Genomic DNA, 114,253 nt, shown 5'->3' on the forward strand with positions numbered 1-114,253 from the left:
ATGTTTACCCATCAAGACCTGGCGAATATGCAGGCACAATCCCTGAAAATGCAGAGTTGGATCCGGCAGCAGACCTTCTCTCCCAAGATGGAAAAGACGCTGAGGCGCTTCTCCAGCTGGGAGGTGGCCGAGCTGATCTTCAAGGTGAACCAGTCCACGCTGCGTGGACGGCTGGCGGCCGATCCCAGCCTGCCCCAGGGCCATGTCGAGGAAGACGGGCGTCAGCGTTGGTATTCGCTTGAGGAAATCAATGAGCTGCGCCGCCGGCTGAAGGTGAACCGCAAATCGCTGATGCCGGAGCGACCGGCGGGCAAGCGGGCCTTGCGGGTGGCCATTTCCAACTTCAAGGGGGGGGCGGGCAAATCGACCGTAGCGCTGCATTTTGCCCATGCCGCCGCCTTGGACGGTTATCGTGTGCTCTGTGTTGACTTTGATCCGCAGGCCACCCTGTCCCATTCGATGGGGCTGAGCGATGTGACCGAAGATTATACGGTCTGGGGCATCATGGCGCGGGACCTCGTGCGTGAGACCGAACGGATGAACGCCAGTGCGCGCGGCGCCGAGTCCGGGGCCGCCCTGCCCGAGCGGCGCCTGCCAGAAGCAATCACCGCCATGGGCCTGCAGGATCTTCGGATCAGCGATTTTGTAAAGCCGACGAGCTGGCCCACGATTGATGTGATCCCCAGCTGCGCCAATGCCGCCTTTGTCGAATTTGCATCGGCGCAGTACCGCCATCTCAATCCGGAATGGTCCTTCTTTGCAGCGGTGTCGCGCTATCTCGATCAGCTGCCGTCGGACGATTACGACATGATGATCTTCGACTGCCCGCCGGCCATTGGCTATCAGTCTATGAATGCGGTCTTCGCCGCCGATATGCTCTATATCCCGTCAGGTCCCGGATATTGGGAGTATGACTCCACCACCTCGTTCATCGGCCAGCTCTCCGAGGCGCTTGAGGATCTCTCGGCGTTCAACGGGGTTGTCCCTGCGGGGACGTTCAGCCTGCCGAAGGTGTTTCAGGAGGTCCGGTTTCTGCTCACCCGCTATGAATCCGGCAATGACCTGCACCGCGCCATGCGCGATGCCTTCGTCAAGGTCTTTGGCGACCGGATGACGGAACACCCGATTGAGATGACCCGAGCGGTGGAACAATCCGGGCGCTTCCTCAGCTCGATTTACGAAATCGACTACCGGGATATGACGCGCGAGACCTGGCGACGGGCGCGCGCGTCTTTTGACCAGGCCTATATGGAGTTCAAGGGCAACGCCCTGACCGCATGGGCCCAGCTGGAGGATGAGGCATGAGCAAGCGCAGAATGTTCGACATCGATTTTCCGTCGGATCCCACCCCCGCCACGCCCGAGGCAGCCTCCCCTGCCCCGGTGGACCCGCACCCCGGCGCCCCCGCGCTTGAGACGAAGTCGGCGTTCCGTTCAGGCGAGGCGCGCCGTGGCCCGATGGCCACCGCCATCAGCGAAAACGCCGAAGCGCTGCGGACACGGGCGGAGGTCGAGCAGAATATCCGGGCAGAGAACGATCGCCTGGCGCATGAATTTGTCCGGCTGAAGACCCTTGGTCTGGTGGTCGATCGGATCCCGCTGGATTTGATTTCGACCAGCAAGCTGATCCGCGATCGCGCCGTCAACCGGGATCCTGAGCTGGAGGAGTTGAAGGAGTCGATCCGCGATCTTGGTCTGTCCAACCCGATCCGGGTGGAAGAGGACGGCGAGGGGTATCAGCTGGTACAGGGCTTCCGGCGACTGTCGGCCTATCGCGCGCTTTACGAGGAAACGGGAGAGGAACAGTTCCGCCTGATCCCGGCCGGACTGGTGGCGCGGGGCGAGACGCTACAGGGTCTGTACCGGCGAATGGTGGATGAAAACCTGGTGCGCCGGGATATTTCCTTTGCCGAAATGGCGCAGCTCGCGCTCTCCTATTCGCAGGATCCAGAGACGGATTCAGACTCTGTAGAAGACTCTGTTGCGCTGCTTTATGCTTCAGCCGGGCGTCAGAAGCGCAGCTACATTCGCCACTTTGCAGAGCTGCTGGAACTGATTGGAGAAGAGCTGTCCTATGCCGAGGCGATCCCCCGTGCATTAGGGCTGGATCTGAAGAAGCACCTGCTGGAGAACCCGGCCACGCTTGAGTCGCTGCGGCAACGCCTAAGGGAGCGGAGTTTTTCCAGCGCTGAGGAAGAGCTGGCCGTTTTGCGGCAGGCGCTCAAGGCCCCTGCATCGGATGTTAGGGAGGCCAGCACCAGCCAGCGCGCCGGCATGGCCAAGACCACGCTGCGCTGTTCTGTCCCTGCGGGGACGGTGCGGTGTCTGGCGCGGGACGGGCGGATTGAAATGGCGATGGAGCGTGATTTCTCGGCCGTTGACCAGCGCCGGCTTGAGGCCGCGATCACGGCTTTCTTTGATGCTCTGGACGGGGATCAGACCTAGCGCTAAGCTGGCCGACACGACGGTATCAACGAGGCTGTCCCTGCGGGGACGGCCTTTTTTCTTTGAGCCAGGCTTCAGATGGGTGGATTGGCATTGATCATGCTCGCCGCGCTGCTGAAGGGAGCAGAGCATTATCGTTGTCCCTGCGGGGACACCCGCCACGCCGCAAGTGCTGGTGAAATGACGCTCGTTAGCGCATTGGGGATGTGCCGTGCGGTGACTTCTTGGCTGTCGCTCCGCAAGCTCTTGCATGCTGCGCAATTCGACTAAAAAGCAACCCTCTAAAACTGGTCTTGAGTTTGCGTTAAACTGTCTGAATGGGGCATTAATGGGCGATAATTAAGGCACAATCCTGCCATCGTTCGCCCCGACAACCAAACCAAAGGCATGGCCGTTTTCCGCGGCACCAAGGTTTGGAGTGATCGACATGGCATCAACAGACAGCGCGCAGGCAGAAAAGACACCGGCGCTGGACCTGCGGGTCCCCGGCGAGATGCGTGACAGCGACGACTGGCTGGTGTCGACATGGAATGCCGGTCAATCGCGCGACACCACGTGGTCACAGGATAATGTCCAGATCAACAGTGACGGCGCGGTTGAGCTGCATCTGACGTCGGATAATGGCGTTGGAGAGCGGCTTTTCACCGGTGGTGAAATCCAGTCCGAAGCGGCCCATGAGACCGGCATCTGGAGCTGGACTGCACAGGCGCCGCAGATGCAGGATGGCACGGTCTTTGGGATGTTCCTCTATCAGGAGGACTATCGGAACGATCGCTGGCTGGAGTTCGATTTTGAATTCGTTGGCGCCAATACCCGTCAGGTTCAATTGAGCATCCATATGGAGGCGGAGGATGGCAGCCGCGTGCGGCTGGCCGATGGCCCCGCGGGGCCGCTGGTCGTTGATCTTGGGTTCGATGCCGCCGAGGGGCTGCATACCTATGAAATCGAATTGACCGGCACCAGCGCGATTTTCCGCGTAGATGGAGAGGTGCGCGCCGATCTCAGCGGGGCTGATATGCCGGGTGGGCTTTGGTACTCCGGGGCGGTCAAGAGCTTTGCTGACCTTTGGGCGGTGTCCGACAATCAAACGGCTTGGGCCGGAACACCTGACCCGGATGCGCCGCCGCTGGTCGCGGTGATTGCGGATGTGTCCCTGCCGGGACAGGAAGATCCCGCCGAGCCGGAGTTCGACAGCGAACAGCGTGGCACGGAGCAGGCAGAGGATCTGTTCGGCGGCGCTGGTGCAGATCTGATCCACGGTGGCGATGGTGCGGATCAGCTGGTGGGCAATCGTGGTTCGGATCACCTCTATGGTGACAAGGGGCAGGACATCCTGCGCGGCAAGGACGGAGATGATTTCCTGTTTGGTGGTCGCGGCCGGGATCGTCTGGCGGGAGGCGGGGGTGACGATCAGCTTGACGGTGGGATCGGTCGTGATCAGCTGCGCGGCGGGGGCGGCGCGGATGTTTTTATCTTCCGCCAGGGCGGGACGCCGGACCGGGTCAATGATTTCTCCCTGTCCCAAGGGGACGTTCTGGATCTGACGCGGTTCAATCTGGATGGTGCGGATCAGCTGCGCTGGCTTGATGGTGAGCGTGGGCGTGGTACGCGCGATCTGTTGCAGGCCGACGGCGAAGATGGCTGGGTGAATGTTGCGGTGATCGATGACCGGGCGGATGCGCTGACACTGGATCTGCTGATAGCTCAGGATGCGATCCTGTTCTAGACATATGTGTACAGTAGTGGCCTACCGTGTGACTGCAGCCCAGCTCTCCCAGGGCAGGCTGTCACGGCCCAGCAGGGCGGGAAGTTGGCGCAGATCCTCCGCGAAACAGCTGCGCAGGTCTGCGATATCGCTGTCGCGCAGGGGCGGCACCACATCACGCATGTTCTGGCTGTTGGCACGCAGCACTGCGGAAACCGGCTTGGTGGATTTTAGCCGGGCCAGGCTATCCTCCAGCCCGGCTTTGCGCAGTTGATCACCACCTGCACGAAGCAGGCTGCGAAGTGCAGGGAGCCGGGCGCGGTCGCTTTCGTTTCGTCGCTCATGCAGCACCGGAGAGCTGTGGCTATCGTCGAGCCCGGCAAAACGATAGACCGTCTGGGCAGCCGCGACCGGATCGGCGCTGATTTCCTCTGCCAGCAGTACCAACACGCGATCATGGCCGAGGGTGTCGAGCCAGCGCCCCAGATGGCGGCTGTAGAACCCCTGCTCCAGATAGGCCGGATTGTTCGCCAGCCCGTCGTGGAAGGGCAGGGGAGGAATATGGCCCTTGATCACCTCATGCAGGTGGTTGGAATAGGCGCGGGTGACCGGATCGCGCAGCAGGCAGATCACCTTGATGTTCGGATCAAAGGCATTCAGCCGGTCGGGGCAGCGCGGGTCATAGAAATATGAGGGCGATGCCTCAAATCTCACCGTCTTGTCCGTGCCATGGCTGAAATGGCTGCGATACCATTGATAGCCGCGATCGAAATAGGCGCTGAAGAAATCCAGTTCCTTGGGATCCGATACGGCGGCATCAGGATGGGCACCGAGGGCCGCGTGAATGAAGGTGGAGGCGCATTTCTGTGCGCCAATACCCACCAGCGTTGGACCAGCCTGTGCCGCGCTGTTACCGGATGGCGCAAGGGGGGGCGTGGTCATGGCGGGTCTTTCCTGTCGGCGTGGCGATTGCGGCGGTACTGAGCGCCAGTCTTAGCACCTCGGATCGGCTGTGCCACGGGAAATGACCCCGTGCATTCCGTCAAACGCCGCTGCCCGGCATCTGGCCTCACCCTGCGGGGACATGCTAGATATGCCGGGAGAAGAGTGGGCAGCATCATGCAGGAACCGGCAGGGCAGGGGCGGATGATTTCGATCATCATGGCCAATCATCAGGGCGCGCCATATTTGCGGGACGCGCTGCGGTCGGTGGCGTCGCAGACCCATGCCGATTGGGAGTTGATCGTGGCTGACGACGGGTCCAGTGACGGATCGGTGGATATCCTGCGAGAGGTTGCACGCCAGGACCCCCGCGTGCAGGTGCTGCTGCATGAAACACCCAGCGGTCCTGCTGCCGCCCGCAATCGGGCGCTGGCGGCGGCCCGTGGCGATTGGCTGGCAATCTGCGATTCCGATGACATAATGCACCCGGACCGGTTGCGGCGCCTGCTGGCCGCGGCAGAGGCGCTGGATGCGGATGCGGTTGCGGATGACATGGTGCATTTCGCGACGGAGCCGCTGGCTGGTCCGCGCAGCGTTCTTGGCAGTGATGCGCCGGAGGTGCCGCGACAGATCGGGCCTGCGGATATGCTGCGGGTGCCGGAACCGGGCACGTCTGGTGCGCAGCTGGGCTATCTGAAGCCCCTGATCCGCCGTCAGGCGCTGGCGGCCTTGCGTTATGATGAGGCGCTGACGATCGGCGAGGATCAGGATTTCTATCTGCGATTGCTGTTGCAAGGCGCGCGTATGTGGCTGCTGCCGGAGGCGCTTTACCTTTACCGGCGACATCCGCATTCCCTGTCACATCGATCGACCCGACGGCAGATTCTTGCGGCGCTTGCTGCGATGGAGGCGTTGCCGGGTCAATTGAGTGCATCACAACATATTGAATTAAAACATATTATTGAAGAGAGACGGCAAGTGCTTCAAGACCGTCTGGCCTTTGAGGCGCTGGCAGAGACGCTGAAACAGCGGCGGTTTGGGGCGGCGCTGCGCCAGATCCTGCGGCATCCTGCGCTGGGGTTTCGACTGGTGCAGATCGCCTGGGCGAAGATGCGCAGTATTGGCAGGGGGCAGGGCGGCGGCCAAGCTGGGCAGGCCGGTGAGGCTGCGGCGGAGCGGGTCCATCTGATCGGCCCTGCCGATGGGCTGCCGCCGCAGGGAGAGGGTCAACATGTCGTTGTCCCGGACCCCGGCGCCGATGGTGGCCATAGCAGTCTATGGGTGGATCTGTGTTATCGGGCCTCGCGCCGTGCGCTGACTGTGACCTATGGCGACGAGGCCGGGCTATCGGCGGCCTGGCGGATCCCGGCCGCCGCGCATATCAAAGCGCGCGGGGCTGTGGTCTCTGATCTGATGCCGCCGCAGGGCCGCCGGGATGGCTGAGCCGCGCCCGCAGATCTCGGTGATTATGGCCACCCGCAATGCCGCCGCTCATCTGCCGCTGGCGATCCGGGCGGTACTGGCACAGACCATGGCGGATCTGGAGCTGATCATCATTGATGACGCCTCCGACGATGACAGCTGGGCGGTGATCCGTGCGGCTGCGGCCAAGGATCCGCGCATACGGGCGCAACGGCGGCCGCGCTGCGGCGGCCCGGCTCGGGCACGTAATGATGCGCTCGGCCTTGCACGCGGGGACTGGGTGGCGATCTGCGACAGTGACGACAGCCAGCATCCCCGGCGATTGGAGTTGATGCTGGCAGCGGCGCGGGATCTTGGGGCCGATGTGGTCGCTGATGACCTGATCCTGTTTTCAGAGCGCCCGATGGTGCGGGGAGAAACCATTCTGGGTGGTCATGCGCCGCAACACGCCCGCGCGCTGACGTTGAAGGATCTGGTTCTGAGCGGGGTTGACCCGCAGGGCATCAGTCACATCGGATACCTTAAGCCATTGATCAGAAATCAGCTTCTTCGCGATCTGCGTTACGACCCCGCGCTGCGGATCGGCGAGGATCATGACCTTTATCTGCGTCTTCTGCTGGCGGGTGCGACGATGTGGGTGCTGCCGATGGCGGCCTATCTCTATCGTCGGCACCCGGCGTCGGTTTCGTATCGCAACCTGCCCGAGGATCTGGCCGCACAGATCCATGCGCTGGATGGTCTGGTTGCGCAGTATAGGCGCGAGGAGCTGACGCTCCACGCGGGCATTCGTCGGCAGGCACTTCTGCGGCGTCAGGCACAGCTGGAACTGGCGCGGGAGGTTCGCAGCGGTCGGCTGGGCCGCGCCGCCTGGCGCGCCGCAATGTGCCGCGATCATTGGCCATGGGTGTTATCCGTCCTGCGCAACCGGCTGGAGCTGAAGCTGGTGGCCGGGATCTCGCGCCTGTGGTGTCGTCCGCAGCGTTGGCGACTGGGCCGAGACGGCAGGGCAGGGGGGATGAGCCTGCCGAGAGACAGCGCAGGCGAACTGGACCTCAGCGCCGCGGCGGCGCCGATCTGGGCGCGCCTGTGCTGCGCCGCCTCGCGCAGGCGCATCGATGCGGAGGTGAGTGATGCCCTGGGCATGTCTGCCCTGTGGATGGTGCCGATGGTTCGACCCCCAGGGGAGCAGAGCTGCGGTGTTGCCGCAGAGACGCGGGCGGGCGTCGCGGCTGGGCGCGCGGCTGGATTGGCGGAGGGGGAGCAGGTAGCGAGGGATAATGGCGGGCGTTTGAGGCGGCATATGGGACGACATGACACTCACGGTTGAACCACCGCAAGACATCGGGCAGCCGAAGGTGTCTGTGCTGCGGCGCAGAGCTGGTCGCTGGTGGTTGACCCGTGGCCATCTGCGCATGGGTTATCTGATCCTTGCGGCCATGTCGGGTACCGGGGTGGTCTATCGGCTTGGGTTCCAGTCGCCCGGCTGGATGGCGCTCTATGTGCTGACGATCCTGTGGTATCTGCGGGACTGGCGGCAGAGCGCTGCCATTCTCTGGCAGGCATGGCCGGTGCTGATGCCCTGCGTGATTGCAATGGCCTCCACCCTGTGGAGCATCAACCCGCCGGTCACCGCCTATCGTAGTTTCCAGCTGACGATGACAACGCTGATTGCAGTGCGTATCGCCTCTGCTATTCCGGCGCATCATACGATGATTGTTGTCAGCCTGACCTCGGCGGTCGGCGTGGCGCTGTCTTATCTGAATTCCGTCGTGACCTTCCTTGCTCCGGCCTTTCATCCAAACGGGGCGCTGAAGGGCATCTATATGCACAAGAACTCCCTCGCCAAGGCGACGGTGAATGCAGCGCATGGGCTGGTGACGCTTGGGTTCTACTGGCGGCTTTCGATCCTGGGTATTCTGGCGGCGGCGCTGATGATCCCGGTGCTGGGCATGGCCCAATCGGCGGGGGCCTATGTGACCTTTGCCATTCTGGCGATCTATGTGCCGGTACTGTGGATCCGTCGCTGGGGCGGGACAGCGCGGCGGGTGGCGCTGCTGTTTTCGCTGATGGTGCTGTTCCTGGTGCCGCTCGCGATCTATATCTCAGGCATTGACGCTTTTGGGTTGCTGCTGGAGCGGCTGGGCAAGGACAGTACCTTGACCGGGCGCACGGTGATCTGGGCCTTTGGTCTGGAAGAAATCGCCAAAGCGCCGATTGGCGGCGTTGGGTTTGGGGCGTATTGGTCGGTGCCATCTTACGCACGGCTTTATATTGAGGCCTATGTCGATGAGGGACTCTATTGGTTTCATAACAGCTATATCGAACTGATGGTGGGCAATGGGCTCCTTGGGGCGGTGACGTTCTTTGGCCTGCTGATCGCCGTCGTGCTGCGCTGTTTTCGCTGGTATTTGCAGGATGGTAGCGTGACCTCGGGGTATTATCTCTTCTATGTGCTGATCAATCTGGTCGCGGCGCTGTCGGATAACGTGATCTACAACGAGCATTCGATCCGGCACATGCTGATCGCGATGGCCTGGATCTATGCCGGCCGAGCGCTGGGGTGCTGGCGGGATGTGCCACCCCGGATCTGAGTGTACTTTTGGGGTCTAGCCTGCGTTCTGGTTCTCATCCGGCGCCGGATCGAGCGGTAGCCCCATTGCGGCCTCCAGTGCGGGGTCAAGCTGGCTGAGGATCCAGGTGCGGTCTTCCGGCGTGATCAGGTGGCCGGGGGTCTTGGGTTTTACATCACGGTCGGACCATGACCAGCCATAGTGTCCCTGCGGGACCTGCAAGCGCCTGTTCGGGGGCACCGGGCTTTCGCCTGCGATGCGCGCAATGATGTCTTCGGGGCGCCGACTGATGGCAGCATGGGTGGTGTAGATCACCCGTGCACCGCGCCGGGGCAGGGACAGCAGCGCCTCTGCCTTGGCGCGACGCAACGCCAGCAGGTTGGCAAAGGGCGCGCCGGTGATCGGATGCAGATCCTGGTTCAGCGGCTGACCTTTGCAGGGGCTGGTCTTTGGCAGGTCAAACCACGCCGGCACGTCGATCTCGCTGCGCCATTCGGCGCGGATAAACTGCGAAAACGGCAGATCACGCAGCGCTGGCAGGCTGTGCCACGGCTTGCCATACATGCTTTCGAGCCATTGGAACGGATCGCGAAAGATCACGATATAGAGCACATCCGCCGGCAGCGCGATGAGGTTCGGGAAGGCATGTTTCCACATGTCATAGCGCGGGCGTGCAGCGGCGAAGTTCTGCTGGATCAGCTGGTCGAGAAAATTGGTCCCGGAACAGCGCTCACCCAGCACCTGATAATTCAGCACAGGTCGGCCGAGGCAGCGGCGACCGGCTATCCTGGCCTTGCGCAAAAGGGGGGACAGCTGCATCGGCTCTCTCAGCTGTGGTAATAGCGGTCGCGCGACCGTCTGGTTGCCCCGTAGAGCGGCTGGGCGGTGCCTTTGACCTTGGTCAGCACAATGCCGTCGGGACTGCGCCCGCCCTGTTCCAGCTGTCGTAGGGCATTGGTAAAGACCGATTGCCGGGTGGTGTTCCATTGCGCCAGCAGAATCAGAAGGTCCGCATGCAGGCCGATGATCCGCGCATCGGGCACAACGGAGATGGGCGGGGTGTCAAAAATGATGATGTCCCAGTGATTGCGCGCCACCGACACAAGCTCGGTCAGCCCGCCCTGGCTGAGCAGATCCGCAGCACTGCCGGTTACGGTGCCGGCAGGCAGGATATCGGCCTGCCCCAGCGCACCGGGAAGCACCGCCGCTGCCAGATCACATTGCCCGGTGAGGACATCAAAGAGTCCCGGCTTGCTGTTGCCACTGGCCAGCGGGTCAGACAGGGAATGGCGGCGCAGGTCGCCGTCGATCAGCAGGACCGATTTACCGATCTGCGCCATATTATGTGCCATGGCCGCCGACAGCGTCGACTTGCCATCGCCGCTTTCGGCGGAGGTAAAGACAACCACCTGCGGCGGGACATCTCCCCGCGCCATCAGCAGCGTGGTGCGCAGATTGCGAACAGCCTCGCCATCGCGGGTCTGCGGGCCAAGCGCGCCGGCCTGTTCGGGCCGGATTTTCTGCGAAAACTGGTCCAGCACCGCAATCACAGGCACGGACGTCAGGCCTGCGATCTGCGCTGGGGAATGCAGGCGCGCCCGGGAGAGCTGCAACACGACAACGAGAACAGTGCCGAGAAACCCGCCAAGGAAGACCGACAGGATAAGGATCCGGCCCTTGTTGGGCAGGGCAGGCTGGTCCGGGGGGAAGGCGCGCGAGATCACCCGGCTGTCGGCGCGTTGCAGGCCGATCTGCATGGAGGTTTCACGCAGCCGGTTCTGGAAGTTTTCAAACAGCAGACGGCTGGCTTCGGCGTCGCGTTCGGCCTGCACAACTTCGGTCAGTGCATCGCTCTGGGTGGCGATGGTGATCTCCAGATCGGCCATCGAGCGGCGGATTGCGTGTTCCTTGGCTTCGGCTTCGCGCAGATCACGAGAGACTTGCGCCAGAACCGCGCGCCAGCCAGCCAGCGGATCATCAGCGCGCGCCAGAAGCGCGCTATAGCCGTAGCGGCGGGCGGCGGCGCGCTGCTCCTCGGCTGTTTGCAGGCTGCTCAGTTCGGATTGTTTGGCCCGTTGCGCGGCGACATCCTCGGCCCGCTCGGTCAGCGCACTGCGCAGGGAAATCAGGCGGTTCTCCAGCCCGATCAACTGTGCGGGGCTGGTCACATCGGCCTGCGCCCGGATGTCGGCAACCCGCCGTTCGTTTGCTTCCAGCTGGCCGCGCAGCTCGGTCACCCGGTCCGCCAGCCAGCCGGTGGCCTGTTCGGTGACGTTCAGCTTCACCGCCACCTGATTTTCGATATAGGTGTCGGCGAAGGCATTGGCGATATCAGCCGCCTTGAAGGGGTTCTCGCTTAGCACCCAGATCGAGAAAATATAGGTGTCCGGTATGTTCACCACCCGCATGTTGGCAAGCAGCGTCTGGATCACCTTTTCGCGGACAAAGGCGGGATCTGGCGGAATGGTCGTGTTATAGACGGGCATCCCGAGGAGTCCCTTGATCAGATCTTTCAGCGTCTGGACAGGATTGAGGCCGGGATCGCGCAGCATCATGTTGAATTCCGGGTCGGAAACAAGATTCAGCCGGTCGACGACCTGACCCGCCAGTTCCCGACCGCCAAGGATGTGAACCTCGGTTCGGATCACCTCATCCGTGGCGGAAAGGCTGCTGACCACGCTTTCGATATCGACCACTTTTTCGTCGCGGGTGTCCAGCACCAGCTGTACCTCGGCACCGTAGAGCGGAGTGGCGGCGAGATAGGCTCGCCAGATGCCCAGAAACAGACCGAGCAGGACACAGGCAGCGATGACCCAGCGGCCGCGCCAGATGATTGCAAAAATGGCGCCGAGATCGAGCACCTCCTGGCCGTCATCCGCGGCAAAGGACGTCTTAGGCGTGGACACGTTGGTTGACCCCATCGTTATTGGTTTGCCCACGGCCCGCCCTGCGCTGCGCGACGCCGCAGGGGTGGCAAGTAGGTGGCAGTGCCAAGTTCATCAGACTGCGCGCAAAAATCAATCTGTCGCAACATAATCGGATCCTTTAGACAGGTCCATAACACGGAATGGAACAAAGACCATGGGCATGAGCGGTCAGAGAGGCAGGGAGGGCGTCAGCGCTGCACCCGGGGGCATTGATGTGCGGGTGCTGGTGGTGATCCCGACCCTGAATGAAGCGGCTGCGATCCGTCCCTGTCTCGAAAGCCTGCTGCGCGACCCGCTGCTGCGCGATCCAGATCGGTCTGCGCTGGTGGTGGCGGATGGGGGCAGCGATGATGACACGGTGGCCATCGTCGAGAGCTTGGCCGAGACAGCGCCGATCAAGATACATGTGCTGCATAATCCGGACCGGATTCAGTCCGCAGGCATCAATCGGGCGGTTGCTGAATTTGGCGGCGGCTTTGATGTGCTGCTGCGCTGTGATGCCCATGCGATCTATCCGGCGGATTATGCAACCGCCCTGTGCGCGGCGCTGCGGGAGAACGATGATCGTGCGGCGGTCGTGGTGGCGATGCAGTCCGAAGGTCGCAGTGAATTCGGCAAGGCGGCGGCCTGGGTCGTGGATACGCCCTTCGGGTCGGGTGGTGCGGCACATCGGGGAGGTCGGACCTCGGGCTATGTGGATCACGGGCATCACGCGCTGATGGATCTGCACTGGTTCCGCCGGGTTGGCGGTTATGATGCGAGTTTCAGCCACAATGAGGATGCTGAGCTGGATTGGCGGTTGCTGGCGGCCGGAGGGCGTATCTGGCTGGCCGGTGATGTGCGGCTTGGCTATGTGATGCGCAGCACGCCTGTCGCGCTATGGCGGCAATATCAGAACTATGGCGCAGGCCGTGCGGCAACATTGATCAAACACCGAATGCGGCCACGGCTGCGGCAGATTGTGCCGGTCGCCAATCTCCTCCTATGTGGACTGGCACTGGTCGCGGCACCCTTCTGGCCCTTGGCTCTGATCTGGCCGCTGGTTTACCTGACTGTGGTGATTGTGGTGACGGGCATCGCCTGTTTGCGACTGGGGGGTGCCGGGATCTGGTCCGGGGTGGCTCTGGTGCTGATGCACATGGGCTGGGCGCTTGGTCTGGTGCGGGCGATGGCGCGGCATTCTGTTCAATCGGTCCTGGCGGGTGCCGCGGGGCGCAGGGTGAAGCGATGAGCGAACGGATTTCGATATTACTCTGCACCTATCGGCGCCGCAGCGTGGTCGACACATTGGAGAGCCTGGCAGCTTTGCGCGCACCTCAGGGCTATACGATAGATATCATCGTGGCGGACAATGATACCTCGCCGTCGGCGGACCACTGGGTGCGCGGCTGCGCGACCTCGTGGCCGGTCAGCTATGTCCACGCGCCGGCACGCAATATCTCTCTGGCCCGCAACGCCTGTCTGGCCATGGCGCGCAAGCGGCGGTCGGATTGGGTTGCCTTTGTCGATGATGATGAGGTGGTTCCGCCCGACTGGATCGAACAGCTGGTGCGCCGCGCCATGGAGACCGGCGCGGATGTGATTTCAGGGCCGGCCATCGCACGTTACCCGCAGCAGGCGCCGCAATGGATGGTTGATCAGGACTGGCACAGCAACTGGCCGGAACTTCGCGCCGGCAATGGCGGTGGGGTGCAGTTACAGACCGCCCATAGCTGCAATGCGCTGATGCGGTTTTCCGGTCGCCCCTGGGAGGGGCTGGAGTTTGATCTCTCCCGCGGCACGAGCGGCGGCGAGGATACCGCCTATTTCTTTGTGCTCTCACATCTGGGCGCGCAGTTTGCGATCTCGGCCGATGCGGTCGTCTTTGAGGTGGTTGCGTCGGATCGGTTGCATCTGGGCTGGTTGGCAAAACGGCGGTTCCGCATGGGGCAGAGCTATGCGGCCAGCGCATCGGGGCTGCTGGCACGGACAAAACTGGCTGGGGCGGCGTTGGCCAAGGTTGCCTATTGTGTCGTTGCGACCCTGCCTGTCCTGCCTGTCGAGCCGCGCCGGAATTTCTGGCTGTTGCGGGGGCTGCTGCACCTAGGCGTGCTGGCGGGATGTTTTGCCCTGCCACAGCCGCAGATCTACGGCGGAGCAAAGGATCAAGAGCCGCCGCCGCAGCGGATCCGTGGCTGACATATGGCGCAGTTGCTCTGTTTTGCCTCCGATCTGACTGACGTGGCCCAGCTGAGACGGCTGGAGTCTTTTCAGGCGCTTGGGCATGAGGTGATCTCGGTGTCCTCGCGCAAGGGGCCGTTGCCGCAGGTGAGCTGGCAAAACATTGATCTGGGCGAGATTGGTCAACACGGGCTGTTACGCCGGGGGCGTCTGGCGCTCTTCACTGCGTTGCGTGACCCACGGCTGCGGCCATTGGTGCAGCAGGCTGATCTACTGGTGGCGCGCAATCTCGATATGCTGGCGCTGGCCGCCGCGCTGCGGCGGCGGAGCGGCAGCGCGGCGCCGCTTGCCTATGAGGTGCTGGATATCCATTCGCTGTTCGAGGGCAGCGGCCCGAAACCCCGGATCGCCCGCTGGGTCGAGCGGCGGCTGATCGCGGCGGCGGAGGTGCTGTGGCTGTCCTCGCCCGGTTTCCACGAAGGGTATTTCGTGCCGGTACAGGGTTTTGTTGGGCCCTGGCAACTGGTGGAGAACAAGATGGTCGTGCCGGACCGCATGTCACGACCCGTCGCGGGAGGTTTTCATGGCGCGGCATCCGGGCCGTTGCGGCTGGGTTGGATCGGCGCCATACGCTGCCGACCGAGCTTTGAGCTGCTGCTGAGGGTGGCGCAGCAAATGGGGGCGGCGATCGAGGTGCATGTTCACGGCAAGATCCACGACCATGTCTTGCCTGATTTCCATGACCGGATCGCCGGGCTCGGCAATGTCATCTTTCACGGGGCCTACGCCTACCCGGAGGGTCTTGCTGCCTGCTACCGCGGCTGCGATGTGGTCTGGGCGCAGGATTTGTGGCAGGCGGGTGATGCCCGCGCCGGTGGCAATTCGGATCTGCTGCTGCCGAACCGCATTTATGAGGCCGGCTGGCACGGCTGTCCGGTGATCGCCGTGGCGACGACGCAGACCGGCCGCAAGATTGAGGAGACAGGGCAGGGCTGGACCCTGCGCCGTGCTGATGCCGCCGAGCTGGTCGGGCTGTTGCAGCAGCTGACGCCGGACCGGATCGCCGCCTGTCGCAATCGGATCGCGGCGCTGCCCGAGACGATGTTCCGTCAGACCGCCGATGATGTGACGGCGTTGCTGGCTTCAGCCGGGATCGGCGTTCCGGGCCAAAGGCGTGAGACCGGGCCGAAGAGATGAGGCCGCGTCAAAGAGCGGCTCGTAGAGTGACATAAAACGCTCACCGCCGCGCTGGAGAGACAGGTTCTCCAATACGTAATCGCGGGGGCGATAGTTTGGCAGCGCCGTCCAGAAGCGATCAAACTGTTCTTCCATATTGTCGATCTGGAACCGCATCCCGCAGCGGTCATCGAAATAGGGCACCGAACTGGGGGTGACGTCACCCTGTGCCAGGATCCGCTGTGAGGGGTCGACCAGCACCCCCTCATCCCAAGCAAAGACTGGCAGGTTCGCCGACATGGCTTCCTGATAGGCCAGCCCTTGGGTTTCGTGTTCGGTGCAGAAAAGCACCGCACGGCTGCGGCTCACCAGATCGCGGTACTGCGCGGGCGTATGATGCCCGTAGTCCAGTTCGCGCCAGCTGAGCCCGCGCGCGGTCAGCATGTCACGCAGGGGCTGGAGCAGATCGCATTCGCGGGCGGTTTCTCGATGCCAGCGGACCTTGTTGTAGAAGAGCAGATCAATGCTTTTGCTGTGACCCGACATATCGGGCCAGGCATCGGTGTCGATGCCCACGAACATCGGTGCGAATTGTGCGCGTGTCTCTGCTGGATTGAGCTGGATCGGCCAGGCTGACGGGTAGGTCACGACTTTCAGGTTCACCTGTTCGCGAAGCGCTGCAAGGTCGCTGCTGTCCGGCACGCGTCCGGGACCGTAAATGGCAGGGTTGCGCAGTCCAAAACGGGCCAGCGGCGGCAGATATCCACTCAGGCCGATCGGGTGATCCGGATGTCCGCGGGCAAAGTCGAAGTCATTTATCACCACATCGTGACCGAGACGCCGAAGGCTTTTGGCAAGATTCGTGAAGGCGACGTAGAAGCCGGTACGCGGTTGTGCGCCTTTCATCAGGCGATATCCATAGCGCAGGCGCTCACGTAGCTGCGACAGGGTTTGGCCATGTGGGGCATCGTAGGCTTTCAGATCATAGCCATCAAAGAACAAAGGGATTTTCACGACGGCAGGTCCTGGGCGCTGACCGGAAATAAGGTGCTGTCACCCTAACAGTCGCGCGGGAAGAGGTCGATGGTCTGGGCGCTTTGGTCTGTGGTTTCGACCGATTGATAAAATGCTTTGCATATTTTGCGCAGGGTTATTTTCGCCCGGAGGGCCTTTGTTAACGGGTTCAGGGCAAGCTGCGCCGGTGTTTTGAAAGGTGGAGTATACGATGTCGCTAAGAAAACTAACAACCGCAGCGGTACTGGCCATGGCCCTGCCGACGCTTGGACTTGCTCAGCAGGGCGTGTCAGAGACTGAAGTTCGATTTGCACAGGTCGCCGCACTTGAGGGTCCGGCTTCGGCGCTGGGGCAGGGGATGCAGCTTGGCCTGCAAGCCGCGTTTGCCGAGGCGAATGCTGCGGGTGGTGTTCACGGACGCAGCATCGTTCTGGACAGCATGGATGACAGCTATGAACCTGACCGATCGGCCACGCTGGTCAAACAGGTGATTGCTGATGATCAGCATATTGGCCTGATCGGCGCTGTTGGCACCCCGACCGCATCGGCAACGCAGCCGATCGCGACCGAGGCTGGCATGCCGTTTATCGGCCCCTTCACCGGTGCTGGTTTCCTGCGCGATGCAAGCCACGGGAACATCTTCAACGTCCGTGCCACATATGCGGCGGAAACCGAAGCCTGGATTGCCCATCTGGTGGATGAGCTGAACATGAGTTCCATCGCGCTGCTCTATCAGGATGATGGTTTTGGTCGCGTAGGCCTGGCTGGTGTTACCGCGGCACTGGAAAAACGCGGCATGACCCTCGCCGCCGAGGGCACATATACCCGCAATACCACCGCTGTGAAGAAGGCGCTTCTGACCATCCGCAAGGCCGAACCGGATGCGGTTGTGATGGTTGGCGCTTATAAGCCGGTTGCCGAATTCATCAAGCTGGCGCGCAAGCTGAAGTTCAATCCGACCTTCGTGAATATTTCCTTTGTGGGGTCCGACGCGCTGGCGAAGGAACTGGGCGAGGCCGGTGAAGGTGTGATTATCAGCCAGGTTGTGCCGTTCCCATGGGACACTTCGCTGCCAGTCGTGGCGCAGTACCAATCCGCACTGAAGGCGGTGGATGCCGCAGCCGAGCCGGGTTTCGTGACACTTGAAGGGTATCTGACAGGTCGTCTGGCCATCCGCGCTCTGGAAGAGGCAGGTGCCGAGCTGACCCGTGAAAGCTATCTCGCGGCCTTCGCCGGGCTGAGTGAGGTGGATTTGGGCGGAGTCACCATGCGTTTTGGTCCGGATGACAACCAGGGCATGGATGACGTCTTCCTGACCCATATCGCCAAGGATGGCAGCTTCCAGCCTGTCGTGGCAGGCGGCGAATCCTGAAAAAGCGCCAGATTGAGGCATGTCTGATGCCTCAATCACCCGGCCTCTGCCGGATTTCTGTGCAAAACCGAGTGGTTTTAATGGACTCATGGGGCGAATAATGACGAAGCAGACACGTAAACGCGCGACACGGCGGTGGAATCCGTTGTCCAGTATTCGCGCCAAGATGTTTCTTATCCTACTGGCGATGGCGGGTACTTCGGGGGCCATCGGCTATGCGGTGACGCGGGCGTTTGAACAGGTGGCCGGAGATGTGCATGTCCTGTCCGGGGAAAAGCTTCCTGAACTGGAACTGAGCGGTCAGATGACCGCTGCTGCGGCCCGAACCAAGGACGCGATGGTTGCGGTGATGCTGGCTGATACGCTGAATGCGCTCGACTTTGCCAAGAGCGATGTGACAACGGCGGTTCGCGCTCTTGATAGCGCGGTGGAACAGCTGCCCGAAGTGCTCCGTGATGAATTCAAACCAGATCTGGTTATGGTAGAGGAGGCGCTGGATGCCTCCATTGACGCCCGTACCATTGCTTTCAAGAATGCTGCGGCAGTGATCGCGATGACGGCCGAGCTGCAGGAAATGAGCAGCGCCATGCAGGTCACGCTCGCCGAGATGGCAAAGGAGGCCTATTCGAACCTCACCAAAGGCGGTGAGCAGACGATGTCTGCAGTCGATGCGACTTTGACCGATCTGGTCGAGGTGAAATTTGCCACCCTGCAGTCGCTGTTGCAGGCGCGTGCGGAAATCAACCTGATTTCCGGTATAGCCCTTGCCATCGGCGATACCAAGGACCGTGCCATGCAGTCGATCCTGACCGATCTGGCCAAGGCATCGGATGGCCGTCTGAACGAGGTGATCAACACGCTGGAGGTCGAGGCGCCAGGTGTCGTACCGATCTTTGCCATCCGTGATGCTGCTGCGGTGCTGCAGAAGGCGGTTTCGCGCGCGGGTGCTCAGTCCAGCGCCCTGCGTCAGGAGGTGCTGAGTGCGCGCCTGTCCAGCGATACCGAACTGGCCACTGCCGTCGATGACATGGTGTTTGAGGTGACATTGGCGGCTGACGATGCCAGCACCGACAGCAAGAAGGCAATTCAGGGTCTGCTTGCGAATGAGGTCGGTTTTCTCAACACATTGCTTGAGATCAATACCTGGATCAGCAATTTCCAGGTCGCAGCATTGGATGTCGTGACCGCGCAGGGTCTGGTGCAGACCCGCGCTGCTGCCGAACCGATGGAGCGAGCCGCTGCCGCTCTTGCAGACTACAAGACGTTTGACGAAGGACGGCTGGCCGCGCAGCTCGACGAGATCATCACGCTGGCGGCACCCGATCAGGGGCTGGCGGTTTTCCGAATTGCCTCGCTCACGGCGGACGCGGATGCGACCAAAGCGGCCAATGCAACCGCCAATGCGGTGCTTCAGATCGCGAGCCGTGCCTCGCTTCTTGGCTCCGGCAGCCGGGGTGAAATTGCCTATATGGCCACCGACATTGCAGCGACCGTAGACGAGGCTCGCGCCAATATCGAACGGATGCTGATGGTGGCGGGCGGGCTCCTGATGGTGGCGCTGCTGCTGACCCATTTCCTGGTCCAACGACCGCTCAACGCGATCAGCCGGACCACCGAGCGGCTCGCCGATGGTGATCTGAGCCCGATCAAGGGATTTGAGCGCACCAGCGACGAGATCTACCGCATTGCACAGGCATTGACCGTGTTCCGTGACGGGTTGGTGGAGAAAGAGGAACTGTCCAAGGCCACCGAGGAGGAGCGCGCGATCCATCAGGCGCAGCAGACCGCTGCCGTCACGGCGATCGGTCAGGGTTTGGCCCGGCTTGCACAGGGCGACCTTTCGGCGCGGATCAACGAAGAACTGACCGAGGGCTACGCCCAGTTGCAGGCGGATTTCAATCAGACGGTTGAGACCTTGAGCAGAACCGTGATGGATATGGTGCATGTTGCCTCTTCCATTCGCAATGGCGCCGATGAGATCAGCCAGGCTTCCGATGATCTGTCGCGGCGGACCGAAAGCCAGGCGGCGACGCTGGAGGAGACCGCCGCTGCCCTGGATGAGCTGACAGCCAGTGTGAAATCCGCAGCTGAGGGCGCGCGTTCGGTTGAGACCACCACCCAGGCCGCAAAGAGCGAAGCGATCGAGAATGGCAGCGTTGTCAGCAGCGCGGTCTCTGCGATGACGGAAATCGAGGAGAGCTCCAAACATATCGCGCAGATCATCAGCGTGATTGATGACATTGCGTTCCAGACCAATCTTCTGGCTCTGAACGCCGGTGTCGAAGCGGCGCGCGCTGGCGAAGCGGGTCGTGGGTTTGCGGTTGTTGCCTCCGAAGTGCGTGGCCTGTCGCAGCGCACATCCGAGGCGGCGCGGGAAATCAAGACATTGATCAGCGAGAGCTCGAAGAAGGTCGACTACGGCGTCGAACTCGTCGGCAAGGCTGGCACTGCGCTGAGCGGCATCGTGGCACAGGTCGGGCAGATCTCGCAGCAGGTCTCCGATATCGCCGATGGCGCGACGGCCCAGTCCACCGGGCTGCATGAGATCAATATCGGCATGTCGCAGCTGGATCAGGTGACCCAGCAGAATGCGGCAATGGTGGAGCAATCCACCGCCGCCAGCCATATGCTGCGCGGTGATGCGACCAAGCTGGCGGAGCTGGTGGCGATTTTCACCGTAGCAGGAGACGGGTCCGAGACCCCGGAGGCGGTGGTCGATGCCGCTGAGCAACACACGTCCGGTGACGGCTGGGAGGAGCAGGACATGTGGGCTGATGAGCCGGAAGATTGGCAGAACACCGGCTAAGCCTATCCTGATTTAGGTGTCGATTCATCTGTGACCGCAGCCGCCTTAGCGCCGCTGCGGTCGCGGTTTTTGGGGGGACGTTTCTCGGAGCCGCTAAAGACCCGTGTCAGGATCGCGAAGAGCGCGCCGTCGCATCCGGCCTGTATTCGGGCAGCACGCGCTACAGGGCGTAGAGATCGGATCCGCAAAGCCGTTAAGACTCATCGCCTAGCGGCGCGGATGGAGATCATCACCAATCGCGGCATGTCGGTGCTGTCGCCCATGGCCATGCTTGGCCAGATGCGGGTGATCGTCGGGCAGTTCAGGGTGATCATGTGCCACCATATCGGCATTTCCGCGCCATAGCTTCGCGGCGAGCAAGAGACCGACGGCGGCAATCAGCCCGAGCACCAGAAAGGTCGTATTGAAACCGGCGCGGGCGCCGATCTGCCCTGCCAGCGGATAGGTCACCAGCCAGCAAGCATGGCTGAGGGCAAACTGTGCGGCGAAGAGCGCCGGGCGATCTTCTGCATTAGCCGAGCGTCGCAGCAACCGCCCCGTTGGCGTCAGGGCCAGGCTGAAGCCAAAGCCAAGTATCATCCAAAGAACAACCAGAAGCAGGAAGCTGTTGGCCAATGGGCCGAGAAAGAGCCCGAAGGTGAGGATGGCGCCGCCTGCCAGCATCGGCGGACGGTCCGGCATATGGTCCAGCATCCGTGGCAGCAGCAGCGCGGCCAGCATCGACCCGCCGCCAAAGGCCGCAAGGGCGATGGCCACCTCGGGTTCCTGCAGGCCGAAGCTGCCTTTCACCAACACAACCGTATTGACGATGACCATCGAGGAGGCCGCCGCAACGACAAGGTTCAGTGCCAGCAGGCCCCGCAGTCGCGGCGTCGCAAGATAGAGCCGTATGCCACGCGTCGTGCGAGCCCAGATCGTGCGCGGTTTGCCAGGCTGGGGTGATGGGATCGGCACGGATAGCACCAATAGGGCAGAGGTCAGAAAACCGATGACCGTGCCTGCAAACAACATCGGGAAACTGACCACGGTCAGCAGTGCTGCCGCAAGTGCTGGCGACAGCAGGCTTTCCAAATCATAGGCAAGTCGCGACAGCGAGAGCGCGCGCGTATATTCTGCCTCATCCGGCAGCACATCGGGAATGGTCGCCTGAAACGTCGGCGTAAAGCCCGCAGAGGCGGCCTGCATCAGGAAAATGAGGCAATAGATCTGCCAGATATCGGTGACAAAGGGCAGCGCGAGCGCCACACCAGCGCGGATCAGGTCGAGCGAGACCAGCATGGTGCGCCGGGGCAGCCTATCGGCCAGGGCGGCGGCGATTGGAGCGAGGCCGACATAGGCCACCATCTTGATCGCGAGGGCCGTGCCGAGAACAACGCCGGCGTCCTCCCCTGCGATCTGCCATGCCAGCAGGCCAAGCGCAACCGTCGCCAGCCCGGTGCCGAGCAGCGCAATGACCTGTGCGGCCAGCAGGTGACGATAGGTCCGATTTGCAAGAACAGTGAGCATTCCGACCTATTCATATATGTTGACTGGAGTTACCGCGCGGCGCAGCCGCCAGGTCTCTCGTGATCAGGGCGCGGGATTGCCGGGTTTGGCTGGCCTGTCGGCGTGGTCTGTTTCCCGCTGACCCTAGCCCGCCGCAGGCGGTGTGGCAATCGCGGCGGCGACACGTTCGGCAGTTAGATGCGCCTGGGTTTGCAGCCAGTCGACAAGCGTGCTCACCTCAGGCCGATGGCTGTTTCGATCCGAGGGCAGCACCAGATAATGGCCATGCTGGGTCGACAGGGCAATATCGCTGGCGCGGCGCAATGTGCCGCGCTCAAGATACGGCTGGGCAAAGACATCAGCAACCAGAGCAACGCCCAGACCACGGTTGGCCAGTTCAAGTGCAATCAGCGATTGGTCGACCTTGTAGGCTGGTTCGGGGACTGTAACGCCGGGGGCGTGCAGCGCAAAGAAATGGCGCCAGGTGTCGACAACGCCGGTCATTTCGATCAGTGGCAATCTGTCCAATTCGGAGCAGGGGGAAGTGCCTAGCAGGCTGGGTGTCGCCACTGCAATGACGGTGTTCTGGAGCAGCGGCAAGACGGGGCCATCGCGCCAGCTGCCATCGCCATAGCGAATGTCGACATCTATCGATTCGCCCTGCGACAGCTCACTCCATGATGACGACAGCACCCGAAGCCGACTGGCGGGATATTGTTTTCTGTAGTCGCCCAGCAATGGCATCAGCCACAGGAGGTTCAGAGACGTGAGACAGCGCAGGGTCACCTCCTGCTCTGTCCCTTTGCCAAAGAGATTGCAGGTGGTCGCGTCAATATCGGCAAAAGCCTTGGCCACCACGGGCAGATAGGCATGTCCCAGCCGTGTGAGGCTGAGCAGCTTGTGGTCGCGGCGGAACAGCTTGTGGCCCAGCTGCGCCTCAAGCCCGCGAACCTGATAGCTGACCGCAGAAGGTGTGAGGCCCAGCTCCTTCGCCGCCAGTGTGAAGCTGCCGTGCCGCGCACTGGCATCAAAGGCACGGAGCCAATTCATCGGAGGAAGATCGCTGTACATAGGCGCAGAATACCCATGCTGCGAATTTTTTTAAGGTAGCGACGAACTATTTTTCGTTTCCGCTTTGCGATCAGCTTTGTCACGATCTGACGATAAAGACTTTGCGGACGGTCAGGCAGTGACGCGATTTGACTACATTATTATTGGCGCAGGGTCTGCGGGATGTGTGCTGGCGGAGCGGCTGAGCCGCTGCGGCCGCCATAAGGTGCTTGTCCTTGAGGCTGGCGGGCGTGGGCGCTCCCCCTGGATTGCGCTGCCTCTGGGCTACGGCAAGACGTTTTTTGATCCTGCGGTGAACTGGAAATATGAAAGCGAACCCGAGGCGACGCTCGCGGGGCGGCGCGGCTACTGGCCGCGTGGCAAGGGGGTTGGTGGTTCGGGCGCAATCAATGCTCTGGTCTATGCCCGCGGGGTGCCGCAGGATTTTGACGATTGGGAGGCCGCGGGCGCGACGGGCTGGAACTGGGAGACCGTGCATCAGTCCTACAAGGCGATGGAAACCCAAGTGGCGCCCGATGGGCGGCGGCAGGGAAGCGGTGCGCTGCATGTGCAGGATGTATCGGACCAGATACACCCGGCGAACCGGCATTTCTTTGCCGCGGCGGCTGAACTGGACCTGCCGAGTACCGGCAATATCAACGATCCCGGTGGCGAAGGCGCGGCGGTCTATCGGATCAACACAAGCGGTGGTCGCCGGATGCATTCGGCGCGGGCATTTCTGGCACCCGCGCTAAAGCGGATGAATGTGACCTTGATGACCGGTGCGCTTGTGGAACGGATCATTTTTGACGGTCGGCGTGCCGTTTCGGTACAGCTACGGCGGCGCGGCAGATTGATGACGATATCGGCCGGACGTGAGATCATCCTGTCCGCCGGGGCTGTTGCCTCGCCCTGTCTTCTGCAGCAATCGGGGATCGGTCCTGCGGATCTGCTGAGCAGGCACGGGATCGAGGTGGTTCAGGAGCAGGCCCATGTTGGTGGAAATTTGCAGGACCATCTGGGGATCAACTATTATTTTCGCGCCACAGAGCCGACCCTTAACAATGTGTTGTCGCCCTTGACCGGAAAGCTCCACGCCGCCCTGCAGTATGCGATACGCCGCAGGGGCCCGCTGGCGCTGTCGGTGAACCAATGCGGCGGGTTTTTCCGCAGCGCGCCGCATCTGGGCCGCCCTGACCAGCAGCTCTATTTCAATCCGGTGACCTATACCACTACGCCTGACGGCAAGCGTGAGGTGATCCAGCCAGATCCGTTTGCCGGGTTCATTATCGGCTTTCAACCCGCCCGTCCGACCAGCAGGGGCCGGATCGACATTCGCAGCGCCGACCCAACTGCCCCTCCGCTGATTCAGCCCGGCTCTCTCGCGACTGAGGAAGACCGCGCGCAGGTTATCGCAGGGGGGCTGCTCTGCCAGAGGTTGGCAGGCACATCGGCATTGACCCGGCTGATCGAGGCTCCAATGGGGCCTGATCTGCGGCAGATGGCAGATGCCGACATCCTGTCGGATTTCCGCGAACGCTGTGGCACGGTGTTTCATCCGGTCGGGACCTGCCGTATGGGGGCGGATGCAAGCACCGCCGTTGTCTGCCCCAAGCTGAAGCTGCACGGGTTTGACGGGCTGCGGGTCGTGGATGCCTCGGTCTTTCCCAATATCACCTCGGGCAATACCAATGCTCCGACTATGATGCTGGCCCATCGGGCGGCTGATCTTATTTTGGAGGCCGGATGAATACGCCCTATTCAGCCTCGGGTGCGGTGCCGCTGCAGGATGATCGCGGACAACAGGACATCGGGCCGCGCATTTGCCGGATCGAGACATTCTGCACGCCCTTGGTGGGGTTTGTCCGGGTTACCTCGGAGGATGGCCAGCAGGGTTGGGGGCAGGTTTCGACCTATAACAGCGATCTGACCTGCGAGATCCTTCATCGGCAGGTGGCGCCCTGGGCCTTGGGCCGGGGTATGGATGCGCTTGAGGCGGTGATCACCGAGATCCCGCTGCGCGAGCATAAATATCCGGGCACCTATCTGCGGCGTGCGATGGCGGGCTTTGATACGGCGGTGTGGGATTGGCGCGGCCGGGTGGCCGAAAAACCAGTGGCGGTGTTGCTGGGCGGGTCGCCGGGTCCGATCCGGGCCTATGCCTCTTCGATGCGGCGCGATATCACACCACAGGACGAGGCGGATCGGCTCAAGGCCCTGCGTGACAGCCACGGGTTTGACGCATTCAAGGTGCGGGTCGGCGCCGAATGCGGCGAAGACCGGGATGAATGGCCGGGGCGGACGGAGACGATCATTCCGACGATCCGGGCAGCATTGGGAGATCGGGTCTCCCTGCTGGTTGATGGCAATTCCGGGTTTTCCCCGAAACGCGCCATTGAGGTAGGCCAGCACCTGCAGGACCATGGGTATGAGCATTTCGAGGAACCCTGCCCCTATTGGATGCTGGAGCAGACGGCGGAGGTGACCCGCGCGCTGGATCTGGATGTGGCGGGCGGTGAGCAGGATTGGGATTTGCAGGTCTGGCGTCGTATGATCGAGATGCGCGCGGTTGACATCATCCAGCCGGATATCCTGTATCTGGGCGGGATGACGCGGAGTATGCAGGTTGCGCAGCTGGGTGCGGCGGCGGGGCTGCCCTGCACGCCGCATTGTGCGAACCTGTCTCTGGTTACCCTGTTCACGATGCATTTGCTCCGCGCCGTCGATCTGCCCGGGCGCTATCTGGAATTCTCTATCGAGGGCGATGACTATTATCCCTGGCAGCGGGATCTGTTTGTCACTGATCCATTCCGCATCGACAACGGTCAGGCGACGGTCACTGATCAGCCCGGCTGGGGCATCGAGATCAACCCGGAGTGGCTGTCAAAGTCGACATATAACTGTAGCGAGATTTAGATGTGCCCTGTGCGCTTCTGACGGCCGGTTGGTTCGGCGTCAGGGCGCTATCGAGCTGGCGCGCGAGTGGGGGTGTCGAGAAATTGACAAAAACACTCGTCTTTGTGGTTGCAGAGTGACCCGTCTCGCCCCATTTGTGGGCAAAGATGCCCGGTAACGCATAAGGTTCGATATGCCCAAGACTCCCAGCCCCTGCATTGATGTCTGCAAATTCAAGCGTGAGGGACATTGCATCGGCTGTTCGATGACCAAGGCCCAGAAGTCGCTGTTCAAAGCGTTGAAGAAAGACAGCCACAGGCGCGCGTTTGTCAGGATGCTGACCGCGCAGCAGGGCCAGCTGGGAAAATACACACATTGGGACCTTGCCTACCGCAAGAAACTGGCAAAACGAAAAATCGCGGCAGAGGAGATCCTCTGACCGCGATTATATGTCGTTACCGGCTAGGTTGTTCACCCACCGCCGTTGTCGTGTCAGCCCGCCAGATGCGAGCGCAGGAACCAGGCAAATTTTTCATGGGTCTGGCCGCGCGCAATGCACAGATCCTCGGTCAGCGTATCACCATGATCGGCGGCTAGCGCACCACAGCCTGCAAGGGTCGCGGCGAGGGTTTCCTGCGCCTCCATCATGATCCGGATCATTTCCTGATCGGTCGCATGGCCGTCGTGTTCGGCAACTTTGGAGCGTTTCAGCATCCCGGCCAATGTGCCCTCGGCATGGGCATCCAGTGCACGTACGCGCTCGGCAAGGTCGTCCTGCCCCAGAAAGTGATCTTCGTAGATCTTCTGGAACAGATCATGCAGCGGGCCGAATGCCATGCCCTTGACGTTCCAGTGGAAATTCTGGGCCAACATCGTGGTGACAGCGGTTTCTGCCACGGATTGGTTCAGAGCATCGGCGATTGCGGTTTTGGCATCGGTCGAGAGTGCAGCAGCGGTCTGTGTCATCATTTTCCCCATTGTTCCATAAAATAGCTGGCTGGCAGGAAGCTGGCTTGCTGTGACACACAACATAGCCATCCGGGGGCATATGGCAAGAGTTTTTAGAACGATTCTAATACTTAGGAAATTGCTCGGAAATACGGCCCAGAAGAAACCCGATGTAGCGCCGCCGCGCCGGGTCGATTTGCGACCGCAGCAAGAAGCCGAGGCTGTCATAATCCTGTGCTGATACACAGGACAGGCAGCGCATCACCCAAGCTTCGTCGAAGGAGACCTCTGCCGTGCCGGGCCGAAACCATTTGATTCGACGTGGCATTGCCTCTGGCAGGCATTTCACAAAAGTATCGACATAGGTGCGTCTGGCATCCTCTCCATCGACACAGAGCAGCGCGCAGGCTTCGAACAGATCGGTCCGCGCAGCGGCGCGGCAGCCCATCGCCGCAAGACGCAACGTATTGAGTGCAATATATTCCTGCTCATCGAGCAGGGGGGTACTGCGCAACCGGTCAGGGGCCGTCACCTGCGGCAGGGACAAGGTCTGCACTGGCATCATGGGTGATGAATCCGTCTATCTAGAGGGGCACTCGGGCACCCCGGCTAATTCCTGACTAAATATATTGGTTTTATGGGCGCTCACAAGAGATGAACAGGCGCGCCAGTAAAATTCGCGCTGTATGCCCTGCGGCGGGCGTATTAGCTGCGGTTCTCCGCAACCAGCGCCAGCAGCTCTTCCTTGGTGCGGGAAATATGTCGGGTCAGGGCATCGCAGGCGGCCTCCACATTGCGGGCCTGCGCCAGTGCGAGGAGGTCGCGATGCTCGGCCTTGGCGGGTTCGCGCTGTTTCATCACGCTGAGATGCATGCGCACAAACCGGTCGGAATGAAGGCTGAGCCCCTGTAGCATTTCATTGGTCAGCTTACGTTCGGCAGCAGCATAGAGCGCAGAGTGGTAGCGGTGGTTCAATGCGCCCCAGGTTGCCACGTCATCAGCATCATAGGAGGCGTCCATTTCATCCAGGATCTGGCTGCATCTTGCGAAGTCAGTGCTGGTCATCGCAGGGATCGAGCGACGGAACAGATCGACCTCGACCAGGATGCGCAGATCAAAAATCTCCGCGATTTCGCGCAGGGAATGTTTGGTGACTGTTGCCCCGCGGTTATTCGCAAAAAGGACCAGCCCCTCGGCATCGAGCCGCTTCAGAGCTTCGCGCACCGGCATCCGCGAGACATCGTATTCCTCTGCCAGTGCCTCCTGGCGGATCGGTTCACCTTCGGCAAGTTCACCACTCAGGATACGCTCGCGCAAATCGGCGGCGATCACGTCGGGAAGGGTGCTGCGGGAGATGGCGCGCTTGGCTGCCATGGGAGCCTCATGGGTCGGGGTTACGTAGGTGCCAATCTGGCGGTTGTTGTTCGGGTGTGCCCTGCTGGGCCGCGCGGATCAAGGGGCAGGGCATCACGCCCCCCAGGTGTCGCTCAGCCTGTAGCCACCGGGCCAGGGGTCATCGGGGTCCAGCATGTGCTGGTGTATTCCCGTGATCCAGCCACGCCCACTGATTTCCGGAATGATGGCGGGCTGGCCTCCGACGGTTGTCTGGTCGGCGATCCGGCCCTTGAAACTGGAGCCTATGATCGACACTGCCTCAAACTCCTCATCTGCGGTCATTTCCCCTTTGGCCAGCATCAGGGCCATTCGGGCCGATACTGCGGTTCCGGTGGGTGAACGATCCACCTTGCCGGGCTGGATGGCCACGGCAGAGCGACTGCGCCACCCGATGTCGGTGCGCTCCAGCGGGCCGCAAAATGCACAGAAGGAAATATGCGACCAGTCGGGATTGTCTGGATGGCTGAAACCCAGCTGCTCATTTGCCGCATCCAGAATGCAGGTTCCGATCTGTGCCAGGGCCTTGGCCTCTGCGTCGCAGATGGTCAGATCCAGATCGGCGGCCTGTACGACCACAAAACTATCGCCGCCATAGGCCGTATCCACATAGAGCGTACCGATCCCCGGGACATGCAAGGCAACGCCAATTGCCTCTGCAAAACTGGGAACATTGCGGACAAATATCCGCTCCGCTTTGCCATTTCTGCATTCGGCGCGCACCTTGACCAGCCCCCCTGGCGCTTCCAGCGTCAGATGCGTTTCCGGTTCCTGCATGGGCAGAATGCCCCCATCCAGCAGCACGGTCGCAACGCAGATCGAATTCGATCCGGACATAGGCGGCGTGTATTCGGGTTCCATAATGATAAACCCCATGTCGGCGTCGGGATGTTTGGGGGGCACCAGCAGATTGACGTGCCGGAACACGCCGCCGCGGGGTTCATTGAGGACAAAGTTGCGCAGGGTCTGGTCCTGCGCGATGAATGTGCGCTGATCCCAGAGTGTGGCGCCCGGCGGCGGTGCCACGCCGCCGACGATGACATCACCCACTTCGCCCTCGGCATGGGCGGAAATGACATGTACGGTCCTGGTGCTGCGCATCTAGGTCTCCTGCGGTTCCGGCGGGCTTGGGGCGGGCTGAAAGGTGGTCAAGGCAATCGATCGCCTGTTTCTGATGTAGCACTACAATAAATTTTAGTATATGTTTTCCTGAAGCCCACATCACAGATCATGACCAAACAGGTTCGGCTGGTTGGATGGGTCACTTTGGTCAGCGCGGTGTCGGGCTGCCGGAATTTCAGGATACGGATATGGACGCCTCAGAGACGCGCAAGACAGAGACCATAAAGGCAGGCGCCAGCAAGAAAACGCGCAAGAAGGACAATTCCGAGCAGCTTGGACACGCGATCCGCCGCCGCCGCAAGGCGATGGGGATGACAATGGTGCAGGTTGCCGAGGACACTGAACTGACGCCCGGGTTCATTTCTCAGGTTGAGCGGGGCATCAGCACGCCCTCGCTGTCCTCGCTGTTGTCCATCGCTGCCGCCCTGCAAACCAGCGTAGAGCAGCTGTTGAGTGTTGAGGAAGAGTTTAGAGAGTATATCCATAAGGATAACCGGCAGACCTACGCTCTGGGAACCAACGGAAGATTGTATGAGAAGCTGGGGCCGGGGTTTTCCGGCGCGCTCTGCTACCCGTCGATCATTCACCGCCCACCTGGTCATGTCTCGGAGAAGATGTGCCACGAGGGCGAGGTGTTCTGCTACCTGATCTCGGGGCAGCTCGAATATCATCTGGGGGATTCGGTGCATATCATGTCGCCGGGGGATACGGTTCACCATGACTGCTCGAAGCCGCATTATTCGATCGTTTTGAGTGACGAAGAGGCGGTTGAACTTTGGGTGAGCACCATGCCGATGAAGAGCTCTGCCCGCTGAAGGATCAGGCGCAAATGCGCATATCTCTACCCTCCGGCCTTGGGGCTGATGCGGCAAGTTCGGCGTCCATCTGCAGTTGAGCTACCGGAGATTTCTACCGCAATCAGAACTTTTGCTAAAAATAATTTTAGTAATTTTAAAACCCACGCTATGCTTCTCCACATGAGACGGAGAATCGATCTGGGAGGATCTCACAAATGACAAGAAAACTGGTGGCGGCCGCAGCTGCCCTGACCACGGCACTGACCGTACCGGCGCTGGCGCAGGATCGCGGCGGCGTGCTGAACTTTGCCCGTTACGACGGATCGACCTTGATCGACCCGATCTATGCGGATCGCAATCCGGATATCTGGATGGTTGGCAGCCTGTTCGACACGTTGCTGCGCCCCAGCGACGATGGAAATTCGGTCGTTCCTGGCCTCGCCGAGACATATAATGTCTCTGAAGATGGCACCACGGTGACCCTGACATTGCGCGACGGGATCAAATTCTCCGATGGCACACCGCTGACCGGAGAGGACGTGGTGTTTTCGCTGGATCGTGCTCGCAATGCTGATCTGAGCCCGTGGGCGGGTCTCCTCGGTACATTGGATACAGTTGCCAATAATGGAAACGAGATCACCCTGACCCTCTCGGCACCGGATCCGACGATCCTGTCGATGCTGGCAACCTTTACCACCGGCATCGTGTCCAAAGCCGCGTTCGAGGCCGCCGAAGGCGCAACGGATCAGGAGAAGTCAGCCGCCATCTTTGCAGCAAAGAGTGCGGGCGTGGGCACTGGCCCCTTCTATCTCTGCGGGTTTGAGCAGGGCACATCGATGGATTTCTGCGCCAATGAGCACTACTGGCGCAGTGGCTCGGACGGCAAACCGCTGCCCTATCTGGACGGTGTGCATTTCGAGATTATCCCCGATGATGCCACCCGTATCCTGAAGCTGCAGGCCGGTGAGATGGATGCGGCGGAATTCATCCCGTTCTCGCGTGTGGCCGAGCTGGAGGCGGATCCGAACATCGATATGAATCTGTTCCCCTCGACCCGGATTATCTATTCACCGATCAATACCCGCCCGACGCGGGCAGATGGATCGCCCAATCCGCTGGCGGACGAGCGGGTGCGTCAGGCGCTTAATTATGCCACCAATAAACAGGCCCTGATCGGGTTGGTGCTGCAGGGGGCCGGCAAGCCCATGACCTCGCCTCTGATGGCGGCGGCGACCCAGCTGGCGACATCAACTGATCCGCTTTATGGCTATGATCTGGACAAGGCAAAGGCCTTGATTGCCGAGGCCGGTCTTGAGCCCGGAACCGAGATCACCTTTACGACGCTGGCCGGATCGGCGGATGACAGCACCATTTTTGCAGCGCTTCAGCAGATGTGGGCGCCTTTGGGCATCGAGCTTAAGGTGGAGCAGGTCGACAATGCCACCCGTGGCGCGAAGAACCGGTCGGGTGAATTTGACATCCATACCTATGGGTGGGTCAATGATGTGAATGACCCAAGTCAGGTCACTGGTTGGCTCGGTTACTTCCCCACTGCGAAGGCCGTTGGCACAGGTTGGGAGAACGAGAAGTTCAACAGCCTGTTTGAGGCCTCGGCAACGGAAATGGATTCGGGTGCGCGTGCTGGTCAATATGCCGAGATGCAGTCGATCTATGCCGAGGCGGCGCCGCTGCTGTTCATGTACGAGACCCCGTTTGCGGTGGCCCTGTCAAAGAAGGTCAGCGGCTACGTGCAGACACCGCTGGGCAACAACCTCTTTGAGGAAGCGTCGATCAGCCGCTGATCAGTTTCGCCCTGCAATGTAAAAGCACCGTCAGCCCTGGGGCTGGCGGTGCAGACGAACGGATGCCGGAATGGCCACTATTCAATATATTCTCAAGCGCCTGTTGCTGATGGCCGTGACCTTTTTTCTGGTCATGATCATCATCTTTCTTCTGGTGCGCCTATTACCCGGAGACCCGGCAATCGCCATCGCGGGGGACCGCGCGTCGGATGCTGATCTGGCCGCTATTCGCGAACGGCTGGGACTGAATCAGCCGCTGGTGGTCCAGTTCTGGCAGTTCCTGTCCAATACCGTGCAGGGGGATCTGGGGCGCTCGATCCTGATGCGAGCGCCGGTGATAGATGTGATCGCCAGCCGCCTGCCGACGACCCTGTTTCTTACGGTTTATGCCGTGGCATTGTCGGTGCTGATCGCGGGGCCGCTGGCCTTTGTTGCGGCACTGAACCGGGGGCGCTGGCCCGATGCGGTGATCCGCACCGTCTTTCAGGTCGGCCTGTCCATGCCGGTGTTTTATATCGGATTGATCTTGCTGACATTTCTAGCCGCGCAGCTGCGCTGGTTCCCGGTGGGGGGCTATGGCGACAGTTTTTCCGAGCGGCTCTACCATCTGTTTTTGCCATCGGTGGCAGTGGCGCTTTATACCTCTGCGATCATCATGCGGAATCTGCGGTCGGCCATCGTTGAGGTGGTGGATGCGGAATATGTTGAATTTGCCCGTGCCAAGGGACTGTCGGCCTGGCAGATCCTGGGGCGGCATGTGTTGCGCAATGCGCTGATTTCCACAGTCACGCTGCTTGGCCTGTCCATCGGCAACCTGATGAGCGGAACCCTGGTCACCGAAACGGTGTTTGCGGTGCCGGGCGTTGGCCGGTTGATGCTGGAGGCAATCTTTGCCCGTGATTATCCGCTGATCCAGGGGCTGACCCTGACATTTGCAGTGCTGGTGTCGATCGTGTTCCTGATGACCGATCTGATCCAGAGCGCCCTAGACCCGAGGATGCGTCTGACATGACCGATGCCACAGTTCTGTCGCCCGAGGCGACGCGACCGCAGCAGAGCCGGTGGAAGATCGCGCTGCGCAAACCGGGGTTCATGATCGGTGTCGCGATTATCGCAGCCTCGACGCTGCTGGCCATCGCGCCGGGCCTCTTCGCCCCATATGATCCCAATTTCATCGATTATAACGCGGTGCGGCAGCCGCCGAGCTGGGCGCATCCTTTCGGCACCGATATGCTGGGGCGCGACAGCCTCAGCCGGGTGATCTCTGCCTATTCTGTGAATATGCAGATGGCCGTTCTGGCCACGGTCTTTGCCATGCTGATCGGGGTCACGGTTGGTGCGTTGGTGGGCTATTATCGCGGCATTGCCGATATGATCTTTGGCCGGGTCGTGGATGCCGTCATTACCTTCCCGTTTTTGGTCTTGGTGATCGCGGTTGTTGCGGTGCTGGGGCCGGGGCTTGTCAATATGTATATCGCCATCACGGCGGTGGGCTGGGTCTACTACGCCCGGCTGATGCGCGCCGAGGTGATCACCCAGATGGGCAATGACTATGCGGCGGCCGGAATTGTCATGGGATATTCTGACCGGCGCGTGATCTTTCGCCACCTGCTGCCCAATGCGATCACCCCGGTGATTGTCTACTGGATGACCGATATGTCGCTGGCCATTCTTCTGGGGTCATCGCTTGGATACCTCGGTTTGGGGGCGCAGCCACCGCAGGCTGAATGGGGTGTCCTGATTGCCGAAGGGCGCAATTTCATCACCACGGCCTGGTGGCTCAGTCTGATGCCGGGCATCGCCATCGTGCTGACCGGGATCGGGTTCTCGCTGATCGGCGACGGGCTGGCCGATCTGTTGCGGCCTCGCGGTTAAGGGGAAAGAGAGTATGAGCATGAAAGAGACCCAGCCGATACTTGAGGTCCGTAACCTCTGTACGACGTTTCGACGCGGCGGTGTGATGCTGCCTGCGGTACGCGATGTCAGCTTTGATGTGCGACAGGGTGAGGTTCTGGGGCTTGTCGGCGAAAGCGGCTCGGGGAAGAGCGTCACACTCAGGTCGATCCTGGGGCTGACCCGTCGCCATGGAGAGGTCACAGGCGAGGTGCGCTGGCAGGGGCGGGATATTTCCCGCCTGTCGGATCGGCAGCTGCGCCAGGTGCGCGGCGGTGAGGTTGCAATGATCTTTCAGGAGCCGATGACGTCGCTCAACCCGCTATTGACCGTGGGCCTGCAGCTGACCGAGACACTGAAGGCACATACCGATCTGCCGCGTGCGGCGCGTCGGGACCGGGCGGTCGAGATGCTGGATCATGTAGGTATCCCGGCGGCTGCCTCTCGGTTGCAGGATTATCCGCATCAGTTTTCGGGCGGGATGCGGCAGCGGGTGATGATTGCCATTGCGCTGGCGGCGCAGCCGAAGCTTTTGTTGGCGGATGAACCGACCACAGCGCTGGATGTTACCATTCAGGCGCAGATCCTTGATTTGATCCTGCGCCTGTCTGAAGAGATGAACATGGGCGTGATCCTCGTTACTCATGATCTGGGGGTCGTTGCGCAGACCTGCGAGAATGTTGCGGTGATGTATGCCGGGCGGATCGTCGAGCAGGGGGCGGTGCGGCAGGTGCTGCGCACGCCGCGCCATCCCTATACGGCCGGATTGATGCAGTCGGTGCCACAGGATGTGCCGCCACGGACGCCGCTTTACTCTGTGCCGGGTACGCCACCTAGTCTGGAGATGCTGCCCCGAGGCTGCGCCTATGCGCCCCGTTGCGACGCACGGACTGAGGCCTGCCTGAATGCGCGCCCGCCACTGGAGGCGATCAGTGCCGGGCGTCGCGCGGCCTGTTTCAATCCGGTTCCCGCGGTCCAGGGAGAGGTGGCATGACTGATCCGGTGATGGAGATCGACAATCTCAGCCTGACGTTTCATCTGCCGCGCAGCCTGATTGATGTGATGCGCAAGCAACCCGGTCGCGCCGTACGCGCGCTGAACGGCGTCAGCCTGGCGCTGAGGAAGGGAGAAACCCTAGGTGTTGTCGGAGAATCGGGGTGCGGAAAATCGACATTGGCGCGCTGCATCGTCCGGCTTTACGAGCCGCAGGGTGGCAGCATTCGCCATCATGGGCAGGATATATTCGCCGACGGCGCGCGCAGCGACCGCAGCTATAACCGGCGCGTGCAGATGATGTTCCAGGATCCCTATTCGTCGCTCAACCCGCGTATGACCTGCGGTCAGATCCTGAGCGAAGCCTTGCAGGTCCATAAGATGCGCCCCTCCGACGAGATCCCGACACGAGTCGCGGAGCTGCTGGATTTGGTGCGGCTGCCCGCAGATGCGGCGCAGAAACTGCCGCATGAGTTCTCCGGTGGCCAGCGTCAGCGGATTGCCATTGCCCGTGCGCTGGCGGTGGAGCCTGAGGTTCTGATCGCCGATGAGCTGGTATCGGCGCTGGATGTCTCGGTTCAGGCGCAGGTGGTGAATCTTCTGCTGGAGCTGCAGGAGCAGCTGGATCTGACCATCCTGTTTGTCGCCCATGATTTGCGGCTGGTGCGCCATGTCTCCCACCGTGTCGCAGTGATCTATCTCGGCCGCATCGTGGAAATCGGCGACAGCGAGCGCCTGTTTGCCAATCCGGCGCATCCGTATTCACAGGCGTTGCTGAGTGCGGCCCCGTCGCTTGATCCCGATGACAAAGGGGATGCGATCCGGTTGGAGGGAGAGCTGCCGTCGCCGCTGAACGTGCCGCCAGGGTGCCCGTTCCATGTGCGCTGCGCCCACGCTTCGGAAATTTGCAGGCGGGATGTCTCGCACCTGCGTCCTCTTGGCGACCGTGGCGAGGTCGCCTGCCATCTTGCGGAAGAGATCAATCAAAATGGATGACATGTTGAGCGGGCCCCCTGCCGCTGCCCGCATTGCCGATCTGCGCCGCGAGCTGCGTGCCCGCGATCTGGATGCCTTCATTCTGCCCCGGTTTGACGCGCATCAGGGGGAATATGTGGCTCCCCATGACGAACGCCTTGCCTATGTCACAGGTTTTACCGGATCGGCTGGAATGGCCATCATCACGGCTGAGACCGTCGCCGTGTTTGTGGATGGCCGCTATACCGTGCAGGTCGCAAATGAATGCTCAGGACCGCTGTTTTCGCGGCTTCACATTTTTGAACAGCCACCGGAACACTGGCTGGGCGCGGTTGCGCAGGCAGGCTGGCAGATCGGGTTCGACCCGATGCACCTGCCACCCGGCTGGTTCGATCGGTTTGCCGCATCCGCTGTGCAGGCCAGTGCGACGATGTTGCCGCAAGGCGACAATCCGGTGGATGCGATCTGGTCGGACCAGCCGCCAGCGCCGACCGGGCGGATCAGCGTTTTTCCGATGCAATGGGCCGGGCGGAGCAGTGCCGAGAAATGTGCGGATCTTGCAGCATATCTGAGCGAGCAGGACGCCGCATGTCTGGTTGAGACACAACCTGACAATATTGCCTGGCTGCTGAACGTGCGTGGGGATGACGTGGCCTTCAACCCGATGCCGCAGTCCTTTCTCATTGCCGAGAGAAACGGGACGGTCACTTGGTTCGTTGATCCGGCCAAGCTGGATGATGAGGTCAAGGATCACCTGCCGGACATCGTGACCGCCCAGCCAGTCTCGCAGTTTCTTGGCGCTCTTCAAAACCGATGCAACGCCGGAGAACGGATCCTGTTTGATCCGGATTTTTCGCCGGTTGCGGTGCGTCATACTATTGCCGACGCCGGGGCGACTGCGGCTGCGGTGGCCAGTATATTGACCCGGACCAAATCCGTTAAGAATCCGGTCGAAATCGCCGGTCTGCATGATTGCCATCTGGAAGACGGGGTGGCATGGGTCGAGTTCTCGGCCTGGTTGGCGCAGACGGTTCCTGCGCGCGCGGCGGCTGGTGAGCCGGTGACCGAGCGTGAGGCGGAAGCACAGATCCTGTCCTGCCGACAGGCGCGTCCGGGTTTTCTGACTGAGAGCTTTCAGACGATCTCAGCCGCGGCAGGCAATGCTGCAATGTGCCACTACGCGGCCACCAACGGGCGTAATGCTCCGATAATGCCACAGAATCCCTATCTGCTGGACAGCGGCGGCCAGTATGACACCGGGACCACCGATGCCACGCGCAGCTATGCCTTCGGGATGCGCCCCGACGGCTATGACCGGGCGTATACGGCGGTGTTTCGCGCGTTCCATGCGCTGGCCACGCTGCGGTTTCCCCGGGGTACGCAGGGCCATCATATAGATGCGATCTGTCGGCGACCGCTCTGGGACCTCGGCTTGGATTACGACCATGGCACCGGTCATGGCATCGGACATCGGCTCTCGGTGCACGAGCACCCGCAACGCATCGGCAGGCCCTATAATCCGGTGGATCTGGTGCCTGGCATGGTTGTGTCGATCGAGCCGGGCTATTACGAGGCCGGGCGTTTTGGCATCCGGATTGAGAACATCTTTGAGGTTATTGAAGAAAGTGATGGGTTCCTCAGCTTTCGCAATATGACGCTTGCACCAATACAAACCGACATGCTGATCCCGGCAGATCTGAGTGAGGACGAACGCTGTTGGCTGAATACATATCATCAGGATGTGCTGCAGCGGTTATCGCCCTTGGTCAGCGATGCAGCGGGCCGGTGGTTGTCGGCGGCGACGGCCCCGATCTAGAGGTCTGTCTCTCGCTTTGCTGCGCGGCGGCCAGTCCTCGTTCGGGGCTGGCCTAAAATATATCTTCAATCTAATTGAAAACTGCTGGGTAAACCGGTTGGGGGACTGCCCCCGGCGCGGTGGGTCAACACTTTGTTCAGGCGAATATGCGAGAGGTTGTGCAAGACGAGCCTTCCAAGTGGAGATATGAATGCCAGCTCTGTTCAACACAATATCAGGCAAGCTACTTGCCGCGACCACGGTTGCAATTACCGGGCTGATGCTCTGCTTCAGCGTATTTACGGCCCTCAATGAATCTGCACAGGTCAGGGAGCGGGTATTGGAGGGCGCGTCGCAGCGTGCCTCGGATATCGCGCAAAGCCTGTCGTCTCAACTGGTCGAAGCGACCTCAGCTGCGGCGGCACTAGGCGGCGCGCTATCCGGATATATCGAAGATGGCGAGGCAACCACCGCCGATCTGATCAAGATCATGGAAGGCGTCCCCGGCCGCTATGATCTTGTATTCTCTTCCTGGATGTCAGCAATTCCGGACGGCGCCACCGAAGATTTCATTACCGGTGAAGAGGGACGAAATGCCGATGGTATCTTTGCCGCCTACTGGACCAAAGCGGAGTCCGGCGGGCTGAATTTCGAGACGTTCAACGTTGATCCCAATGACACATCCGAGTGGTATCGCCTGCCGATCGACAGTGGCGAGAGTGTCATCACCGAACCTTATCTCTCAAATGAAAACCGCCTGCTGACATCGGTGTCGGTGCCTGTGAATGCACAGGGCCAGATCGTCGGTGTTGCCGGTGTCGATATCGTGCTCGATAATCTCGGTGATTTTGTCCGGGGGCTGTCGGTTTATGAAGGCGGCAGTGTGATGCTGCTGGGCCAGGGCGGCAAATGGTTGTCACATCCTGACCCGGAAATGCTGATTCAGGCCTTTGAAGGGGAAGAGGTGGCAGATTTCCAGGCCGCTGTCGAAACCGGAGAGGTGCAGATCGTTTCGGATCGCGCTGATGGGTCGACACGCCTGTTCTTTCCTTTCACCGCCTACGGCATGAACAAGACCTGGGTTGTCGTCTTGGATGTGCCACGCCATGTCTTCGTCAACCCGGTAAAGGCAAGCATCTACGAACAGCTGATCGCCAATGTTCTCTTGCTGGCGCTGACGCTGGCCACCATCTTCTTCTCGGTGCGCTCGCTTGTCCGGCGTCCCCTGGGGCGAATGCTTGGGGTCATGAAGGATCTTACCGCCGGGAAGGTGCATCAACCCGTTGATATTCCAAAGCGTAAAGATGAGATCGGGGCGATGGCCCTGTCCATCGAGACCCTGCGCCAGGGTTTGGCATCCAAGGAGGAGCTGGAAGCAAATCAGCTGCGCGATCAGCAGCAGCAGCAGGCGGTTGTTCAGGCCCTTGCCCAGAATTTGCAACAGCTGGCTTCCGGGCGGCTGGATGTCAAAATCCACGATGAAATGCCCAGCCAGTATGAGGGGCTGCGCCAGGACTTCAACAATACTGTTGAACAGTTGAGCAAGCTGATCACCTCGGTCAATGACTCGGCACGTTCGATCGATACCGGGTTGACGGAGATTTCCTCGGCAACCAACGATCTGTCGCAGCGCACAGAACAATCCGCGCTTCAGCTGGAAGAGACTGCGGCGTCGCTGAGCGAACTCACGCAAAACGTCCAGCATGTCGCCAGCGGCGCGCGCGAAACTGAGGCATTGGTCACATCCGTGAATCAGAGTGCAACAAACAGCTCGGCGGTAGCCCGGGAGACGGTTGATGCGATGGATTCGATTGCCGCCACCTCCGAGCAGATCACCCGGATCACCGGTATGATTGACGATATCGCGTTTCAGACAAACCTGCTTGCCCTGAACGCCGGTGTTGAAGCCGCGCGGGCTGGCGAAGCGGGTCGCGGGTTCTCGGTTGTTGCCGCCGAAGTCCGTAGTCTTGCGCTGCGTTCGTCTGAATCGGCGCTAGAAATCAAGAAGCTGATTACCGCCTCCGCAGCGCAGGTGGCCCATGGCGTGGATCTGGTCGGCAGGACCAATTCCTCTCTGGAGACCATTATGAATGCCATTGGCAGCATTTCGGAACATGTTGGCGATATTGCCAAACAGGCCGACGAGCAATCCAGGGGCATTTCGGAGTTGAATGGCGCGATGAGCACACTGGAAGCTGCCCAGCAGCAGAATGCCGCCATGTGCGAGGAGACCGCCGCCGCCTGCAGTTCGCTGGACCATGAGACAACCAATCTGTCGCGGCTGGTCACAGCCTTTCAGACTGGAGATGCTGGCCGCCAGCCCGTGCAGAGTGCGCAGCACCACAGTTATACGGCTGCGGCCTAGGGCGCTGACTTAGACTGCTCTGGAGGCGCGGGCGTCACTGGGTGTCCAGGCGGGGTCGGTGAGTCCGAGAGTAGCTCCGCCAAATGCTTGAGAGCCACCACTCCTTTGAGTGGTGGCTCTCGTCTTTGATGTTCGCTGTTGCTGCCGGTGGTGGCCCCGTGTCGGATCTTTGGGTCATTCCTGAGCTCGATGGTTTGCAGTCCGTCAGCGTTTCCGTGATCTGAGTTTCCTGCAATCAGCGAGGTCGCAAGGATGACACGCTAACGCCAACTCTGGTTGATTGAAGTGGTTTGTTGCGGGGCGGCGCAAAGCAGGTTTGACGATCCAGATCCCTATCATGCCGGGTAGTGGTGCAGCACCCGATTGAGATCATTCAGTCTGGAGCATCCATTGTCCGCTACCCATCGGCATGCGAACGACCAGCGGATGTTTGATCCTGACGGGGCGACGATACTGAGCTGGCTCGCGGTCTGTTGGCATCCCTGCGGTGGGAGCGGTGCCAACCGGAAGCCTGTCAAAGCAGATGGGCGGGTGTTGCTTCAATACCGCGCGGCTCTTTCAGCGGTTTCCATGGTTCTGGGCGGCAAGGCAGCCTCTGCTTCCTGAGTGTCCGATGCTGCACCGTATCGCCTTTGACCATGGTACCGGCTTTTGTCCGCTGCGCGCACCGAACGGCCTAGCTCCTCGAAACCTCGACATGGCGTCATGAGATGGCTGGCGTCGGCTGGAGAGGTGCTGCGGATCATAGTTTGGCTGCGAACGCCGGTAGGCCTGCGACTTGAGATGCGGGTGCAAATCAGAATGCTGACGGCAGTCGCCGGTGGAAACGTCTACTGGTGAGCGCCAGGCTCAATTGGATTGCTATCTCTTCTGTTGCGGATCTTTCCCAGGATTTGCTGCAAGCGGTCGCCGCCCACGAGGAGGATCATGATCAGATAGGTGGGGATTGCAACCGCAAGTTGAGCCATAAGCTGTGGGGTGCCATACATCGGCGGCCCCAACTCACGTAGCGCGAAGAGCGCAATGGACATCATTGAGACAGAAATCAGCGCGGGGCGCAGTGCATCGAAGATATAGGTTGTCGCCGAGATTTCGAGGGTTTTCAGAGTTTTGCGCGTGGCGACCGGCCAGAGCAAGAAGGAAATGCCAACCAATGCGGACATGATCCTGTTCAGACCCTCCGGGGCCAGCAGCAGGATCGCTGCAAATCCAGACAGGCTGACGACACATTCAAATCCGAACCACCAACGTGCATGACCGGAGAACCTGAGCAAAGAGGCCTGCATGACGCCGATACTCATCATCAGGCTGAGCATGGCGAAACACTGGAGCGGGTAGATCGCAGCGAGCCATTTGCTGCCAAAGACGAAGGGTATCGCCGTTGGGGCCACAATGATGAAGCCGATGAACAGCGGTAAGGCGGCGGTTGCAGCGGCGAAGCTGCTGAGGATAAACGCTTCCCGCTGTTGTTCTTTTTCAGTTTGCAGACTGGCAAATAGGACCCTTGTGACAGGCAAGAGCGTGCCAATGGTAAGCTCCTGCAGGATTTCACACATTCTGCGGGCGAAAAAGAAGATGCCGAGCACTGCTGGGCCGGCGACGATCCCGAGCAGGATCTGGTTGATCTTGGTCGGTTCGATCATCCGGCCACCCATCGTCAACAGGGTAAAGCCGCGCAGATCCGTCAAAGCGGCCCTCGAGAGCTGTAGCCCAGGGCGCCAGCCAGCGGCCCAGTAGGAGACGACGCAGCCGACAATCGCGGTAATGACCTGCGCCCAGACCAGTGCCCAGATGGCATATCCTTGCAACACGAGCAGCAGGCAACCTGCCGCGCCCAGCCCATTTGCAAGGGTTGTCCGCAACGCAATATGACGAAACTCCATCCGCCGGTTCACCAGTGCCGCGGGAATATTTCCAAGTGATACAAACAGGATACGGAGCGACAGCACCGGCAATATGATCGCAAGTGCCTCGAGTTTGGTCCAGGACGCGATCATCGGCGCACAGAGAACCAGGATCGCAATAGTGGCAAGTGCGATCACCATCGTCAGCCAGAATGCGCTGTCCAGATGGCTCTGCCTCAGGTCGCTGCGTTGAATGATGGCGTCTCCAAGCGGCAGCGGCACCAATGTCATGACCCAGATGACGATCGAGGTGGCCAGAGCCACGGCGCCAAAATCGGCGGGCTCCAGCAATAGAGAGGTCACCAGGAACACAACCACGGTCAAGCCGTTGCTGACCATGATGTTGACGAAGGACCAGAACACGCCAATCAGCGCCAGGCGGCCGCGGCCCTGCGATATATGGCTGAGTGTCGAAGCATCGGTATTGCTGTCGTGCATTCTGTTGGTCCCGCTTTTGCAGTTAGGGAGCATAATCTGCCGCGGCTGTCACCCTTGGTACAGACCCTGATCCCTATCGCCGTTGGCTGAACATTACCGCAGAGGGCTTAATGGCCCGTTTACCGTCCCGTGCGCGCAATGACTGAGCGGCCGGTCAGCAGGATCAGTTTGATATCAAAGCCGAATGTCCGCCGCTTCAGGTAATCAACGTCAAAGGAGACCCGATCAGCATAGCTGACATCGTTGCGACCTGATACCTGCCACAGCCCGGTGATTCCCGGTCTTTGGCTCAGATATGCAGAAGCGGCTGGACCATATCTGTGCAGTTCGCAGCGCACGATCGGGCGCGGCCCGACAAAGCTCATATCACCGCGCAGCACGTTCCAGATCTGTGGCAGCTCATCAAGACTGCTGCGGCGGAGGAACAGGCCAAAGCCCGTGACCCGTGGATCGCGGCTGAGCTTGCGGTCGCGGGCCCATTCGCTGGCCGCTTGAGCGTCCGACTTGAGATGCTCGGCCAGAATATCCTCCGCGCCGTGGATCATGGTACGGATTTTCCAGCAGGTGAAGGGTATTCCGTCCTTGCCGATACGAGTATGACCGAAGAGCCCTGGCCCGCCATCGCGTCGGCTGACGAGCCAGAGGAGCGCGATAACCGGGGCGAGGGCGGGCAGAAGAGCCAGCGCAAGTGACATATCAAGAAGGCGCTTTCCGATCCTTGCATAAATATCGAAGCGCGGTTTTGCCGCCTGACCGCTGTCTGATGGCGCGCGCAGGTGGTCAAAATTCGTGATGTCGCTCATGCCTTACCCCGATCTTCAGCCTCGCGGTGTCGACATTGATGTCGACAGGGTCGCTGGCCGATTTTCTGGCTGCGATCTCGTCCGCCTTTCCTAAGATTTGATTCAAATTCGTGGCAAGATTTTGTCGTAAACAAAGTCATGCTGGGGCGTTCTAAAGATGGGGTATGCAGATCGGCAGCCAGGCTGAACAAGCGTTCCCGAGCTGGTGATGCGGCCGAACAGTTGAATTGACAGCCGCAGTTCGGCGTATTAATTTGATCGGTGAAATAAATATCATCACCAGGACTTCCGGGGTTCTGCACCCAAAGGACGCCCCTGTATGCCATCATCCAGCCAGCCTCGCTCCAGAGCCTTACAGCAGCACTCGCATCTGCGGGACGATGCTGACGAGAGATTGCGTTGGCTCGATCTGGAAAATGATCATCTGCGGCTAAGGGTGATGAACCTTGGCGCTATAACGGCCTGGCTGGATCTGCGCGATGGTGAAACCTGGCAACCCATGGTGCTGGGATATGCCGATATGACGGCCTATCTGGGGGATCCGTATTATCTGGGTGCCATTGTTGGCCGGGTGGCCAATCGGATTGGCGGGGCGGGTTTCCACCTCGCGGGTCGCGAGGTTTCTCTTAATGCCAATGAAGGGAGCAACCAGCTTCACGGCGGCGCGCAGGGGCTTGGACGGGTGTTCTGGGATATGCGGCGGCTGGGGGCCGGGGCGGTTGAATTGCGCCACTTCTCCGCGGATGGTGAAAACGGCTATCCGGGCGGTGCCGATATCCGGCTTAGGATTGCCGTGTCCGGCACAACGGTCAGCTATGACATGACAGCTTCGGTGGACCAACTCACCCCGATTAGCTTGGCGCAGCACAACTATTATACGCTTGGTATCAAGGGCGATATCTGGGGGCACCGCCTGCGCAGCAGCGCCGAGAGCTATCTGCCGCTGCGCCGGGATGGGGTGCCTACGGGCGAAATTGCACCAACTAGCGGTACCAGATTTGACTATCGCGCTGGCCGGAGCTTTGCCGCGCTGGATCCAGAGCGGCTTGGCACGGATATCCATGTGAATTTCCCCCCGAACGCTTCGGGTGATATGCGCGAGGTGGCCCATCTTGGCGCCTCCAATGGTGTTGTCATGCGGGTTTTTTCAGATCAACCGGGTACGCAGATTTACACGGCGAGTCATCTGAACAGTTCCTGCGCCGCGCGGGATGGACAGCGGTTGGAACCATTTTCTGCCGTCTGTATCGAGCCGCAGGGTTTGCCAGATGCTGTAAATCATCCCCATTTCCCGAGTGTTCTGGTGGACCCCGGTCATCCGTATCGTCAGAAGTTGCTGCTGAAATTTTCCGTAGCGGAGAGGGAGCAAGATGGCTGAATACCGGCGTCGATATCGCCTGTGTGGCGCGATTGCGATCTGCATGACGAACGCGACCTTCGCCTGTGCTGGTAGCGCTGAGGAACAGTCCATGAATTTGGATCTGGGGCCGCGGCCAAGCTTTGCCCCGCAGATACAGGCAGAGGTCGAGCTGGGCCAACTGCTGTTTTATGATCCCATTCTATCGGGCAACCGCAACATCAGCTGCGCCAGCTGCCATCATCCACGGTTTGGCACAGGTGACGGCGTCTCCCTGTCGCTGGGCGAGGGCGCAACCACGCTTGGCCCTGAGCGGCGCGCGGATCCGGACAACCGTCCTGAACAGCGTATTCCACGTAATGCGCCTGCGCTCTGGAATCTTGGCGCTGATGATATGGATGTGATGTTCCACGACGGCCGACTGGAGGCTGACCCCGCATATGGGTCGGGTATCCGCACGCCGTTGGAAGGTGATATGGTCGCAGGATTCGATTCCGCGCTGGCCGCACAGGCGATGTTTCCGGTGCTTTCGGCAGATGAGATGGCTGGCCACTACGGCGAAAATGATGTCTCGCGCGCGGTACGTCTGGGTCAGCTGAGCCATCCCGGTGGAGCATGGGATATCATCGCGGGCCGGGTCGCAGAGATCCCCGAATATCGGCAGCGTTTTGATGAGATCCTGGGAGCGGCAGAACCCATCCGCTTTACCGATATCGGCAATATGCTGGCGGCGTTTATCCGGTTTGAATGGCGCGCTGATGACAGCCCGTTTGATCGTGCTCAGCTGCATGGAGAGGCCCTGCCCACCACAGCAGCAAGGGGGCAGGAGCTTTTCTACGGGAGCGCCGGATGCAGCCAGTGCCATACAGACTGGTTGCAGACGGACAATAGGTTTCATGCAATCGCGATGCCGCAGCTTGGTCCGGGCAAGGCCGCCCGATTTGAAACCCACGCCCGCGACGAGGGGCGGTTGCGGGTGACTGGAAATCCGGATGACGCTTACCGCTTTCGCACCCCGTCGCTGCGCAATGTCGCGCTGACAGAGCCCTATGGGCATAACGGCGCCTATGCCACTTTGGAGGCTGTTGTGCGTCACCATCTGGATCCCGTCGCGGCGCTGATGTCTTATGATCGCAGCCAGGCGGTCTTGCCCGGTCTTGATGGGGTGTCGGATTGGGCCGTCATGGATGATCCGGTCGAGCTGGAGCGTATCGCGGCGGCGAATGATCTGGATCCGATTGCGCTAAGTGACGGGGATATTGCCGATCTCGTGGCCTTTCTGGAAGCGCTGACCGACAGCGCCGCAGCCAAGGGGCGGCTTGGGGTGCCGGATAGCGTTCCATCGGGCCTGCCGGTGGAACGCTAATCTACCGGTCCAGGGGTCTATTGTGTTCGGGTAAGATGCTGGTTGGGCGTGATTTCTTGCCAGATTGTGGTTTCCCCATCCGGCCAGATAATGCGCAACCGCAGATCATCGCTCTCTCCCAGACCGAAGTGCAGATCCCCGACCGAGCCGCCCGCATGGCCGCCGCCGACAGTGACCTCGCGGGTGTGTATCCTTATGCCTGTGTCCAGCTCGACGAAGGCACCAATTGCCTGCGTGTTCGGGGCAGTGCCCTTGAGTGACAGGCTCAGCCAGTTTCCGGATGGGCTGGTGGTGTTCTGGTAGAGTTCCATTGGCGCGCGCCGGTTGATCACGGCAAGGTCAAGCTGCCCATCGAGATTGAGATCGCGCAGCACGGCGCCGCGAGAACGTTCCATGCTGGCAATACCCGCAGCGGCGGCCATGTCGGCAAAACGCCCATCTGCCCCTTGGATCAACAGGGTATTCGGGTCGCGCATGGCGGCATCGGGCATCTGTTCGACATTTCCCTTGGTGACAAAGATATCGTCATGCCCATCGTTGTTCACATCGCCAAAATCCGCGTGCCACCCGGTGGATGGTCGCCCGTCACCGCCGCTGGTTGGGCGGTGGGCGGTGGTGCCGTAATCATAAGTCACATCGCGGTAGGCGGGGCCGGTGCCGCTTGGATCAAACAGCTGTAGTTTCTGATCTCCCATCGAGGTGAGGTAGACATCCGAAAATCCGTCACCGTTCAGATCGCGAGACGCTATCCCCATCCCCCAGAGGTGAAAGGGCAGCCAGCCGTCGTCCTGCTGGTAGAGCCTTGGCGGCCTGGTCATTTTCCACATCTGCTCCTGCCCGCCCCGGACATAGTAATGTCGGTCGTTGCTGATCCGAAGATCGGCCCGACCGCGGGCGGTTGCCCCAACGCTTCGGTGCCAATTGGTGAACAGCATGGACAGCGCGCAGTACCCTGGCTGGAGCCGGATGGCCGGGCCGTAGCGGTCACCATCGGGCCGATACAGCAGTGTGTCGTCACAGGCCTCAAACGGACCCTCGGGGTCGCTTCGGTCGACATAGGTGCCAAAGGCAAGCGTCGGCAGCTGAGCGCCCGGCTCCCAGGTGGCCGAAAACGCGGTGGTCCAGTGGTCACCACTGGTAAACCCCAGAACATCGAAGGGTTCGAACTGACAGTTTCCGGTTCCACGCAGCAGCTGATCCGCGCCAACGCGCAGCAGGGCAAGATCGAGAATACCGTCACCATCAATGTCGAGCGGGTAGACGCCGGTGACACCTGTCTGTGCGAGGGCGGCCGGTGTAGCGGATGCAAACCGCAGCGTGGCGCCTGGTGCCTCGCTCTGGTTGATCATCAGCTGAACCCGGTTGCTGCCGCCCGCCGCCACCAGATCAGGGAATTTATCGTCGTTGCAATCCAGCGAGGCGAGCCCTCCACCCACGAAATGCTCCCAACCGCCATCATAGACATGCGCGGGAACTGGTTGGGAGCGGAACACCGGAGGCTCGGGGATGTCCGCCAGCGCGATCTGCGGCAGGAGCCAGATCGGCGCGAGGATATATGAGAGTTTATCCCGCATGGCTGGCAACTTCGCGGATGGTCAGTGCGGAGACTTCTTCAATCGCATAGGCGGCGGCCCCTTTTGCCCACATCTTGTTGCCCCAGCCATGGACGCGCACTTCGGGCAGGGGGCCGTCCACCTGAACCACCCAGCGGCGCATTTCCTCCACCACTTTGTCGGAGGACAGGTAGCCAAAGGCCAGCTGCGCACCCGCCAAAACGATCATCTGCGGGTCGAATATGTTGACGATATTGGCCAGTCCCATGGCAAACATGCGCCCGGCGCGGTCAAGGATTGATTGCGCCATGGTGTCGCCGTCACCGACGGCAGCATAAAGCGAGGCGAGATCCTTGTGCCGTTCGACGCCACTGGTGATATTCGCCTCGCGCAGCAGGGCGTAGTCGCCGACGTAAGCTTCCAGACAGCCGCGCTGGCCGCATTGGCAGAGCGCGCCTTCGAGCTGCACCTTGATATGGCCAAATTCTGCGCCGCAGCCGCGCGCGCCGCGATATATCTGATTGTCGATGACGATGCCCATGCCGACACCATGTTCGACGGTCACCACGACAAAGTTGCTGCGGGTGTCACCTTCACCGAAGAGATGCTCAGCCTTGGCGACCAGATTGGCGTCGTTGTCGATAAACACCGGCATGCTCAGATAGCTGCCAAGAAGGCTGCCAAGATCGATATTCCGCACGTTGAGCGACGATGACCAGTAGATGAAATTGCGCTCGGCATCCATAACGCCGGCCATGCCAATGCCAACTCCGGAGATGTGCGCGCGGGTGAACCCGCCCTTAGCGCAGCTCTGGTCCAGGGCTTCGACAATTTTCTCGCAAAGGGCCTCTGGCGACATCTGACCGCCACGCAGGGGCATTTCGTGGCTGACCAGCTCTGTGCCTTCGAAATCGGTGATCAGGGTAGTGATGGCGTGATGCGACAATTTCAGCCCGGCGATCCGATGGGCGCTGCCGCAGATTTTGAGGGCGACCCGTGGGCGGCCGCGTTTGGCACCGCGCGCTGTATCCGGGCTGACTTCCTCGATCAGCCCTGCGGCCAGCAGTTCGGCGGTGATCGCCGTGACGGTGGCGGGGCTGATGCGGGTGGCCTGAGCGATATCGATTCGTGCGATTTGCCCTGCGGCCCGGATGGTATCGAATACCTGAAGGCGACTGCTTTCACGCAGTTCGCCGGAATGTGAAAGCCTGTCCGATTTAACCACCGTATTTCCCCCTTATTGTCAGGCGACTTATCGCAGGAAAGCGCCGCCCGACAAGATATCTGGCCTCATGATACATTATTTAATTTGAGTTTCAAAAAAAATAATGTTAGGGATATCAGGACGGGCATGTGGCGTGGGGGGACCCGATTGCCGCAGCAGCCCGCAACGACCCGAGGGAGGAAAACAATGAAATTCTTGAGTGGAGTCTCCGCACTTGCCTTTGCCGCCACCGCGAGCATGGCCCTTGCCGAAGATGTGACCGTTGGCGTCAGCTGGTCGAACTTCCAGGAAGAGCGCTGGAAAACCGACGAAGCGGCGATCAAGGCTGCGCTGGAAGCGAAAGGTGCGACCTATGTATCGGCAGATGCACAGTCGTCGTCGGCCAAGCAGCTTGCGGACATTGAAAGCCTGATTGCACAGGGCGTGGATGCGCTGATCGTTCTGGCCCAGGACGCTCAGGCGATCGGCCCGGCTGTTCAGGCGGCGGCGGACGAAGGCATCCCCGTTGTTGCCTATGATCGCCTGATTGAAGACAGCCGTGCCTTCTATCTCACTTTCGACAATGTCGAAGTGGGGCGGATGCAGGCCCGGGCCGTGCTTGAGGCCCAGCCGAGCGGCAACTATGTGATGATCAAGGGCTCGCCCACCGATCCCAACGCGGATTTCCTGCGCGGTGGCCAGCAAGAGGTCATTCAGGCGGCAATCGATAGCGGCGATATCAAGATCGTTGGCGAAGCCTATACCGATGGCTGGCTGCCGGCCAACGCTCAGCGCAATATGGAACAGATCCTGACCGCCAATGACAACAAGGTCGATGCCGTTGTTGCCTCCAATGACGGCACCGCCGGTGGTGTTGTCGCCGCGCTGACCGCGCAGGGCATGGAAGGTATCGCGGTGTCCGGCCAGGATGGCGACCACGCTGCGCTGAACCGTGTTGCCAAAGGCACGCAGACCGTTTCCGTCTGGAAAGACGCTCGTGATCTGGGCAAGGCCGCCGCTGAAATCGCGGTCGAAATGGCCGAAGGCGCTGCCATGGGTGATGTCGCGGGCGGTGCCGCCTGGACGTCCCCAGCGGGCACCGAGCTGACGGCGCGGTTCCTGGAGCCTATCCCGGTGACCGCTGACAACCTGTCGGTTGTTGTCGATGCCGGCTGGATCACCAAGGAGGCGCTGTGCCAGGGTGTGACCAACGGTCCTGCGCCCTGCAACTAAGCAGCTGCTGAGAGTTTCTCGGCTACTTCTTTCTAAACCGGCGCGCGCCCTCAGAGGGTCCCGATTGGATCGGGCGCGCGTCCCCCTTTCACTACCGCTGATCACTGGAGTTCGGATATGACCGAAACCACGTCTCAGCCGATCCCCGAACAAAACAAGCGTGGCCTGTTCCAGCAATTGGAACTGGACGTCCGCCTATTGGGAATGATCGGTGCCTTTGTCATCTTGTGCATTGGATTCAACATCCTGACGGATGGGCGTTTCTTGACGCCGCGCAATATTTTCAACCTCACCATCCAGACGGTCTCTGTGGCGATCATGGCCACGGGCATGGTCTTTGTGATCGTGACACGCCACATCGATCTGAGCGTCGGTGCGTTGCTGGCGACCTGCTCGGCCGTGATGGCTGTCGTGCAGACCGATGTGCTGCCGGATATGCTGGGGCTTGGACTCAACCACCCGGCAACCTGGATCATAACCGTGGTGGTTGGCCTGACGATCGGCACCCTGATCGGGGCTTTTCAGGGATGGATGGTAGGTTTCCTGACCATTCCCGCCTTTATCGTGACCCTGGGTGGTTTTCTGGTCTGGCGTAACGTTGCCTGGTATCTGACCGACGGGCAGACCATTGGCCCGCTTGACAGCAGGTTCCTGATCTTCGGGGGCACCTCGGGCACGCTGGGCACCACGCTCAGCTGGGCCGTCGGAATCGTAGCCACGGCTCTGGCGTTGGTTGCCCTGTGGAACAGCCGCCGCGGCAAACAGGGCCATGGTTTCCCGGTGAAACCCGCCTGGGCGGAAGCGGTGATTGCAGGTGCGATTGCGGCGTCGATCCTTGGCTTTGTGGCCGTGCTGAATGCCTATCAGATCCCGGCGCGCCGTCTGGCGCGAATGATGGAAGCAGAAGGCGAAACCATGCCTGAGGGGCTGGTTGTCGGTTATGGCTTGCCAATCTCGGTGCTAATCCTGATTGCAACTGCCGTGATTATGACGATTATCGCCCGGCGCACCCGGTTTGGCCGCTATATCTTTGCCACCGGTGGCAACCCGGATGCCGCCGAGCTGTCCGGCATCAACACCCGTCTGCTGACGGTCAAGATCTTTGCCCTGATGGGATTTCTCTGTGCGCTTTCAGCGGTTGTGGCCTCGGCCCGTCTTGCCAATCACTCCAATGATATCGGGACTTTGGATGAGTTGCGCGTTATTGCGGCGGCCGTGATTGGCGGCACTGCACTGTCCGGTGGGTTTGGCACGATTTATGGCGCCATCCTTGGGGCGTTGATTATGCAGAGCCTGCAGTCGGGGATGGCCATGGTCGGTGTCGACGCACCGTTCCAGAACATCGTCGTGGGCACCGTGCTGGTTGCAGCCGTCTGGATCGATATTCTTTACCGCAAACGCGTGGGGGCCCGGATATGAGCACTGCAAAAGAGTTGCGCGCCGCAGGCGCCACGCCGCTGGTCGAGATGAAAGATATTTCGATCTCCTTTGGCGGGATCAAGGCTGTGGATCACGTCAGCGTTGATCTCTATCCCGGCGAAGTTGTTGGATTGCTCGGCCATAATGGTGCCGGGAAATCCACCTTGATCAAAGTGCTGTCGGGTGCCTACCAGATGGATTCCGGCGAAATCCGGGTCAATGGCGATAAGGTTGAGATCACCAATCCGCGTGATGCGCGGTCGCATAACATCGAGACGATCTATCAGACATTGGCGCTGGCGGATAATCTGGATGCGGCCTCCAACCTGTTCCTGGGTCGCGAGCTGGTTACCCCGTTTGGTCTGGTGGACGATTCCGCCATGGAGGCCGAATGTCGCAAGATCATGAACCGGTTGAACTCGAATTTTCAAAAATTCTCGGAACCGGTTTCGGCTCTCTCGGGCGGTCAGCGTCAGTCGGTTGCCATCGCGCGGGCGGTCTATTTCAACGCCAAGATCCTGATCATGGATGAACCGACTGCCGCCCTTGGGCCGCATGAAACGCAGATGGTTGCCGAGTTGATCCAGCAGCTGAAGGCGCAGGGTATCGGTATTTTCCTCATTGATCACGATGTGAATGCGGTGATGGAGCTTTGCGACCGGGCTTCGGTCATGAAGAACGGTCAGCTGGTTGGCACCGTCGATATTGACGATGTCACCGATGATGACCTGCTGAGCATGATCATTCTGGGCAAGCGGCCCGGTGAAGCTGCGGCCTAAGTCGCGAGGTCGATAATATCGGTCTGGAAGGGGCTGCCATTGGTGGCCCCTTTTCCGTTTCAGAATGGTTGCTCAGCCTATCGCAAAACCTACATAAGATGTAGATTTTAGAAGGGTGATAGATGCTGACAATTGGGACATTGGGCAAGCGGACAGGCACGAAGGTGCAGACCATTCGCTACTACGAAGAGATTGGCCTTATGCCGGAGGCGGGGCGCACAGCAGGCGGGCAGCGTCGCTATGGCGAGAGTGATCTGGACCGGCTTTCGTTCATCCGTCACGCGCGACAACTTGGCTTTGGTCTGGAGGCAATCCGGGAGTTACTGAACCTCGCGGATCATCCGGGTCAGTCCTGTTCTAATGCAGATTCCATCGCGCAGAGACAGCTGAAAGACGTCGCTGATCGGATTGCCCGGCTGGAGGCCTTGCAGACTGAATTACAGCGCATGATCCGTGAGTGTGCCGGGGGAACCGTTGCCGAGTGCCGGGTGCTGGAGGTTTTGCGGGATCATTCCGAATGCCTGACAAATCATGATCAGATTGGCGCCTGATCAGGGCATCGGGTTCGTTTGCTCGTCGCCGAGCGCACGGAGCAACATCCGGCGTTGATGATCCTGCCCCCCAAAGAACACCGCCAATACGCGTAGCTGCTGTTCGGCTTCGTTCAGGTCGAAATAGAGGATGGTGCGCCCCTTTGTCACGCTGCGCAGTCCCGGAGCGATATCGCTGCGCAGGGTGCCTTGGTGCGGAGCGTTGCCCAGTGCCTCAATGGCCGCGTCAATCTCGTTCAGGCGGGCCGCTGCCCTGCTGAATGCGGTGTCCGGATCCTCGCCAAAGCCGATTGCCGCATCAAAGAGAAAGTCGAATATGGCATCAAGATCCTGATCAATCGCCTCGGCGCGATCAACCCGAAAGACCATGTTCTGCCCGTTTGCGCGCCAGAAGATCGGCTGTCCTTCGACGCCCCTCAGTACCGCTGACAAAGGAGCCGCCGCGGCGCTCGGCGATCAATGCAAGCAGGGCGGATGTCTCGGCGCGGCGGGCTTCCGTTTCTTCGCGCAGCAGTTCCAGACCCTGCTGCAACACCGCGCTGAGGCTTGCATATCGCCCTTCTGCCACCAATGTGCGGGCAAAGTCGTCCTGTGCTTCGGTCAGGGAGATGGAGGCTTTTACACTCATTTGCGCACCTGAGGCTCTTGTGGGTGACTATGGAGATTATACTACTCAGTAGTATTTATCAACCCGGCACCGGACAGGCCGCGCAGTGCAAGAGCGATCCAGCCGAGACCTGCCAAAGCAATAATGAGCCAATTATCGCTTCCCCATTGGTTAATGATAATCCCGCCGATGGCCCAGCAGATTGCGACGGTGTAAGTCCAGGCTGAGGGGCTGTCTGCCTGGACCAAAAGCCCGACCGCCAGCGCCGCCGTCAGGCAGATTACGCCGGCCAATTGCGGGTTCATCAACCCATATCCTGGAAGAATGATACTGATGGACACCGCCGATGCTGCGGTCAGCCACCCGGCATAGAGCCCTACAGGACCGCGTTTCCAGACCCGTTTGTTGCGGCCTGCGCGGCGCATAGCCAGGATCGCGGTGACTGTCATCGCGATGATCAGGATTGTGGCAAGGATGGGTGAGCTGTTCGCAACCCAAAGCCAGCACACCCCGATGGCTAGGCTGATAGAGAGGGGTTTTCGCATCTCATGCCATGTTGAGCCCTCCGGCGCGCGAAACGCGCCAAACCCGACCCCAACGATCAGCCAGATGTAGATCACGATCCAGATTGAAAAGGCCGAACCGATGGGTTGAATGACCGGGTCGGGCTGTGGATAGGGCAGTTGATCAGCTGTATAGCCGGTAAACGGGTCGGTTATCAGCGGCGCGGCGGCAAAGGCTAGGGCAAGGGCCAGTGTAAGATAGGCCATGGACTGCTTGCTCATGATATCGAACTCGCTTTCGTATGTAGGCGCCAACTGAGGGCGGCATCTGTGGCTATTCCGATTTGCTTATCTAGTCTTAAAGAAAGCTCCGAAGCTCCTCCAATGTTCCCGCTTCTAACGCTGGTTTATCGGTCCGAATGCGATTGATACGGGGAAACCGCATGGCCAGACCACTTTTGTGACGGCTGGATTCATTTAGACCTTCAAAGGCCACTTCCAGGACCAATTCGGGCTTCACCGCGCGGACTGGGCCGAACCGGTCTGTCGTGTTGTTGCGCACAAAGCGGTCCAGTTCCTTCAGCTCGGAATCGGTGAACCCGAAATAGGCTTTGCCGACGGGCACCAGCTTATCGCCGTCCCAGACGCCGAAGGTGAAATCGGAATAGTAGCCTGAGCGTTTGCCGTGGCCGCGCTGCGCATAGAGCATGACGGCATCGACCAGCATAGGGTCGCGTTTCCATTTGAACCAGTTTCCGCGTTTGCGCCCCGCGATGTAGGCGCTGTCGCGCCGTTTGATCATGACGCCTTCGATTACGCCTTCGGGTGGGTTGGCGCGAAGAACCGCCAGATCCTCCCATGTGCCAAAGGTGAGCGGGTGAGAGATGTCGATACGCGGATCGTTCAGGTCCGCAACACAGCGATGCAGCCGGGCCTGGCGTTCATCCAATGTCCAAGATCGCAGATCTTCACCCTCCCAGAACAGCAGGTCGTAGGCGCGCAGCGCGGCGGGATGGCTTGCCAGCATGGTTTTGCCCACGTTCTTGCGACCAAGCCGTTTCTGTAAATCACCAAAGGGCGCGATGATGGTGTCGCGCTTGACCAGCAATTCGCCATCAAGCGTGCCGTCGAAGTCCAGCGCCTCAATGACGTCGGGAAAAGCGCCTGAGATATCCTCTCCGGTGCGTGAATAGAGCCGCCGGGTGCCGCCGTCATTCACGGCCTGCACGCGGATACCGTCCCATTTCCATTCTGCAATGAAGTCGCCGGGAGAGAGGCTGGAAAGGTCGTTCAGATCTGTACCTGTGGACAGCATAACCGGTCGGAACGGCGCGGCGGCAAGGCTTTTTGGTTTGTCACCCCCTTCGAGCCAGGAAAACAGTGGCAGGTAGGGCGGCGTCAGCCCATGCCAGAGCTCCTCGATTTCCGCGACATCGACCTCGCCATATTGTGCCAGGGCGTTGCGGGCCAGTCGGGCGGACACGCCAACGCGCAGCCCGCCGGTGGCCAGCTTCAGGTAGGCATAGCGCTGCGACGGTGTCATCTGCGACAGGCGGCGGATGATCAGTGCCGGAAGCTGGGCCTTTGCGGTTTCGGACAGCTCCGTCACAGCCTCGGTCAAGGACAGATATGCCTCGCCGTCTGAGCGCGGCCAGATCAGGGCGACGGTCTCCGCCAGATCGCCCACGAAATCATAGGAGAGGCGGAAAAGTTCTGGGTCAGTCTCTTCCGCCACCAGACCGCGCAACAGCGAAGGCGTCACATTGCGGAGTGATAGATCACCCGTAATCGCTGCGAGCGCATATCCGCGTTCAGGGTCCGGCATGGCTTGAAAGGCATGGAGCAGATGCGCTGTCTTACCGTTGCGAGACGGGGTAAAGGCGAGCTGCTCCAGAAGGTCTGCGAAGGCTTGCATCAATCTGCCTCTTCCTCATAGCCGACCAGCCGCAGGGGACGGGCGGCAATCTGGTTCAGCTCACACCAGCGAACCAAAGCATCCTCGCGGCCATGGGTCACCCAGACCTGTTTCGGGGCGAGTTCCCTGATGGTTCGGGTGAGATCCGGCCAGTCGACATGGTCGCTCAGTATCAATGGCAGCTCCACGCCGCGCTGCCGCGCGCGGGCGCGGACCTGCATCCAGCCACTGGCAAAGCAGATCACCGGATCAGGAAACCGCTGCGCCCAGGCCGCGGCAAAGGCCGAAGGAGGGCCGAGGATTATCTGCCCCTTAAAGGCGGCCTTGCCCTCCTTGGTGGTGGCCGGGCGCAATTCGCCGAGATCAATGCCCTGGGCGATGTGGTAGTCGCACAGGCGCTGAAGTGAGCCATGGATATAGATCGGCCGATCCCAGCCTGCCTGGCGCAACAACGCGATGACACGCTGTGCTTTGCCGAGCGCATAGGCACCCACAAGATGGCATCGCTCCGGCTGAGCTGCAACGGAGCGGAGCAGTTTTTCGATCTCGGACCGGGGGTCCGGGTGATTGAACACTGGCAGCCCAAAGGTGGCTTCGGTCACGAAAACATCGCATGGCGCGAGCTGAAACGGTGCACAGGCAGGGTTATCGACCCGCGCGTAGTCGCCGGAGACGGTAATGGCCGTGTTGCCGTCCTCCACGGTAATTTGACAGGAGCCAAGGACATGGCCGGCCGGTGTGAATGTCGCGCCGACACCCGCGATCGTCGTGCGATCATCGACTGGAACCGATGTGTCGCAAAACGCAGCGCCATAGCGGATCGCCATGATGTCCAATGTCTGCGGGCTGGCCCAGACCGTGCCATGCCCCGCGCGGGCATGGTCAGCATGGCCGTGGGTGATCAGCGCGCGGGGCACCGGGCGGACCGGATCAATGTAGAAATCACCAGCAGGACAATAAAGCCCATCGGGGCGCGGATGCAGCAGCTCTTCCGGTAGGCGTGGTGCATTCACGGCGCAGGATCCTTCATATTACTTCTAGGCGGTGTTCCAGGAAAGTTAAGCCAAACAGGGGTTTGGGCAAGGGGAGACCGTGCCGACGCTGGCGAGCCGACGTCTTGCCATCCAGTGTGGAACCATCAAGAGGCTCAGGCGTTTTGCCTGCTATGGCGCAGTTTCCTGCGCTGCCGCTATTACCCAACCCGAGGAGAAGGCCCGTGGCGCAGAAGGATTTAACACAGGGCACTGTTTCGCGCGCTCTTGCTGCGGTCTCCGCTCCAATGTCCTTGGGGATTTTGGGCGTGTTGAGCGTTGGACTGGCAGACGCGTATTTCCTCGGGCAGCTGGGGGAGGCTCCGCTGGCGGCCGTCGGGTTCATTTACCCGGTGACCACGGCGGTGACGTCTTTGTCCATCGGCCTGTCCGCTGGAGCCAATGCGGCGATTTCCCAGAGCCTGGGCCGGGGCGACAGCGAGGCAGAGACCAACAGGCTCTCGGTGCATGCGATTGTTCTGGGTATGGTTGTGGCGGTGCTGGTCGCCATCCTGTTTTATCTAGGTGCCGCCTCGCTGTTCTCTCTCATGGGAGCAGGGGGCGCCGTGCTGGAGGAGGCGCAATCCTATGTGCCATTCTGGGCCCTGTCGTTTCCTTTTCTGGTCGGCATGGCGCTGTTGAATGCGGTGTTTCGGGCCCATGGCGACGGGGCAACCTCGGCGGTGATCATGCTGGTTGCTGCGGTGCTCAATATCGCGCTGGATCCGATCCTGATCTACGGGCTCGGTCCTGTGCCTGAGATGTCCACGGCGGGCGCGGCGCTTGCGACGGCTCTGGCGCGCGTCCTGACCTTGGTGGGAGCCTTCACTTATGCGCTGCGGATTGGCGTTATTCGTCCTCCGCAGGAATTCGCCGATGGCATTGTCAGCTCAATACGCGAAGTCGTCAGGGTCGGACTGCCGGCGGCCTTCTCCAATGCGATCAACCCCGCCGGTATGGCGATGGTCACCGCAGCTGCTGCCACGCTGGGCGATACGGTTGTGGCTGGGCTGGGGGCGGCTCAGCGTGTGCAGTCGGTCGCGCTGGTACCCCTGCTGGCCCTTTCTGCGGGCATCGGACCGGTCGTCGGTCAGAACTGGGGTGCAGATGAACGGGATCGTGCGCGGCTGGCGGTCTGGCGGTCCTGGCAATTCTGTATCGGTTACGGCTTGGCTGTCGCGCTTCTCCTGACGGTTCTGGCGCCTTCAATCGCCGGGCTGATCGCCTCAGACGAGGGAGCGGCGCAGAAGACCGCGCAATATCTCCGCGTCGTCAGCTGGAGTTTTCTGGGCTACGGCGTCCTGGTGACAGCAAATGCCGCGATGAATGCCCGGTCCAAGGCGCTCTGGTCCATGGGGCTGAGCTTGATGCGGATCTTTGTGGTCTATGTGCCGCTGGCCTGGCTGGGGGTCTGGCTGTTCGGCTATGCCGGAATTCTGGGCGCTGCGGTCATTGCGAACTTGGCGGCTGTGGCGGGCGCTTATTATGTCGGCCGCAAGACGGGGCTGGTGGGTCAGTGAGGGCAGCCCGATCAGTTTGTCGTCAGTAGTTCGAGTAGTCTGCCTTCACCCATGCGAAGTCCGTCGATACTATGCCGGGTGAGCGATTTGAGCCGTGCGGTGCGCGTGTCGTCGGGCAGTTCGGCCAATGCGATGACCTTCGGGTGAATGTAGCTGTTGCGCGCCATTGTCGGTGTATTGTGCAGCCGCTCCGCCGCTGCCTCCGCCATGGCTGAAATCGTGAGCTTGGGGGCATGCAGCGCCGTGCGAAAGGCTGCATGGGTCCCGTTCCAAGTGCGCAGCGTTTTTGCGGAGACGCCGTCACCGCAAAGGTTGGTCAGAACCTCCTGTACCTGCTCTGACCGGACGGCGCGTACGCTGCCGCCATCATCGAGCCAAGAGATGAGTTCACGTCCGGGCAGGTCCTGTGAACGCTCCAATATGCGTTGCAGGGCCGCGCCCCGGATCGACTTCTCAACTGTCTTGCCGCCTTTTGCGGTATAGCGCAGATGTATTGACTGACCGGAGAACTCGATGTGCCGTTGGCACAGGGTCGTGGCGCCGTAACTGCCGTTGTCCTCTGTGTACTGCGGGTTCCCAATCCTGAGCGAGCCGCGATCCATCAGGGCAAGGACAGCAGCGACCGCCGTTTCCTCCTCGCCTATAGTGCCGCTCAGCCTGTCGCTGATCCACCTGCGCAACTGCGGCAAGCTCTCGGCGAAACTGACCAAATTGTCGAATTTCTGTTCTGCCCGCAACAACTGCCACGCGGGATGGTAGCGATATTGCTTGCGATTGCGCGCGTCGCGCCCGGTGGCCTGCAGGTGACCATTTGCCAATGGGCAGAGCCAGACATCCGTATAAGCAGGGGGCACGCCAAGCCGGTTGAGCCGGTCCACTTCGGTACGGTCCCCGATGTGGCTGCCATCAGGCATATGATAGGAAAACCCGCGACCGCGACGTCGGCGCGAGATCCCGGGCTGATCATCCTTGCAATAGACCAGTTTCATCAGGTCGATCCACGTTTGGCGGGACTTCGGACCCGCAATGTGCGGGCTGCCTGTCGAGCAGGCGGCCCGAATGGCGTCAGCTCATCACCATGACGGATTTTACATTCACAAATTCCTTCATGCCAAAGCCTCCATGTTCGCGGCCATAGCCGGAGTCCTTGACGCCGCCGAAAGGCATGTTGGGGATTGCTAGGCCAAATCCGTTGATGAAGATCATGCCGGTGTCGAAATGATCGCGGGCGAGGGCAATCGCCTTGTCGGTATCTTTGGTCATGATGCCACCGCCGAGACCAAATCGGCTGTCGTTGGCAATGCGCATCGCATCCTCTGCGTCCTTGGCGCGGATCAGTGCGGCCACCGGGCCGAAGAGTTCGTCGTCATAGGCAGGCTGGCCCGGGGTCACGTTTTCCAGAACGGTCGCCGGATAGTAGAAACCCTTGCCCTCTGGCATTTCGCCGCCGCAGAGGATCTTGGCACCGCCTGCGACACTGTCCTTGACCTGCTGATGGAGGTCATCGCGCAGATCTTTCCGTGCCATCGGTCCAATGTCGGCATCGTCACCCATCGGGTCGCCCGGGGTCACGTCTTTCATGGCGGCAACATAGGCGTCGCGGAATTCATCGTAAATTGCGTCGACGACGACGAAGCGCTTGGCAGCAATACAGGTTTCGCCATTGTTATAGGTCCGCCCCTGCACGCAGGTCTGGACAGCTGCGTCGATGTCCGCATCTTCCAGGACGATGTAGGCATCGTTGGATCCCAGTTCCAGCACGGTCTTTTTCACCGCTTCGGCCGCCTTTGCGCCCACTTTGCGGCCGGCGCCATCGCTGCCGGTCAGTGTCACGCCGCGCACCAGGTTGTGGCTGATCAGGGCGTCCGACTGATCGTGGGAAATCACCAGAGCCTGGAACAGGTCCTTTGGCAGGCCCGCGCTTTCGTAGATCTCCTGCAGCATCTGGCCCGAGCCGGTTACGTTGGAGGCGTGTTTCAGAAGTACGCCGTTACCGGCGATCAAGCTCGCGATTGAGTAGCGCACCACCTGGTAGGCTGGAAAATTCCAGGGCTGGATGCCGTAGACGACACCAATGGGGGAATAGAAGATATGCCCTGTCTTGCCACCTTGGATATCGCGCTCTTCGGGGGCGAATGTCGAGGGGGCCTCTCCTGCACTGTAGTCGCAGATGGCCGCGCAGAGCTCGACTTCCTGATGGCTCTGTTTCAGCAGCTTGCCCATTTCTTTTGTCATCAGTTCGGCAAGCTCATCCTTGCGCTCACGCAGGGCGGCCCCGATGGCTTTGATGACCTTCGCGCGCTCTTCTACCGGGGTCTGGCGCCAGCTGAGAAAGGCCTCATGGCAGCTTTGTACTGCAGTTTCCATCGCCTCGTCGCTCAGCAGGGAATAGCTGTTGAGGGTTTCTCCAGTGGTTGGGTTCACGGTTTGAATGGTGTCGGACATGGTTGACCTTTCTCTCTGACGGCAGGAGGGGAGTTCTTTGCCTATGGCTTGCAAGATCAACGTGGCTTGGTGGTTTGGGTTCCCGTCAATCGCCAGGACGCGAGGTCGCGGTTGTCTTTTGCTGGTTTGACCTAAGGTGCGCTGCTGGTTGGATTGCCTTCTTTGTGGTGGGAACATATATAGAACATATGACTCGACAAACGCTGGATCAAAAGCTCGCTATCCTCAGCGACGCCGCAAAATATGATGCGTCCTGTGCGTCTTCGGGATCGACAAAACGTGACTCCCGCGATGGGAAGGGCTTGGGCTCGAATGAGGGTACAGGCATCTGCCATGCCTACACACCGGATGGTCGCTGCATCAGCCTGCTGAAGATCCTGATGACCAACTTTTGCATTTACGACTGCACCTACTGCGTGAACCGGGTGTCGTCCAATGTGCCGCGCGCGCGGTTTTCTGTCGATGAGGTTGTAAAGCTGACGATAGAATTCTACCGACGCAACTATATCGAAGGTCTGTTTCTGTCCTCCGGTATCATCCGGTCCCCGGATGCGACGATGTCAGATATGGTGCAGATCGCGCGAAAGCTGCGGCATGAGGAGAATTTTCGCGGATATATTCATCTCAAGACCATTCCCGATGCTGCCCCTGAATTGATTGCCGAAGCTGGGCTTCTGGCGGATCGGCTGTCGATCAATGTCGAGATGCCAAGCGATGCCGCCGTGCGTGAACATGCGCCGGAGAAAGATCCCGGCCAGATCCGCAAGGCGATGGGAGACGTCCGGATGCGCGCTGATGCAGCCAGGGAGGCGAGCTATACGGGCAGGCGTCCGCCGCGATTTGCGCCCGCAGGTCAGTCGACGCAGATGATCATAGGGGCGGATGGGTCAAATGATGCGATGGTGCTGAGGCAATCGACCCGGCTTTATGCAAGCTACAAATTGAAGCGCGTGTATTATTCCGCGTTTTCGCCCATCCCCGACAGTTCGGCCAAGCTGCCGCTGATCTCGCCACCGCTGCAGCGTGAACACCGGCTGTATCAGGCCGATTGGCTGCTGCGGTTTTATGATTTTCAGCTCGATGAGATCACATCGGTCACGCCGGATGGAAATCTGGATTTGCAGGTCGATCCCAAGCTGGCCTGGGCGCTGGCACATCGCGAGATCTTTCCGGTGGATGTGAACCGGGCCAGCCGGGAACTGCTGCTGCGGGTTCCGGGGTTCGGGGTCAAAACGGTCACGCGGATGCTCAGCAGGCGACGGCATCGGATGCTGCGATACGAAGATCTGGTTCGTATCGGGGCCTCGATGAAGAAGGCGCGTGCCTTTGTCGTTGCTGGCGGGTGGACACCGGGCGGTTTGACCGACAGCGCGGATTTGCGGGCCCGGTTTCTGCCGCCGCCGGAACAATTGGCCCTGTTTTGATGTATCATGCTGAGATGCCCCCGATCGGGACGGCAGAGGCCTGGCGTCGGGCGGCGCGAGGGTTTCTGGCGCAGAATATCCCACCTGACGCCATCCTGTGGAACAATGAATGCGCCGCGCCGGATCTATTCGCCTCAGAGGCGCGACCGCCTTCAGGCGGAGAGGTCCAGGTCCCGCGCGGCTTTGTTACCCTCGCCGATAAGGTCGTCTGGCATAGTGATCCGAACCGGTTTGCCCGGCTCTACGGGTTTCTCTGGCGCCTACGCAGTGAACGCGGGTTGATGAGCGATCGGGCTGACGCGGATATGGCGCGATTGCGCCATATGGAAAAATCGGTATCGCGCTGTCAGCACAAGATGAAGGCCTTTGTTCGGTTTCGGGAGTTGGGTGCCGCTGACGCGCCGCGCCGATCTTTTGCGGCGTGGTTTGAGCCGACACATCACACGGTGGAGCCGACCGCTACATTCTTTGCCCGCCGCTTTGCCGATATGGACTGGCGTATTCTGACACCTGACGTGTCGGCCATATTCGAGGGTGGGCAACTCAGGTTTGAACCGGGGCAGCCAAGGCCCGACCTGCCGGAGGACGCGAGCGAGGCGCTGTGGATCACTTATTTCTGCAATATATTCAATCCGGCGCGGTTGAAGGTGCAGGCGATGCAATCGGAAATGCCCAAGAAGTATTGGCAGAACATGCCGGAGGCCGTCGCTATCCCTGACCTGATCGCCTCGGCCCCGGCGCGGGCGCGGGCGATGGCTGAGGCGGCGCCAACTCTGCCACCGTTGCGGGCTGTGCGGGTACAGACCCGACTACCTGCGGCCAACCCTGTCTGGCAAGGAGCAGCTGGGGGTCTGCCGGAGGCCATCAACAGCTGCACGCGCTGCCCGCTCCACCGGTCGGCCACGCAGGCGGTGCCCGGTGAAGGGCCGACAGATGCCGCGTTGATGATCGTCGGCGAACAGCCCGGTGATCACGAGGATCTGGCGGGGCGTCCATTTGTTGGCCCCGCTGGGCAACTGTTCGACCAATTGGCCGCGGAGGCCGGCCTGCCGCGACAGGCAGCCTACGTCACCAATGCGGTCAAACATTTCAAATTCACGCCAAGAGGGCGCAGGCGGATACATCAGCGGCCCGATGGATCGGAGATCCAGCACTGCAAGATCTGGCTCCGGGCCGAGCTGGAACAGGTCCGGCCGCGGTTGGTCCTCGCGCTCGGTGCCACCGCGACGCAGGCTCTGTTGGGATCAGGTGCGGACATTCTGCGGCGGCGTGGCACCATCGAACATCGCGCCGACGGCACGCCGGTATTGATCACCTTGCATCCATCGTATCTGTTGCGGAGCCCAGATCCTGAGCAGCGCAGCCGTGACACCGAGAGCCTATGTGCGGACCTTCGCCTGGCTGCTGATTGGTTGCGCATAGATGCGGTGAAGCATCGGCGCGACTAATCCGTACTGGTCGTGCTGGTCGAGCCGGAGGCCGCAAGTCCCGCCACCAAGGCAAGCCCCAGCAGGCCCATAGCAGGTGCGATCATTGGGGCAAACTGGCCCACGACCGGCTCAACGAGCAGCAGACATTCGTCCTCTTCCGCATCCCGTTCATCCTCGCACTCTAGCTGATCATCGTCCTGCTGAACGGTCTGAGCAGCACCGGGTGACCCGAGCAAAGACAGGACCATCAAAGTGATGATCATGAGGCGGGTGACCGGTCCTGTCGATGTCAGGTCGGTCAATTGACTGCTGCCGCAACAGGTGTGGTGATCAGCGACGGGGTGATCTGGCGCAGGGTGCGACCCCATTTTGTGACCGGGTTTTCGGCCACAAAGATCACGTCATCCGGGCGCAGCTGAAATTTTGTCGCGAGTGTCAGATTGGCGGCGCTGCTGGCATTCAGATGCCAGGCGGTAACCGCGCCGAACTCGCGCGGATCGCTGGAGGCGCGCAGCACATAGACCTGCGAGACGTCACCGGTTTCGCGGGCTATTCCACCGCCCGCATCATAGAGTGCATCGGCCAGCGTGGCCTGACGCTCATACGGCAGGGGGTATCGTGTCTGATTGTCGACCTCCCCGGTCAGATAGACGTAATCGCGACCATTGGCACCCAGCGCCTCGCGGGCTTCGAAGGTGCTGCGTTGCTCGGCATTATCACTGCGGCGGAGGGTGATCGCGGTGTTCAGCTCGCTCAGCTCCTGCGCGCGGGCAGCCAGAGTTGTCTGCTTCAGGCGAATTTGCTGTTCAAAGAAGCGTTCGGCCCGGTTTAGGTTGAAGTCCGTGTCGACAAATACCGCATCGCCGGAGACAAGACGCGTGTTCTGCAGGTCGGGGCTGGCATAGAAATCCGTCAGCGGGATCTGGTAGAGGTCGCCGTTGCGGTAAATCCTCACCGAGCTGACATCAATATCTGGGACGGACACGCTGCCTGCTGCGGCAAGGGCTTCGCTGAGGTAGAGCGGCGTCAATGTGATCGGCAGCACGCCCGGTTTGCCGACGGCACCGCCAACCGAAACGCGGCGTGAATTGAACTCGGCGATCTCAAGGCTGAATGTCGGATCGAATTGCGCTTCGACCAGTTTCTGAAACAGCAGCTCTTCGGCATCTTCGATGGTCAGCCCGCCGATGCGGATGCGGCCGACGTCGGGTATGTTGACAGAGCCATCATCCTGCACGGTATAGCCGTTACGGCTGTTTTGCGCGGCAAGCAGGCCGGTGAGCTGCTCAAGCGTGTTGCGCGTGGACGGTGTCGCCAGCATCACGACATCACCAACCCCGATCTGATAGGGCATCTGCGGTACGGAAGGGGGGGGCTTCAGGGCGAGGCGTTGATTGCGCGCACCTTCCTGAGTTGAGGGTGCCTCAGGCAGGCGGCCCGCCCCGCGGCCAACCAGGCCCGCGCCGGTTCCCGCTGATCGTGCATAGGCATCCGGAAGGGATTGCGGCGCATAAGGCGCGCGGTTGGCCTGGATCACGGTTTCGCCATTCAGCGGAACCACACGCACCTGCGTGCCATCCCCGGCGCCGGGGATAACGTCAGAGCTGCGGTAGATGGTCGAGCATCCTGCCAGCGCAATTGTGGCGCAGCAGATCATAGAAATCAGGCGCAAGGTCTTTCCTCCGGTCGGGGTGGGGTGGTGTTGGTCGGATGCGATAGGGGTGTGCGGATCATGGCGTTCCCCGCAGTCGCGTTGTCAAATTGCCGATAAACGGCCCGGTCCACTGGCGGCTTTGGATCAACCTGTTGTCTGATGACCGCAGCCAATAGAGGTTCAGGAACCGCTGCTCAGGGTTTTGGCAGTTTTCGACCATCAGACGGCTCGCAATCTGCTGGTCGCCAATGGTCAGGGTGCGGGGGCCGCGATCCTTGATTTCGCAGTGATATGTCCGGGTCTCAACCTGGTCGTTTCCGGTCAGATAGCTGTGAAAGCGCAGCGCCGGACCTTCTGCATGTGCAAAAATCCGTCCACGGGATTGATCCTGTTCAACGGCCATAAGACCGATACCGAAGCCACGGGTTGCGTGCAGCAGACCCCGGTCGGTTTGCAGGCTGGCACCGTCCGAGGACAGCCAGGTCACCAGACCCGCCCGCTCCGTCTCCCGAAGCATCACGCCGCTTCTTCCTGTCTGGAGAAATCCAACCTGCATCTGTTCTGCGCCAGCCTCGGCCAGCTCCGCGACGTGAGGTATGGCAGAGGAGAGACCGCCCTGCCGCAGCTGCTGAAGGGTCAGGATCTCACGCTCGTCATTTGTGCAGGCTGCGAGGATCAGGCAGCCAATAGCAGCGCTGCTGATGACCAGGTGGTGGAGCTGTCGGGTGATCGTCATCTGGAGTAACGCCCCCATTGTGCGGCAAGCGCGCGCCCACGGCTGTCGCGCACTTTTTCATAGAGACGTGTCTGCAGGTTGAGCCGCGCGCCGCCATCGCGCAGCACGGGGCGGATAACCTGCGTGATACTCTGCCGCGACGGTTTGCCGGTGAGCCAGGCAACGGGCACCTCAATACGGATGCCCTTGTCAAAGGAGCCTTCGCCGAAATCCTCGGAGGATGTATCTGTCAGCGTTGCAAAGGCCCCAACCTTGAAACCGTTGTTGAACTCACGGTCGATGGTGACGGTGGTGCCCCAGTCACCAGCCAGATACCGGCCCATATCGACCTGAACATGATAGTCGCCGCGCGTTTTGTAATAGACCGAGGCATGACCGGTCACGACGTCGTAGTCCTGAAATCCGAACTGGACGTCGAAATCGCGTTGCCGGACATAATTAAGCTCGGCTCCTAACGCCAGGCTGCTGCCAACGGGGAACCACAACACCTCTGCTGATATGCCGCCAAACATCTGCTCGAGATAGCCTGCAGTGACGCGCGCAAACAGATCCTGATGCGGGCGCCAGACGTAATCGGCTGTCAGATGGCTGAGGCGCAGATCGGATTCCGACGCATAGCGGGCCCAGTCCGAGCGGACCCGCGGCAAGACCGAATTTGACGGGCGGGCGGAGGCGTCGAGATTGCCGATCACCGGTTGGCGCAGCTGTCCGGCAAAGGTCAGGCCGGGCGCAGGTTGATAGGCGGCTCGCAGTTCCGCCCCGACTTCGTAGCGCAGCGGCTCATCTGGATCAAAGAAAGACAGCTGCGTGTAAGGCCCGAAGCGATAGGTGAACCAAGGGAAAGCGTCGATGCCAGCGCTGTTGGGGATCGGCTCTGGGGCGTCTTCGATATCTGCACGGGCAAGGCTCCGCCAGGCGCCATCCAGATCGCCTTCCAGCTCGTAGAGGTCGTTGCGCTGCGTGGTGACGCGGGTCGTGGGCAGGCCGTTCTCGGCCAGCGTGACCTCAAACTGTTGCAGATGCGGAGGCAGGGTATTTGCCATAACGCGATTGGTCCGACCGACAGCCTGCGCGGAGGCGCCGTAGCGCATGTTCTCCACCGTGATCCGCGCTTGGCTGCCCACGCGTTCGAAGCTGAGCAGCCGGATGCCCTCGGACTCAAGCTGGGATTGCAGCACGCCGTAGAGGCGGGCAGGCTCGGCGGATCCGGTTTCGCCCTGGGCGAGGTTCCAGCTGGCCAGGGCGACCTGTTCTTCCGGTTTCAGCGCAGGCGCGGCGGCTCCCTGACCGCCGGGAGCAGCGGCGCGGCGCGGATCAAACGCATAGCTCAGCTGAACGGCGAGGGCCGATCCGTTGAGATAAGAGCCGCCCAAAGTGACTCCGTTGTCGAAGCGGTAGGATGCGCCGATGTTGACAGGTGAACGGATGTCATTCAGCCCACGTTGAGCTTCGGCTGAATAGGTGTCGGAGGAATATTCGGCGGTCAGCGACCAATGCGGAGTTACATCCCAGCGCAGACCGCCAAACAATGCGGCGTCGCCGCGGAACCAATTGCCAAAGTCCAGTTGTCCGGTTGTGGATATGCCGCCGGCGTTTGAATCTTGTCGTGTATCAAACCGCCCATCGAGTGCCGTCAGTGGATTGCGCTGCCTGCCGCGCCCGGCAAGCCGACCCCAGCCAATCCCGCCGGTGACGGTCAGATCGGGAGTGACATGTTTTGTGGCCACGAGGTATTCGCTGGCGTAGACGCCGGTCCCACCGAAATCCCGCAGGCCAAGGGCGATAGCCGGTCCCGCCGCTGTTTCATCGCGCAGTTGAAAATGGATATCAAAGCTGCGGTCATACCGGCTAAGGTCGACGCCGACGTCGAAACCGCGCAGAAAGCTATAGCGAAAACTGCCGTAGATATTCGGCAACATCTGAAACGTCAGGGTGTTGCGGCTGGTGTTCTCGAAGTTTGAGGTGGTCAGCGCGATGGTTCCGTCGGGCAGAACCTCTGCGGTCGGCATATCGACCAATCCGGGCGTTCCATATGTCGATAGTGTCTGGGCCGGAGCCTGAATGGCACCCAGCGGGCCGCTGAGCGTACCCAGGCAGCCAATCATAAGAATTGCGTGTCCCCGCATTCCCACCCAGCCTCGTCGTGCCCACCTTTTTCGGCGGTGCTTCTTCACACTGCTCCCAACCCCGCCTAACACTAGACCAGCAGATTTGCCGGTTATGACAGCATCAGGCCCCCAGGGAGCAGCGATTATGTTCAAAAGGTTAATTACCGGAATTCGGCGAAAACCACAAGATTTTGCAGCTCTCAATCCAGAATTGCGTTTTTATGTTATCGGCGATGTTCACGGATGCGACGATCTGCTGGCCCGCCTTCTGGAGCAGCTTGATCCGGCGCTGCCTCTGGTCTGCCTGGGCGATTACATCGACCGCGGCGAACAGAGCGCCGCAGTTCTGCGCCGTCTCATGAACCGGCCGGATACAACTGCCCTGATGGGAAACCATGAAGCCATGCTGCTGGATTTTCTGATCGACCCGGTTGCACATGCCGCAATCTGGCTGCGCAATGGCGGGCTGCAAACGCTTGCGAGTTTTGGTGTCACCGGCATATCGGAGCATTCATCGGCCGCCAGTTTGGAGCAGGGAGCGGCTGCGCTGCGCGCAGCGATGGGTCCAGAGATGATCGCTTGGGTAGAGGGTCTGCCCACCTGTTGCCAATCCGGTAATATATTCATGGCCCATGCCGGTGCGGATCCGGGCGCTCCGGTGTCAGAACAATTCCGGCAACAGCTGCTATGGGGTTGCCCAGATGCCCGCAAGGGACGCCGCAAGGATGATATTTGGGTTGTTCATGGCCATTGGATCGTCACTGAGCCTACTGTTGCCGACGGTCGGATCGCCTTGGATACTGGTGCCTTCGCAACCGGGCGGCTGACAGCTGCTGAAATCGATCTCGGCACAGTCAGGTTTATCTCCACCTGAGGCGGGCTGTACCGGCCATCGGAACGAAACCAGCTCTTGCGCGTTTCTCATCGAGCGGATCTGGGAGAATGGGTCATGTCATCCAAAAGCAAAGCCGAAATCTGGGACCAGTGGAAAACAGCCGTCAATATGGCGCCTGCTGAATTGGAGCGCTGGCTGGAGACCGAAGAGAGCAAATCGGTTGGCGACAGTGACAACGGCGAGTCGACGGGACATGCGTCTGGACGTCGGATCGTCAAGATCAAACGCACGAACAAGGATGACCTGAGTCAGGAAGACTATGAACACATGGCTAAGGTTGTTGGCTATGTCAGACGACATTGCACCCAGGGCGGACCCGAGGACGACATTGAAAACAGCCGGTGGCGATACTCGCTGATGAACTGGGGGCATGATCCGTTGAAATCCGATGGGTGTTCCTGACATAGGAGAGGCCAATGACCACAGCGAAGAAAAACGACCCTGAACTCTGGGAAGAAGTGAAAGAAGACCTCACCAAAAGCGGCAAGGGCGGCGAACCGGGGGAATGGTCGGCCCGCAAGGCACAGCTGGCCGTCCAGGAATACAAGCGCCGTGGTGGTACCTATGCCGAAGATGGTCCCGATCAGGAAGATACTGACCTCAATCAATGGAGCGAGGAGGACTGGGGGACCAAATCCGGGGCCGATAGCAGCGAGACCGGAGAGCGGTATCTGCCAAAAGAGGTGAGGATGATCCTGACCGAAAAAGAATACCGGCGCTCGACCCGAAAGAAGCAGAGCGATACCCGCGATGGCCAGGAACAATTCTCCGACCAACCAGAGGATGTGCAGGAGAAGGTAGCGCGTATCAAGGAAAGTGGCCCAACCTATGACATGCTCTATGAGCGGGCACAGGATCTTGATATCGCAGGTCGCTCGGATATGGACAAGGATGCCTTGATGATGGCGATCCGCAAGGCAACGGATGAGAACGGGCGCGCCAAGGGCAGCAAGGCTGCCTTGAACGCCCATACGAAGGCGGAGCTTTATGAACGGGCGCAGGATCAGGGGATCTCGGGGCGCTCCGACATGTCCAAAGCCGATCTGGTCGATGCGCTTGCCAAATCGTAGGCGCTGCTTCTGGCAGGCGTTGTTGGTATCATCGGCTACCCGGCCAATCTGCGCATAGCCATCTCGACCGGGCCATGTTTGGCGTAGCGTGACCAGAGATATGCGTAAACCGTCGCGGCAGCGCAAAAAACAAGGGCTGCTGACACGGCCGTTTCGGGGGATTGGCCGCCCAATAGCCCCATCTCTTCCAGGATGCCCATACCGATCAGAATATGAGCCAGATAGAGCGTCAGTGTCTGGCGCCCAGCGGGCGCAAGTGCCTGCATCACGCCAATGCGGGTTAGAATTGGTGCAAGCAGGAGACAGCCACCGATCACCACACATGCGGTGGAAAGACCAGCAACCATATAGAGCGGCATAGGAGGAATTGGCAGTGTCGTCGCCAAATCGGCCAGGTCAGGGTCGACTTGGCGCAGGCTTTGGACGGCGATGGCGCTCGTTTTTTCAACTGCGGCATTGGTGATGGCTCCGAAGAAGACCAGATAGATCTGGAACCGCCGGTTTTGCAGCGGCATTCTGGACAGAAGAACGCCAGCCAGGAGAAACGCCAGCCACGGTACGACGGGGTGCCAGCCGTTGAAAAACAAATGGCGCAGGAAACCACGGATCGTCCAGAGATCGGCATAGGAGTAGAGCTGCCAGTCCCAGCCGGTGTCGTAGTCCAGGACGAGGATCATTGCCGGAAACATCAGGATCAGCATCACGATGAGCCAGGCGAGGCGCACTGTGGACGCACCGAGTAAGACCGCTCCGAAAAAGAAATATACAGCATAATAGTGCAGGATATCTGCCTCAAAGATCAGCATGTTCACCATCCCCAAGCTAAGCAGAAATGCAGCACGCCTTAACGTCGTCACAGTGATGCTGGCGGTTGCTCTCCTTGCCGCCAGACCAAGCCCGACACCGGCAAGAACGACAAAGCAGGCCGCCGCGCGCCCTTCAAGCGCCGTACTGAGCAGCGCAACGAGGCCGCTGCCCCCCTCAGCCCCCATGGCAATCTTGAAATTCACGATGACCATTCCGACAAAGGCAAAATAGCGCGCAAGATCTAGGCCTTGCAGACGGGCGGTGGATGAAGGTTGCATTCCAAGACCGTAATTGAATGAACGTACGTTCACTAACTGGGCCGTGCGAGCCACGCTTTCAACCCCGGCAGGCAATTCTTCACTGATTAGCTCAGATGAGGTATCAGAATTGCTTCGTCCGGGATCGGTCGCCACAGGGGGTAGGCCGGATAGATGCGATGCCCAAAAGGATGTGATGAGCGCGATACGGGTGAAACGCGCGTATATCGATCCTTGACTAGAATTTTCGAGGCATCTTATCATGTGAACCATCGCGAACTTATGCTGAGTTTGCGATATATTGACCGGTTGGGGTCGCGTTTTTTGCGATACTGGAGTGATGAGTAAAGATGCCGAACGCAGTATTGAATGATATTCTGGAACTGGAAGAGTGGCTCGAGTACGTTGGTGGTACGCTCGCCTATAGTGGTAATGCCGATTTGCTTGCAGCATTCAACGCGAGCAATGTGACGCAGCTGACTGTTGGAGAATTTCTTATTATCATCGACGCGGCCGAGCAGGCGATTTTGTCGATCAACTGGCAGGATCTGATCAATCAGATCGCGGAGCTGCTAAACACGCCATTTATCTCTGACCAGCTTACGGCCGCAGAAAAACAGGCCATTCTTGACGCTGTGGCGATGATTGAACCCTCGGATATTACCGAGGGGTTTGACCTGTTGCGCGCCGAGTTTGCAGGCATCAATAGCGGGACTCTTGTTGTAGATGCTATGAATATCGCGGGCGGTGAAACGCCCGTTGGAACTGAAGCCGATGATATCCTCACCGGTACTATCGGCAGCGATGAGGTCGCTCTGTCGGCTGGCGATGATGTCTTCATCGCGGGGCAGGGAGATATCGGTGATGACACTATCCGTGGCGGGTCCGGTGATGATACGATCAACGGAGGATCCGGCCAGGATGTTCTATTCGGTGGTAGCGGAGCAGATCTGCTGCGCGGTGGTTGGGGGTCGGACCTGCTTAAGGGCGGACGTCAGGCGGATGTTCTGAACGGTGCGCAAGGCCATGATACGATATACGGTGAAGGCGGTGCCGACAGGCTGGATGGTGGATCGGGTAACGATCGGCTGGTAGGCGGTTCTGGCCATGATACCATATTGGGTGGAGCAGGTATCGATCGGTTGTTCGGCGGCAATGGAAACGATCTTTTGATCGGTGGCGCGCAAGCGGATTACTTCATTTTCCGTGGTAATTTTGGCGATGATACGGTCCGTGATTTTGCTGCGGGAAGTGATGCAGAAAAAATTGATCTGCGAGCTGTCGTCGAAATTTCGGATCTCTCGGATCTTCGTGACAACCATCTGACGCAGGACGGCAATAACGCCGTGATTGCGGATGGTCTTGGGAACACGATCACCCTTCTCGGGGTCGATATCGGCGACCTCGATGCCGGTGATTTTATATTCTGACAATATGCGGCTTCGGCGGTGCATCTACGTTCTGCCGCCGAAGCACATCCCGACTGGCTGCGCACATGCCTGCGAGCTGGCGATATCCTAACCCAAATCGCGCAGCAGTGCCTGGGATGGGGTGCCGTCCGCTGGCAGGCCGCGGCTGCGTTGGTAGGCGCGAATGGCGTCTTCGCTGTTCGGTCCGATGACACCATCTGCACCGCCTGTGTCAAAGCCCTTTGCCGTGAGGCGCTTCTGCAGCTGGATGCGATCATCCTTGGTCAGACCATTGGCATCGGGCGGAAAGCTGCTGCGCAACGGCCCCGCACCGCCGATACGATCAGCGAGGTGGCCGACGCCAATCGCGTAGGCGTCAGAGTTGTTATAACGCTTGATCGCGCGGAAGTTGCTGGTGACGGCAAATCTTGGACCGCCTGCCTGCGGCTGGATGATAGTGCCACTGGTTGGCGCATAACCGACCACCTCCCGGCCCCAACGCTGACCCCGTGTCCAGCCGTTGCGGGCCAGATAGGCCGCTGTTGAGGCCAGAGCATCGCTGGGGTCATCCGACCAGATGTCGCGGCGGCCGTCGCCGGTGAAATCGACGGCAAAGGCCTGATAGGATGTTGGAATGAACTGTGTATGCCCCATGGCGCCGGCCCAGCTGCCGGTCATGCGGGCTGCCGAGATGTCACCATTCTGCAATATTCTCAGGGCAGCGATCAGCTGTTTCTCAAAAAACGCTCCGCGCCGACCGTCGAATGCCAGGGTTGATGTTGCTGAGATGACCGGCACGTCGCCCCGGCGCTCTCCGAAGAAGCTCTCCAGACCCCAGATTGCGGCAATGATTTCGGCATCGACGCCATAGGTCTGCTCCAGCGCGTTGAGCGTATTGCGGTGGCGTGCATAGGCCGCGCGTCCTTTGCTCACCCGTTCGTCCGAGGCGGCAATCGAGAGATAGTCTTCGAGGCTGCGCTTGAACTCGGTCTGGTTGCGGTCGCGTTTGATGACACCTGGCAGATAGCCTGCGCTGCGAAAGGCGGTGCTGAGCGTGCTGTTGCTGATCCCTGAAGCCGCAGCGCGTTGGCGGAACTCTGCGACCCAGGCGTCGTAGGCTGCGTTTGGTACCGGGCGAAGATCGGCAGGCAGACCGCTGGCCCTGCCTGACGTCACGCTACTGGTCGTGCCACCGCTGCAAGCCCCGAGGCTAAGCGCCATAAGTCCAATTCCGAAACCGCGTCGTGAAATGCTCATCTGCCTGCCTGCTGGTTATTCATTTGGGACAACACTAGCGGATCATCGACGCCCTGCAAGGTTTCGACGGCGATAATTTGCCAGCCCATCCGCTGGAAAAAGGCATACCTACCCTTGGCTTTCAGGCTCGCTCGCGAGCCGGTAGGTCGCGCGCTCGGCGGGGGTCAGCAGATAGATTTCATCCCATGGCGTCACCAGCGCATGGCGCATGACCAATGGATCCACCCCCATGTCCTGAAGGTACTCCATGACCTCGCCTTGGCCGCGCTGGATCTGCTCCACCGCGATAAACGCCGGGAGCACGGTGTTCTGCCCAAAATAGTGCTGATGTACACCGATCATCGCATCCGGATCAGCATGTCGCGTGACACCTGCGGCCAGAATATAGGGGCAGGCCGAGAGGCATATGTCGCTGGCGGTCATCACGGTGGCGATCTCGCGCGCACGCAATGCGCGACCGATTTCAAGCGCGTCGTAAACTGACCCGCCGGGGCTGTTGAGGTACGTCTCTGTCGGGAGGCGTTCCAGAGCGTCGAGATAGGCAACGACCCGTGCGGCGTCGCCTTCGGCGATCCGCCCTGTAAGTGTCAATACCGGCTCACCCTCCCATTCTGGGGTTGCGATGTCCAATCGGTCCGGCATGTCCCGGGTGTCGGGTAGCGGTCTGCTGCCCGGCGCTGGGGCGCGATCCGGCAGCTGATCGGGCGTATACCGCCGGATTTGGTCGCCCGGACCAATCGGTGCTGTCAGGGCGGGTGCGGGTGATGGCCACGCCAGCTGCGGGACGATCTGTGCCAGATCTGTGCCTAGCAATATGGCAGCGAACACAAACTGCGCGGCCAGCACCCAGCGCAGCACACGCCAAGTGTCAGGCGACCGTCTGCGCCTTGTCACTGCCAGGTCCTGCTGATGGTCTGCCCGGTCAGTCGGCACGGCGTTTACCGCCCAGATTGGCGATACCCGGTGCGGAACTGCCAGCGGTCACATCTGGGGTCGGAGTGGATTGGGCCGCGGTGGTTGATGCAGCCCGCTCGAGAGAGGTGTCGATATCGCGGATGGCTGCAACGGCGGCCCGCAACTCGGCCAGCGTCATGGTGTCTTCGGTTGCTGCACCTTCGCGTCCGGCGCGGATAGCAGCTTGTGTGATGGCGATAATCAGAACCAGGACGGCCGGAAGCAGATCAATCGCGATAGCGCCGGCCCAGGAAGGCACAAAGTTCCCCGCATATAGGATAACCGCATCAGCTGCGGAGACCGGAGTATATGTGGTATCGCGCGGGGGCGTCATGCCCAATACGGCGGCAGCAGCAGCGCCCAGCCCGTCGGCGCGCTGCGCCAGCACACGTCGGACGCTGTCGATGGTGGCTTGCTGGCCCTGCCGCGTGGCGGCATCCGATCCGTCCAGCTCGGGGGTGACGACGCTATCGGAGAGATCCCGCGCCGCGCGCTGCACCAGAGGGGCAACCGATAGCTGTCGCAACTGGGTGATCACATTTGCCAGACGAACCGCTTCCTCGGAAAACTGCACCGACCGTTGCGCGACCGGCCCCTGTTCCACCGTCAGGGCGCGCATACGAGACAGGATCGCGTTGCCTTCATCAAAGGCGGATTCGACCAGCGGTTGCTGGCTGGTGATCTGGGTTTCTAGCGCTGCAAGCTCATCTGATTTCTGACGGAGCAACCGGAAGACCGCGCCCTGACCGGCAAAACCGGACAATTGACCGGTTGCTTCCTGCTCGGACAGGTCGACGAAGGTCTGGCGCACCCGCGCGACGTCACGGGCAAGGCTCTGGCCGCTCTGGGTGATTTCATCCGCACGTTCCAGGGCTGTCTGGTAGTCCTGAACAGTTACTGCCAGATGCTGTTCAACCGCGGCTGCACCGGCGAGCGCTGCGGCGTTGAGCCAGGACGACATGGCGATTATCGCGAGCGAACCGAGCGCCATTGACAGCACAAGGCCAATGCGGGCGGCCGCCGTGCGTACGGTTGGAACTAGCCGCATCATATAGGACCAGAACACGAAAATCCCGACCGAGACCGCAACCGAATAGGCGAGCGCCGCAATCACCGAGAACGCGCCGGTATCATCCAGCAACGAAGAAACCCCAAGATAGGTGTAGATCCCCGATGCGACAGCCAGCACGCCAAGAGCGGTGCCGGTGATGCTGTCGAGCCAGCTGAGGTGATTTTCGAGATCGCGAGCATTTTGCGCGGCGCGTGCCTCGCTGCGGCTCAGCCCGGAGGTATGGCCGCTTGTGCGGTCCGAGGGCTGACCGGGGTGCCGAGTGGTCATTCGCAGTGCTCCCTTTTGCTTGCTTCAAGATATGGTGCAGGGGAGAAGATGCAATTGCTGCTCGCGTCAGATCGGTGATTTGGTGCAGTATTTGCGCCAGCCCAGTCGGCGGTGGTCAGTTGTCGTCCTGCGAGTCATCCTTGGCATTGTCGAGATCTGGCCGGTGCTGTTGCGCCCAATCCACGATCGTCAGGATGAGAAACGACAGCACCGCAACCGCTGTGGCTTCGGCAAGGAAGCCAAAACCAACCGCAATCCCCACCACGCCGACAACCCATATTGCGGCACCGCTCCCTACACCGCGAAGTCTGCCCGCTTCTGTCGTAGACATAACGGCACCAGCACCAAGAAACCCGATGCCGCCGACGATACCCTGAATGGTTCGTGACGGATCAATGGCTGCGGTCCCCTCTTCAGCGGCTGCGGCGAGGTTAAGCGTCAGTATGGTCAAGGCACAGCAGCCCAGGCAGATCAGCATATAGGCTCGCGCGCCCAGAGGTTTGTGCTTTATCTCGCGGTCCAGTCCGATCAGCAGCCCCAGAGCGACGGCAAGACAACAGCGCAGAAGAAAGCTGTCGAAGGCGATCATAGCGGCTGTTTGCGGCGCGGACATGTTTTGCCTTTTTTGTGGAGCGACAGATCATCGGGTGTGTCGGGATATGATCGTAGTCTTCTATCCTCACAGAAAAAAAGGAAAATTTCCACTGCCGTCTCAGTTATTGCAAAATATCTATGTTTACAGACCGGGGAAGGGAGCGCTATCAATCGACCAATTCAGCGGAGCTTCCGGGTCGTCAGATACCGGGTCCCCAGCCCAAACGAGGTAGAGATGACCGAAACCGCTACTGAAACTGTACTCACAATCTTGCAGCATGATTTTGAAGAGATTGTCAGCGCCTGGATCACGACCCAGAGCGATGAAGGTGTGCAGCGGACCGATCTATTCAGCCATAAAGAGGGGCGCGAGCAGACCAGTGGCCTGATGCGCGCGTTGATTTCGGGGATCGAAAACGGTGCCACCGGTGATCGATTTGATCTCTCCAGCGACGCCTGGGCAGAGCTGCGCAGCGTGCTGGTCGAAGTCACCCAGGAGCGCAGTTCACGGGGTGTGACGCCCAGTGATATGGCCTCCTTTGTGCTGGCGCTCAAAGCGCCGATTTTTTACCGGTTGAAAGATAAACTCGCCGATTTTCCCAGCCAGCTTGTCGAAGAAATCTGGTTCATCAGCCGGGTGATTGATGCCTTTGCGGTCTATTGCGCCGAAGTGTTCATCGCCGAGCGGGATCGTATCATCGAACAGCAGCGCGACCAGATGCAGGAGCTGTCCACGCCTGTGGTCGAACTATGGGACAAGGTGCTGACGCTGCCTCTGATCGGGACGATGGATTCAGCGCGCGCGCAGGAGGTGATGGAGAACCTGCTGGAAACCATTTTACGTCGTGAGGCGGAAGTGGTGATCGTTGATCTGACCGGCGTGCAGACCGTCGATACCCAGGTGGCTCAGCATATGCTGCGTATGGCAGCGGCTGTGCGGCTGATGGGCGCGCAATGTATTATCAGCGGCATCAGCCCGACCATTGCCCAGACGATGGTGCAGCTGGGCGTTGATGTCGGTGAAGTGACCACCCGCTCGACCATTCGCAATGGGTTGGCAGATGCGTTGGATCGGGTCGGCTACGCGATCGTCAAAAAGAAGGACCACTGACATGTCTGCGGCATCGGCCATCTACTTTGTCGAAGGTGTGCTGCTGGTGGCAATCCAGGAAGATATCTCGGATACCGATATTCTGGATCTGCAGGAAGCGCTCTCCGAACGTGTGGTGGCTGATGCGGCTCGGGCTGTTGTGATGGACATCAGCGCATTGGAGATTGTCGATACATTTGTTGGCCGTATTCTGGCGCAGCTGGCCGGTGTCTCCAAGCTGCTGGATGCGCAGACTTATGTCGTGGGTATGCGTCCGGCGGTCGCGATGACGCTGGTTGAACTGGGTATGGATCTTTCTGAAAGCAAGACCGCGCTGAGCCTCACACATGCCCTGCGTGATCTGCGGGCGTAGAGCCGGGGATGATGCCCACGGATGGTGTTCTGGTTGGCGTATGTGCGCTGATTAGGGACCGTGACGTTATTCATGTGCGCCGAATGGCTGGCCGAGAGATGGAACGACGCGGTGCACGCGCGGGTCAGAAAACCCGATTTGTCACAGCGGTCAGCGAGATTGCAAGAAATGTTATCATGCACGGTGGCGGCGGCGAAGCGTGTATCTATATGCACAGTGACCCCACCGCAATCAGCGTGGTGTGTATCGACAATGGACCTGGTATCGCTGATCTGGACGCGGCGCTCAGGGACGGGTTCAGCACCGCAGGCAGTATGGGGCGCGGTCTTGGCGGTGCGCAGCGTTTGGCTGATGTGTTCGACGTCGTGACCGAATATGGTAGAGGAACACGCGTGACAATGATGGCTCGCATATGACCCACTGGCTGCCCCTTGCCGATCCGAGCGATGTTTCGGTCTGTCGTCGCACGGCACGTCAGCTGGCGCAGACGGCCGGGTTTTCACGCGCCCGGATTGAGGAAATCGCAATTGTTGCCAGCGAGGCGGCGACCAATGTTTTGCGCTATGCCAAGCGCGGTCGCTGCCTGATGCAGGTCATGCCGGGGGTCGAGGGCCCGCGTCTGGCGCTGATTGTTGTCGATCAGGGGCCGGGGATCGACAGTCTGGAAAAGATGATGCGGGACGGTATCAGCAGCGAGGATTCGGCGGGGCTTGGTCTTGGCGCCATGCAGCGCCTGTCGGACCATTTCGATATCTATTCGACCCGCGACGAAGGCACGGTGGTCGCCTGTGAGTTCCGGCAGACACCCTATCGACCTGCCGCGATGGAGGTTGCGGGGCTTTTGGTGACGCATCCGGCGGAAACGCGCTGCGGGGACGGCTGGGATCTGGCCTGTGTACGTCACAATGCGCGGTCGGACGGGCGGCTGGATCTGATCCTCTGTGATGGTCTAGGCCATGGACATCGCGCTGCTGACGCCGCCGATGCCGTGGTGCATGGGTTTGCCCAGAGGCGAGGCCGGACCCCCGCGACAACGCTGACAGATATTTCAGATGAAATCGCCGCCACACGCGGGGCGGTTGCGGCCTGTGTCGCCGTGGCTGCGGACGGTCGGCGCATGTCCTACGCCGCCGTTGGAAATATCGCGACAATCCGCGCCCGACTGGGCGAAACCAAGCGATTTGCGACCCGTGACGGTCGTCTTGGTGCCGGTCCGGTTGCGCCGTTTTCGGACGAGATCGACCTGTTGCCCGGTGATACGGTTATCTTGCACAGTGACGGTCTTCTGACTTTACGAGACCTGCACGAAAAACCCGCTTTGCTGATGCGTTCAGCCTTGCTGATTGCGGGGAAACTTATGGCTGAGAACTTCCGTGGACGCGACGACGCGGGTCTGGCGGTCATCAAAATCGCGAAAGAGAGCTAACCTCGTGTCTACGGCATTGATAACGGTGAAAATCGACACGGAACAGGATGTTCTGAGGCTGCGATTTATTGCGATGGCGATTACCAAAGCGCTGCATTTCGGCACGTTTGCCCAAACGCGGGCGGTAACGGCCCTGCTTGAGGCTGCGCGCAACGCACAGCAGCATGCCAGCGGCGGGCGGGTTCGGCTCGGCCTGAGGGACGAAAGCAACAAGGTGGCGCTACGGGCCACCATCACGGATCAGGGGCCGGGGATAGAGGGACTTGATGATATCATGCGCGGACGGCGCGCCGCAGCAGCGTCAGCCCGGGCGGGTCTGGGGCTGGGGTTGCGCGGTCTGTCACGCCTCGCGGATCATCATTCGGTGCGCAGCAACCCGGAGGGTACGGAGATAGAGCTGCTGTTTCTCAGCCCGTTGAGAAGCAATGAGATGAGCGAGGCGACGCAGGCCGCGACAGAGGCCATCAGCAAGATACGCGGCGCAGATCCGACCGCAGAATTGGCGGAGCAGAACCGTATGTTGCTTGAGGCACTGACGGAGCGTGATCTCCTGATGAAGGAAGTGCATCACCGCACCGGCAACAATCTGGCCTTGATCGGTGCCCTTATCCGAATGAGTCGACGTGGGGCCGAGTCTGAGGAGACGATATCTGTGCTGTCCGATCTGGAGGCACGTGTTCAATCCGTCATCCGGGTGCATGAGCAGTTGCAGCGCTCCGCGCGGGTCGATCACTTGCAGGCATTGCCTTTCCTGCGGGAGGTTGCGGCCAATGCCGAAGGGGCGTTCAACTCAGAGGCCCTGAAGGTGGCGGTCGAAGTTCGCGGCGATGACATCGAAATCCCGAGCTCGATGGCGATTGACCTGGGCCTTCTGGCGGGCGAGTTGCTGACAAATGCCTACAAGCACGCTTTTGTCGGGCGGGATCATGGGGAAATCCTGATCGAACTGACAGAGCAGAACGAGGCATTGCGGCTGGTGATTGCTGATGATGGGCATGGTTTGGCTGAGGGTGATGCCAGGCCCGAGCGGTCCGGGTCACTCGGTTGGCGGATGATCCGCAGCATGGTTGGGAAATATGCGGGGACGACCGAGGTGGATGGCTCCAATGGCATGCGGGTGGTGTTTACCTTGCCGTTTGAGCCGAGTAATAGCAGCGGATTATCCTGAGCGGGCCAAGCCGCACCAATAGGAGACGCCCCCGTCGATGGCATTATCGTTGAAATCATACCCGGGATTGTGCAACGGCATGGCGTGCGAACCCTCTGTGCCATTGCCCATCAGGACAAATGCCCCGGGCCGATGTTGCAGGAACGCGGCGAAATCCTCCGAAAACCCGACACGCCCGTAAGCGGGGTCAACGCTGCCGACCCGTCCAGCCGCAGCCACGGCACGCGCTGTGGCCTCCGGCTCATTGACCAGAGGCTGAAACGACGTGGAGTAGTCCACGTCGCAGATGCCCCCATGTGCCATGGAGATCCCATTGGCAATGGCCCGCATCCTCTCTTCGATCCTGGCAGAGACATCTGCCTCAAAACCACGACAATCCCCTGATATTACGACGTTACTCGCCAGAATATTGCGCGCACCATCGGTTTCAAAATCCGTGACGGAGACAACGCAATGATCCCGGGCAGAAACGGAGCGCGAAGTAATGGTCTGCAGCTGGGTCACGATTGCGGCCCCGGTCACAATCGGATCAATCGCTTTTTCAGGCATCGAGGCGTGGCCGCCGCGCCCAGTAATCCTAATTTCAAAGTTATCTTCAAAGGCACAGAACGGGCCGGCCTGGGTTGCGAACTGGCCGATTGGCAGCCCCGGCATATTGTGCAGTCCGTAGATCCGGCTGATGTCAAAGCGGTCGAACAGACCATCGGCAATCATCGCGGCCGCGCCTGTGCCGTTCTCCTCATCTGGTTGAAACAGAAAATGGACGGTGCGGTCGAATGTTGGGTCAGCTGCAAGGCGAAGGGCAGCGCCCAGGAGCATCGTGCTATGCCCGTCATGACCGCAGCCATGAAATCGCCCGGGCGTTCGCGAGCGATAGGAGAGGTTCGTGGCTTCCTCAATCGGGAGCGCATCCATATCAGCACGCAGAGCAACCCCCGTGGTGTCCCCGCCGCGTCGGAGCGTGGCGACAACCCCCGTCCCGCCGATCCCGCGGGTGACCTGCAATCCTGCCGTTTCCAGCACCTTCGCAATCGCATCGGAGGTGCGGTTCAGGTCAAACCCGGTCTCCGGGTGCATATGGAGATCGCGACGAAAGGCGACAAGATCCAGATCAGGCATCTTCGACCCTGCCTTCTGATAGGATCACCAATGGGCGCATCTCAGGGTATGTGCCAACCTTGATGTCATGCAAAAGGGCGGTTAGGCCTGCTGTTCCCGACGGGGTGCTGGGGATTCCGAGGTCTGCGGCGGCATCAACGCCGCTGAGAGCGGCCCTATCGGAAATAGTGGAATAGCGATCAGCGGTCTTTGACAGAATCTCATAGGCAAGCATTGAGGGTGTCTTGCAGTCGAGCCGCCCCATATTGGAGACCGGACCCTCAACCGTCACAATCTCGCCCGCCCCCGCGCTATGCTGAAGACAGGGCGCGGCATCCGGCTCAACAACGATGATTTCAGGCTGAACTTCCCAGTTTGCACGGATCATATAAGCTATAGCACCGGCCAGACCGCCGACGCCGGCCTGCAAATAGACATGGGTCGGCCATTGACCAGAGCGTGCAAAACTGTCGCGCATTTCCTGTGCAATGACCGTATAGCCCTCCATTACCAGTCGGGGTGGCTCGGTGTAGCCGGGCCAGGAACCATCTGCGAGATGAACTGCGCCGCTTTCTGCGGCATCCTTGATAGCCGCTGCAATGCTCTCTTCGTAGGTGGCGCCGGAGCGTATCACCTCAGACCCTTTTGCTCGGAGCCGCTGCACGAAATCCTCAGGTACAGTCTTGGCCAGGTGGATCCGGCATTTAGCGCCAAAAAGACGTGCCCCGGCGGCGACGGCCATGCCATGGTTCCCGGCACTGGCGCAGACGAAGGTAACCCCTGAAGCAGCGGCCCGCCCGCGATCACTGGCCAGATCCGCCGCTGTCAGACCGGTTTCGCGTATCAGCAGCTGCGCTACCGCATAGACACCGCCCATCGCCTTGAAGGCCCCAAGACCCATTCTGTTGGTTTCATCCTTGATCCACACCTGCTGACCGTCGACCTCGTGCTGGACAAGCGGCGAGGGGCGATAGGCCGGGCAGGCGGTCAGCATCTGCTGGGGCTGGGCGGGGTCGAGCGTGACATTGATCTTGTTCATGGGGCCAGTCTAGGAAAGGTTGTTGCTGTATTCCGATCAAATTTGGGTACATTACGAGAAATTCTTGCATCATGAGGGGCAAGTATGGGGGAAAGACTCGACAAGGCTGATGTGACCCTGCTGACACTCCTGCAGCGCAATACACGGCTTGGGCTGGAATCACTTGCGGTTCAGGCAGGGTTGTCTGCGGCCTCGGTTCAGCGGCGGCTGAAATCACTGCGCGAGCGCAGGGTGATCACCGGTGAGATCGCGCTTGTCGATCCAGCCAAGGTTGGTATGCCCATGACATTTGTGGTGATGGTCGAGCTGGAGCGTGAGCGCCTCGATCAGATCGACGCGTTCACCCGCCGGGCCGGATCCGAACCGATGGTCCAGCAGTGCTACTATCTGACCGGCGAAGCGGACTTCTGTTTGATTTGCACCGCATCTGATATGGAGGCCTTTGAAGAACTGACCAAACGATTGTTTTTCGAAGACTCAAATGTGCGACGGTTCCGGACCTCGGTTGTAATGGGGCGCAAGAAAGTCAGCCTTGAAGTTCCGGTCTCCGCCGGATGAAATGACCACTGGCGGCTGCGGGCGTCTGACGAGTTCCGACGGCAATAGGGCAGCCTGTTGCGCGTTCATTTTGCGATTGGCGGGAGGGTTGAGCGTGGTGGCTCGTTTACTGTGTTTTCTGTTTTGTTGCGTGCTCCCCTTGGGGGCCGCATCGGCTCTGGATCGTGCAGAGGTTGAGGGCCAGTTTCAGCGCTGGCTGCTGCAGGAGATATGGCCCGAGGCACAGGCTGCCGACGTTCGACGGACGACCTTCGATACTGCGTTTTCCGGTGTGAAACTGAACTGGGATCTGCCGGATCTGGTCCCCCCGGGCACTAAGGCCAACCCTCCCCGTCGCCAGCGTCAGGCGGAATTTGGCGCGCCGGGGCGCTACTTCAATCGCGGCTCCGTTGACGGTGCGACGTCGGTCGGACGCCGGATGGCGAAGCGACATGCAGCTGCCCTGCAACAGACCGAACGCCGTACCGGAGTACCGGGGCGGATTATTCTGGCGATCTGGGGGCGCGAGAGCGGCTATGGTCAGGTGAAGATCCCTCACAATGTGTTTGAGGTGTTGGGCACCAAGGGCTTCATGAGCCGCCGCGCTCCCTATTTTCGCCAGGAATTGATTGCAGCCCTGCAGATCGCCGAGGCCGGGCATGCGCCGGGCAATGTGATGAAGAGCAGCTGGGCTGGCGCATTGGGCCAGCCTCAGTTCATGCCTTCCAGTTTTCTCAAGTTTGCCGAAGACGGCGACGGCGATGGTCGTGCTGATATTTGGCGTTCCGAGGCAGATACAATTGCGTCTATCGGTGGTTATCTGGCGCGCCATGGCTGGGACAAATCGCGAGACTGGGGGTTTGAGGTTTCCCTGCCGGATGCGGTTTCATGTGCCCTAGAAGGCCCGGATCAGGGGCAAACCATCCGTGACTGGGAAGAGCTGGGTGTCCGGCGCAGTTCTGGACGGCCGTTTCCGCAGCATGAACAAGACGGCGTTGCCTATCTGATGCTGCCCGCTGGGCGGAATGGTCCCGCGTTTCTGGTCACCCCGAACTTTTATGTGCTGAAAGACTACAACAAGAGCGACCTCTATGCGCTTTTTGTGGGGCATGTCGGTGACCGCATTCAGTTTGGCGTCGGAGATTTCCAAGGTCAATGGGGACAGGTCGACAACATGTTGCGATCTGACGTCGCGGCGATGCAGCGCGGGCTGGAGCGACTTGGCCATGACGTCGGCGACGCCGACGGGCTCGCGGGGTTCAAGACCCGTCGTTCGATCGGCCGCTGGCAAGAGGCGGCTGGGCGGCGGGCCACATGTTTCCCGACCTCAGCGATGCGGTCTGATCTTGCCCGGTGATAGCCGCTACCGGTTGGTAGCCCCTGTCGGATGCGCGCCGGCGGTAACCTTGCCGAAGTCTGGATGGTCATGACGATCCAACCAGTGAAAGAAGCTGGCGATCATAGCTGCCAACCCGTGCCGTGGCACTGCAAGACTGTCGCGTCTGGTGAAGTCAAACTGCGTCGGCGGCACGGGATCTGTCCCCTTGGGGACAGCGGTTGGCAAGGCACCTACTGGAACAAATTTGGCGATTTCGCTGTAGATTTCGGTCCATTGCCAACTTCTGGCGACTGCGAAATAACGTCCCTCGGACCCCGGTTTTTGCAAGGCGGCCAGACAGAGCGCCGCCAGATCGGAGGGATGGATCAGCGACATGGACCCCTTTGGCGTCTGATGATGCCAAGGATGCGCCCCGACCGCCATCTCACGGAGGCGCCCCAGAATATGCCCTTGATCATGGCAGGGCAGAACACCGGGTCCGACGATCATACCTGACAGCAAGATAATCAGACGCAAAGCCCGGTCCTGTGCAAGGCGCGCCGCCGCAACTTCCATTGCCGTTTTCTGTGCGGCGATGAATTTCCGCTGCTGGATTTGAAGCTCGAAATCGGAGTGGTGTCGCAGTTCATTTTTGATCCGGGGCGCGTTCTCTGGCTCGGCGGATGCCGTGCTCGACAGTAGGACGATATCGGAAATACCGCTCAGATGTGCTGCTTCGATCAGATTGTGACAGGCTGATTGTGCGGGTATTACGCAATGCTCCAGGCCCGTTTCCCGATCCAGGTCACCCGCAGCAGTCCCATCAGGCGCTTTGCGGATGGAGGGCAGGCAGGCGATCACCAATGCGTCGGCACCATCAAGCGCGGGGGCAAAACTCTCAGGATCAGCAGTATTTGCTGAGACTAGTCGGAGCCGCTCCTTGGCACCGGGCAGGGCCATCAGGTGAATGGTTTTTGAGCTGTCCGTCGCATCTCGCAGTGTACCGGTCACGCGCCAACCGAGTGCAAGGGCTGCGCGGGTAATATGCGCGCCTGCAAGACCGGAGGCGCCTGCGACACAGATATGCCGGGGACCTGTCGGCCTGCTGGGGATGGTTGTCTCCTGCGTGTATCGAGAGGCTCCGGTTCCGGTCATTGCCTGTTCCCTCGGATTAATAGGTAGATTATGGCGGCGCTTGTTTAAGCCTGCGCAGGCTGGCAGCGGGCGGTCGAAATTGCACATCGAAAATCCTGAGGCTTCCCCTCGGCGCGTTTTGGAACCCCGTTGATCAAGCCGGCTGCGCAGGTCTGCCTCAGAAATCCTGAGGCGCTGTTTTCAAACTTTCGATTGGATGTGGCACCGGCTTTGGCTGAGACCTTAGGACGGAATGACCGGACTTTCCTGATGCAGATCGGATGAGCCATGTGGCGTCCTGCTGTCAGGTAGCCGGAACCTCCCGCGATGCAGCAGCAAGAGGGCTTTGACTTGACAGATCATGTAGAACGACCCCGTTTTCTTCAAAGTCTGGTTGCGGATAATTGGGAGCATCGCCCGGGTGAGACACTGAGCCTTGCCAATGCTGCGACCGATCGACCGAATGCGATCCTGTCCTTCAGTGCTGATGACGGGCGAGAGGCGGTCGACTATGCACGTGCGATTGGCGGGCCGGCGCTGCGCGCCATGGGATTCCACGATCGCGCGCAACGGCTGCGGTCTCTAGCACGGGTTCTGAACGACAGCCGCGCAGGGCTATATCGTGAGAGCCTGACGATCGGCGCGACGCGGCACGATTGCCTGCTGGACGTCGACGCTGGCATTGCGCGTCTTGCGGCGCTGGCAGGTCAGGCGCTGAAATCCCTGCCCAATGCCCCTGTGCTGCATCTTGAAGATGCTATCGGACCGGCCGGCGCAACCGGTCGACAACAGATATTGGCCCCGCTTGCTGGCGTTGCCGTGCATATCACCGCGTTGGATAGCCCCGTATCGGGGCTGCTGGAGCAGATCGCGCCCGCGCTGATCGCCGGTGTGCCGTGCATCATCTGCCCTGATCCCGCCACCGCCTGTGTGAGCGAACGTCTGGTAAAACTGATCCATCAGAGCCAAACGCTGCCAACTGGCGCAGTGCAGTTGCTCTATTGTCCGCCCCTCGGGGTGTTGGAGTATCTGGCCGCAGGTGATGCGGTCAGCTTTGCCGGAGGGCGCGACGTCGCCCGGAAGTTGCGACAGCACCCAGGGATTGCCGCAGGTCTGGTACGCTTTCAATCCTGTGAGACAGGTCTGTCTGCGGCGATTCTAGGCAGTGATGTCGCACCCGGGAGCCCGGAATTTGAGTTCTTCCTCCGCGAGATCCGCAGCGAATTGATCCTGCGGGCGGGTCAACGGCGTCACGCGGTGCGTCGCATTCTGCTGCCGCGCTACCGCGAGGATGAAGTGGTGGAGCGTTTGGTCGAAACCCTATCCGAGATCGCTATTGGGCAGCCGGATGACCCCGCTACGCAGATGGGCCCATTGGTGTCGCGGGCGCATCTGAAGACGGCTCAGAACGCGCTTGCCGAGCTGCGCCGCGCCGCCGATGTGATATCCGGTCCTATCCTCGCGGCGGCACCGGAAGGGGGGGCATTTCTCGCACCAGTGCTGCTGCATTGTCGCCAGCCTGCCCAGTCCTCTGTCATCCACGAGACCTTTGTGCAGGGGCCGGTTGCAACCGTGATGGCCTATGACAGCCTATGTGATGCGATTGCCCTGGCCAATCTGGCGCCCTGCTCGCGGTTCTCGACCGTATTCACCAATGACAGTCCGCTGGCGCAGGAGGCTGCCGCCTGTCTGACCTCCGCAGAAGGCCAGGTCAGAATTTGCGGCAGCGAAATGGCGCGTCAGGCATTGGAGCTGTCAACCGATCCAACCGTTCCGCGTCTCTTCTCCGCTACGCATCACAGTCAGGTCTGCGGTGCCGAGGATATTCGCCGCACAGTTGCGGCCTATATGATGCGGACAGAAATTCACGCACCGCCGCAGTTGCTGACGGCGTTGACGGGGCGCTGGGTCGAGGGCGCTGAAACCAGACGCAATGGTCACCCGTTCCGCAAGTCACTGGAAACACTGCGCATCGGCGACCAGCTAATCACCGAGACAAGAAAGATCACCGAACAGGATGTTGAGCAGTTTGCCCATTTTACTGGTGATGTCTTCTACGCTCATATGGACCGGGAGGCCGCGCGTGCGCATCCGTTTTTTGACGACCGTGTGGCGCATGGCCAGCTGGTCGTTTCCTTTGCGAATGGGCTGCTTGTCGATCCGGCACCGGGCCCGGTCTTGGCCAATATTGGTTCCGACAATCTGCGCTTTCATGCGCCGGTATATTTTGGCGACTGCCTGCATGTTCGCGTGACCTGCAAGGAGATCACGCCGCGTGCCTCTGCGCCTTTTGGCGATGTGCGATGGGATTGCTGTGTGCTGAATGCCTGCGGTGCGGTCGTGGCGCGCTTTGATCTGCTGACGCTGGTGATGAAGACCTGGCCGCCTGTTCCGCAGGGGAGGACCGGCACCGCGGCGGTGGCTGTTGTCACATCGGATAGGCCAGAGGCGTCTGTCACACAGCCCGCTGAATAATCAGAAATTCAACTGAGATAGGATATTTTCGATGACGAACACCGAGATCGACACCCCGTCACGCCCGCGCATTCTGATTGGCGTTACCGGCTCTCTGGATGCCACAATGCTGCCGCTCTATCTGCGAGCAATCAAAAATGAGATCGACTGTGAACTGACCGCGCTGTTCACTCCGACAGCGACGAAATTTGTAAACATGGACGCGGTTGCACTGTTCCTTGATCGGGTGATCAGCGGCGATAACCCGAAGGACTGGCCGACAGACAAGCCGGGGCGTATTGTAGCGGATCATGACATTCTCGCCATCCTGCCGACTACAGCGAACACGCTTTCGGCGATTGCGCACGGGTCCTCGCAGAACCGGCTAACCACCGTTGTCCTTGCGGCGACTTTCCCGGTTCTGCTCTTTCCTGTGATGGGTGGCCCCATGTGGGAAAAACCCGCAGTCCGCCGGAACGTGATGCAATTGCGCGAGGACGGTTATGAGGTTTTTGAGCCGGTATGGCGCGAGAACTACGATCCCTTGCTAAAGATCCAGCATGGGCATCATTCGCTCCCTGATCCGGAGCAGGTGGTGCAGATTCTGCAAAGCCGTTTGCCTTCGGCTGGTTAGCCCGCAGCATGTAATCTGAGGTGATACGGTGCAGCACCTGCTGCGCCGTTTGATGCCTGTCAGGGAGCTTTGATCAACAGCGTTTTGACAAACATGCCTCCCCCCGGTCGCCCCAGAACGCGATGGTCCTGCGCCCGCAGCGAGACGGTGATCTCATGCGTCCCGCTTGGCAGATGCCCGATCACGATATGAGGCTGGTAGGCGGTTACGATCTTCTCAGCACCCAGATGGACATGGGCATGGCCGCGGGCCAAAGCCTTGGCCTCGCTGATGCAAAGATCGGTAAACACGAAATTCTCAACCTCGATTTTCAGATGCCAGCCATCGATTGGCGTGTAGCTCGCTGTAACATCAAGCTCGGGTAGCGGGTGATCGTCTGGCAGGGTGGCGAAGAGTGCTGCCGGCAGCTCGTCGATCATCGCCACAAGAGGCAGACCGGCGCAAATGGCAATCAGCGGGGCCGAGGCGAGCATGCTGACGCTGAAGACGAATTTCAACATCTACTCTCATACCGTCTGGGGTGCACCAAGGCGATGCGGCCGTCTCAATAGGTCGACAGGCGCCCCACCGTGCAGCAGGAAAAACAGGAAGACGCCGTAAAGATTGCCGTGCAGCAGCGGAGATTCTGCCAGGCTGACGGCAAAGAAGGTGAAGGCGAACAGCAGGAATACTGCGATTGGCCGGATGAGCTGCCCCAGCGCCAACAGCACACCGGCGACCAGCTCGATTGCCATCATGATCAGCGCGACAAATGGCAGCGGCAGTCCAAAGAACCACATGTTGCCGTGCTCGAGTATGGCGATCAGCAGCGTCGGTTGAAGGAATTTCACTAGGATGGCAATGGTTGCAAAAGTTCCGCCCATGGTGACTTGAACCAGACACCAGACCAAACCGGGGGCATTGGGAAGAAGTGCAGGGAAACCTGGCGGCAAGTAATAATCGACGCTAAGTGATCCGCCGCCAAAATGCAGCAGCAACAGCGCGGGGGCGGCGAAATGGAAGCCGTAGTAGGCGATGAAATCGAGCGAGAAGAGGAGACTGCCAAGGGCGACAAGACATAAGATGCCGAAGGCGGCGAACCGTGTGCCGAGACCGAGCACCAGAAAGACCGATGAAATCAGTGCAGGCAGGGCCAGCCAGTCCCAACCTGGGATCAGAGCCAACTGCATGTCTGGCACGAAGAGCGTTGGCGTGCTCCACATCTCGGTTCCGTGGCGCGGCAAACCTCCAAGCGCGTTCAGACCGACCGTCGTTCCCAGTCCGATCCGCAGACATAAGGTCCCCCAATCGGCGCTGCATTTCTGCAGGGGCTTACAGATGCGGTCCTCCAATGGGCGCAGGATTTGCCCGGCAAGGACCATCGCAAAGATGGCGGTTGCGGCAAGACACGCAAAGCCGATCAGCAGGATCGGACTGCGAAACAGGTCCGGTACCGTCGCTTGAGAAAGCGAGAGAACTTCGTCAGGCGTAAGCAGCCAGGGTTCATGGGCGATGGCTGGATCGCCGATCAGGACCAGCCCAAGGCTCAAGAAAGCGGCCATCTGTGCAGAATTAGGCTGCGCCATGGTCTGGCTCCTTGGCTGGATACGTGCGGTGACCGGATCAAGCACCGCGGCCGTAGCCCCGCAGCAGGCAGATTACTTGCTGCGGGGGAGGGATTATTGCGACAATTTGGTTGAGAGGATACCGGCGCAATCGGCACCGCCCCCGCCGCTCACGGCCTGTGCGGAGGCTACGGGTGACAGAAACTCAGCGCTGATATAGCTGCCGATCTGATAACCCAGCATGTCGCCGACCGTGTTGGAGCGTCGATAATGAACCCCTCCGATGACCCGCGATTCTGCTTCTTCCTCCGCAAATTGGGCAAAGGTTTGATAGCTGCGGCTATAGCCATCCTTGCCTTCAAAGCTAAAGGTGAACTCATCGGCGCCGAATACCGCTTCCATCACCTGCTGGGCAGCGCTGCCGCTGGTGCAATGCTGACAGGGGTATTCCGGGTGCATCGGCGCCGCCACCAGCGGCGTCCAGCCGTCCATGGTGTCGAGCTGCGGATGATCGTACCCGTTGCCAACCGCGGCCAGCGCGGTTTCCGGCCGCCAGAACTGGTAGGTGTATTTGGCATCGAACCCGGCAACCAGAGCGTCGGTCAATGCGATATTCAAAAGCGCCAAGGTTCGCGCTTCCTCCACCAGTGGCAGGGCGCAGGCGCGGCTGCTGTCACGGGCGATCTGGTTCCAGGCGCCTGATCCAGACCCGGCGTGAAGCTTCGCGATTGCAATAAGATCAGGATCGGTTTGCGAGGTGGAGCCGCCGAGTTGCGCGACTTCTGCCAGATCACGCTGGAATTGCATGCTGTCGAGCTGTGGCGGCGGCGGGACACCAAACTGCTTTGCGGAGGTGAGTGCAAAGGGCTGCATATGTCGAATTTTCGGAGCAACCATCGGACGTCCGGAGGTAGGCTGATAGATGCCATTTTCGCCTGGTCCGGGGGTGAAGTCGTTTGCGAAATCAGCGCCGTCGGCGGCGCGTTTGTCCAACACCGCCTGCGCAGCTGCGGTACCGAGCCGGATCCCCGCTGCGCGGGCGGTTGCATCTGTCACCTCGGCGAGGACAGTCTCAGCCGCCATTGCCAGATCTGCTGCGCGCTCGGGCATCAGCTGCTGCATTATGGTCAGGGCCGCTTGCGTTACCGCTGCGCGTCTGTCCGCAGTCGGATCCTGCGCACCGTCGTAGGCATAGGCATGGTATGCGCCATCAACGGCGTTTGCAGCGTCAAACATGGCGGCATGCAGCAGCGCCAGCGTGCGCTGGCGCTGCGCGCCGGGCCATTTTTCCTCAACGACGAAACGCATCGCGGTTTCTTGCCAATCGGCAGCCAGCTCAGCCTGCGCCGGTCCGCTAACAGAGAAAAGAGCGGCTGTTGCCAAACTTGCGATAGAGGCATGAGAGAGCAACTGGTGGCGCCAAGGGGTCAGGGTCAACATCGGAGTACCTCGTCCGTGATAAGTGCAGCTATAGGTAGAAATGCTTTGGCCGCTCGTACAAATCGAAAGTCCCGAAGGCGCCCCTCAGGTTTTCTTCTGGGGGCGCCTTCTACGCGGTCAGATGGCCAGCAACTCAGAGCATGCCCAATAGGTGCCACCACATAAGATCCAGTGGGGCAAGCAGCAGAAGGCTGATGAAGAACAGGCTGAGACAAAGACGGATTATTGCTTTGGCTGGAAGGTTTCCGGCCTGAATGGCAGCGACCAGCGGCGGCGCCTGAAAGGGTAGGAAGACATTTGAGAAAGCCACAACCTGCGTCATCAGAACGGTTTCCAACGGCAGGCCGGTGGCTTCTGACAGCTCACCGGCGAGCGGAGTCATTACGGCCGGGACACCGGGCAGATTGGTAATCATCGCGACCAGTGTCGACAGCCCGATCAGGATAGATGTGTTCCAGACCGGCCAATCCGCGGCAAAGGCAACCGTTCCAGTGACCGCACCAACCACGGCTTCGCCCAGACCCGCCGACGAAATGACGGCGCCCAGCCCCATGATGCCGGCGACAAACAGCAAGGCCCCATAGCTCAGATCGGTGTTGATGCACCCCTTGCGTGTGAGATTCGCGCCAGGCAGCAGGCAGATCAGTGCAGCTGCCATACCCACCCATGCGGGTGACACCATATGGATCTGGTCCGTGAGCCACAGCAACAGGCAAAGCGCCAGTACCAGGCTCAGCGCCCGCTCCTGCCGGCTGAATGGTTCAGATGTGGTTGTCGGCGCGACGCTATGGGGCGGTATCCGGTCGGGGAACATCATCAGCGCAAGCCCGACCAAGACTGCCGATTTCACAACGCCAAGCACCGGAAAATGCAGCAGGAGATAATCGAAATAGGAGATATTGAGTCCGTAAATGGTTTCCCCCATCCCGACGAGGATCATGTTCGGAGCATTTGCAGGCAGGATGGTGAAGGCCGGAGCAAAGGTGCCGAATGTAGCAACCGCCAGCATCCCGGTCCGGCCATTTGATGCCGGACCAAAACCGACGCGCTCAGCCAAGGCGGAGATTATCGGAAGAAGGATCATGATCCGCCCAATCGAGGATGGCATGACAAAGGCCAGCGCGACCGAGAAGACGACAATGCCACTCAGCAGGCCGCCATAGCTGCGCAGGGGCAACAGGGCCAGCACGCTGGCGGCCCGCTTGTCGAGGGCCGTGTGCTTGATCGCGGCACCGAGGACCAGGCCACTGAAAAGCAACCAGAACGTAGAAGAGTGAAAGCCCGAGAATATCGTCTCAGGTGCAGCAACTCCCAATACGACGGCGACGAGAAAGAACGCCAGAGCGGTCCAATATTCAGGGACGAGGCCAGTCGCCCACAAACCGATTGCGCTCACCGCGAGTGCCGCGACGATGGCCAGATCCGGGGCGAGGTGGACCCAGGTCGCAAGCGCCGCGAGTCCGGCACAGGCGAAGATCAGCAGCAATGTCCACAGTGATCGCCCCGTACGAAGCAGCTGCGGTAGCGTGTGGCTTGTCGGCGGCATTGGCGGTGTGGATTTCGGGGCTGCGGGGTGGCTTTGATCGGTCATGCGTCTGAGGGTCCTATGGTCGATTATCAGGACACGATATGCCGCCGGATCAGGGTGCGAAGCCAATCGTTTTATCGGAGACGGGGTCTCATGAATTCCAAAGGCTCCGCTGACCTCAAGGTTCCACAACAACTAGAGCGTGCCCTCAGAAAAATGGAGGTCACGCATCCGGTCTTTCGATTTTACGATGCCCGGACTGCGTCATATCAGAAAGAAACCGTTCGACGGTGGCCCGCCCAGACCTGTGCTTTCAGGTCCGCCAGCCCTTTCCCTCCCCAAGACCGATTGCGAGACGCCATGACTGATGTGATGCAATTACTGACTGTGCCATCCGACAAGTTTCAAATCAGACCGATCGGTGTGATCCGCACTGGATTTGCAGAGGTCAAAGAATGCCCGATGTCAGGACGTCGCAACCCGGCAACCAGCCGGATTGAAGTGGCGCCCGAGTATCAGGCTGCATTGCATAACATCGAGCTCGCCTCTCATCTTTGGGTTCTTTACTGGCTGCATAAGTCCGACCGCAGCGCTTTGGTACGCCAGGCGCGAGGCAGTCAGGTCGCAAGGGGGATCTTTGCCAGCCGCGCGCCAAACCGGCCAAATCCCATTGGATTGAGCGCGGTGCAACTGCTGGATCAGTCCGATGGCGTGCTGACGATCAGCGGACTGGACTGCATCGACGGAACCCCGGTTATCGACCTGAAACCTGTTGTTCCCGAAGAAGATGCCCGCCCAGACGCGACCATCGGCTGGTAGCGCCCCTCCTGCGAGTGTTTCGGTAACGAAGAAAGTGATGCCATGTTTTCAGTCTACCGAATTGTACGCCATCGTTGCCCTGCTCGTGTTGCCGCGATCGGGCTCGCGCTCGCATGTTGGTCTACCCTTGTCGCGGGAGAGCTGAAGGCCGCGGAGCCGGAGCGGCTTGGGCACCTGGTCATCACTGACAGTAAAGGTGATCGCGGTATGCTGGCGCCTTATGTTCATCGCAAAAATGGCATCGGCTATCTCTATACCAGTTACATCTTCGATACGCTGATCGGGCAAGACACGGACGGAAATCCGGCTCCGGGCCTCGCCAGAGCCTGGAGCCGATCCGAAGATGGATTAAGCTATCATTTCGACCTCCAGCGGGACGCGGCATGGCACGATGGCACCACGGTCACAGCTGAGGATGTTGCGTTTACTTTCCGCTATATGGCTGAACATCCTTATATATTTGGATCGGTCAAATCCGTTGACCGGGTCGACGTTAGCGGACCGCACGACCTGCGGGTGCACGTCAAACGCGCAGAATACGGTCTGATTGAGGGCCTGTTTTCCGCAGTGCCGATCCTGCCCAAGCATATCTATGAAGGTGTCGCGGATCCTTTCCGGTTTGCAGCGCCAGAGGCTGCGATCGGAAGCGGCCCCTATCGCCTGGCAGGTTATGACAAGGCGCAGGGGCGTTACCTGCTTGAGGCGACCGGAGAGCATCCTCTTGGTAAGCCCCGGTTTTCGCAGATCCGGATCGTCCGAATGGGGCCAGATGCCGGGCTGCAGGCGATGGGTGCCGGTGAAGTTGACGTGATCTCATACCTGCCTCCCGAGAGGGTCGCCGAGGCGACAACTGCTGGCTTCCATGTCGCAACAGCCCCCAGCCATCATGTGCTGCGGCTGGGTTTCAATCATCGCGGCCGGTTTGCATCCAAGGACCTGCGTCAGGCGATTGCCTATGCGCTTGACCGTATCGCGCTGCTCGCCATCGCATATCCGGGCGGCGCGGAACTTGCTGATACGGGATACTTCCAATCCGGCTCCAGATGGCACAGCGATGAGACCACCGCTGCCTACACCTATGATCCGGCTCTGGCCCGCAAGATGCTGACGGCGGCGGGATGGATCCGTAACGGTGCAGGCAGGTGGCTGGCTCAGGGGGATGAAATTCGCCTGCGACTGATCACTGATGGGCGCGAGGTGAAACCGGCCAGAGTGATTGCCGAACAGCTGGAAGCTTTTGGGTTTTCAGTCGATTTGCGGGTTATGGAGGTTGCCTCTTTGCACAGCCTCGTTGCTGACGGGGATTATGACCTGACGGTGTTCTCGTCCAGTACGCTGGGAGATCCGGGCAATATCAAGCGCCGCGTCTTTGGTCGGGGCTGGAACAGCGACCGCTTTGCGGCGGATCCTGAAATGGCGGCATTGATCAAGGCGCAAGCCGTAGCACAGAGTCAGGATGAACGCCGCAAAGTGCTGGCCAAGTTCCAGCAACTCTACGCCGATAATCTTCCCTCTTACATGCTGGTGAACCCGCTGATGGCAACTGTTTTTAATGACAAACTGTCTGCGCCATTCATGCCCGGCGGTGTGGCAATCGGGGTTCCGTCGGCTTTGCATAAGTCCATATTCCTGGAGTGATCAGGTGGCCAATGTCTTTTCCAGGCCGCTGGAGTTGGCACCGGCAGAGTCGTTGGATGCCGGACCGTCGGCCGCTGGAATAATCACGCGGCTTCTGCTGCGATTTCTGATTTTCTGCGTTGTCTTGGTATTATGCGCGATCCTGACGCGGATGTTGCCCGGCGATACGCTGGAGGTCATGCTGTCAACGGATCTGGCACGCGGTCTTGGGTCGGGCGAACTGGACCGGTTGCAGGGGCGCATGGGCCTGACCGGAGATATCGCCTCCCAGGTCTGGCGTTATGCAAAGGGCCTTTGGGCTGGTGATCTGGGCTACTCAATTCCCCATGCGGCTTCGGTTCTGCAACTTCTGCTCACGGCACTGCCCTGGACCGGATTGCTGATCCTCGGAGCAACTCCGATCTTCGTTATCGGGGGTGTCCTGACGGGGATCGAAGCGGGTCGGTTGCCGGGTGGTACTGTCGATCGGTGGGTCACACCGGTGGTCACGCTATTAGCGAGCCTGCCGCCGTTCACCGGTGCGGTCCTGCTCCTCCTGGCCTTTGGCATCCTCTGGCCGGTTCTGCCAACCGCCGGGGCTGAGCCGCTGCTTCCTGCTGCCGGACCTGTGGGCGGCGCTCTGGACATTATGCGCCACGCCATCCTTCCGACGCTTGCGCTGGCCCTGCATGAACTGGCACGGTTCTATTTCTTAGCTCGGGCCGAAACGCTGACGCTGGCGCAACGGGATTTCGTGCTGAATGCGCGTGCGCGGGGCATTTCACCATGGAGGCTGAGATGGGCCTATATTGGCCTCAGCCTGATACCTGCGTGTCTCTCACGGTTGAGCGACACGCTGACCGGGTTGATCACAGCTGTGTTTTTTGTGGAAATCGTCTTCTCCTATCCCGGTACAGGTTATCTCATCTACAGTGCGATCCTGGACCGTGACTATGATCTGCTGCAGGGCGCAGTCGTTTTCATGGCGGCTTTCGTGCTTCTGGCGAATTGGATTGTCGATGGTCTGGTGATCCATCTCGCGAGGCGTGGCTGAATGCCGTTGGTCCTTCGGCAATGGTGGTTACCCGCCGGCGTCATGGTGGTTTGCCTTGGCATCTGGTTTGCTGGGCAGGCAGGACTTCTTGATTATCGCAGCAGCCGTGATGTTCTGATTGCGCCCGGATCAGCGCATTGGCTGGGCACGAACGAGCTCGGGCAGGATGTACTGACCGGGCTGATACTCGCCACACCAACGACTCTCGTTCTAGCTGTGGCGACAGCCATGGCTACCTCCACTCTTGCGATTGGTGCAGCAAGCCTTGTGGTGTTTTCCGGGCCGTTTCTGTCTGGAATGGTGCTACGGATCGTTGATGCGGTGCAGGTCGTGCCGACAATGCTGGTTCTTCTGCTCTTCGCAGCCTTGATAAACCCTGGGTTTTTATCTCTTTTTTTGCTTTTGGTTATAACGGGCTGGAGCGATGACGTGCGTGTCGCCGCTGCGGTCTTGCGCCGGGAGGGACAGCGCGAGAACATTCAATATGCGCGCGCTATGGGGGCAGGGTGGCTCTATTGCTGGCGCTGGCATCTGTTTGCCGCGATGCGTCCCTTATGCGGGGTATTGATGGTCCAGAACATAAGGCAGGCGGCACTAAAATCGTCCGGGTTGGCGTTCCTCGGTCTCACGGATCCGCGATTGTTAACCTGGGGCAGCATGATGCAATCGGCTATGGACCAACTTTATAGTGGCGCCTGGGTCTGGCTTCTGTTGCCGCCGGCCGCACTCCTATCGCTGCTGTTGCATGTCACGCTGACCATGGGCGACCGGAGTCTACGCTCCGATGCTGTGCCGGAGTTTTCCTTGTGATACGGGTCGAAAATCTTTGCCTCTGGCACAATGGTCGGGAAATCCTCAAGGGTGTCTCTTTTGAGGTGCCACGCGGACGTACGCTTGCGCTTCTGGGGGCTTCTGGCAGCGGCAAGACCTGTCTGGCGCGGCTGCTGGTGGGGATCCTTCCCGGGTGTCACGTCGAGCAGGCCGTCCGCAACAGCAACGGATTTCGTTGGTCGGGACGGGCTGAAGTCCTGGGCGTCGATATGCTGCGGGCGACGGTGGCCGAGCGGCGTCGGCTGCGCCAGACAGACATAGGCCTCATTGTGCAGGCGCTGTCCGACGCGCTGAACCCTCATCAGACAGTTTTGCAACATGTTGCGGAGCTGCTGCCGCGTTCTCGCGATCGGAGATCGCTGGCGATAAGGTTTTGTAAGCGCTTCAATATTCCTCAGCGTCTCTTACATCGTTATCCGGCCAATCTCAGCGGCGGAGAGATTCAGCGCGTGCTGACAGTGCTTGCGCTGGCTCGCGATCCATCGGTTCTGATACTCGATGAGCCTACAGCGGCCTTGGATCATGGCAATCTGGGGTTGGCCGTAGCCGCGCTGGAGCAGGGCAGACCGCGACGAAGCCAATTGCTCATAACCCATGACCTCTATCTGGCCGACAGAATGGCAGACCGGACGGTGTCGCTGCAAAATGGCAAATTGCGCGATCAGGATAGGGCGATTATTGGATCCCGGGTCGGCGGACGGCGGCGCAATCTGACCTCCGTTCCACGACGGCCTGAGGGTCGAGGAGTTGCTCCGTTGGTCCCAAGTCCTCAGGCGCTTCCAGCGGATCCATCGGGCTTGGTCGTGCAGGACCTGTCCTACTGGCGCAACGGAACGCCCCTGCTGCGCGGCATCTCTACTCTGGTCAGACCGGGTCATTGTCTGGCTGTCTCAGGTCCGAGCGGTTGTGGCAAATCCACATTGGCGCGTCTGATTTCTGGCTATGAGCCGCTGCAGGCGGGTCGCGTCATGTTGCGCGAGGCAAACGCCGCGCAGCCCAGAGCGTGCCGGATGTGTGAACTGGCGTTGGTGTCGCAGCATCCCCATCGGGCGCTGGCCCGCCACATGACTGTTGATCAGGTCATGCAAGACGCCGTCCGGCTCTATCTGCGGACCAGACCTGTTGGCGACCGGTACGATGTGCAGGCTCTGCTCGATAAGGTCGGCCTTCCGCACAGCGATCGATTTCTGTCGCAGCGCGCGGCGGATTTGTCCGGAGGTGAGGCACAGCGCCTGGTCATTGCACGCGCGCTTCTGGCGCGGCCGCTCTGTCTGATTGCCGATGAACCCACTGCCTCCTTGGACAGCGGTAGCCGCGACACTATCCTGCGCCTGTTTCGAAGTCTGATGGTGACCGAAAGGCTTGCGCTGGTCGTGTTTACGCATGATCCCAAGGTGGCAGCAGCCCTGGGTCACGACATTCGGTTTCTATCGGACGGTCAGCTGCGGCTCAGCCCTATGGGAGCGGTGGCTTAGGGCAGGTGGCTGCCTGTGCCCTGTGCTTGCAGGGTTTTGACCTCGGCTGACAGCCAGTCGAGGTGTTCATCGGCAATACCAAGCGCGCGCAAATGATCGGCAGTGTTCCACAGGTAGTCGCAGTTGGGGCCGCGTTCCCCGGCTGCCTGAGCAATGATTTCGGCCTGGCGGGCCAGGCTGTGATTGTCATATTGCTCGTGGTCACGATTGACGACATAGGTGAGCGCTTCAACCACGCGGCCGTCGACGAGTGTCAGCGGGGCCGTAATCTCGCGATACGCGGGGTTGAACAGCTCACGTGCGCGAAGGTCCTTCAGAACCTCGGTTTCCTGGCCAGATTGCACAGCGAGAGCGACGCCGTTGCAGATCGCATCATCCGCGGCGTCCAATGCGAGGACCAGACCCGGTCGTGCAAAAGTCCCGCGATATCTCAGAGAGTTCAGGCAGAACCGTCTTTGATATCCGGCCAGCTGTGCCGGCAGTTGCTCGGCAGGTTCAAATCCGGGGTCCCAGATCAGAGATCCATAGGCAAAGACCCAAAGTGTATCGGACATTTTCTCATTCCTTGAAGCGGTCGCGCTGAGACCCCTGAATTGGAAACGGCGGAAGAGGTCAGGGGCCCCCTCTTCCGCCAGGCAGATCAGTCTGTCAGCTGGCGATACGAGGTCACCAGACTGCTGTAAGGGGGGACAAAGACTGAACGCGTTTCATCGCCGATCTTTACGGTGTCCTTGACGTCAAAATGCAGGTGGATCGGCAGATCCGAAATCCAGGCATTCGACACTTTTCCAAGGCGATCCCCTTTGGAAACTTTGTCCAGCGGGGCCACGGCAAGATCGTCCATATTCATGTGGACATAGCGATAGAGAGTGCCGGATGGGGTTTGCAGGGTCAGGGCAAACCGCCCGACATGGGCGATCACACCATCTTCAACCGCAACAGCCCAATGGGTGTCGGCCTGACAGCTGGCAGGACGAATGTCCTGGCCCTGATGACCGCCTGACGCACAGACCGGCAGATTTGACCGGCGCAGTTCACAGAAATTGTCGCGCCAGGGATAGCTGTAGTTGACAGTGTCGCACTGGCTTCCGCCGTTGCCCTTGAAACCACCGGGTGCGTAGACATGGGAGTTGGCATAGGCCGGGCCATTCTCCAGCGGGAAACGCATCTCTGGATAAAGAACGGCACCAATTGACAGGCCAACCCCGGTATCCTTGATCAGGTCGCCCGGCGCCTTGAATCGATCGTTCGCCTGTGCCTGTGCCTGTGAAACGGCGGCAAGCATTGCAATGGCGAAGGCGGAAGCCGCCAGCCTATTTGCGCGAAGCATCATTGTACCGCCCCCTTCACAACAGTGACGGTCTGCGCCAGTTCGGCGAGATAACCGGGTTCAATACAGCGCACATCTTCGGTTGGGGCATCACAGGTGATCCGCAAGGTATAGAAACCGCCAAATCGGCTGAACATATGATCTGCACCGTCGCCGGTGGACTCATATGTACGGGCCTCATGTTTGAATGACAGGCCCGGAACCTCTGCCAGAAGTGTACGAGCGCCCATCACACTGAGCTGGGCGCCATCCAGCCGATAGTAGGCGCTATAGGCATTTTCCTGGCCGCGAAACGCGGGCAGTTCAACCTTTGCATCGGTACCGAGGATAAGGACGGGCAAGGTCACATCGTCCAGTCCGGCAGGAGCGGTGTCGATAAATGCGGCGATCAATCGCTGGTCGCTCTTGCTTGCATCCGCTTGCGCGGTATTGGCCGCGCCCCAATCAATGGTATTGACGACGCGGTTTACGGCCTGCTCCTGCGGTTTATCAACCGCTACGGCTGGTAGAGACATCAGGACCAGGGCAAGGGCGGCAGACGGGAACACGCGCAGGCCGGTCGCGCAGGTGGATGAGGGCATCATCTCTCTCCAAGTAGTGTGCATTGAATAGTCACCCGCAGCTATGCGGGCTCTAGAGTTTTCGACGTCGTAGCCTCTGCGACTTTCCGGGCTTTTGCATGCAGCCGCGTCATCTGGCCAAATATGTTGCGACGGTGCATTTCCTCGGTGCCGCCAACGCTGCAAAAGGCCAGTGCGTCCCGCAGGAATGTGGTCACCTGGCCCTCGTGGTAGCCTTTGCTGCCATAGAGCTTCATCAACTCCATTGCGCCTTCCACGATCGTATCTGCACCGACCAGTTTCGAGATCGAGCAGGTCATCGCGGCCTCAGGCGCACCGCTCAGCAGCTGGTGCAGGGCAGCGTAGGACACCCATTTTGCACTTTCCGTGCCGATACGGATATCCGTCAGTTTCTTCTGGATGTATTGATGTTCGATAATCGGCACGTCGAAGGTTTTGCGTTTCTTAGAGAAATCAAAGGCTTCGGCAAGCATCGGTTCGATGAGCCAGGCCGCCACCAACCCGTAGTAGAGGCGCCCCATCGAGACGATATTGACCAGATTGCGAAGCCCGGCTCCCGGTTCTCCCAGAAGATGGCCGTAGTGCAGCGGAACATCGTCAAAAGTCATCTGACCGGTCGGCAGGTCCAGATTGCCAAGCTTGCGATCCTGTGCGCCAATATTGAGGCCGGGGCTGTCGGCATCCAGCAGGACCAATGAGATACCTTCACGGCCGTGATCACTCAGCTTGCAGACCACAAGAATGAAACTCGCGACCGGCGCATGTGCGATATTGTATTTTGCCCCGCTCAGACGGAATGTCTCATTCGGGCCGGGGGTCAGCAAGGAGGAGGTCGCACGTACATCGGTGCCAGTATCCGGATCAGCAATCGCGGTAGCGCTCAGCTCTCCATTGAGGATTCGGCCCAGATATTCGCGCTTCTGGCTGTCGCTGCCGTAAAGATCGAGCGCCCGCACCATGCCTGCCTGGGCGATCACCGAAAGCAACATGCCAGGGGTGCGCAGAGTGGCGGCAAGCCCCTCCAACGCAGCGGTGAAGCCCCACCAGTCTCGGCCATCGCCACCATATTCGCGTGGTACGATCATCCGCCACAGACCTGCGGCGGTCAGCCGATCCCAGGTCCGCTGGTCAAACGCACGGCGGCCAAGGTGCAGTTCGTCCCGGTCGGCCATTTTGCCGATCGCGGCAAAGGCAGTTCGGGTCTGCTGCTGTTCGGCTGTCCATTCCAAATTCATATCATCGTCCTCAATACAGGGGGTCAGGCGCTTTCCTGAAACGCAGCAACTGCTTCTTTGAAGGCATCCGGCACGGGGTAGGTGGCCTGCTTGCCGTAGTCGAACATGACATGAACAGACTTGGCATTGGCGACCACGCGACGATCTGCATCATCAATGTGCATCACATGCTCCATCTCAAAGCTCTTGCCGCCGAAGCTGACCACACGGCTGCAGACCACCAGATTGTCACCGTAGAGCGCCTGCGAGATGTAATCGCAGGATGTCTTGACCATGATATGCGGCAGCTTCTCGGATTTGGGCAGCTCAAGGAGGTCGTGCATGTATTCCAGATATGCCGACTGCATGTAGTCATAATAGACGGGGCTGCTGACGTGACCCATCGAGTCGGTATCGCGGTAACGAATTTCTACGGGTGTTTCGAAGGCTTTGTTGGACATGGGGTCTCTCCTATTGGGGTTCGATGTAGCGAGGGTTCAGGCGTGTTGGGTGCAATCCTGGCAGGCCCGCTTTTCCAGCGGGCCGTGGATTGTGAAGCCCATCGGGACGGGGCCGAATTTCCGCAGGATGGAAAGGCCGAATTTCTCGGCCGCGCAAAGCGTGGTGATGCAGCCGTCGACATTGCCCGCCGCGCAGTCGCGTGCCGCGATGACATTGCTGGAGACAAAGCGTCGCTCAACCGTGGCCGGGAGCAGTTTTTCGGGCGCAGGATGGGTCGCGCAGGTCATTGGCTCAGCCCCGGTGCGGGAGGCCAGAACCATGTTGTCGGTATTCATGATAAATACATCCAGCAATTTCATTTTCTGGATGTGTGCGTAGATGATGGAGTGGAGATGGGGGTAGGCGACAACCCCGACCAATACAGCTCCGTCCTGGCAGGCTACACTCTCAGCGGCCTGTTCCATCGTCCGGTGCAATTTAACCGACGCGCCGTGACACCGACGTAATGCCCAGGAAAGAGCCGCTCGCTCACAATTCGTTCCGGTAGGGCCAAGCGTATGGATCTGTTTAACCCAACCAAAGGTTTCAGATTGCGGAATATAATCATCGTTAATGCTGTTTTCGATTTGGAGATCCATTGCGTATCTTTTCCGCTATGTGTCGATGCTAATTTTGCAATGACCAAATTTGATCCATTTGCTCAAATAGGTATTTGAGCATCTATTCGAACTATAAATTATATGTGACTTTGATTTTGCCTTTTATCGCGGCAACTCTACTTCATATGCGCTCGCCGAATCTCAGTTCACTGACATCATCGAAGCGGCAATGGCTTCGCCGAACAATTCGAAAAAACTGATGCTGCTCCTCAGCTATGGTGAGGAACAGTCCATAACTCGAATAATGGCATGAAAAGCAGGAAACTGGTCGCTCAGCTCACGCGGTTATAGCTGAGGCTCGATCACTTACAGGCGGAAATCTTCCAGACAGGCCTGACCAGTAAGGTGGTGCATAAAAACCGAAGCAGCCCGCCTCCATCCCACGGTCTGGAAACAGGCTGTAGCTGCGCGCCATATCTCGCACGCCGGGCGAGCTTCCCGACGTGCAGGCAGTATTATAGCGGTGACGGTCGTCGATGAGAGGAAGCCGACAGCCGGTTGCGGTCTCAGCTGGACCGGGTCGGGTCGCGACCAATCCCGCCGAAGAGGTCGAGACAGCGCTCAAACCAGCTGCCAACGATATCATCACGCTCGAGCAACGGGTTAGATGTGCAGACGTTACACCATTGCAGTGTTCCAAAGAGCGTGTAGTCGGCGTAGGCAGGCGTTGTGCCTGACAACCAATCCTGCGTGCCGAGCAAGTCACGGACAGGCGCTAGTTTCTCTGGCAGCGCTGCGCGTTCGCCGTCGGCGCCTTCGGCCATGGCTTCCAGTGGCATGCCAAACCTGCGCTCACGGGCAGCGCGGAAATAGGCTTGGTCATCGGGCGACATCAGGTTGTGCATATCCATGACAGCAATCGTGGCAAGGCTGGGATGAAGGACCGTTTTGCAGTAGCTTTCGACAAAACGGGTCAGGGCGATCGCTCCCTTGCCATCAAAAAGATTGGGAGTATCGGTATAGGTTTCATCCAGATACCGAGCGATATCATAACTTTCTCCCAGCACCGTTTCTCCATCACGCAAGACGGGCACACTGGTAAAGCGACCATCCTCAATAGCAGTGATGTCGCCAAATGAAACAGGGACAAGATTATATTTCAAATTCTTGTGCTCCAAAGCCATGATGACTTTCCAGACATGTGGCGAATAGTGACGTTTACGATCTTCGCCACAAAGGCTATAGAGTTTGCGGTCCACTGAGGTTCTCCTGTCTGGGAAGTTAGCATCTAAAATTTTCGGCTGATTTAGAATCGCGCTGCTATATATAATGAAACCTTACGTCTCATTATGGTTTCATCAATATAGTATTTTGATGAAATAACATGGCTTCTATTTGTGATGCTGGCTCAACGGGTGAAACCATTTGGCTGGCAATAGAGCTGGTCAGGCCGAGATGGCCATCCTATCTGTATCCAGCAGATCGCGAACGGCGCTGATGATGGGGTCTTGAGTGCGGTTGGCGAGATGAGCGAAGAGAACGCGTGTCGATTTGCGGACTTCTCGCAGCAGAGCGATCTCTCCAGTCGGGGGTTCGGTTCCTGCGCTGCTGACGTGAACCAGACCGATGCCAGCACCGCTTGCGATCAAGGCGCGTGTAATAGTCTCATCATCGACATTGATGATCCGGGCGGGTTGAATGCGGTTTTCCTTAAACAGGCGCTCCGCGATGCGTCCACAACACGAACTATAAGTGGGGTAGATCCAAGGCATAGCCGCCAGCTTGTCCCAGTCAAGGTCCGGACCCGGCGGGACCAGATCAGGAGCGGCCGCAAGGTAGACGCTGAAACGTGATATTTCGAGGGTTTCAAGGTCATTCTGGGCTTCGTCAGGGTCGATAAAGAAACCTGCATCCAGGCGACCATTGCGGATATCGTCCAACACACTTGAAGATGTGCCATGTTGCAGGGCAACTTCGAGATCTGGAAAGTTCTTTGAAAGATCAGCGAGCAGGCGGCTCACCTCGGTCGACCCCAGGTTGCGCCCGGCGCCGACTCGCAGCTGGCCGGCCAAACGCCCACGCAACCGGGAGGCCTCTTCCAGAAATTTCTGATGATTATCAAGCAGCTGCCTGGCCTCTACCAGAAGCCGCTGTCCGTCGATGGTGACACTCATCCCGCGCGGTGTACGCTGGAATAGTGTCAGGCCCAGCGTGTCTTCCATCGTTTTGATATGGGCGCTGACGGCCGGTTGACTGCGAAACAACAGCTCGGACGCGCGCGTGATACTGCCTTCCCTTGCCACTGTGACAAAGGTCTTGAGTTGACTGATATCCATGGTTACCCCTTCAAATGCCATAGGGCGCATCGAATGCCTGCGCCTCTATTAGATGGCGCGCCACCACCCCTGGCTGACACGCGCGAGACAATTTTTATGCCCTCTTTGCGAGAAGTCAAAACAGAAACACCCGCAATGGATGAGTTGGGCTGTATTCCGCCGGTTAGGAGAGAAACGTCATGACGAGCGCCTTTTTGCCTGCCCTGGATTGCGAGGGGTTCAAAACATTCCTAGCATGAGGCCGACCCGTAACAGTCAGATAACAGTCCGCGCGTTGTTGTTGTCAGCCGACGATCGCTGCACTGTTGCCCATCTTGCGCCAAAGGCTATTCAATGTGGGTTTGGTATTCTCGGTCTCGCGGTACAGACGGACCGAAATTGGCGTGACAAACGACTCTCCGCCGGCAAGCGCCAGACGCCCATCGCTCAATTCATCCTCGCACAGCTTGCGCGGCAGCCAGCCAAGGCCGAACCCCTCCAGGATCATCGCCTTGACCGAGTTCGCGAGAGAGTTCTGGTTTACAACCAGCAGATTTGGAGGCGAGATTTGCTGGCGCAAGGTGTGATCCAGAACCGATCTCAGCGCGGATGCGCTGCCATAAGACAGCAGCGGAATCTGTCGTTTGGTATCGCGGCCGAGGTGGAAAAGCGGGTGTCCACCTGCATCCGTTTTTGACACCGGGATGAATTCATCCTCTGATAGCGTCAAGTAATCGCATTTGCTGACCTCCAGCGGCGACAGGAAATCCATTGCGGGATGCCAGTAGGTCAGGATCACGTCGCAATAGCGCTGCTGCAAGGCAGTGACGAATTGATCTGCCGCCCAACTGGTGGAGTTGAGATCGACATCCAACCCGCCGGCCTCCATCAACGGTTCGATATGGTCCCGGAAATGGGTCATGTAAAGCGACTGAGATGACGCAAAGCGGATGACATTTTCCCCCGCAGCGTCAATCGTTTGGCAGCGTTCCAGCGTCTCGGAATAGGTGCGTAGGATGATTTTGGCCTGCGATAGAAACACATCCCCAGCAGGCGTCAGCGACAGCGGGAAGGTCTGTCGATTGATCAGCTTCACACCAACCTCATCCTCCAGGGCGCGGATACGCCTGGAGAATGCGGGTTGGCTGACATTCCGCTCTTCTGCAGCACGCGAAAAATTCTTGTGCGTTGTCAGCGCTTCAAAGTCTCTGAGCCAGATTATATCCAACTTGCCTAGGTCCGTTCTGGGGTCATCCAGTGGGCCGGGGGTCCCGGTGTTTAGCCGTCGAGCCGGTTCTCTTCGACCGCGTGGCAGGCAACGGTGCTACCATCTGCTTGCCGTAGTGGACGCGGACGCGACTCGCGACATCTAGCATTCGCAAATGCGCAGCGCGTTTGAAAGGGGCAACCTTGAGGCAAGTTGATGGGTGTCGGGATTTCGCCCTGCAGCCGGATGTGACTTGGCCCTTCATCCTTGAGCTGTGGCACCGCGGACAACAGCGCCTTGGTATAGGGGTGTTTGGGGTTTTCAAACAATGTCCGGGTATCGGCCAACTCACACAGCGTACCAAGATAGAGCACCGCAACGCGCGTCCCGAAATGCTCCACCACGCTGAGGTCGTGGGTGATGAAGAAATAGGTCAGTCCCCGCTGGTCCTTGGCTTCCAACATCAGGTTCAGAACCTGTGCCTGGATCGAGACATCCAGTGCCGAAATCGGTTCATCCGCGATGATGAACTCGGGGTCGACAGTCAATGCCCGGGCGATTGCGATCCGCTGGCGCTGGCCACCCGAGAATTCATGCGGATAGCGGCTGGACCAGCTCGGATCCACACCAACAGACCGCATGACCTCCGACACTTTATCACGCACTTCGCCACGCGACAGCGACGGATTGTGGTGGCGAACGGGTTCTTCCAACGCCTGCTGGATGGTCATGCGCGGGTTCAGGGAGGCATAGGGATTCTGAAAGATCATTTGCATCTTCTTGCGCAGGGGCATCATTTCCCCGCGCGAGCGATCGTCGATCCGTTGACCATCATAGTGGATTTCGCCGCCGCTGGGCGTCAGCAGCCCGGCAACCAGCCGCGCTACAGTAGATTTTCCGCAGCCGGATTCACCAACAATACACAACGCTTCGCCACGGTCCGCGGTGAGCGAGACATTGTTGACCGCATGCACCGCGCGTTTCTCACGGGTGATGCGACCACCGCGCAGCTTGATGGTTTCTAGAAACCCGCGATCCAATTCAAAGCGTTTCTCAAGATTCTTCAGCTCAAGCAAAGGTTTGCTGTCTTGTATCTGGGTTGTCATACGCTTGCCTCCTCAAGGCTGGTATTCTGCAGGCGGGAGACTTCGTGGCAGGCGACCTCAACCTGGCGATAGCTTACTGTTTCCGGCAACACCTTGCGGCAGTGGTCGACAGCATATTCGCAGCGAGCGCTGAAGGGACAGCCGGGGGGGATGGATGTCAGCCCCGGCATGTTGCCCGGGATCTGTTTCAGTCGTTGGCCGGGCAGGGTCTGTTGCGGCAACGCGTTGATCAGCCCTTGGGTATAGGGGTGTTGCGGGTCGTTGATAATCTCGCGCGTCGGACCTGCCTCGATCAGACGACCGGCGTACATGACGAGGGTGCGCTCGGTCATCTGACTGACCACGCCAAGATCATGAGTGATCAGGATCAGGCCAACCTTGTTGGACTGGCAGAGTTCGAGCAGCAACTCCATGATGTCCGCCTGAATTGTCACATCCAGCGCAGTTGTCGGTTCATCTGCGATGATCAGCTCCGGATCCAGAAGCAGCGCCATCGCGATGATGATCCGTTGCCGCATGCCGCCGGACAGCTCGTGGGGATATTGGTTCAGCCTTTCTTCGGGCGAGGGGATATAGACCTCCCGCAACTTCAGAATAGCGATCTGTTCCGCTTCAGACTGGCTGAGCGAGCGGTGCGCCTTGAGCGTTTCGACCATTTGCTGGCCGATCGTCAGGACCGGGTTCAGAGTGACCATCGGATCCTGAAAGATCATCGCCATGCGATTGCCACGGATCGTACGCATCTCGGCGTCGGACAGTTTGACGATATCCTTGCCACCAAAAAGGATCTCACCACTGTCGATATATCCGGGCCGGCTGAGAAGGTTCATCAGAGAGAAACCGGTGATGGATTTACCGGCCCCGGATTCACCTACGATGCCCAGACGCTCGCCTTTTCCAAGGTCGAAGGAAATCTGGTTCAATGCGGTGACGGTGTGATCACGCATCGCAAATTTGACCGTGAGGTCGCGAACGGAAAGCAACGACATCGCTATTATCCTTTGTAGAGTTTCGGGTTCAGCACGTCACGCATCCAGTCACCCAAGAGGTTGATGACAAGAACGAGGACAACGAGAACCACACCGGGGATGGCGGTGATCCACCAGCTGCCGGAGAAGATATAGTCAAAACCGGAGGAGATCAGCGATCCGAGCGAGGGCTGACTGGGGGGCATCCCAAGACCCAGGAAGCTGAGTGACGCCTCGGAAATAATCGCATTCGCCACCTGCACCGTCGAAATCACAAAGATCGGCGACAGCGAGTTCGGCAGAATATGCCGCACCATAATCCGCATCGGGCCGAAGCCCAGCACGCGGGCGCTGTCGATATATTCCTTCTTTTTCTCAGCAAGAACAGTGGCGCGTACCGTTCGGGCATATTGCGGCCATTCGGCGACGCCGATCACTGCAATCAGGAAGTAGATCGCATATTGGTTGAAGGTCTCGCTGCCAAACATCGCCTGTGTCACCGCGAGGAAGATGATAGCGACCATCAACGTCGAGAAAGACAGCTGGATATCGGCAAAGCGCATCAGAAGGCTGTCGAGCCGCCCACCGACATAGCCGGCCACCAACCCGATTGAGATCCCGAGGAAGGCTTGCAAGGCGACGGCGCAAAGACCGATCAGCAGGGACAGGCGGGTGCCGTAGAGGATCGTCGACCACAGATCCCGTCCCTGATCATCGGTGCCAAACACGAACTGGGGGTCGGCTCCGTCAATCCAGGCTGGCGGGTATTCGCTGTTCATAATGTCGATCTGGGCCGGATCATAGGGATCAAACGGTGCCAGCACCGGTGCCAGGATCGAGGCGAGGGTGATGACCATGAACACCGCAAAGGATACCATCGCCACGGGGTTGCGCCGAAAGCTGTAGCCCATGTTGGAGTTCCACAGGCGACTAAACCGCGACGGGGTGGTTTGGTTTGTACTAAGGCTGCTCATGCGCCCATCCTCGCAATATTGACTGTTGGATTGACGAGCCCATAGATCAGGTCGACGATTGTGTTGGTCACCACAAAGATGAAGCCCACAATGATGAGATATGCCACGATCAACGGGGTATCGACGCGGTTCACCGCCTCAAGGAACATGAACCCCATGCCTGGCCACTGGAAGACGGTCTCCGTCAGGATAGTGTAGGCGACCATAGTTCCGATCTGCACACCACCAACGGTGATCACCGGCAACAAGGTATTCTTCAGCGCATGCACAAAATAGATGCGTCCGGGGCGGATGCCCTTGGCTCGGGCATATTTCACGTATTCGCTTTGCAGCACTTCCATCATCTCAGCCCGGATCAGGCGTACGAACAGCGGCAGCATGATCGATGCCAGCGCGACCGAAGGCAGCAGGATGTGCACCCAGCCATCTGCGGTCGCAAAATTAGTTTCCCAATAGCCAAAGACATGCACCACATCGCCCCGCCCGTAAGATGGGAACCATCCGAGTTCCACCGAGAAGACAAAAATCATCAGGATTGCGGTCAGGAAAACCGGGATCGAGATACCGACAATCGAGACTCCCATGATCAAGCGGCTGAAGAACGCATTCGGTTTGATCGCTGTATAAACGCCCAAGGGTACGGAGAGGCCGACGATGATCAGGGTTGCACCCATAACCAGTTCCAAAGTGGCGGGCAGCTTCTTCAGGATCACGTCGAGCGCGGGTTCTTTGAAGAAATAGCTGGTGCCGAGGTCGCCCTGAAGGGCATTTCCAAGAAATCGGATGTACTGTGTCACGAAACTGTCGTTCAGACCCAATTCGTCGCGCAGTTGCTGGCGGACCTCTTCCGAAACGGACTGACCGACCAGTTCGCGCAGGGGGTCGCCGAGATTGTCCTGGATGGCAAAGCCGATCAGCGAGATGGCAAACATCACCGCGATAGCCTGAAACACGCGTTTCACGAGGTAGGCGAGCATGTTGGAGTTACCTTGTATCAGTCACTTGTTGATGGGCACAACGCCATTGACGCCCGACGGGCGGCAGGGACATGCCCATAAAGAAGTGGTGAAAATCTGGGAATTGGTGGCAAATCGGCCGGGGCAGCGACGCCGCCCCGGCCTAAGAGTTATCAGTCTACTTTCAGATCGCCGAAGTAGGGGAAGTTCAGAGCGTTCACGATCTTCTCAGCGTGGACACCATCACGAGCACCCCAGGCCAGGTTCTGCCAGTGCAGCGGAATGAAGGCCGCGTCTTCATAAAGGATGCCTTCCAGCTTGCGCAGCAGTTCGCCACGTTTCGCCTGATCGGTTGTCGCATTGGCTTCAGCCATCAGAGCATCGGCTTCCGGGTTGCAGTAGTTGCCGGAATTGTACTGACCGTTACCGGTGGCTTCGTCCGGGCAATGCGTCAGGAACTGGTGGAAGTTCGCGGAGTCTTCGGTGTCGGAGTGCCAGCCGATCATCATCATGTCGGCAGCGCGTTCGTCAAATGTCGGCCAGTACTGCGCTTTGGGCATGGTCTGCAGGTCAACTTTGATGTTGATCTTTGCCAGCATCGAAGCAACGGCCTGAGCGATTTTATCGTCGTTCACATAGCGGTTGTTCGGCGCCATCATGGTGACCGAGAAACCATCGGCGTAACCAGCATCGGCCATCAGAGCCTTGGCTTTTTCAACGTCAAAGCGCGGGGTCAGGCTCTCGTCATAGCCGAGATAGCCGGCCGGGCTTGCCTGGGCGCCAACGGTGCCAAAGCCGCGCATAATGCGATCCACGATGCCGGCGTTGTTCACCGCATAGTCGATCGCCTTGCGAACACGTGCGTCTTTGAACGCTTCAACACGGTTCTGGTTCAGTTGGAACGTGATGATACGGGTGCCGGGTTCGGTGATCAGGGTGGTGCCTTCGTGTTCTTCGACACGCTTCAGATCAGTTGGCGGAACAGGTGCGATAAAATCAACGTCACCAGACAGCAGGGCTGCGACACGTGTCGGGTCTTCCTTGATCGGCGTCAGGATAATCTTGTCGACGTTGCCTTCGGAAGCGGTGTCCCAGTAGCCATCAAAGCGATCAAAGACGACTTTCACGCCCTGTTCACGCTCGGTGACAGTGAAGGGGCCGGTGCCGGACAGGTTGCGCGATGCAAAGCTGTCGCCGTGCTTGACCAGCTCGGCCTTTTCTTTGCCATCCTCGGTGGTGCCGGAGTAAAACTGGCTGTCCATCGGGAAGATGTAGGTCGCCGTGTGCAGGACCAGCGGATACGGCTCGGAGGTCTTCAGGTCGAAAGTCAGCTCGTCGATGACTTCGACGTCAGTGAAAGACGCGAAGATACCCTTGAAATCGGGGCTGGACTTCAGACGATCAAACGTCCAGTCAACATCTGCCGAGGTCAGCGGGTTGCCGCTGTGGAACGTGACACCGTCGCGCAGCTTGAACCGCATGGTGGTTTCATCGATCTGCTCCCAGCTTTCTGCCAGCCGCGGAGCGAACTGCAGATCCTTGGTCCAGCGGACCAGCGGATCAAATACCATATGCGACAGCTGCAGCGTTCCGCCGGAAAGCTGCTCATGCGGATCCAGCGAAACCGGATCAGCGTCATAGGCGACCTTGATGGTCACCTCGGCCATCGCGGCCGTGCTCAGGGTTGCCGTCAGAGTGGCAACAGCGAGCGTACTCGCAAAATGTTTCATTATTCGTCCTCCCGTTACTGTATTGTTACTTCATCGGTATCGCAGGGGTCGCGAACAATCCAATGCCGATTGCAAAGCGGCTATGCAAAATGCGTATAGCTTGTTTTTCAAAAATATTTCAAAAGCTTATGGGACATTTGCTGGCTCAATCACCTCGGCGGATGCGCATTCTGCATAGCAAGAACCTATCAGAGGGTGGACGGGAATCGGCGGTTCTGACTGCTATACTGAGCACCTCAGCGGCGAAAAACAGCGCATCGAGGCGACGCATTGGCGCAGAAGACCGCCGGCCGAATCGAGATGAGAAAAACGACCTGAACTAAGAGAATCGGTGTTCCCCCTAGAGCGGAGAGCGCGGGTCCTTCCATGGCGGTATTGGAAACAGTCGCACGAAATTTCGTCGTTTGTACGCCGCAGACGCCCATTAACAGTCCGTTAATATGGTTAAGGCGCCAAATATTTGCCCGCAGCGCCGAATAAACCTATCAGCTTTTAGTCAAATCGTTCCAACCAGTGTGAAAGAGAGCCCACAATGGCAAATGTATTCGTTGCGTCGTTTCCAGGCGTATCTTCACTGAGTAACTATCTGGCCTTTGACAGCTTTGAAACCTCGCGCGACTCTTTCGGTACCGTTGTTTCTGCCACCGAGCTTGAACAGACGGGCGCCGATGGATCCGTGCTGCGCCTCGGCGGGGATTTTTCCAGCGAGGACCAGGCGGATTGGCAGATCTACTCGATGGACCACTCCCTGAACGGCACCCCAATCGTATCAGTTTCCAATATCTCGATGACCTTTGATCGCTTTGCCTCACTGCCTGCCGACGATTTGGCCCGTGAGCTGCTCTCTGGTGACGACGAGATCACTGCCCTCCTCAACAGCAATGTGACTGCCATCCGTACCTATGGCGGCGGCGATCGCATTTCACTTGGCGCCGGAAACGACACGGTCGCTGCCGGCGGGGGTAATGATTTCGTGACGGGTGGTCTGGGGATCGACAACCTCCGCGGAGGCTCCGGTGCAGATACGCTCCACGGGAACGGCGGCGACGATATCCTGCGCGGCGGCATCGGCCGTGACCGTATCTTTGGCGGTCTTGGTGACGATTTCATCGGGGGCGGCCGGGGCAACGATCGTTTGATCGGTGGGGCTGGCAACGACACGATGCGTGGCGGCGCCGGTGTGGACCGACTATTTGGCGGGGCCGGTGATGACGTGATGACCGGCGGAGCGGGGGCGGATATCTTTATCTTCAATGAGGGCGATCACACTGATCGCATCACCGATTTTGAGGTGGGTGTGGACCGCATCAAGCTTGGCCGCGGAGCGGAGAGCATGCAGGATGTCGATTTTGGTCAGGTCGGCGATGACGCGGCAATCTATTTTGCCGATGTCACCGTGATCGTCGAAAACATGGCATACACAGAGTTGCAGGACGCCGATCACTTCTTGTTCTGATATACTGACGCTCCAAGCTTCGCGCCTGGAGAGCGGTTCAGCAGATCAAGATGACAGATTCCAGGTAGACCCGAGGAGGTAAATGATGACTAGTGTTAAACGTAACCTGATTGCTGCGGCGCTGCTTTGCACTCTACCTGCGGTAACATCCGCAGACCCGTTGC

Annotated in this window: 103 protein-coding genes (1 of these 103 cut by a window edge); 51 read left to right on the forward strand and 52 right to left on the reverse strand. The window is 59.8% G+C overall.

The annotated features are described in order from the left end of the window. The 3 genes from WLQ66_RS17105 to WLQ66_RS17115 all read left to right on the forward strand — a co-directional run bounded on the left by WLQ66_RS17105 (nt 1) and on the right by WLQ66_RS17115 (nt 4,170). Nucleotides 1-1,305 carry an AAA family ATPase gene (locus WLQ66_RS17105; protein ID WP_340547541.1) on the forward strand — a complete coding sequence of 435 codons (1,305 nt, stop codon included), beginning with the start codon at nt 1-3 and terminating at the stop codon, nt 1,303-1,305. Beyond that, complete coding sequence (locus WLQ66_RS17110; RefSeq protein ID WP_340547542.1) at nt 1,302-2,444, forward strand: ParB/RepB/Spo0J family partition protein; 1,143 nt, start codon at nt 1,302-1,304, stop codon at nt 2,442-2,444. The genes WLQ66_RS17105 and WLQ66_RS17110 overlap by 4 nt, the downstream gene beginning before the upstream one ends. Before the next feature lie 427 nt (nt 2,445-2,871). Next, a complete protein-coding gene (locus WLQ66_RS17115; RefSeq protein ID WP_340547543.1) occupies nt 2,872-4,170 on the forward strand; it encodes a family 16 glycosylhydrolase in 1,299 nt (432 codons plus the stop codon). Nucleotides 4,171-4,191: 21 nt separating this feature from the next. Here WLQ66_RS17115 and WLQ66_RS17120 read toward each other — a convergent pair whose 3' ends face one another. Beyond that, entirely contained in the window at nt 4,192-5,091 is a 900-nt protein-coding gene (locus WLQ66_RS17120; RefSeq protein WP_340547544.1) for a sulfotransferase, read from the reverse strand. 177 nt (nt 5,092-5,268) lie between these two features. On the opposite strand from WLQ66_RS17120, the gene WLQ66_RS17125 reads away from it, so the two are divergent. From WLQ66_RS17125 to WLQ66_RS17135, 3 genes are read left to right on the forward strand one after another with little or no spacing between them, the layout of a single operon-like run. Further along, nucleotides 5,269-6,534: a glycosyltransferase family 2 protein gene (locus WLQ66_RS17125; RefSeq protein ID WP_340547545.1), complete on the forward strand. Its 1,266-nt coding sequence runs from the start codon at nt 5,269-5,271 to the stop codon at nt 6,532-6,534. Further along, nucleotides 6,527-7,840, forward strand: a complete 1,314-nt coding sequence (locus WLQ66_RS17130; protein WP_340547546.1) for a glycosyltransferase family 2 protein — start codon at nt 6,527-6,529, stop codon at nt 7,838-7,840. Before WLQ66_RS17125 ends, WLQ66_RS17130 begins: the two co-directional genes overlap by 8 nt. After that, nucleotides 7,824-9,104, forward strand: a complete 1,281-nt coding sequence (locus WLQ66_RS17135; RefSeq protein ID WP_340547547.1) for an O-antigen ligase family protein — start codon at nt 7,824-7,826, stop codon at nt 9,102-9,104. Before WLQ66_RS17130 ends, WLQ66_RS17135 begins: the two co-directional genes overlap by 17 nt. A gap of 15 nt (nt 9,105-9,119) precedes the next feature. Here the strand turns inward: WLQ66_RS17135 and WLQ66_RS17140 are convergent, their stop codons facing one another. Continuing rightward, a complete protein-coding gene (locus WLQ66_RS17140; RefSeq protein ID WP_340547548.1) occupies nt 9,120-9,902 on the reverse strand; it encodes a hypothetical protein in 783 nt (260 codons plus the stop codon). A gap of 8 nt (nt 9,903-9,910) precedes the next feature. Continuing rightward, nucleotides 9,911-11,989: a GumC family protein gene (locus WLQ66_RS17145; protein ID WP_340547549.1), complete on the reverse strand. Its 2,079-nt coding sequence runs from the start codon at nt 11,987-11,989 to the stop codon at nt 9,911-9,913. A 181-nt stretch (nt 11,990-12,170) separates the two neighbouring features. Here WLQ66_RS17145 and WLQ66_RS17150 point away from each other — a divergent pair, with 181 nt between their 5' ends. Genes WLQ66_RS17150 through WLQ66_RS17160 form a run of 3 tightly spaced genes read left to right on the forward strand, consistent with a single transcriptional unit; the run spans nt 12,171 to nt 15,367 of the window. After that, nucleotides 12,171-13,241, forward strand: a complete 1,071-nt coding sequence (locus WLQ66_RS17150) for a glycosyltransferase family 2 protein (protein WP_340547550.1) — start codon at nt 12,171-12,173, stop codon at nt 13,239-13,241. Then, nucleotides 13,238-14,188, forward strand: coding sequence for a glycosyltransferase family 2 protein (locus WLQ66_RS17155; RefSeq protein WP_340547551.1), 951 nt, complete (start codon nt 13,238-13,240; stop codon nt 14,186-14,188). Before WLQ66_RS17150 ends, WLQ66_RS17155 begins: the two co-directional genes overlap by 4 nt. Nucleotides 14,189-14,191: 3 nt before the next feature. Next, entirely contained in the window at nt 14,192-15,367 is a 1,176-nt protein-coding gene (locus tag WLQ66_RS17160) for a glycosyltransferase family protein (RefSeq protein WP_340547552.1), read from the forward strand. On the opposite strand, the gene WLQ66_RS17165 is transcribed toward WLQ66_RS17160, so the two are convergent. Further along, nucleotides 15,314-16,360, reverse strand: a complete 1,047-nt coding sequence (locus tag WLQ66_RS17165) for a glycosyltransferase (RefSeq protein ID WP_340547553.1) — start codon at nt 16,358-16,360, stop codon at nt 15,314-15,316. The two genes, WLQ66_RS17160 and WLQ66_RS17165, sit on opposite strands and share 54 nt — an antisense overlap. Before the next feature lie 211 nt (nt 16,361-16,571). Here WLQ66_RS17165 and WLQ66_RS17170 point away from each other — a divergent pair, with 211 nt between their 5' ends. Continuing rightward, a complete protein-coding gene (locus WLQ66_RS17170; protein WP_340547554.1) occupies nt 16,572-17,732 on the forward strand; it encodes an ABC transporter substrate-binding protein in 1,161 nt (386 codons plus the stop codon). Nucleotides 17,733-17,832: 100 nt separating this feature from the next. Beyond that, the gene (locus tag WLQ66_RS17175) at nt 17,833-20,538 is read left to right on the forward strand and encodes a methyl-accepting chemotaxis protein (RefSeq protein ID WP_340547555.1); all 2,706 of its coding nucleotides are present in this window, start codon (nt 17,833-17,835) and stop codon (nt 20,536-20,538) included. A 207-nt stretch (nt 20,539-20,745) separates the two neighbouring features. On the opposite strand, the gene WLQ66_RS17180 is transcribed toward WLQ66_RS17175, so the two are convergent. Further along, on the reverse strand, nt 20,746-22,044 hold the full coding sequence (locus WLQ66_RS17180; RefSeq protein ID WP_340547556.1) for an MFS transporter: 1,299 nt from the start codon (nt 22,042-22,044) through the stop codon (nt 20,746-20,748). Between the two features lie 123 nt (nt 22,045-22,167). Beyond that, nucleotides 22,168-23,073: a LysR substrate-binding domain-containing protein gene (locus tag WLQ66_RS17185; RefSeq protein WP_340547557.1), complete on the reverse strand. Its 906-nt coding sequence runs from the start codon at nt 23,071-23,073 to the stop codon at nt 22,168-22,170. Between the two features lie 139 nt (nt 23,074-23,212). Here WLQ66_RS17185 and WLQ66_RS17190 point away from each other — a divergent pair, with 139 nt between their 5' ends. The 3 genes from WLQ66_RS17190 (at nt 23,213) to WLQ66_RS17200 (ending at nt 26,407) form a co-directional block, all read left to right on the forward strand. Beyond that, the gene (locus tag WLQ66_RS17190) at nt 23,213-24,823 is read left to right on the forward strand and encodes a GMC family oxidoreductase (RefSeq protein WP_340547558.1); all 1,611 of its coding nucleotides are present in this window, start codon (nt 23,213-23,215) and stop codon (nt 24,821-24,823) included. Then, nucleotides 24,820-25,989: a mandelate racemase/muconate lactonizing enzyme family protein gene (locus WLQ66_RS17195; protein ID WP_340547559.1), complete on the forward strand. Its 1,170-nt coding sequence runs from the start codon at nt 24,820-24,822 to the stop codon at nt 25,987-25,989. The genes WLQ66_RS17190 and WLQ66_RS17195 overlap by 4 nt, the downstream gene beginning before the upstream one ends. Before the next feature lie 172 nt (nt 25,990-26,161). After that, entirely contained in the window at nt 26,162-26,407 is a 246-nt protein-coding gene (locus WLQ66_RS17200) for a DUF1289 domain-containing protein (RefSeq protein ID WP_340547560.1), read from the forward strand. 53 nt (nt 26,408-26,460) lie between these two features. Here WLQ66_RS17200 and WLQ66_RS17205 read toward each other — a convergent pair whose 3' ends face one another. The 4 genes from WLQ66_RS17205 to WLQ66_RS17220 all read right to left on the reverse strand — a co-directional run bounded on the left by WLQ66_RS17205 (nt 26,461) and on the right by WLQ66_RS17220 (nt 29,409). Further along, a complete protein-coding gene (locus WLQ66_RS17205; RefSeq protein ID WP_340547561.1) occupies nt 26,461-26,934 on the reverse strand; it encodes a Dps family protein in 474 nt (157 codons plus the stop codon). Between the two features lie 106 nt (nt 26,935-27,040). Next, entirely contained in the window at nt 27,041-27,481 is a 441-nt protein-coding gene (locus WLQ66_RS17210) for a hypothetical protein (RefSeq protein ID WP_340547562.1), read from the reverse strand. 140 nt (nt 27,482-27,621) lie between these two features. Then, complete coding sequence (locus WLQ66_RS17215) at nt 27,622-28,290, reverse strand: GntR family transcriptional regulator (protein ID WP_340547563.1); 669 nt, start codon at nt 28,288-28,290, stop codon at nt 27,622-27,624. A gap of 93 nt (nt 28,291-28,383) precedes the next feature. Continuing rightward, complete coding sequence (locus WLQ66_RS17220; protein WP_340547564.1) at nt 28,384-29,409, reverse strand: trans-3-hydroxy-L-proline dehydratase; 1,026 nt, start codon at nt 29,407-29,409, stop codon at nt 28,384-28,386. A 209-nt stretch (nt 29,410-29,618) separates the two neighbouring features. Here WLQ66_RS17220 and WLQ66_RS17225 point away from each other — a divergent pair, with 209 nt between their 5' ends. From WLQ66_RS17225 to WLQ66_RS17260, 8 genes are all read left to right on the forward strand, one after another. After that, on the forward strand, nt 29,619-30,245 hold the full coding sequence (locus WLQ66_RS17225) for a helix-turn-helix domain-containing protein (protein ID WP_340547565.1): 627 nt from the start codon (nt 29,619-29,621) through the stop codon (nt 30,243-30,245). A 197-nt stretch (nt 30,246-30,442) separates the two neighbouring features. Next, the gene (locus tag WLQ66_RS17230; protein WP_340547566.1) at nt 30,443-32,029 is read left to right on the forward strand and encodes an ABC transporter substrate-binding protein; all 1,587 of its coding nucleotides are present in this window, start codon (nt 30,443-30,445) and stop codon (nt 32,027-32,029) included. Nucleotides 32,030-32,099: 70 nt separating this feature from the next. Further along, nucleotides 32,100-33,041: an ABC transporter permease gene (locus tag WLQ66_RS17235; protein WP_340547567.1), complete on the forward strand. Its 942-nt coding sequence runs from the start codon at nt 32,100-32,102 to the stop codon at nt 33,039-33,041. After that, nucleotides 33,038-33,904: an ABC transporter permease gene (locus WLQ66_RS17240; RefSeq protein ID WP_340547568.1), complete on the forward strand. Its 867-nt coding sequence runs from the start codon at nt 33,038-33,040 to the stop codon at nt 33,902-33,904. Before WLQ66_RS17235 ends, WLQ66_RS17240 begins: the two co-directional genes overlap by 4 nt. A gap of 13 nt (nt 33,905-33,917) precedes the next feature. Further along, entirely contained in the window at nt 33,918-34,916 is a 999-nt protein-coding gene (locus WLQ66_RS17245; protein WP_374015656.1) for an ABC transporter ATP-binding protein, read from the forward strand. Continuing rightward, nucleotides 34,913-35,911 (forward strand): ABC transporter ATP-binding protein, encoded by a 999-nt coding sequence (locus tag WLQ66_RS17250; RefSeq protein WP_340547570.1) that lies wholly within the window; start codon nt 34,913-34,915, stop codon nt 35,909-35,911. The genes WLQ66_RS17245 and WLQ66_RS17250 overlap by 4 nt, the downstream gene beginning before the upstream one ends. After that, on the forward strand, nt 35,904-37,706 hold the full coding sequence (locus WLQ66_RS17255) for an aminopeptidase P family protein (protein ID WP_340547571.1): 1,803 nt from the start codon (nt 35,904-35,906) through the stop codon (nt 37,704-37,706). The genes WLQ66_RS17250 and WLQ66_RS17255 overlap by 8 nt, the downstream gene beginning before the upstream one ends. Before the next feature lie 190 nt (nt 37,707-37,896). After that, nucleotides 37,897-40,050 (forward strand): methyl-accepting chemotaxis protein, encoded by a 2,154-nt coding sequence (locus WLQ66_RS17260; RefSeq protein WP_340547572.1) that lies wholly within the window; start codon nt 37,897-37,899, stop codon nt 40,048-40,050. Between the two features lie 830 nt (nt 40,051-40,880). On the opposite strand, the gene WLQ66_RS17265 is transcribed toward WLQ66_RS17260, so the two are convergent. Both WLQ66_RS17265 and WLQ66_RS17270 read right to left on the reverse strand, forming a co-directional pair. Further along, nucleotides 40,881-42,425 carry a lipopolysaccharide biosynthesis protein gene (locus WLQ66_RS17265; RefSeq protein ID WP_340547573.1) on the reverse strand — a complete coding sequence of 515 codons (1,545 nt, stop codon included), beginning with the start codon at nt 42,423-42,425 and terminating at the stop codon, nt 40,881-40,883. A gap of 86 nt (nt 42,426-42,511) precedes the next feature. Beyond that, nucleotides 42,512-43,195: a sugar transferase gene (locus tag WLQ66_RS17270; protein ID WP_340547574.1), complete on the reverse strand. Its 684-nt coding sequence runs from the start codon at nt 43,193-43,195 to the stop codon at nt 42,512-42,514. Between the two features lie 319 nt (nt 43,196-43,514). Between WLQ66_RS17270 and WLQ66_RS17275 the strand changes: the two genes are divergently transcribed. Continuing rightward, a complete protein-coding gene (locus WLQ66_RS17275) occupies nt 43,515-44,573 on the forward strand; it encodes an aldose epimerase family protein (RefSeq protein WP_340547575.1) in 1,059 nt (352 codons plus the stop codon). Nucleotides 44,574-44,664: 91 nt separating this feature from the next. Beyond that, the gene (locus WLQ66_RS17280; protein WP_340547576.1) at nt 44,665-45,918 is read left to right on the forward strand and encodes a cytochrome-c peroxidase; all 1,254 of its coding nucleotides are present in this window, start codon (nt 44,665-44,667) and stop codon (nt 45,916-45,918) included. Between the two features lie 17 nt (nt 45,919-45,935). Here WLQ66_RS17280 and WLQ66_RS17285 read toward each other — a convergent pair whose 3' ends face one another. Further along, nucleotides 45,936-47,492, reverse strand: coding sequence for a CRTAC1 family protein (locus WLQ66_RS17285; RefSeq protein WP_340547577.1), 1,557 nt, complete (start codon nt 47,490-47,492; stop codon nt 45,936-45,938). Then, the gene (locus WLQ66_RS17290; RefSeq protein WP_340547578.1) at nt 47,482-48,696 is read right to left on the reverse strand and encodes an ROK family transcriptional regulator; all 1,215 of its coding nucleotides are present in this window, start codon (nt 48,694-48,696) and stop codon (nt 47,482-47,484) included. Before WLQ66_RS17290 ends, WLQ66_RS17285 begins: the two co-directional genes overlap by 11 nt. Before the next feature lie 186 nt (nt 48,697-48,882). Here WLQ66_RS17290 and xylF point away from each other — a divergent pair, with 186 nt between their 5' ends. From xylF to WLQ66_RS17310, 4 genes are all read left to right on the forward strand, one after another. Further along, a complete protein-coding gene (xylF, locus tag WLQ66_RS17295; protein ID WP_340547579.1) occupies nt 48,883-49,908 on the forward strand; it encodes a D-xylose ABC transporter substrate-binding protein in 1,026 nt (341 codons plus the stop codon). Between the two features lie 117 nt (nt 49,909-50,025). Beyond that, the gene (locus WLQ66_RS17300; RefSeq protein WP_340547580.1) at nt 50,026-51,327 is read left to right on the forward strand and encodes a sugar ABC transporter permease; all 1,302 of its coding nucleotides are present in this window, start codon (nt 50,026-50,028) and stop codon (nt 51,325-51,327) included. Further along, entirely contained in the window at nt 51,324-52,106 is a 783-nt protein-coding gene (locus WLQ66_RS17305) for an ATP-binding cassette domain-containing protein (protein ID WP_340547581.1), read from the forward strand. The genes WLQ66_RS17300 and WLQ66_RS17305 overlap by 4 nt, the downstream gene beginning before the upstream one ends. 122 nt (nt 52,107-52,228) lie before the next feature. Then, on the forward strand, nt 52,229-52,657 hold the full coding sequence (locus WLQ66_RS17310) for a MerR family transcriptional regulator (RefSeq protein ID WP_340547582.1): 429 nt from the start codon (nt 52,229-52,231) through the stop codon (nt 52,655-52,657). Here the strand turns inward: WLQ66_RS17310 and WLQ66_RS17315 are convergent, their stop codons facing one another. From WLQ66_RS17315 to WLQ66_RS17335, 5 genes are all read right to left on the reverse strand, one after another. Beyond that, on the reverse strand, nt 52,658-53,026 hold the full coding sequence (locus WLQ66_RS17315; RefSeq protein ID WP_340547583.1) for a type II toxin-antitoxin system RelE/ParE family toxin: 369 nt from the start codon (nt 53,024-53,026) through the stop codon (nt 52,658-52,660). Then, nucleotides 53,010-53,285, reverse strand: a complete 276-nt coding sequence (locus WLQ66_RS17320) for a ribbon-helix-helix domain-containing protein (RefSeq protein WP_340547584.1) — start codon at nt 53,283-53,285, stop codon at nt 53,010-53,012. The genes WLQ66_RS17315 and WLQ66_RS17320 overlap by 17 nt, the downstream gene beginning before the upstream one ends. A 41-nt stretch (nt 53,286-53,326) precedes the next feature. Further along, the gene (locus WLQ66_RS17325) at nt 53,327-54,049 is read right to left on the reverse strand and encodes a TspO-related membrane protein (protein WP_340547585.1); all 723 of its coding nucleotides are present in this window, start codon (nt 54,047-54,049) and stop codon (nt 53,327-53,329) included. Between the two features lie 76 nt (nt 54,050-54,125). Beyond that, a complete protein-coding gene (locus tag WLQ66_RS17330) occupies nt 54,126-55,682 on the reverse strand; it encodes a cisplatin damage response ATP-dependent DNA ligase (RefSeq protein WP_340547586.1) in 1,557 nt (518 codons plus the stop codon). After that, nucleotides 55,682-56,695, reverse strand: a complete 1,014-nt coding sequence (locus tag WLQ66_RS17335; protein ID WP_340547587.1) for a ligase-associated DNA damage response exonuclease — start codon at nt 56,693-56,695, stop codon at nt 55,682-55,684. Before WLQ66_RS17335 ends, WLQ66_RS17330 begins: the two co-directional genes overlap by 1 nt. A 203-nt stretch (nt 56,696-56,898) precedes the next feature. On the opposite strand from WLQ66_RS17335, the gene WLQ66_RS17340 reads away from it, so the two are divergent. Continuing rightward, on the forward strand, nt 56,899-58,233 hold the full coding sequence (locus WLQ66_RS17340; protein WP_340547588.1) for an MATE family efflux transporter: 1,335 nt from the start codon (nt 56,899-56,901) through the stop codon (nt 58,231-58,233). A gap of 11 nt (nt 58,234-58,244) precedes the next feature. Here the strand turns inward: WLQ66_RS17340 and WLQ66_RS17345 are convergent, their stop codons facing one another. Then, entirely contained in the window at nt 58,245-59,222 is a 978-nt protein-coding gene (locus tag WLQ66_RS17345; protein ID WP_340547589.1) for a DNA topoisomerase IB, read from the reverse strand. Nucleotides 59,223-59,298: 76 nt separating this feature from the next. Beyond that, nucleotides 59,299-60,678 (reverse strand): NAD-dependent succinate-semialdehyde dehydrogenase, encoded by a 1,380-nt coding sequence (locus tag WLQ66_RS17350; RefSeq protein ID WP_340547590.1) that lies wholly within the window; start codon nt 60,676-60,678, stop codon nt 59,299-59,301. A 188-nt stretch (nt 60,679-60,866) separates the two neighbouring features. Here WLQ66_RS17350 and WLQ66_RS17355 point away from each other — a divergent pair, with 188 nt between their 5' ends. Together WLQ66_RS17355 and WLQ66_RS17360 are read left to right on the forward strand one after the other, a co-directional pair. Continuing rightward, on the forward strand, nt 60,867-62,102 hold the full coding sequence (locus WLQ66_RS17355) for a putative DNA modification/repair radical SAM protein (RefSeq protein ID WP_340547591.1): 1,236 nt from the start codon (nt 60,867-60,869) through the stop codon (nt 62,100-62,102). Continuing rightward, nucleotides 62,102-63,550 (forward strand): UdgX family uracil-DNA binding protein, encoded by a 1,449-nt coding sequence (locus tag WLQ66_RS17360; protein WP_340547592.1) that lies wholly within the window; start codon nt 62,102-62,104, stop codon nt 63,548-63,550. The genes WLQ66_RS17355 and WLQ66_RS17360 overlap by 1 nt, the downstream gene beginning before the upstream one ends. Here the strand turns inward: WLQ66_RS17360 and WLQ66_RS17365 are convergent. From WLQ66_RS17365 to WLQ66_RS17380, 4 genes are read right to left on the reverse strand one after another with little or no spacing between them, the layout of a single operon-like run. Then, nucleotides 63,547-63,834: a hypothetical protein gene (locus WLQ66_RS17365; RefSeq protein WP_340547593.1), complete on the reverse strand. Its 288-nt coding sequence runs from the start codon at nt 63,832-63,834 to the stop codon at nt 63,547-63,549. The genes WLQ66_RS17360 and WLQ66_RS17365 overlap by 4 nt on opposite strands. After that, nucleotides 63,831-65,204: a polysaccharide biosynthesis/export family protein gene (locus tag WLQ66_RS17370; protein WP_340547594.1), complete on the reverse strand. Its 1,374-nt coding sequence runs from the start codon at nt 65,202-65,204 to the stop codon at nt 63,831-63,833. Before WLQ66_RS17370 ends, WLQ66_RS17365 begins: the two co-directional genes overlap by 4 nt. Before the next feature lie 58 nt (nt 65,205-65,262). Continuing rightward, entirely contained in the window at nt 65,263-65,922 is a 660-nt protein-coding gene (locus WLQ66_RS17375; protein WP_340547595.1) for a YjbF family lipoprotein, read from the reverse strand. After that, nucleotides 65,919-68,048 (reverse strand): YjbH domain-containing protein, encoded by a 2,130-nt coding sequence (locus WLQ66_RS17380; protein ID WP_340547596.1) that lies wholly within the window; start codon nt 68,046-68,048, stop codon nt 65,919-65,921. The genes WLQ66_RS17375 and WLQ66_RS17380 overlap by 4 nt, the downstream gene beginning before the upstream one ends. A gap of 94 nt (nt 68,049-68,142) precedes the next feature. Here WLQ66_RS17380 and WLQ66_RS17385 point away from each other — a divergent pair, with 94 nt between their 5' ends. The 3 genes from WLQ66_RS17385 to WLQ66_RS17395 all read left to right on the forward strand — a co-directional run bounded on the left by WLQ66_RS17385 (nt 68,143) and on the right by WLQ66_RS17395 (nt 69,995). Next, a complete protein-coding gene (locus WLQ66_RS17385) occupies nt 68,143-68,904 on the forward strand; it encodes a metallophosphoesterase (RefSeq protein WP_340547597.1) in 762 nt (253 codons plus the stop codon). 75 nt (nt 68,905-68,979) lie between these two features. Beyond that, entirely contained in the window at nt 68,980-69,327 is a 348-nt protein-coding gene (locus WLQ66_RS17390) for a DUF3140 domain-containing protein (RefSeq protein ID WP_340547598.1), read from the forward strand. 14 nt (nt 69,328-69,341) lie between these two features. Then, complete coding sequence (locus tag WLQ66_RS17395) at nt 69,342-69,995, forward strand: aspartate-semialdehyde dehydrogenase (protein WP_340547599.1); 654 nt, start codon at nt 69,342-69,344, stop codon at nt 69,993-69,995. A gap of 35 nt (nt 69,996-70,030) precedes the next feature. On the opposite strand, the gene WLQ66_RS17400 is transcribed toward WLQ66_RS17395, so the two are convergent. Next, nucleotides 70,031-71,215 (reverse strand): DUF418 domain-containing protein, encoded by a 1,185-nt coding sequence (locus WLQ66_RS17400; protein WP_340547600.1) that lies wholly within the window; start codon nt 71,213-71,215, stop codon nt 70,031-70,033. A gap of 194 nt (nt 71,216-71,409) precedes the next feature. On the opposite strand from WLQ66_RS17400, the gene WLQ66_RS17405 reads away from it, so the two are divergent. After that, nucleotides 71,410-72,489, forward strand: a complete 1,080-nt coding sequence (locus WLQ66_RS17405) for a calcium-binding protein (protein WP_340547601.1) — start codon at nt 71,410-71,412, stop codon at nt 72,487-72,489. Nucleotides 72,490-72,576: 87 nt separating this feature from the next. Here WLQ66_RS17405 and WLQ66_RS17410 read toward each other — a convergent pair whose 3' ends face one another. The 4 genes from WLQ66_RS17410 to WLQ66_RS17425 all read right to left on the reverse strand — a co-directional run bounded on the left by WLQ66_RS17410 (nt 72,577) and on the right by WLQ66_RS17425 (nt 76,631). Beyond that, on the reverse strand, nt 72,577-73,725 hold the full coding sequence (locus WLQ66_RS17410) for a lytic murein transglycosylase (protein ID WP_340547602.1): 1,149 nt from the start codon (nt 73,723-73,725) through the stop codon (nt 72,577-72,579). 108 nt (nt 73,726-73,833) lie between these two features. Further along, nucleotides 73,834-74,619, reverse strand: a complete 786-nt coding sequence (locus tag WLQ66_RS17415; protein WP_340547603.1) for a COG3904 family protein — start codon at nt 74,617-74,619, stop codon at nt 73,834-73,836. Nucleotides 74,620-74,647: 28 nt separating this feature from the next. Continuing rightward, nucleotides 74,648-76,018, reverse strand: a complete 1,371-nt coding sequence (locus WLQ66_RS17420; protein WP_340547604.1) for a hypothetical protein — start codon at nt 76,016-76,018, stop codon at nt 74,648-74,650. 115 nt (nt 76,019-76,133) lie between these two features. Continuing rightward, on the reverse strand, nt 76,134-76,631 hold the full coding sequence (locus tag WLQ66_RS17425) for an MgtC/SapB family protein (RefSeq protein WP_340547605.1): 498 nt from the start codon (nt 76,629-76,631) through the stop codon (nt 76,134-76,136). A gap of 216 nt (nt 76,632-76,847) precedes the next feature. On the opposite strand from WLQ66_RS17425, the gene WLQ66_RS17430 reads away from it, so the two are divergent. The 5 genes from WLQ66_RS17430 to WLQ66_RS17450 are packed head-to-tail and all read left to right on the forward strand — an operon-like array spanning nt 76,848 to nt 80,669. Next, nucleotides 76,848-77,723 (forward strand): STAS domain-containing protein, encoded by an 876-nt coding sequence (locus tag WLQ66_RS17430; RefSeq protein WP_340547606.1) that lies wholly within the window; start codon nt 76,848-76,850, stop codon nt 77,721-77,723. 1 nt (nt 77,724) lies between these two features. Continuing rightward, a complete protein-coding gene (locus tag WLQ66_RS17435; protein WP_340547607.1) occupies nt 77,725-78,075 on the forward strand; it encodes an STAS domain-containing protein in 351 nt (116 codons plus the stop codon). 8 nt (nt 78,076-78,083) lie between these two features. Further along, a complete protein-coding gene (locus WLQ66_RS17440) occupies nt 78,084-78,491 on the forward strand; it encodes an ATP-binding protein (RefSeq protein ID WP_340547608.1) in 408 nt (135 codons plus the stop codon). Beyond that, entirely contained in the window at nt 78,488-79,501 is a 1,014-nt protein-coding gene (locus WLQ66_RS17445) for an ATP-binding protein (RefSeq protein WP_340547609.1), read from the forward strand. The genes WLQ66_RS17440 and WLQ66_RS17445 overlap by 4 nt, the downstream gene beginning before the upstream one ends. A gap of 4 nt (nt 79,502-79,505) precedes the next feature. After that, nucleotides 79,506-80,669 (forward strand): sensor histidine kinase, encoded by a 1,164-nt coding sequence (locus tag WLQ66_RS17450; RefSeq protein ID WP_340547610.1) that lies wholly within the window; start codon nt 79,506-79,508, stop codon nt 80,667-80,669. Here WLQ66_RS17450 and WLQ66_RS17455 read toward each other — a convergent pair. Beyond that, nucleotides 80,661-81,788 (reverse strand): amidohydrolase, encoded by a 1,128-nt coding sequence (locus WLQ66_RS17455; protein WP_340547611.1) that lies wholly within the window; start codon nt 81,786-81,788, stop codon nt 80,661-80,663. The two genes, WLQ66_RS17450 and WLQ66_RS17455, sit on opposite strands and share 9 nt — an antisense overlap. Further along, nucleotides 81,781-82,806, reverse strand: a complete 1,026-nt coding sequence (locus tag WLQ66_RS17460) for a pyridoxal-phosphate dependent enzyme (protein ID WP_340547612.1) — start codon at nt 82,804-82,806, stop codon at nt 81,781-81,783. The genes WLQ66_RS17455 and WLQ66_RS17460 overlap by 8 nt, the downstream gene beginning before the upstream one ends. An 84-nt stretch (nt 82,807-82,890) precedes the next feature. Here WLQ66_RS17460 and WLQ66_RS17465 point away from each other — a divergent pair, with 84 nt between their 5' ends. Further along, complete coding sequence (locus WLQ66_RS17465; protein WP_340547613.1) at nt 82,891-83,364, forward strand: Lrp/AsnC family transcriptional regulator; 474 nt, start codon at nt 82,891-82,893, stop codon at nt 83,362-83,364. A gap of 94 nt (nt 83,365-83,458) precedes the next feature. Further along, complete coding sequence (locus tag WLQ66_RS17470) at nt 83,459-84,700, forward strand: lytic murein transglycosylase (protein ID WP_340547614.1); 1,242 nt, start codon at nt 83,459-83,461, stop codon at nt 84,698-84,700. A gap of 6 nt (nt 84,701-84,706) precedes the next feature. On the opposite strand, the gene WLQ66_RS17475 is transcribed toward WLQ66_RS17470, so the two are convergent. After that, nucleotides 84,707-85,816, reverse strand: coding sequence for an NAD-dependent epimerase/dehydratase family protein (locus WLQ66_RS17475; RefSeq protein ID WP_340547615.1), 1,110 nt, complete (start codon nt 85,814-85,816; stop codon nt 84,707-84,709). Nucleotides 85,817-86,146: 330 nt separating this feature from the next. Here WLQ66_RS17475 and paaZ point away from each other — a divergent pair, with 330 nt between their 5' ends. Both paaZ and WLQ66_RS17485 read left to right on the forward strand, forming a co-directional pair. Then, nucleotides 86,147-88,270, forward strand: coding sequence for a phenylacetic acid degradation bifunctional protein PaaZ (gene paaZ, locus WLQ66_RS17480; RefSeq protein WP_340547616.1), 2,124 nt, complete (start codon nt 86,147-86,149; stop codon nt 88,268-88,270). A gap of 31 nt (nt 88,271-88,301) precedes the next feature. Further along, entirely contained in the window at nt 88,302-88,883 is a 582-nt protein-coding gene (locus tag WLQ66_RS17485) for a flavoprotein (RefSeq protein ID WP_340547617.1), read from the forward strand. A gap of 59 nt (nt 88,884-88,942) precedes the next feature. Here WLQ66_RS17485 and WLQ66_RS17490 read toward each other — a convergent pair whose 3' ends face one another. The 4 genes from WLQ66_RS17490 to WLQ66_RS17505 form a co-directional block, all read right to left on the reverse strand. Continuing rightward, complete coding sequence (locus tag WLQ66_RS17490; protein ID WP_340547618.1) at nt 88,943-89,383, reverse strand: hypothetical protein; 441 nt, start codon at nt 89,381-89,383, stop codon at nt 88,943-88,945. 6 nt (nt 89,384-89,389) lie between these two features. Continuing rightward, nucleotides 89,390-90,493: a hypothetical protein gene (locus WLQ66_RS17495; protein ID WP_340547619.1), complete on the reverse strand. Its 1,104-nt coding sequence runs from the start codon at nt 90,491-90,493 to the stop codon at nt 89,390-89,392. 48 nt (nt 90,494-90,541) lie between these two features. Next, on the reverse strand, nt 90,542-91,735 hold the full coding sequence (locus tag WLQ66_RS17500; protein WP_340547620.1) for a vanadium-dependent haloperoxidase: 1,194 nt from the start codon (nt 91,733-91,735) through the stop codon (nt 90,542-90,544). Nucleotides 91,736-92,000: 265 nt separating this feature from the next. Then, complete coding sequence (locus WLQ66_RS17505) at nt 92,001-93,458, reverse strand: SLC13 family permease (RefSeq protein ID WP_340547621.1); 1,458 nt, start codon at nt 93,456-93,458, stop codon at nt 92,001-92,003. 90 nt (nt 93,459-93,548) lie between these two features. Between WLQ66_RS17505 and tsaA the strand changes: the two genes are divergently transcribed. Together tsaA and WLQ66_RS17515 are read left to right on the forward strand one after the other, a co-directional pair. Continuing rightward, nucleotides 93,549-94,214, forward strand: coding sequence for a tRNA (N6-threonylcarbamoyladenosine(37)-N6)-methyltransferase TrmO (gene tsaA / locus WLQ66_RS17510; RefSeq protein WP_340547622.1), 666 nt, complete (start codon nt 93,549-93,551; stop codon nt 94,212-94,214). Nucleotides 94,215-94,421: 207 nt separating this feature from the next. After that, a complete protein-coding gene (locus tag WLQ66_RS17515; protein WP_340547623.1) occupies nt 94,422-95,852 on the forward strand; it encodes an ABC transporter substrate-binding protein in 1,431 nt (476 codons plus the stop codon). Here WLQ66_RS17515 and WLQ66_RS17520 read toward each other — a convergent pair whose 3' ends face one another. Beyond that, nucleotides 95,853-96,032, reverse strand: a complete 180-nt coding sequence (locus WLQ66_RS17520; RefSeq protein WP_340547624.1) for a hypothetical protein — start codon at nt 96,030-96,032, stop codon at nt 95,853-95,855. Here WLQ66_RS17520 and WLQ66_RS17525 point away from each other — a divergent pair. The 3 genes from WLQ66_RS17525 to WLQ66_RS17535 are packed head-to-tail and all read left to right on the forward strand — an operon-like array spanning nt 96,031 to nt 99,191. Next, nucleotides 96,031-96,885, forward strand: coding sequence for an ABC transporter permease (locus tag WLQ66_RS17525; RefSeq protein ID WP_340547625.1), 855 nt, complete (start codon nt 96,031-96,033; stop codon nt 96,883-96,885). The genes WLQ66_RS17520 and WLQ66_RS17525 overlap by 2 nt on opposite strands. After that, nucleotides 96,886-97,695 carry an ABC transporter permease gene (locus WLQ66_RS17530; protein WP_340547626.1) on the forward strand — a complete coding sequence of 270 codons (810 nt, stop codon included), beginning with the start codon at nt 96,886-96,888 and terminating at the stop codon, nt 97,693-97,695. After that, nucleotides 97,692-99,191 carry an ABC transporter ATP-binding protein gene (locus WLQ66_RS17535; RefSeq protein ID WP_340547627.1) on the forward strand — a complete coding sequence of 500 codons (1,500 nt, stop codon included), beginning with the start codon at nt 97,692-97,694 and terminating at the stop codon, nt 99,189-99,191. The genes WLQ66_RS17530 and WLQ66_RS17535 overlap by 4 nt, the downstream gene beginning before the upstream one ends. On the opposite strand, the gene WLQ66_RS17540 is transcribed toward WLQ66_RS17535, so the two are convergent. The 14 genes from WLQ66_RS17540 to WLQ66_RS17605 all read right to left on the reverse strand — a co-directional run bounded on the left by WLQ66_RS17540 (nt 99,188) and on the right by WLQ66_RS17605 (nt 112,633). After that, nucleotides 99,188-99,745 (reverse strand): gamma-glutamylcyclotransferase, encoded by a 558-nt coding sequence (locus WLQ66_RS17540; RefSeq protein WP_340547628.1) that lies wholly within the window; start codon nt 99,743-99,745, stop codon nt 99,188-99,190. The two genes, WLQ66_RS17535 and WLQ66_RS17540, sit on opposite strands and share 4 nt — an antisense overlap. Nucleotides 99,746-99,831: 86 nt before the next feature. After that, on the reverse strand, nt 99,832-100,524 hold the full coding sequence (locus tag WLQ66_RS17545) for a M23 family metallopeptidase (RefSeq protein WP_340547629.1): 693 nt from the start codon (nt 100,522-100,524) through the stop codon (nt 99,832-99,834). Next, nucleotides 100,521-101,102: a hypothetical protein gene (locus tag WLQ66_RS17550; protein WP_340547630.1), complete on the reverse strand. Its 582-nt coding sequence runs from the start codon at nt 101,100-101,102 to the stop codon at nt 100,521-100,523. The genes WLQ66_RS17545 and WLQ66_RS17550 overlap by 4 nt, the downstream gene beginning before the upstream one ends. 41 nt (nt 101,103-101,143) lie before the next feature. After that, a complete protein-coding gene (locus tag WLQ66_RS17555; protein ID WP_340547631.1) occupies nt 101,144-102,337 on the reverse strand; it encodes an acyl-CoA dehydrogenase family protein in 1,194 nt (397 codons plus the stop codon). 23 nt (nt 102,338-102,360) lie between these two features. Further along, entirely contained in the window at nt 102,361-102,777 is a 417-nt protein-coding gene (locus tag WLQ66_RS17560) for an acyl-CoA thioesterase (RefSeq protein WP_340547632.1), read from the reverse strand. 36 nt (nt 102,778-102,813) lie between these two features. Next, a complete protein-coding gene (locus WLQ66_RS17565) occupies nt 102,814-103,416 on the reverse strand; it encodes a type 2 periplasmic-binding domain-containing protein (RefSeq protein WP_340547633.1) in 603 nt (200 codons plus the stop codon). Between the two features lie 527 nt (nt 103,417-103,943). Then, nucleotides 103,944-104,636 (reverse strand): glutathione S-transferase family protein, encoded by a 693-nt coding sequence (locus WLQ66_RS17570; protein ID WP_340547634.1) that lies wholly within the window; start codon nt 104,634-104,636, stop codon nt 103,944-103,946. Nucleotides 104,637-104,822: 186 nt separating this feature from the next. Then, nucleotides 104,823-105,713, reverse strand: a complete 891-nt coding sequence (locus tag WLQ66_RS17575) for a LysR family transcriptional regulator (RefSeq protein ID WP_340547635.1) — start codon at nt 105,711-105,713, stop codon at nt 104,823-104,825. Nucleotides 105,714-105,996: 283 nt separating this feature from the next. Beyond that, entirely contained in the window at nt 105,997-106,920 is a 924-nt protein-coding gene (locus WLQ66_RS17580; RefSeq protein ID WP_340547636.1) for a LysR family transcriptional regulator, read from the reverse strand. Between the two features lie 50 nt (nt 106,921-106,970). Beyond that, nucleotides 106,971-108,005, reverse strand: coding sequence for an ABC transporter ATP-binding protein (locus WLQ66_RS17585; protein ID WP_340547637.1), 1,035 nt, complete (start codon nt 108,003-108,005; stop codon nt 106,971-106,973). Beyond that, on the reverse strand, nt 108,002-108,994 hold the full coding sequence (locus WLQ66_RS17590; protein WP_340547638.1) for an ABC transporter ATP-binding protein: 993 nt from the start codon (nt 108,992-108,994) through the stop codon (nt 108,002-108,004). Before WLQ66_RS17590 ends, WLQ66_RS17585 begins: the two co-directional genes overlap by 4 nt. A 5-nt stretch (nt 108,995-108,999) precedes the next feature. Continuing rightward, on the reverse strand, nt 109,000-109,947 hold the full coding sequence (locus WLQ66_RS17595; protein WP_260102074.1) for an ABC transporter permease: 948 nt from the start codon (nt 109,945-109,947) through the stop codon (nt 109,000-109,002). After that, nucleotides 109,944-110,924, reverse strand: a complete 981-nt coding sequence (locus WLQ66_RS17600; protein WP_340547639.1) for an ABC transporter permease — start codon at nt 110,922-110,924, stop codon at nt 109,944-109,946. Before WLQ66_RS17600 ends, WLQ66_RS17595 begins: the two co-directional genes overlap by 4 nt. 152 nt (nt 110,925-111,076) lie before the next feature. Next, nucleotides 111,077-112,633, reverse strand: coding sequence for an ABC transporter substrate-binding protein (locus WLQ66_RS17605; RefSeq protein WP_340547640.1), 1,557 nt, complete (start codon nt 112,631-112,633; stop codon nt 111,077-111,079). Between the two features lie 532 nt (nt 112,634-113,165). On the opposite strand from WLQ66_RS17605, the gene WLQ66_RS17610 reads away from it, so the two are divergent. Both WLQ66_RS17610 and WLQ66_RS17615 read left to right on the forward strand, forming a co-directional pair. Then, nucleotides 113,166-114,089, forward strand: a complete 924-nt coding sequence (locus tag WLQ66_RS17610; RefSeq protein ID WP_340547641.1) for a calcium-binding protein — start codon at nt 113,166-113,168, stop codon at nt 114,087-114,089. A gap of 85 nt (nt 114,090-114,174) precedes the next feature. Continuing rightward, nucleotides 114,175-114,253: the 5' portion of a DUF995 domain-containing protein gene (locus tag WLQ66_RS17615; protein WP_340547642.1), read on the forward strand. The gene runs 407 nt beyond the window's last position; only the first 79 of its 486 coding nucleotides appear in the window; it begins with the start codon at nt 114,175-114,177; its stop codon lies beyond the right edge, outside the window.

Origin of the sequence: Phaeobacter sp. A36a-5a (genome assembly GCF_037911135.1) — a bacterium.
Taxonomy (GTDB): Bacteria; Pseudomonadota; Alphaproteobacteria; order Rhodobacterales; family Rhodobacteraceae; genus Phaeobacter; species Phaeobacter bryozoorum.

Bases quoted from the DNA above. Each gene is read 5' to 3' on its own strand.
- WLQ66_RS17105 (WP_340547541.1), top strand. From the start codon at position 1: ATGTTTACCCATCAAGACCTGGCGAATATGCAGGCACAATCCCTGAAA.
- WLQ66_RS17110 (WP_340547542.1), top strand. From the start codon at position 1,302: ATGAGCAAGCGCAGAATGTTCGACATCGATTTTCCGTCGGATCCCACC.
- WLQ66_RS17115 (WP_340547543.1), top strand. From the start codon at position 2,872: ATGGCATCAACAGACAGCGCGCAGGCAGAAAAGACACCGGCGCTGGAC.
- WLQ66_RS17120 (WP_340547544.1), bottom strand. From the start codon at position 5,091: ATGACCACGCCCCCCCTTGCGCCATCCGGTAACAGCGCGGCACAGGCT.
- WLQ66_RS17125 (WP_340547545.1), top strand. From the start codon at position 5,269: ATGCAGGAACCGGCAGGGCAGGGGCGGATGATTTCGATCATCATGGCC.
- WLQ66_RS17130 (WP_340547546.1), top strand. From the start codon at position 6,527: ATGGCTGAGCCGCGCCCGCAGATCTCGGTGATTATGGCCACCCGCAAT.
- WLQ66_RS17135 (WP_340547547.1), top strand. From the start codon at position 7,824: ATGACACTCACGGTTGAACCACCGCAAGACATCGGGCAGCCGAAGGTG.
- WLQ66_RS17140 (WP_340547548.1), bottom strand. From the start codon at position 9,902: ATGCAGCTGTCCCCCCTTTTGCGCAAGGCCAGGATAGCCGGTCGCCGC.
- WLQ66_RS17150 (WP_340547550.1), top strand. From the start codon at position 12,171: ATGAGCGGTCAGAGAGGCAGGGAGGGCGTCAGCGCTGCACCCGGGGGC.
- WLQ66_RS17155 (WP_340547551.1), top strand. From the start codon at position 13,238: ATGAGCGAACGGATTTCGATATTACTCTGCACCTATCGGCGCCGCAGC.
- WLQ66_RS17160 (WP_340547552.1), top strand. From the start codon at position 14,192: ATGGCGCAGTTGCTCTGTTTTGCCTCCGATCTGACTGACGTGGCCCAG.
- WLQ66_RS17170 (WP_340547554.1), top strand. From the start codon at position 16,572: ATGTCGCTAAGAAAACTAACAACCGCAGCGGTACTGGCCATGGCCCTG.
- WLQ66_RS17175 (WP_340547555.1), top strand. From the start codon at position 17,833: ATGACGAAGCAGACACGTAAACGCGCGACACGGCGGTGGAATCCGTTG.
- WLQ66_RS17180 (WP_340547556.1), bottom strand. From the start codon at position 22,044: ATGCTCACTGTTCTTGCAAATCGGACCTATCGTCACCTGCTGGCCGCA.
- WLQ66_RS17185 (WP_340547557.1), bottom strand. From the start codon at position 23,073: ATGAATTGGCTCCGTGCCTTTGATGCCAGTGCGCGGCACGGCAGCTTC.
- WLQ66_RS17195 (WP_340547559.1), top strand. From the start codon at position 24,820: ATGAATACGCCCTATTCAGCCTCGGGTGCGGTGCCGCTGCAGGATGAT.
- WLQ66_RS17200 (WP_340547560.1), top strand. From the start codon at position 26,162: ATGCCCAAGACTCCCAGCCCCTGCATTGATGTCTGCAAATTCAAGCGT.
- WLQ66_RS17205 (WP_340547561.1), bottom strand. From the start codon at position 26,934: ATGACACAGACCGCTGCTGCACTCTCGACCGATGCCAAAACCGCAATC.
- WLQ66_RS17210 (WP_340547562.1), bottom strand. From the start codon at position 27,481: ATGATGCCAGTGCAGACCTTGTCCCTGCCGCAGGTGACGGCCCCTGAC.
- WLQ66_RS17215 (WP_340547563.1), bottom strand. From the start codon at position 28,290: ATGGCAGCCAAGCGCGCCATCTCCCGCAGCACCCTTCCCGACGTGATC.
- WLQ66_RS17220 (WP_340547564.1), bottom strand. From the start codon at position 29,409: ATGCGCAGCACCAGGACCGTACATGTCATTTCCGCCCATGCCGAGGGC.
- WLQ66_RS17225 (WP_340547565.1), top strand. From the start codon at position 29,619: ATGGACGCCTCAGAGACGCGCAAGACAGAGACCATAAAGGCAGGCGCC.
- WLQ66_RS17230 (WP_340547566.1), top strand. From the start codon at position 30,443: ATGACAAGAAAACTGGTGGCGGCCGCAGCTGCCCTGACCACGGCACTG.
- WLQ66_RS17235 (WP_340547567.1), top strand. From the start codon at position 32,100: ATGGCCACTATTCAATATATTCTCAAGCGCCTGTTGCTGATGGCCGTG.
- WLQ66_RS17240 (WP_340547568.1), top strand. From the start codon at position 33,038: ATGACCGATGCCACAGTTCTGTCGCCCGAGGCGACGCGACCGCAGCAG.
- WLQ66_RS17245 (WP_374015656.1), top strand. From the start codon at position 33,918: ATGAGCATGAAAGAGACCCAGCCGATACTTGAGGTCCGTAACCTCTGT.
- WLQ66_RS17250 (WP_340547570.1), top strand. From the start codon at position 34,913: ATGACTGATCCGGTGATGGAGATCGACAATCTCAGCCTGACGTTTCAT.
- WLQ66_RS17255 (WP_340547571.1), top strand. From the start codon at position 35,904: ATGGATGACATGTTGAGCGGGCCCCCTGCCGCTGCCCGCATTGCCGAT.
- WLQ66_RS17260 (WP_340547572.1), top strand. From the start codon at position 37,897: ATGCCAGCTCTGTTCAACACAATATCAGGCAAGCTACTTGCCGCGACC.
- WLQ66_RS17265 (WP_340547573.1), bottom strand. From the start codon at position 42,425: ATGCTCCCTAACTGCAAAAGCGGGACCAACAGAATGCACGACAGCAAT.
- WLQ66_RS17270 (WP_340547574.1), bottom strand. From the start codon at position 43,195: ATGAGCGACATCACGAATTTTGACCACCTGCGCGCGCCATCAGACAGC.
- WLQ66_RS17275 (WP_340547575.1), top strand. From the start codon at position 43,515: ATGCCATCATCCAGCCAGCCTCGCTCCAGAGCCTTACAGCAGCACTCG.
- WLQ66_RS17280 (WP_340547576.1), top strand. From the start codon at position 44,665: ATGAATTTGGATCTGGGGCCGCGGCCAAGCTTTGCCCCGCAGATACAG.
- WLQ66_RS17285 (WP_340547577.1), bottom strand. From the start codon at position 47,492: ATGCGGGATAAACTCTCATATATCCTCGCGCCGATCTGGCTCCTGCCG.
- xylF (WP_340547579.1), top strand. From the start codon at position 48,883: ATGAAATTCTTGAGTGGAGTCTCCGCACTTGCCTTTGCCGCCACCGCG.
- WLQ66_RS17300 (WP_340547580.1), top strand. From the start codon at position 50,026: ATGACCGAAACCACGTCTCAGCCGATCCCCGAACAAAACAAGCGTGGC.
- WLQ66_RS17305 (WP_340547581.1), top strand. From the start codon at position 51,324: ATGAGCACTGCAAAAGAGTTGCGCGCCGCAGGCGCCACGCCGCTGGTC.
- WLQ66_RS17310 (WP_340547582.1), top strand. From the start codon at position 52,229: ATGCTGACAATTGGGACATTGGGCAAGCGGACAGGCACGAAGGTGCAG.
- WLQ66_RS17315 (WP_340547583.1), bottom strand. From the start codon at position 53,026: ATGGTCTTTCGGGTTGATCGCGCCGAGGCGATTGATCAGGATCTTGAT.
- WLQ66_RS17320 (WP_340547584.1), bottom strand. From the start codon at position 53,285: ATGAGTGTAAAAGCCTCCATCTCCCTGACCGAAGCACAGGACGACTTT.
- WLQ66_RS17325 (WP_340547585.1), bottom strand. From the start codon at position 54,049: ATGAGCAAGCAGTCCATGGCCTATCTTACACTGGCCCTTGCCCTAGCC.
- WLQ66_RS17330 (WP_340547586.1), bottom strand. From the start codon at position 55,682: ATGCAAGCCTTCGCAGACCTTCTGGAGCAGCTCGCCTTTACCCCGTCT.
- WLQ66_RS17345 (WP_340547589.1), bottom strand. From the start codon at position 59,222: ATGAAACTGGTCTATTGCAAGGATGATCAGCCCGGGATCTCGCGCCGA.
- WLQ66_RS17350 (WP_340547590.1), bottom strand. From the start codon at position 60,678: ATGTCCGACACCATTCAAACCGTGAACCCAACCACTGGAGAAACCCTC.
- WLQ66_RS17355 (WP_340547591.1), top strand. From the start codon at position 60,867: ATGACTCGACAAACGCTGGATCAAAAGCTCGCTATCCTCAGCGACGCC.
- WLQ66_RS17360 (WP_340547592.1), top strand. From the start codon at position 62,102: ATGTATCATGCTGAGATGCCCCCGATCGGGACGGCAGAGGCCTGGCGT.
- WLQ66_RS17375 (WP_340547595.1), bottom strand. From the start codon at position 65,922: ATGACGATCACCCGACAGCTCCACCACCTGGTCATCAGCAGCGCTGCT.
- WLQ66_RS17380 (WP_340547596.1), bottom strand. From the start codon at position 68,048: ATGCGGGGACACGCAATTCTTATGATTGGCTGCCTGGGTACGCTCAGC.
- WLQ66_RS17385 (WP_340547597.1), top strand. From the start codon at position 68,143: ATGACAGCATCAGGCCCCCAGGGAGCAGCGATTATGTTCAAAAGGTTA.
- WLQ66_RS17390 (WP_340547598.1), top strand. From the start codon at position 68,980: ATGTCATCCAAAAGCAAAGCCGAAATCTGGGACCAGTGGAAAACAGCC.
- WLQ66_RS17395 (WP_340547599.1), top strand. From the start codon at position 69,342: ATGACCACAGCGAAGAAAAACGACCCTGAACTCTGGGAAGAAGTGAAA.
- WLQ66_RS17405 (WP_340547601.1), top strand. From the start codon at position 71,410: ATGCCGAACGCAGTATTGAATGATATTCTGGAACTGGAAGAGTGGCTC.
- WLQ66_RS17410 (WP_340547602.1), bottom strand. From the start codon at position 73,725: ATGAGCATTTCACGACGCGGTTTCGGAATTGGACTTATGGCGCTTAGC.
- WLQ66_RS17420 (WP_340547604.1), bottom strand. From the start codon at position 76,018: ATGACCACTCGGCACCCCGGTCAGCCCTCGGACCGCACAAGCGGCCAT.
- WLQ66_RS17425 (WP_340547605.1), bottom strand. From the start codon at position 76,631: ATGTCCGCGCCGCAAACAGCCGCTATGATCGCCTTCGACAGCTTTCTT.
- WLQ66_RS17430 (WP_340547606.1), top strand. From the start codon at position 76,848: ATGACCGAAACCGCTACTGAAACTGTACTCACAATCTTGCAGCATGAT.
- WLQ66_RS17435 (WP_340547607.1), top strand. From the start codon at position 77,725: ATGTCTGCGGCATCGGCCATCTACTTTGTCGAAGGTGTGCTGCTGGTG.
- WLQ66_RS17440 (WP_340547608.1), top strand. From the start codon at position 78,084: ATGATGCCCACGGATGGTGTTCTGGTTGGCGTATGTGCGCTGATTAGG.
- WLQ66_RS17445 (WP_340547609.1), top strand. From the start codon at position 78,488: ATGACCCACTGGCTGCCCCTTGCCGATCCGAGCGATGTTTCGGTCTGT.
- WLQ66_RS17455 (WP_340547611.1), bottom strand. From the start codon at position 81,788: ATGCCTGATCTGGATCTTGTCGCCTTTCGTCGCGATCTCCATATGCAC.
- WLQ66_RS17460 (WP_340547612.1), bottom strand. From the start codon at position 82,806: ATGAACAAGATCAATGTCACGCTCGACCCCGCCCAGCCCCAGCAGATG.
- WLQ66_RS17465 (WP_340547613.1), top strand. From the start codon at position 82,891: ATGGGGGAAAGACTCGACAAGGCTGATGTGACCCTGCTGACACTCCTG.
- WLQ66_RS17475 (WP_340547615.1), bottom strand. From the start codon at position 85,816: ATGACCGGAACCGGAGCCTCTCGATACACGCAGGAGACAACCATCCCC.
- WLQ66_RS17485 (WP_340547617.1), top strand. From the start codon at position 88,302: ATGACGAACACCGAGATCGACACCCCGTCACGCCCGCGCATTCTGATT.
- WLQ66_RS17490 (WP_340547618.1), bottom strand. From the start codon at position 89,383: ATGTTGAAATTCGTCTTCAGCGTCAGCATGCTCGCCTCGGCCCCGCTG.
- WLQ66_RS17500 (WP_340547620.1), bottom strand. From the start codon at position 91,735: ATGCGTTTCGTCGTTGAGGAAAAATGGCCCGGCGCGCAGCGCCAGCGC.
- WLQ66_RS17505 (WP_340547621.1), bottom strand. From the start codon at position 93,458: ATGACCGATCAAAGCCACCCCGCAGCCCCGAAATCCACACCGCCAATG.
- tsaA (WP_340547622.1), top strand. From the start codon at position 93,549: ATGAATTCCAAAGGCTCCGCTGACCTCAAGGTTCCACAACAACTAGAG.
- WLQ66_RS17515 (WP_340547623.1), top strand. From the start codon at position 94,422: ATGCTGGCGCCTTATGTTCATCGCAAAAATGGCATCGGCTATCTCTAT.
- WLQ66_RS17525 (WP_340547625.1), top strand. From the start codon at position 96,031: ATGCTGTCAACGGATCTGGCACGCGGTCTTGGGTCGGGCGAACTGGAC.
- WLQ66_RS17520 (WP_340547624.1), bottom strand. From the start codon at position 96,032: ATGACCTCCAGCGTATCGCCGGGCAACATCCGCGTCAGGATCGCGCAT.
- WLQ66_RS17530 (WP_340547626.1), top strand. From the start codon at position 96,886: ATGCCGTTGGTCCTTCGGCAATGGTGGTTACCCGCCGGCGTCATGGTG.
- WLQ66_RS17540 (WP_340547628.1), bottom strand. From the start codon at position 99,745: ATGTCCGATACACTTTGGGTCTTTGCCTATGGATCTCTGATCTGGGAC.
- WLQ66_RS17545 (WP_340547629.1), bottom strand. From the start codon at position 100,524: ATGATGCTTCGCGCAAATAGGCTGGCGGCTTCCGCCTTCGCCATTGCA.
- WLQ66_RS17550 (WP_340547630.1), bottom strand. From the start codon at position 101,102: ATGCCCTCATCCACCTGCGCGACCGGCCTGCGCGTGTTCCCGTCTGCC.
- WLQ66_RS17555 (WP_340547631.1), bottom strand. From the start codon at position 102,337: ATGAATTTGGAATGGACAGCCGAACAGCAGCAGACCCGAACTGCCTTT.
- WLQ66_RS17560 (WP_340547632.1), bottom strand. From the start codon at position 102,777: ATGTCCAACAAAGCCTTCGAAACACCCGTAGAAATTCGTTACCGCGAT.
- WLQ66_RS17565 (WP_340547633.1), bottom strand. From the start codon at position 103,416: ATGGATCTCCAAATCGAAAACAGCATTAACGATGATTATATTCCGCAA.
- WLQ66_RS17575 (WP_340547635.1), bottom strand. From the start codon at position 105,713: ATGGATATCAGTCAACTCAAGACCTTTGTCACAGTGGCAAGGGAAGGC.
- WLQ66_RS17585 (WP_340547637.1), bottom strand. From the start codon at position 108,005: ATGACAACCCAGATACAAGACAGCAAACCTTTGCTTGAGCTGAAGAAT.
- WLQ66_RS17590 (WP_340547638.1), bottom strand. From the start codon at position 108,994: ATGTCGTTGCTTTCCGTTCGCGACCTCACGGTCAAATTTGCGATGCGT.
- WLQ66_RS17595 (WP_260102074.1), bottom strand. From the start codon at position 109,947: ATGAGCAGCCTTAGTACAAACCAAACCACCCCGTCGCGGTTTAGTCGC.
- WLQ66_RS17600 (WP_340547639.1), bottom strand. From the start codon at position 110,924: ATGCTCGCCTACCTCGTGAAACGCGTGTTTCAGGCTATCGCGGTGATG.
- WLQ66_RS17605 (WP_340547640.1), bottom strand. From the start codon at position 112,633: ATGAAACATTTTGCGAGTACGCTCGCTGTTGCCACTCTGACGGCAACC.
- WLQ66_RS17610 (WP_340547641.1), top strand. From the start codon at position 113,166: ATGGCAAATGTATTCGTTGCGTCGTTTCCAGGCGTATCTTCACTGAGT.